General features: G+C 46.5%; 103 protein-coding genes and 1 tRNA gene (1 of these 104 running past the window's edge). 52 read left to right on the top strand and 52 right to left on the bottom strand.

The annotated features are described in order from the left end of the window. Both EE116_RS08060 and pbpC read right to left on the bottom strand, forming a co-directional pair. A protein-coding gene (locus tag EE116_RS08060; protein WP_122873969.1) for an alpha-2-macroglobulin family protein crosses the window boundary here: on the bottom strand, positions 1-4,852 show its 5' portion. 314 nt of this gene lie to the left of the window's left edge; the window shows 4,852 of its 5,166 coding nt (coding positions 1-4,852); the start codon lies at positions 4,850-4,852; its stop codon lies beyond the left edge, outside the window. Next, complete coding sequence (gene pbpC / locus EE116_RS08055; protein ID WP_122874467.1) at positions 4,852-7,020, bottom strand: penicillin-binding protein 1C; 2,169 nt, start codon at positions 7,018-7,020, stop codon at positions 4,852-4,854. Before pbpC ends, EE116_RS08060 begins: the two co-directional genes overlap by 1 nt. A 101-nt stretch (positions 7,021-7,121) precedes the next feature. Between pbpC and fumC the strand changes: the two genes are divergently transcribed. The 19 genes from fumC to EE116_RS07960 all read left to right on the top strand — a co-directional run bounded on the left by fumC (position 7,122) and on the right by EE116_RS07960 (position 26,129). Next, entirely contained in the window at positions 7,122-8,549 is a 1,428-nt protein-coding gene (gene fumC, locus EE116_RS08050) for a class II fumarate hydratase (protein ID WP_122873968.1), read from the top strand. Between the two features lie 148 nt (positions 8,550-8,697). After that, complete coding sequence (locus EE116_RS08045) at positions 8,698-9,084, top strand: hypothetical protein (protein WP_122874466.1); 387 nt, start codon at positions 8,698-8,700, stop codon at positions 9,082-9,084. Positions 9,085-9,406: 322 nt separating this feature from the next. Beyond that, on the top strand, positions 9,407-10,555 hold the full coding sequence (locus EE116_RS08040; protein WP_122873967.1) for a hydrogenase small subunit: 1,149 nt from the start codon (positions 9,407-9,409) through the stop codon (positions 10,553-10,555). Between the two features lie 2 nt (positions 10,556-10,557). Further along, positions 10,558-12,276, top strand: coding sequence for a nickel-dependent hydrogenase large subunit (locus tag EE116_RS08035; protein ID WP_122873966.1), 1,719 nt, complete (start codon positions 10,558-10,560; stop codon positions 12,274-12,276). 11 nt (positions 12,277-12,287) lie between these two features. Further along, positions 12,288-12,971 (top strand): Ni/Fe-hydrogenase, b-type cytochrome subunit, encoded by a 684-nt coding sequence (gene cybH / locus EE116_RS08030; protein ID WP_009494352.1) that lies wholly within the window; start codon positions 12,288-12,290, stop codon positions 12,969-12,971. Next, on the top strand, positions 12,971-13,642 hold the full coding sequence (locus EE116_RS08025; RefSeq protein ID WP_009494353.1) for a HyaD/HybD family hydrogenase maturation endopeptidase: 672 nt from the start codon (positions 12,971-12,973) through the stop codon (positions 13,640-13,642). The genes cybH and EE116_RS08025 overlap by 1 nt, the downstream gene beginning before the upstream one ends. Further along, positions 13,639-15,180 (top strand): protein hydE, encoded by a 1,542-nt coding sequence (locus tag EE116_RS08020; protein ID WP_122873965.1) that lies wholly within the window; start codon positions 13,639-13,641, stop codon positions 15,178-15,180. The genes EE116_RS08025 and EE116_RS08020 overlap by 4 nt, the downstream gene beginning before the upstream one ends. Continuing rightward, positions 15,164-17,389 (top strand): carbamoyltransferase HypF, encoded by a 2,226-nt coding sequence (gene hypF / locus EE116_RS08015; protein ID WP_122873964.1) that lies wholly within the window; start codon positions 15,164-15,166, stop codon positions 17,387-17,389. The genes EE116_RS08020 and hypF overlap by 17 nt, the downstream gene beginning before the upstream one ends. A 51-nt stretch (positions 17,390-17,440) precedes the next feature. Then, positions 17,441-17,854, top strand: coding sequence for a nickel-responsive transcriptional regulator NikR (nikR, locus tag EE116_RS08010; protein WP_122873963.1), 414 nt, complete (start codon positions 17,441-17,443; stop codon positions 17,852-17,854). A 131-nt stretch (positions 17,855-17,985) separates the two neighbouring features. Next, entirely contained in the window at positions 17,986-19,170 is a 1,185-nt protein-coding gene (nhaA, locus tag EE116_RS08005; RefSeq protein ID WP_122873962.1) for a Na+/H+ antiporter NhaA, read from the top strand. A gap of 3 nt (positions 19,171-19,173) precedes the next feature. Further along, positions 19,174-20,457, top strand: a complete 1,284-nt coding sequence (locus tag EE116_RS08000) for a DUF2157 domain-containing protein (RefSeq protein WP_122873961.1) — start codon at positions 19,174-19,176, stop codon at positions 20,455-20,457. Continuing rightward, entirely contained in the window at positions 20,454-20,981 is a 528-nt protein-coding gene (locus tag EE116_RS07995) for a GDYXXLXY domain-containing protein (RefSeq protein ID WP_122873960.1), read from the top strand. Before EE116_RS08000 ends, EE116_RS07995 begins: the two co-directional genes overlap by 4 nt. Before the next feature lie 236 nt (positions 20,982-21,217). Next, entirely contained in the window at positions 21,218-22,024 is an 807-nt protein-coding gene (hypB, locus tag EE116_RS07990) for a hydrogenase nickel incorporation protein HypB (protein WP_122873959.1), read from the top strand. Continuing rightward, positions 22,024-22,338 carry a HypC/HybG/HupF family hydrogenase formation chaperone gene (locus EE116_RS07985; RefSeq protein ID WP_122873958.1) on the top strand — a complete coding sequence of 105 codons (315 nt, stop codon included), beginning with the start codon at positions 22,024-22,026 and terminating at the stop codon, positions 22,336-22,338. Before hypB ends, EE116_RS07985 begins: the two co-directional genes overlap by 1 nt. Next, positions 22,335-23,432 (top strand): hydrogenase formation protein HypD, encoded by a 1,098-nt coding sequence (gene hypD, locus EE116_RS07980; protein ID WP_122873957.1) that lies wholly within the window; start codon positions 22,335-22,337, stop codon positions 23,430-23,432. The genes EE116_RS07985 and hypD overlap by 4 nt, the downstream gene beginning before the upstream one ends. Before the next feature lie 12 nt (positions 23,433-23,444). Continuing rightward, entirely contained in the window at positions 23,445-24,494 is a 1,050-nt protein-coding gene (gene hypE / locus EE116_RS07975; RefSeq protein WP_122873956.1) for a hydrogenase expression/formation protein HypE, read from the top strand. Between the two features lie 145 nt (positions 24,495-24,639). Beyond that, positions 24,640-24,981, top strand: coding sequence for a hydrogenase maturation nickel metallochaperone HypA (gene hypA, locus EE116_RS07970; protein ID WP_122873955.1), 342 nt, complete (start codon positions 24,640-24,642; stop codon positions 24,979-24,981). Positions 24,982-25,122: 141 nt separating this feature from the next. Continuing rightward, on the top strand, positions 25,123-25,413 hold the full coding sequence (locus EE116_RS07965) for a hypothetical protein (RefSeq protein ID WP_122873954.1): 291 nt from the start codon (positions 25,123-25,125) through the stop codon (positions 25,411-25,413). 233 nt (positions 25,414-25,646) lie between these two features. After that, positions 25,647-26,129 (top strand): flagellar protein, encoded by a 483-nt coding sequence (locus EE116_RS07960; protein ID WP_122873953.1) that lies wholly within the window; start codon positions 25,647-25,649, stop codon positions 26,127-26,129. A 611-nt stretch (positions 26,130-26,740) separates the two neighbouring features. Here EE116_RS07960 and EE116_RS07950 read toward each other — a convergent pair. Further along, a complete protein-coding gene (locus EE116_RS07950; RefSeq protein ID WP_122873951.1) occupies positions 26,741-29,290 on the bottom strand; it encodes a YhdP family protein in 2,550 nt (849 codons plus the stop codon). Between EE116_RS07950 and mltG the strand changes: the two genes are divergently transcribed. The 9 genes from mltG to EE116_RS07905 all read left to right on the top strand — a co-directional run bounded on the left by mltG (position 29,220) and on the right by EE116_RS07905 (position 37,816). Continuing rightward, a complete protein-coding gene (gene mltG, locus EE116_RS07945; protein ID WP_206159246.1) occupies positions 29,220-30,182 on the top strand; it encodes an endolytic transglycosylase MltG in 963 nt (320 codons plus the stop codon). The genes EE116_RS07950 and mltG overlap by 71 nt on opposite strands. A gap of 64 nt (positions 30,183-30,246) precedes the next feature. Then, on the top strand, positions 30,247-32,463 hold the full coding sequence (locus EE116_RS07940) for an NADP-dependent isocitrate dehydrogenase (protein ID WP_122873949.1): 2,217 nt from the start codon (positions 30,247-30,249) through the stop codon (positions 32,461-32,463). Positions 32,464-32,475: 12 nt separating this feature from the next. Further along, positions 32,476-33,363 carry a lactate/malate family dehydrogenase gene (locus EE116_RS07935; protein WP_122873948.1) on the top strand — a complete coding sequence of 296 codons (888 nt, stop codon included), beginning with the start codon at positions 32,476-32,478 and terminating at the stop codon, positions 33,361-33,363. Between the two features lie 54 nt (positions 33,364-33,417). Beyond that, entirely contained in the window at positions 33,418-34,089 is a 672-nt protein-coding gene (locus EE116_RS07930; protein ID WP_241091666.1) for an NlpC/P60 family protein, read from the top strand. Between the two features lie 303 nt (positions 34,090-34,392). Beyond that, on the top strand, positions 34,393-34,704 hold the full coding sequence (locus tag EE116_RS07925; protein WP_122873946.1) for a 4Fe-4S binding protein: 312 nt from the start codon (positions 34,393-34,395) through the stop codon (positions 34,702-34,704). Continuing rightward, positions 34,701-35,852: a 2-oxoglutarate synthase subunit alpha gene (locus tag EE116_RS07920; protein WP_122873945.1), complete on the top strand. Its 1,152-nt coding sequence runs from the start codon at positions 34,701-34,703 to the stop codon at positions 35,850-35,852. The genes EE116_RS07925 and EE116_RS07920 overlap by 4 nt, the downstream gene beginning before the upstream one ends. Next, entirely contained in the window at positions 35,852-36,697 is an 846-nt protein-coding gene (locus EE116_RS07915; RefSeq protein WP_122873944.1) for a 2-oxoglutarate ferredoxin oxidoreductase subunit beta, read from the top strand. The genes EE116_RS07920 and EE116_RS07915 overlap by 1 nt, the downstream gene beginning before the upstream one ends. Continuing rightward, positions 36,694-37,254, top strand: coding sequence for a 2-oxoacid:acceptor oxidoreductase family protein (locus tag EE116_RS07910; RefSeq protein WP_122873943.1), 561 nt, complete (start codon positions 36,694-36,696; stop codon positions 37,252-37,254). Before EE116_RS07915 ends, EE116_RS07910 begins: the two co-directional genes overlap by 4 nt. A gap of 82 nt (positions 37,255-37,336) precedes the next feature. Then, positions 37,337-37,816, top strand: coding sequence for an NADPH-dependent FMN reductase family protein (locus EE116_RS07905; RefSeq protein WP_122873942.1), 480 nt, complete (start codon positions 37,337-37,339; stop codon positions 37,814-37,816). Positions 37,817-38,000: 184 nt separating this feature from the next. Here the strand turns inward: EE116_RS07905 and EE116_RS07900 are convergent, their stop codons facing one another. The 13 genes from EE116_RS07900 to murJ are packed head-to-tail and all read right to left on the bottom strand — an operon-like array spanning position 38,001 to position 51,037. Beyond that, the gene (locus EE116_RS07900) at positions 38,001-38,774 is read right to left on the bottom strand and encodes a hypothetical protein (protein WP_122873941.1); all 774 of its coding nucleotides are present in this window, start codon (positions 38,772-38,774) and stop codon (positions 38,001-38,003) included. A 52-nt stretch (positions 38,775-38,826) separates the two neighbouring features. After that, positions 38,827-39,462 (bottom strand): YggS family pyridoxal phosphate-dependent enzyme, encoded by a 636-nt coding sequence (locus tag EE116_RS07895; protein WP_122873940.1) that lies wholly within the window; start codon positions 39,460-39,462, stop codon positions 38,827-38,829. Beyond that, a complete protein-coding gene (gene rseP / locus EE116_RS07890) occupies positions 39,459-40,571 on the bottom strand; it encodes an RIP metalloprotease RseP (RefSeq protein WP_122873939.1) in 1,113 nt (370 codons plus the stop codon). The genes EE116_RS07895 and rseP overlap by 4 nt, the downstream gene beginning before the upstream one ends. 21 nt (positions 40,572-40,592) lie before the next feature. After that, positions 40,593-41,588 carry an AI-2E family transporter gene (locus tag EE116_RS07885; RefSeq protein ID WP_420886358.1) on the bottom strand — a complete coding sequence of 332 codons (996 nt, stop codon included), beginning with the start codon at positions 41,586-41,588 and terminating at the stop codon, positions 40,593-40,595. A 23-nt stretch (positions 41,589-41,611) separates the two neighbouring features. Continuing rightward, positions 41,612-42,166, bottom strand: coding sequence for a CDP-diacylglycerol--glycerol-3-phosphate 3-phosphatidyltransferase (gene pgsA / locus EE116_RS07880; RefSeq protein ID WP_122873937.1), 555 nt, complete (start codon positions 42,164-42,166; stop codon positions 41,612-41,614). Then, positions 42,163-42,492, bottom strand: coding sequence for a hypothetical protein (locus EE116_RS07875; protein ID WP_122873936.1), 330 nt, complete (start codon positions 42,490-42,492; stop codon positions 42,163-42,165). The genes pgsA and EE116_RS07875 overlap by 4 nt, the downstream gene beginning before the upstream one ends. Continuing rightward, positions 42,489-43,274: an enoyl-ACP reductase gene (locus tag EE116_RS07870; RefSeq protein ID WP_122873935.1), complete on the bottom strand. Its 786-nt coding sequence runs from the start codon at positions 43,272-43,274 to the stop codon at positions 42,489-42,491. Before EE116_RS07870 ends, EE116_RS07875 begins: the two co-directional genes overlap by 4 nt. Next, positions 43,274-44,143 carry a 4-hydroxy-tetrahydrodipicolinate synthase gene (dapA, locus tag EE116_RS07865; protein ID WP_420886357.1) on the bottom strand — a complete coding sequence of 290 codons (870 nt, stop codon included), beginning with the start codon at positions 44,141-44,143 and terminating at the stop codon, positions 43,274-43,276. The genes EE116_RS07870 and dapA overlap by 1 nt, the downstream gene beginning before the upstream one ends. Positions 44,144-44,166: 23 nt before the next feature. Then, complete coding sequence (locus EE116_RS07860; RefSeq protein ID WP_122873933.1) at positions 44,167-45,417, bottom strand: M16 family metallopeptidase; 1,251 nt, start codon at positions 45,415-45,417, stop codon at positions 44,167-44,169. Positions 45,418-45,425: 8 nt separating this feature from the next. Then, positions 45,426-46,499: a quinone-dependent dihydroorotate dehydrogenase gene (locus tag EE116_RS07855; protein WP_122873932.1), complete on the bottom strand. Its 1,074-nt coding sequence runs from the start codon at positions 46,497-46,499 to the stop codon at positions 45,426-45,428. Between the two features lie 41 nt (positions 46,500-46,540). After that, a complete protein-coding gene (locus EE116_RS07850; RefSeq protein WP_122874465.1) occupies positions 46,541-48,265 on the bottom strand; it encodes an ABC transporter ATP-binding protein in 1,725 nt (574 codons plus the stop codon). After that, positions 48,262-49,650: a cysteine--tRNA ligase gene (gene cysS, locus EE116_RS07845; protein WP_122873931.1), complete on the bottom strand. Its 1,389-nt coding sequence runs from the start codon at positions 49,648-49,650 to the stop codon at positions 48,262-48,264. Before cysS ends, EE116_RS07850 begins: the two co-directional genes overlap by 4 nt. Next, positions 49,637-51,037, bottom strand: coding sequence for a murein biosynthesis integral membrane protein MurJ (gene murJ, locus EE116_RS07840; protein WP_122873930.1), 1,401 nt, complete (start codon positions 51,035-51,037; stop codon positions 49,637-49,639). The genes cysS and murJ overlap by 14 nt, the downstream gene beginning before the upstream one ends. A gap of 110 nt (positions 51,038-51,147) precedes the next feature. On the opposite strand from murJ, the gene EE116_RS07835 reads away from it, so the two are divergent. The 10 genes from EE116_RS07835 (at position 51,148) to EE116_RS07790 (ending at position 61,584) form a co-directional block, all read left to right on the top strand. Beyond that, positions 51,148-53,064: a flagellar assembly protein A gene (locus tag EE116_RS07835; RefSeq protein WP_241091665.1), complete on the top strand. Its 1,917-nt coding sequence runs from the start codon at positions 51,148-51,150 to the stop codon at positions 53,062-53,064. A gap of 2 nt (positions 53,065-53,066) precedes the next feature. Next, the gene (locus tag EE116_RS07830) at positions 53,067-54,203 is read left to right on the top strand and encodes an MlaE family ABC transporter permease (protein ID WP_122873929.1); all 1,137 of its coding nucleotides are present in this window, start codon (positions 53,067-53,069) and stop codon (positions 54,201-54,203) included. Then, positions 54,204-54,947, top strand: coding sequence for an ABC transporter ATP-binding protein (locus tag EE116_RS07825; protein ID WP_122873928.1), 744 nt, complete (start codon positions 54,204-54,206; stop codon positions 54,945-54,947). Further along, positions 54,937-55,869, top strand: coding sequence for an MlaD family protein (locus EE116_RS07820; protein ID WP_122873927.1), 933 nt, complete (start codon positions 54,937-54,939; stop codon positions 55,867-55,869). The genes EE116_RS07825 and EE116_RS07820 overlap by 11 nt, the downstream gene beginning before the upstream one ends. Beyond that, positions 55,866-56,429 carry a hypothetical protein gene (locus EE116_RS07815; RefSeq protein ID WP_122873926.1) on the top strand — a complete coding sequence of 188 codons (564 nt, stop codon included), beginning with the start codon at positions 55,866-55,868 and terminating at the stop codon, positions 56,427-56,429. The genes EE116_RS07820 and EE116_RS07815 overlap by 4 nt, the downstream gene beginning before the upstream one ends. Positions 56,430-56,457: 28 nt before the next feature. Beyond that, on the top strand, positions 56,458-57,012 hold the full coding sequence (gene ruvA / locus EE116_RS07810) for a Holliday junction branch migration protein RuvA (RefSeq protein ID WP_122873925.1): 555 nt from the start codon (positions 56,458-56,460) through the stop codon (positions 57,010-57,012). Between the two features lie 13 nt (positions 57,013-57,025). Continuing rightward, a complete protein-coding gene (locus EE116_RS07805) occupies positions 57,026-58,060 on the top strand; it encodes a D-alanine--D-alanine ligase (RefSeq protein ID WP_122873924.1) in 1,035 nt (344 codons plus the stop codon). A 409-nt stretch (positions 58,061-58,469) separates the two neighbouring features. Then, on the top strand, positions 58,470-58,700 hold the full coding sequence (locus EE116_RS07800) for a type II toxin-antitoxin system Phd/YefM family antitoxin (RefSeq protein ID WP_002947827.1): 231 nt from the start codon (positions 58,470-58,472) through the stop codon (positions 58,698-58,700). Then, positions 58,700-59,869 carry an alpha/beta fold hydrolase gene (locus EE116_RS07795; RefSeq protein ID WP_122873923.1) on the top strand — a complete coding sequence of 390 codons (1,170 nt, stop codon included), beginning with the start codon at positions 58,700-58,702 and terminating at the stop codon, positions 59,867-59,869. Before EE116_RS07800 ends, EE116_RS07795 begins: the two co-directional genes overlap by 1 nt. 278 nt (positions 59,870-60,147) lie before the next feature. Beyond that, a complete protein-coding gene (locus tag EE116_RS07790; RefSeq protein WP_122873922.1) occupies positions 60,148-61,584 on the top strand; it encodes a Mur ligase family protein in 1,437 nt (478 codons plus the stop codon). Positions 61,585-61,820: 236 nt separating this feature from the next. Here the strand turns inward: EE116_RS07790 and EE116_RS07785 are convergent, their stop codons facing one another. From EE116_RS07785 to EE116_RS07755, 9 genes are all read right to left on the bottom strand, one after another. Beyond that, positions 61,821-63,854 carry an ATP-dependent helicase gene (locus EE116_RS07785; protein ID WP_122873921.1) on the bottom strand — a complete coding sequence of 678 codons (2,034 nt, stop codon included), beginning with the start codon at positions 63,852-63,854 and terminating at the stop codon, positions 61,821-61,823. Between the two features lie 124 nt (positions 63,855-63,978). After that, positions 63,979-64,962 carry an ABC transporter substrate-binding protein gene (locus EE116_RS07780; RefSeq protein ID WP_122873920.1) on the bottom strand — a complete coding sequence of 328 codons (984 nt, stop codon included), beginning with the start codon at positions 64,960-64,962 and terminating at the stop codon, positions 63,979-63,981. A 31-nt stretch (positions 64,963-64,993) separates the two neighbouring features. Next, complete coding sequence (locus tag EE116_RS07775) at positions 64,994-65,770, bottom strand: ABC transporter ATP-binding protein (RefSeq protein ID WP_122873919.1); 777 nt, start codon at positions 65,768-65,770, stop codon at positions 64,994-64,996. Next, entirely contained in the window at positions 65,767-66,777 is a 1,011-nt protein-coding gene (locus EE116_RS07770) for a FecCD family ABC transporter permease (RefSeq protein ID WP_122873918.1), read from the bottom strand. The genes EE116_RS07775 and EE116_RS07770 overlap by 4 nt, the downstream gene beginning before the upstream one ends. Then, on the bottom strand, positions 66,770-67,621 hold the full coding sequence (locus tag EE116_RS07765) for a class I SAM-dependent methyltransferase (protein ID WP_122873917.1): 852 nt from the start codon (positions 67,619-67,621) through the stop codon (positions 66,770-66,772). Before EE116_RS07765 ends, EE116_RS07770 begins: the two co-directional genes overlap by 8 nt. A gap of 134 nt (positions 67,622-67,755) precedes the next feature. After that, a complete protein-coding gene (locus EE116_RS13130) occupies positions 67,756-68,250 on the bottom strand; it encodes a TonB-dependent receptor domain-containing protein (RefSeq protein WP_338120541.1) in 495 nt (164 codons plus the stop codon). Positions 68,251-68,279: 29 nt separating this feature from the next. Then, complete coding sequence (locus EE116_RS13125; protein WP_338120530.1) at positions 68,280-68,441, bottom strand: hypothetical protein; 162 nt, start codon at positions 68,439-68,441, stop codon at positions 68,280-68,282. A 19-nt stretch (positions 68,442-68,460) separates the two neighbouring features. Continuing rightward, entirely contained in the window at positions 68,461-69,918 is a 1,458-nt protein-coding gene (locus tag EE116_RS07760; protein WP_338120529.1) for a TonB-dependent siderophore receptor, read from the bottom strand. 330 nt (positions 69,919-70,248) lie between these two features. Then, the gene (locus EE116_RS07755) at positions 70,249-72,447 is read right to left on the bottom strand and encodes a TonB-dependent receptor (protein ID WP_122873916.1); all 2,199 of its coding nucleotides are present in this window, start codon (positions 72,445-72,447) and stop codon (positions 70,249-70,251) included. Positions 72,448-72,668: 221 nt separating this feature from the next. On the opposite strand from EE116_RS07755, the gene EE116_RS07750 reads away from it, so the two are divergent. Together EE116_RS07750 and EE116_RS07745 are read left to right on the top strand one after the other, a co-directional pair. Then, positions 72,669-73,829, top strand: a complete 1,161-nt coding sequence (locus EE116_RS07750) for an FtsW/RodA/SpoVE family cell cycle protein (protein WP_122873915.1) — start codon at positions 72,669-72,671, stop codon at positions 73,827-73,829. 130 nt (positions 73,830-73,959) lie between these two features. After that, the gene (locus EE116_RS07745; protein WP_420886356.1) at positions 73,960-75,024 is read left to right on the top strand and encodes a UDP-N-acetylglucosamine--N-acetylmuramyl-(pentapeptide) pyrophosphoryl-undecaprenol N-acetylglucosamine transferase; all 1,065 of its coding nucleotides are present in this window, start codon (positions 73,960-73,962) and stop codon (positions 75,022-75,024) included. Positions 75,025-75,075: 51 nt separating this feature from the next. On the opposite strand, the gene EE116_RS12800 is transcribed toward EE116_RS07745, so the two are convergent. From EE116_RS12800 to EE116_RS07690, 12 genes are all read right to left on the bottom strand, one after another. Next, positions 75,076-75,327, bottom strand: coding sequence for a hypothetical protein (locus tag EE116_RS12800; RefSeq protein WP_241091664.1), 252 nt, complete (start codon positions 75,325-75,327; stop codon positions 75,076-75,078). A 2-nt stretch (positions 75,328-75,329) separates the two neighbouring features. Continuing rightward, positions 75,330-75,521 (bottom strand): hypothetical protein, encoded by a 192-nt coding sequence (locus tag EE116_RS12795; RefSeq protein WP_241091663.1) that lies wholly within the window; start codon positions 75,519-75,521, stop codon positions 75,330-75,332. Between the two features lie 262 nt (positions 75,522-75,783). Continuing rightward, positions 75,784-76,290 carry a PAS domain-containing protein gene (locus EE116_RS07735; protein ID WP_122873914.1) on the bottom strand — a complete coding sequence of 169 codons (507 nt, stop codon included), beginning with the start codon at positions 76,288-76,290 and terminating at the stop codon, positions 75,784-75,786. A gap of 229 nt (positions 76,291-76,519) precedes the next feature. Beyond that, complete coding sequence (gene htpG, locus EE116_RS07730) at positions 76,520-78,373, bottom strand: molecular chaperone HtpG (protein WP_122873913.1); 1,854 nt, start codon at positions 78,371-78,373, stop codon at positions 76,520-76,522. Between the two features lie 86 nt (positions 78,374-78,459). After that, complete coding sequence (locus EE116_RS07725; protein WP_241091662.1) at positions 78,460-78,786, bottom strand: hypothetical protein; 327 nt, start codon at positions 78,784-78,786, stop codon at positions 78,460-78,462. A 112-nt stretch (positions 78,787-78,898) separates the two neighbouring features. Continuing rightward, positions 78,899-79,795: a hypothetical protein gene (locus EE116_RS07720; RefSeq protein WP_122873912.1), complete on the bottom strand. Its 897-nt coding sequence runs from the start codon at positions 79,793-79,795 to the stop codon at positions 78,899-78,901. Positions 79,796-79,945: 150 nt separating this feature from the next. Continuing rightward, on the bottom strand, positions 79,946-80,632 hold the full coding sequence (locus tag EE116_RS07715) for a lysophospholipid acyltransferase family protein (RefSeq protein WP_122873911.1): 687 nt from the start codon (positions 80,630-80,632) through the stop codon (positions 79,946-79,948). Further along, on the bottom strand, positions 80,619-81,971 hold the full coding sequence (locus tag EE116_RS07710) for an SH3 domain-containing protein (RefSeq protein ID WP_122873910.1): 1,353 nt from the start codon (positions 81,969-81,971) through the stop codon (positions 80,619-80,621). The genes EE116_RS07715 and EE116_RS07710 overlap by 14 nt, the downstream gene beginning before the upstream one ends. Next, positions 81,965-82,630 (bottom strand): phosphoribosylformylglycinamidine synthase subunit PurQ, encoded by a 666-nt coding sequence (gene purQ / locus EE116_RS07705; RefSeq protein WP_122873909.1) that lies wholly within the window; start codon positions 82,628-82,630, stop codon positions 81,965-81,967. The genes EE116_RS07710 and purQ overlap by 7 nt, the downstream gene beginning before the upstream one ends. Then, positions 82,627-82,887 carry a phosphoribosylformylglycinamidine synthase subunit PurS gene (gene purS / locus EE116_RS07700; RefSeq protein ID WP_122873908.1) on the bottom strand — a complete coding sequence of 87 codons (261 nt, stop codon included), beginning with the start codon at positions 82,885-82,887 and terminating at the stop codon, positions 82,627-82,629. The genes purQ and purS overlap by 4 nt, the downstream gene beginning before the upstream one ends. Before the next feature lies 1 nt (position 82,888). Next, the gene (purC, locus tag EE116_RS07695; protein ID WP_122873907.1) at positions 82,889-83,605 is read right to left on the bottom strand and encodes a phosphoribosylaminoimidazolesuccinocarboxamide synthase; all 717 of its coding nucleotides are present in this window, start codon (positions 83,603-83,605) and stop codon (positions 82,889-82,891) included. Between the two features lie 11 nt (positions 83,606-83,616). Then, entirely contained in the window at positions 83,617-84,876 is a 1,260-nt protein-coding gene (locus tag EE116_RS07690) for a S41 family peptidase (protein ID WP_420886355.1), read from the bottom strand. A 222-nt stretch (positions 84,877-85,098) separates the two neighbouring features. Between EE116_RS07690 and EE116_RS07685 the strand changes: the two genes are divergently transcribed. Continuing rightward, positions 85,099-87,672 carry an ATP-dependent Clp protease ATP-binding subunit gene (locus tag EE116_RS07685; RefSeq protein ID WP_122873905.1) on the top strand — a complete coding sequence of 858 codons (2,574 nt, stop codon included), beginning with the start codon at positions 85,099-85,101 and terminating at the stop codon, positions 87,670-87,672. 207 nt (positions 87,673-87,879) lie between these two features. Here the strand turns inward: EE116_RS07685 and EE116_RS07680 are convergent, their stop codons facing one another. Next, complete coding sequence (locus tag EE116_RS07680; protein ID WP_122873904.1) at positions 87,880-88,944, bottom strand: tyrosine-type recombinase/integrase; 1,065 nt, start codon at positions 88,942-88,944, stop codon at positions 87,880-87,882. A gap of 167 nt (positions 88,945-89,111) precedes the next feature. Here EE116_RS07680 and EE116_RS07675 point away from each other — a divergent pair, with 167 nt between their 5' ends. After that, positions 89,112-89,852: a 4Fe-4S dicluster domain-containing protein gene (locus tag EE116_RS07675; protein WP_122873903.1), complete on the top strand. Its 741-nt coding sequence runs from the start codon at positions 89,112-89,114 to the stop codon at positions 89,850-89,852. A 10-nt stretch (positions 89,853-89,862) separates the two neighbouring features. Further along, the gene (locus EE116_RS07670) at positions 89,863-92,862 is read left to right on the top strand and encodes a molybdopterin-dependent oxidoreductase (protein ID WP_122873902.1); all 3,000 of its coding nucleotides are present in this window, start codon (positions 89,863-89,865) and stop codon (positions 92,860-92,862) included. 141 nt (positions 92,863-93,003) lie between these two features. On the opposite strand, the gene EE116_RS07665 is transcribed toward EE116_RS07670, so the two are convergent. The 4 genes from EE116_RS07665 to pta all read right to left on the bottom strand — a co-directional run bounded on the left by EE116_RS07665 (position 93,004) and on the right by pta (position 96,832). Beyond that, a complete protein-coding gene (locus tag EE116_RS07665; RefSeq protein ID WP_241091661.1) occupies positions 93,004-93,942 on the bottom strand; it encodes a DUF3137 domain-containing protein in 939 nt (312 codons plus the stop codon). A gap of 63 nt (positions 93,943-94,005) precedes the next feature. Further along, a complete protein-coding gene (locus EE116_RS12470; protein ID WP_163028045.1) occupies positions 94,006-94,149 on the bottom strand; it encodes a hypothetical protein in 144 nt (47 codons plus the stop codon). Between the two features lie 83 nt (positions 94,150-94,232). Then, positions 94,233-95,447 carry an acetate kinase gene (locus tag EE116_RS07660; protein WP_122873901.1) on the bottom strand — a complete coding sequence of 405 codons (1,215 nt, stop codon included), beginning with the start codon at positions 95,445-95,447 and terminating at the stop codon, positions 94,233-94,235. Next, positions 95,447-96,832: a phosphate acetyltransferase gene (pta, locus tag EE116_RS07655; protein WP_122873900.1), complete on the bottom strand. Its 1,386-nt coding sequence runs from the start codon at positions 96,830-96,832 to the stop codon at positions 95,447-95,449. The genes EE116_RS07660 and pta overlap by 1 nt, the downstream gene beginning before the upstream one ends. A 62-nt stretch (positions 96,833-96,894) precedes the next feature. Between pta and flgH the strand changes: the two genes are divergently transcribed. From flgH to EE116_RS07630, 5 genes are all read left to right on the top strand, one after another. Then, positions 96,895-97,596 carry a flagellar basal body L-ring protein FlgH gene (gene flgH / locus EE116_RS07650; RefSeq protein WP_122873899.1) on the top strand — a complete coding sequence of 234 codons (702 nt, stop codon included), beginning with the start codon at positions 96,895-96,897 and terminating at the stop codon, positions 97,594-97,596. Positions 97,597-98,191: 595 nt separating this feature from the next. Then, positions 98,192-99,889, top strand: coding sequence for an acetolactate synthase large subunit (locus EE116_RS07645; RefSeq protein WP_206159264.1), 1,698 nt, complete (start codon positions 98,192-98,194; stop codon positions 99,887-99,889). 8 nt (positions 99,890-99,897) lie between these two features. After that, positions 99,898-100,359: an acetolactate synthase small subunit gene (ilvN, locus tag EE116_RS07640; protein WP_163026421.1), complete on the top strand. Its 462-nt coding sequence runs from the start codon at positions 99,898-99,900 to the stop codon at positions 100,357-100,359. Further along, on the top strand, positions 100,359-101,315 hold the full coding sequence (gene lpxD / locus EE116_RS07635; RefSeq protein WP_122873897.1) for a UDP-3-O-(3-hydroxymyristoyl)glucosamine N-acyltransferase: 957 nt from the start codon (positions 100,359-100,361) through the stop codon (positions 101,313-101,315). The genes ilvN and lpxD overlap by 1 nt, the downstream gene beginning before the upstream one ends. Beyond that, positions 101,316-102,116, top strand: a complete 801-nt coding sequence (locus tag EE116_RS07630; RefSeq protein ID WP_122873896.1) for a putative phage abortive infection protein — start codon at positions 101,316-101,318, stop codon at positions 102,114-102,116. A 202-nt stretch (positions 102,117-102,318) separates the two neighbouring features. Here EE116_RS07630 and EE116_RS07625 read toward each other — a convergent pair whose 3' ends face one another. From EE116_RS07625 to murA, 10 genes are all read right to left on the bottom strand, one after another. Next, on the bottom strand, positions 102,319-103,488 hold the full coding sequence (locus tag EE116_RS07625) for a pyridoxal phosphate-dependent aminotransferase (RefSeq protein ID WP_122873895.1): 1,170 nt from the start codon (positions 103,486-103,488) through the stop codon (positions 102,319-102,321). A 20-nt stretch (positions 103,489-103,508) separates the two neighbouring features. Continuing rightward, entirely contained in the window at positions 103,509-105,344 is a 1,836-nt protein-coding gene (gene speA, locus EE116_RS07620) for a biosynthetic arginine decarboxylase (RefSeq protein WP_122873894.1), read from the bottom strand. Continuing rightward, entirely contained in the window at positions 105,337-106,584 is a 1,248-nt protein-coding gene (gene hisS, locus EE116_RS07615) for a histidine--tRNA ligase (protein ID WP_122873893.1), read from the bottom strand. The genes speA and hisS overlap by 8 nt, the downstream gene beginning before the upstream one ends. Next, on the bottom strand, positions 106,577-107,155 hold the full coding sequence (gene tmk, locus EE116_RS07610; RefSeq protein ID WP_122873892.1) for a dTMP kinase: 579 nt from the start codon (positions 107,153-107,155) through the stop codon (positions 106,577-106,579). The genes hisS and tmk overlap by 8 nt, the downstream gene beginning before the upstream one ends. A 2-nt stretch (positions 107,156-107,157) precedes the next feature. Beyond that, the gene (coaD, locus tag EE116_RS07605; protein WP_122873891.1) at positions 107,158-107,625 is read right to left on the bottom strand and encodes a pantetheine-phosphate adenylyltransferase; all 468 of its coding nucleotides are present in this window, start codon (positions 107,623-107,625) and stop codon (positions 107,158-107,160) included. Positions 107,626-107,707: 82 nt separating this feature from the next. Continuing rightward, entirely contained in the window at positions 107,708-108,640 is a 933-nt protein-coding gene (locus EE116_RS07600) for a UbiX family flavin prenyltransferase (RefSeq protein WP_122873890.1), read from the bottom strand. Continuing rightward, entirely contained in the window at positions 108,637-109,443 is an 807-nt protein-coding gene (gene flgA / locus EE116_RS07595) for a flagellar basal body P-ring formation chaperone FlgA (protein WP_122873889.1), read from the bottom strand. Before flgA ends, EE116_RS07600 begins: the two co-directional genes overlap by 4 nt. 59 nt (positions 109,444-109,502) lie before the next feature. After that, positions 109,503-109,577 (bottom strand) — tRNA-Gly (locus EE116_RS07590). Between the two features lie 43 nt (positions 109,578-109,620). Next, positions 109,621-110,778 carry a molybdopterin molybdotransferase MoeA gene (locus EE116_RS07585; RefSeq protein WP_122873888.1) on the bottom strand — a complete coding sequence of 386 codons (1,158 nt, stop codon included), beginning with the start codon at positions 110,776-110,778 and terminating at the stop codon, positions 109,621-109,623. A 1-nt stretch (position 110,779) separates the two neighbouring features. Further along, entirely contained in the window at positions 110,780-112,045 is a 1,266-nt protein-coding gene (murA, locus tag EE116_RS07580) for a UDP-N-acetylglucosamine 1-carboxyvinyltransferase (RefSeq protein ID WP_241091694.1), read from the bottom strand. Between the two features lie 270 nt (positions 112,046-112,315). On the opposite strand from murA, the gene EE116_RS07575 reads away from it, so the two are divergent. Genes EE116_RS07575 through EE116_RS07560 form a run of 4 tightly spaced genes read left to right on the top strand, consistent with a single transcriptional unit; the run spans position 112,316 to position 114,887 of the window. Beyond that, positions 112,316-112,975 (top strand): NlpC/P60 family protein, encoded by a 660-nt coding sequence (locus tag EE116_RS07575; protein ID WP_122873886.1) that lies wholly within the window; start codon positions 112,316-112,318, stop codon positions 112,973-112,975. A gap of 52 nt (positions 112,976-113,027) precedes the next feature. Next, positions 113,028-113,561, top strand: a complete 534-nt coding sequence (locus EE116_RS07570; protein ID WP_122873885.1) for a rhomboid family intramembrane serine protease — start codon at positions 113,028-113,030, stop codon at positions 113,559-113,561. Then, positions 113,558-114,397 (top strand): ferritin-like domain-containing protein, encoded by an 840-nt coding sequence (locus EE116_RS07565; RefSeq protein WP_122873884.1) that lies wholly within the window; start codon positions 113,558-113,560, stop codon positions 114,395-114,397. Before EE116_RS07570 ends, EE116_RS07565 begins: the two co-directional genes overlap by 4 nt. Before the next feature lies 1 nt (position 114,398). Beyond that, positions 114,399-114,887: a SixA phosphatase family protein gene (locus tag EE116_RS07560; protein ID WP_122873883.1), complete on the top strand. Its 489-nt coding sequence runs from the start codon at positions 114,399-114,401 to the stop codon at positions 114,885-114,887. The last annotated feature ends 456 nt before the right edge of the window (positions 114,888-115,343 follow it).

Genomic DNA, 115,343 nt, shown 5'->3' with positions numbered 1-115,343 from the left:
TCGTTTTTAGCGATAGCTTAGAGTAGATGATATCGTTTACCTTTAGTGCGTTGATATCGATCTCTTTGCCGTCTTTGCCGACGAAGGTTCTATAGATATCAAGCCCTTTCTTGTCAAATTTGTGATTTACGTCTAGCTTTTTGTAGCCTGACGCGCTAACGCCTAGATACACGGCTGCGCCGTTTTCAGGTACGATAGTAATCTCAGGCTTTTTAGGAGCGATGTTGATAGCTCCGCGACCGTCGAAATTTAGATCGTGTCCGTCGGCGATTAGCTTAAATTTGTTCTCGCTTGAGACGTCTTTGATATATGCTCTTAGCGCTCTTAGCGTAAATGCGCGCTCCTGTGTCGAATGCAGCTTATCTATGCGAGCGATCAGGTAGTCTGCTAGCTCGTCGCTAAATGCGTTTTTTTCAAAGTGATTGGCGTGCAAAAGTAACATAAAGGCCTTGTTTCTGATCTCTGAGCCAAAGTTATCTGCTAGCTCTTTTTCGCGGTCAAAGGTCGATTTATTTAGTCCTTTTAGCACTTTTTCGCTCTCTTTATTTAGTCCCTCGTTTTTGAGGATCGCTGCCATCAAGTATCCGTCAAGTGCGCTATTTTGGTATCTCTTTTGATCGTATAGAGTGTTTAGCTTTGATCTATCGAGTTTCTTTTGCGTGCTTAGGACGTAGGCTGCGTAAAGGGCTTGTAAGTTATCGTTGCTGCCAAACGCTTTTAGCCAGTCGATCGCTTTACTTTTTACGTGGCTATCTAGCGCAAAGCCTGATTTTTCAAGTGTAAATAGCATATCGATAGCGTAGATCGAAGCAAAGTTGTTCGTGTAGCCTAACTGATGCCAGTAGCCGATACTACCGTCTGTTTTTTGCATGTTGATTACGTCTTGCAAGCCTGCTTCGACGAATCTTTTTCTATCGGCTTCTTTTGCCTTGGCTTCTTTAGAATCGTCTCCGCCAAGCACTAGGAAATTTAGCTCAAAAAGCTTACTTGAGCGTTGCTCGGAGCATCCGTAAGGGTAGTTTACGAGTTTGTCACTATTTGCGCTTAGTACGCCTTTGATAGAGCTTGATGCGTCGATCCTGATGCGTTTAAACTCCTCGTCAAGCTTAAATGTTTTCTCCACGGTAGCCTGGAAATTTTTAGCGTAGGTGCTAAGCGGATAGGCGTGGATGACGTCAAGCTTTTGCGAGTATGTATAGCCGTTTTTACCGTCGTTTGCGGTGAAATTTATATAGGATTTACCCGTAGCGTTAGCATCGATGACGAAATTTAATTTCGCATTTTCGTTAGGTTTTAGCTCGATGCTGTCAACTGCTAGCTGTGCGTTTAGGTTTGTATCTATGCTTAGAGCAACGGTTTTTGGCTCTTTAGTGGTGTTGATCACTCTTAGCGTGTAGTTTACCTGATCGCCTTGGATCAAATACGCCGTTTGCGTCGGTTTTAGGATGATGTCGTCTTTTACCTTGACGGCATTTACGCTAAAGCCAAGCTTATCGCCGATGACGCTAAGTACTGCCAAATTTATCTCTGAGTTAAAGTCGCTAGGTACCTCTACGTCAAAGTTCGCTACGCCGTCCGCGCCCGCTTTTGCGGTTTGCATTTTGATGTAGGTTTTGACGTTTTTCTTATCGACCGGGCTGGCAAATTTAGCCATTCTCATCTCCATGAGAGCAGCTGCCGCGTCGCCGCCGAAGCTTAGTACTTTACCGTCTTTTTTAAATCCGCTCAAATTTGCGTAGATGTCATAATCAAGCACGCCGTCGTTTAAAATTTTGTCAAAAAAGTCAAGCGGGCTCTTTAGCTTTTGATTTGTTACTTGTAGCACGCCTTCATCAACTGCAAATAGCGTAACCTCCGCATTTGGCTCAGTTTTTACGGTAGTTTTAAATTTGGAGTTTGACTTGACGACTTTTGGCGCTTCGATGCTGACGTTTGTCGCTCGGTATGATTTATCCGCTTTTGCATAGACTTTATCGTAGGTTCTAAACGGCAAGACGTCGTTATCGGCTACGCGCATGATGGATGCCGTGACGTAAAGTCCCTCAAAGTCGAAATCAAGGTCAAATTTAGCGTTTGCGACGTTGTTTTGGATATTTACGACTTTATACTTTTTGACGTTTTCTGACTCGACCGTGATGATGCCGATGCCGCTTTTTAGCACAGAGCTAACGTCTACGTTTAGCGAGTCGCCTTTTTTATAGACTTTTTGGTTTAGCTTGATTTTGGCTTTAGCTAGCTCTTTTGTCGGTTGCAACGTGCCGCCGTAATCCCAGCCGCTAACATATATATCTAAATTTGCCGAGTGACCGCTTAGGATATCGGAAACCACGACTATAAAGTCGCCGCTTTGACTAAAATCATAAACGAATTCGTTACCGCTAAGAGTATCGCTAAAGACCTTTTCGTAGCGTTTGTTCCATTTTAGATAGCCTTCTTTGTCGTAGTTGTATTCCCAGATCGCTTTTTTGATCTCGACGGCTTTTTGTCTATCTTTTAGCTCCTCGTCTTTAAGCGGGTCGACGCTGACGAAATTTAGCGTTAGTTTGGAGTTTGCGTCGATATAGGTGTCGTTTGCTCTGACGCCGACCATCACGTCAAAAGGATATACGCTAAAGTCGTTGCTAGCGCTCACGTTTTTGCCGTCGTCGTTAATGGTAAATACCGCGGTGCCTTTTAAAATACTTGCGATTTTGCCTTTATTTTGTAGCTTAAACGCAGTCGCGCCTTTGCCTTCGTTGTCTAGAGTGACTGGTTTAGTAAACTGATCTAGACCGTTTGCCGCGTATTCGCCGTTGCTAAATTTATACTCTTTAAATTTATCGTTTTTGTAATCTTGTTGATATAAATTTAACGCCACGTCGCCTTCTAAATTAGCTGCCGCTCCGCCAAAAAGGTAGTTGCTTTGTAGTTTTACGTCTATTAGATCGTCTAGAGCGTAAATTTGCTTATCTAGCTTAACTTCGTTTTTGATGCGTTGCGGAGTGAAAGACTCGACTGAAAAGTCGTAGCTATCGATGATTTTATTTGCAAAGATCACTTCAAATTTAAAAGTTCCGGTTAGTCCTGAGTTTACCGGCTCGTCGAAATTTATCACGCCAAGCTCGGTGGTGTTTACGCCTTTATTTAGGATCACTTTGTTTTGCGGATCTCTGATTTTTAGCTTAACGGGCATGTTTGAGAGGCTCTTAAACAGCGCGTTTTTGATGATGATCTCGCCTTTTATGTTTTCCTGCGGGCGGATGATGTTGCTAGCAAAGTGCAAATACGCGCTATACGTTTCGCTTCTATCTTTGGCGTCTAAATTTGACTCCTCGTTTAGGCGTTTGTTTTGCGATAGCGCGATGAAGCTTTGCTCTTTACCTAGCGTTAAAACTGCGCTTGAGACGTCTTTGCCGATGTCTTTTTTATTAAATTTAAACACGCCTTCGTCGTTTGTGATGCCGCTTGCGATGAGATTGTTTTTAGTGGAGTAAATTTTGACGTCTGCGTTTGCGACCACTTCGTTTTTACTCAAGCGGTTGGCAAATAAAAATACCTCGTCTTTTGAAACCTTCATGCTTAGGCCGATATCGGTTAGATAGACCGCTTTTTGTACGCTTTTGTCTTTGTCGTAGTAGACCGTGACTAGATAAACTCCATCTCCGCCCTCGGCAAAGTCAAGCTTGATCTTGCTTTTTTGCATTTCGTTTTGAGCGCCGCCGATCTCGTAGTTTTTGCTAGCTACTTCCTCGGCGTAGTTATCTAAAGGAGTCTCGGTGAAATTTAAAAAGTATCTTAAATTTTGCTCTTTTAGCTTTTCGACGACGACTTTAGCGGTGTTTGTGTTTACGCTTTTTATGCCGATCTCGCCCAGGTTAGACATATACGTGCCGCTATCGGTAAACTCCAAAAACGGCTTTAGATCGCCAAAAGCGACGTTAAATGAGGAGTTTTCTCGTAGCATTGAGTAGTCGTCGCCAAAGCCCTTATAAAAGGTGACTTTGTATGTTGTCTGCGGTTTGAAGTCTTTACTGGTAATGTCGATATAATAGTAGTAATACTCGCCGTCTGGGTCTTGGTGGCTAGTGTACTCCATTTCGCCAACTTCAAAGCTATTTACGCCATCGACCTTGATAAATTTTTTAATATTATCAGAATCTATCCAATCTTTAAGATAGAGTCTAGCCGCTAGTTTGCCGTTATCTAGGCTAATGCCTTCGACTTCGTTTAAAAACATAGTCTTGGCTTTTGGCTTATCGACGAAATTTTCATCGGGATTTGAAACTTTTTGCACGACTTCAAAATCGTCGGCCAAATTTACGCCCGAAGCGTTTTTGAGATTTTTTGAGATCGCAAATACCAAATTATCTCCGCTTTCAAGTAACTTTATCTGAAAACTTTTAGGCGTTTTGGCTACGATTTTATATTTGATGTTTTGCTTGGCCAAATTTTGCTTGTCGTAAATTTTAAAATTCGCGGCAAACTCATCCTCGCTAACATTATCGTTAAATACCGCTAAAAAGGTATCTCCAGAGTACTCTATCATGTTTGATAGTACGAAGTCTCCGCCGTAAAATTTAACCTTACTATCGCCTTTTTTGCACGAGTAGCTTATGCCTTTTGCAAGAGGCTTTTTAGGGTAAAAGAAAATCTGGCTTGATCCGTACTCAAAGGCTCCCGTTATCTCGGGCGCGCACTCGATTATTTTTTTGTGCGTGACCTTGCCGATGAGAGACTGTTCGTTTTGGGCATACTTGACGCCAATGCTTACTGAGCCATCGTCTAACGCCTTGCTTGAACCGTCAAGCGTAAAGGCGCTTAAATTTGCCGCCAAAATGCAGCTTAGGCTTAAGCCGATCAACCTGAAACGCATTAAAACCTCCTTATTTCGATATTGATTTCGCTTAAATTAGAATTTTCGTCCAGACACCCGAGCTTATGTTTGCCTTGCGTTAAATTTAATGTATTTTCGCTCGCGTTGTTTACTTTTTCCCACTCGTTTTCATCTATCTTGATATATATCTCATCTCCGATATACGCGTAACATTTTAGCATAACTTTAGTTAAATTTTCATCGCTTAGCAGAATTTGATTATTTGACGGCGTTGCAACGAGAGGTTTATAGCTTTTAAATTTATAGTAACAAGGACTTTCTTTGATATCTTCTTGAGTAATCGCGCCGTTTTTTAGTAAAAATCCTACTTCGTCGCCCCTGATACTCTCGCAGATATCCTTTGGCGCAACGCCCTCTATCAGCCAGTCGTCCTCCTCGTCTCTACACTCTTTAAATTTAAATGCGTCAAGGCAGGTTTTCTTGCTCTCTATGCCGCTTGGCGCGTTCATGAAAGATAATTTTTGCTTTTGAGCAAGCAGTTTAAAGACGTCAAAAACCGTGCGAGACGCGTCGCTAAATCCGCTTAAATTTTGCGTCTTTTTGCCGTTAAAGTTACCAAACCAAACCGCGACCGTGTAGTCGTTATTTACGCCGATCGTATAGATATCGCGCGAGCCGTAGCTGGTGCCGGTTTTAAAGGCGATTTGAGGCGTGTCTTTTGCGTATTGCCACGCAACGCCCAGGTAGCTTCTTGACGCGCTTGAGAGCATTTTTGAGGTTAGATACGCGCTTTGCGGGCTGATTAGCCGTCCGTAGCCTAGTAGCGTCTTGCCCGCGACTTCAAGAGGTTTTAGCTCGCCGCCGTTTGCGTAGATAGTGTAGAGGTGGGCTAAGCTTAGCAGGCTCATTTCCGCACTTCCAAGTGCGATACTGTCGGCGTAAAATTCCTTTGAATTGCTCACCAAATGCACGCGAGAAAGCAGCTCGTAAAGAGAGTTTTCGCCTAATTTGTTGTTTAGGCTAACGGCCGGGATATTTAGGCTAAGCGCTAGCGCCTCGGTCGCTGAGATGATGCCAAAAAACCTGCTGTCGTAGTTTTTGGGTGCGTACTCTCCGAGGAAAATTTCTGTATCTATCATCTGGCTTTTTGGCGTGATGAAACCCTCGTCAAGTCCTAGCGAAAATATAAACGGCTTTAGCGTCGAGCCCACGTTTCTACTCATCGTTACGCCATCGTTTTGCCCCTGCGGAGCGTGCCAGTCGTGCGAGCCCACGTATGCCGCTACGCTCATATTTTTGTTATCGATGATTATCCCCGCGGCGTTGTAGGCGTCTTTTGATTTTAGCGAGGTTGCCGTATTTTTTAGCGCGTTTTCGAGTAAAATTTGCAAATTTAGATCTAAATTCGAGTGCGTAACGCCGTTTTTTAGAGCTTGCGTGGCGTAGTGTCTGGCCTTATAAACGGCGTCGTAGCGTTTGTTTTTAAAAGGCTCTCTTTGCGCTCTTTGGAATGCGCTTTGATCTATCACGCCTGCTTTATAAAGCAGCTTTGCGACGCGGTTTTTTAGCGCGTTGATGTTTGATTTTTTATCTAGGCGGTTGGCGTTTGGATTTTTTGGGATCGTGCTTAAAAGCGCGCACTCGGCGATACTAAGCTCGCTTAAATCTTTACCAAAATAAAACCTCGCCGCAGCCGCCGCGCCCTCGATATTTCCGCCGTATGGAGCGAGATTAAAATAAAAATTTAAAATCTCGTCCTTGCTATAGTGCCACTCCAGCTGAAGCGCGGTAAAGATCTCTTTAAATTTATTCGCGTAGGTACGCTCCTCTCGCTTCATCATGCGCGCGACTTGCATCGTGATAGTGGAGGCGCCGATACGGTTTTTGTGCGTGAGGTTGTGCGCGGTCGCGCGAATCATGGCAAAGGGATTTACGCCGATGTGGTAGTAGAAAAATTTATCCTCAAACAAAAGAACGCTATCTTTTAGCGTCTGCGGTATGTTTTTAGCCTCAAATCTCCAAATTTCGTCGCTGCTAGGCCGAAGGGCGACGATACGGCCGTTTTTATCAAAAAGTATGAACGAATTTTCCCGCTTTAGCGCTTTCGTGTCAAGCGGATAGGCAAAGTCGAGCACCAAAAAAGCTACAAAGCAAAGCAGGGCAAAGGCGGCGGAAAATTTGATAAATTTAGCTAAAACTCTTTTCATTTCGCGATTATATCGAATTTGCGCGTAAAATCTCGAAAGATTAAATTTATGATAATTGATATATAATTTCAAATACTAATCTAAGCAAAGGAGATAAAGGCATGGAATATAGAATAGAAAAAGACACGATGGGCGAGGTAAAGGTTCCAAATGAGAAATATTGGGGTGCGCAGACGCAGCGCAGCCATGAAAATTTCGAGATCGGAGTGGGGCTGGAGACGATGCCAAGGGAGGTCATAGAGGGCTTTGCCTATCTAAAAAAGGCGTGCGCGCTGGTTAATCGCAAGCTAGGCCGCCTAGACGAGCCTCGCACCGAGGCGATAGCGCAGGCGTGCGATGAAATTTTAAACGGCAAACTGGACGGAAATTTCCCTCTAGTCGTGTGGCAGACGGGCTCGGGTACGCAGTCGAATATGAATCTAAACGAGGTCGTTTCAAACCGCGCAATGGAGATTTTGGGGCTAAATTTCCGCGATAAGGCGGCGCTGGACGCGAGAGACGCGAAATTCGTGCATCCAAACGATCACGTAAATAAAGGCCAGAGCTCAAACGACACCTATCCTACAGCGATGCGAATAGCCTTTGTGCTCGAGCTTCAAAAAAAGCTACTGCCCGCGATCGAAAAACTTGAAGCGACGCTGGATAAAAAGACCGCCGAGTTTGCGGGGATCGTAAAGATCGGCCGCACTCACCTGCAAGACGCTACGCCGCTCACGCTCGGGCAGGAATTTAGCGGCTACGCGCATATGCTAAAGGCGAGCAAGGCGCAGATCCTAGCTACCGTGCCGTTTTTAGAGGAGCTTGCTATCGGCGGTACCGCGGTGGGCACGGGGCTAAACTCGCACCCGAAATTTAGCGAGATGGTAAGCGACGAGCTAAATGCGCTAACGGGCACGGCGTTTAAATTTAAATCCCATCCGAATAAATTTCACGGCCTAACCAGCCACGACGCCGAGGTATTTTTAAGCGGCGCGCTAAACGGCCTGGCGGCAAATTTGATGAAGATCGCAAACGACGTGCGCTGGCTGGCAAGCGGGCCAAGATGCGGTATCGGCGAGATAAACATCCCCGAAAACGAGCCTGGAAGCTCGATAATGCCGGGCAAGGTAAATCCGACGCAGTGCGAAGCCGTCACGATGGTAGCCGCACAGGTGATGGGCAACCACGTCGCGATCTCCGTCGCCGCAAGCCAAGGAAACTTCGAGCTAAACGTCTTTAAGCCGGTGCTTACGTACAACCTCATCCAAAGCATCCGCCTGCTAAGCGACGCTATGAATAGCTTCGATAAACACTGCGCTTGCGGTATCGCGGCAAACGCCGCGAAAATCGACAAACTGCTGCATGAGAGTCTAATGCTCGTAACCGCGCTAAATCCGCACATCGGCTACGCAAATGCCGCCAAGATCGCCAAAACCGCGCATCATAACGGCACGACGCTACGCGAAGAAGCGATAAAATCAGGCATACTAACCGCCGAGGAATTTGACGCGTGGGTAGTGCCTGAGGATATGATCGCGCCGAAGGAGTAAATTTGGCGCTTTGCTTTTGAGCTCGGCGGGATTTGGGCGATTTTGCCGAGCCTTCTTTAAAATCCATAAATTTGAGAGCGAAATTTACGGTTGCGCCTTAAATTTTACTCAAATTTGCCGATATACTTTTAAATTTAAAGGTGCGGCGATGGATGTAAAACTAAACATAAATTTAAACTCAAATTTGATGAGCGTCGGCAAAAGCTCTGCAGCGACTAGCGCAGTAAATTTAAACGCGGGCGCGCTAAATTTAAAAAGCGGCGATAGGGGCGATATTTTTAGCGATGCGTCAAATTCTCTCAGCGACGCAAACGAGGGCGAAAGCAGCGCAGATATCCTAAAAAAACAGCTAGAAAAACTACAAAAACGGCTAAAAGAGCTTGAAGCCGCGATAAAGCGAGTAAAAGCGAGCAAAAATCCATACGCAAAGGATATGGCGGCATCGCTTGAAACGCAAAAGGGAGCGGTGTTTGCGCAGATAATGCAAATAAGCGCGCGAATTTTAGAAATGCAAGGCGGCCAGAGTAAAATTTGACGCCGTAAATTTGCATTTCAAATTTTAAAGCCTTGAAACCAATTAAGAAATAGGGCGATTTTGGTTTTAAAATATCAAAATGTAAAAATACTTTATTAAATTTATCTTTTTATACTTTAATTATTTTTAGAGTTTTCTTTGCAAAAATATCACTAAAATAACAATATACTTAATTATTAAAACTAGTTCTTTTGCTAAATATAGAATTTTAAATTTTAGTTGTAATATTTCAATATTTAAAGCTATTTGATAATAATTAAAGACAAATTTACTCTTTTATCAAACATGCCAAAATGCAAATTTCACTCCAAGGAGAGAGAACATGAGAGATGATGTCCTAGTTAGGATAAACGAGAGGCTTAACGTGCTTGCCGCGCTTCCAACCCTAAAAAACGGATCGATCGGCGAAGCTTTAAAGAAAAGCGGATTTAGCAGGCGCGACTTTATGAAATGGGCGGGCGCGATGACGGCGTTTATGGCGCTGCCTGCGTCGATGGCGCCAACCGTGGCTAGAGCCGCCGAGCTTAGCGATAGATTGCCCGTGATCTGGCTACATATGGCCGAGTGCACGGGATGCAGCGAGAGTTTGCTTCGCACCGATGCGCCGAGTATAGATAGCTTGATTTTTGACTACATCAGCCTCGAGTATCACGAAACCGTGATGGCTGCGGCAGGCTGGCAAGCTGAGGAAAATCTAGAAAGCGCCATTGAAAAATACAAAGACAGATACATCCTGCTGGTTGAAGGCGGCATACCTACGGGCGAGACGGAGAACTATCTAACTGTCGGTCCTTTAGGCCTTAGCGGACTTCATCACGCAAAGCACGCAAGCGAGAACGCCGCGGCGATATTTGCCATCGGTACCTGTTCGAGCTTTGGCGGAGTGCAAGCTGCAAGGCCTAATCCGTCAAATTCCGTCGGTCTATCAAAAGTAACCTCAAAACCCGTTATAAACGTCCCGGGCTGTCCTCCTAGCGAGAAAAATATCGTGGGCAACGTCCTTCACTACATACTTTTCGGTACTTTGCCCGCACTTGACGTATTTAACCGTCCAAAATGGGCTTACGGACTTAGGATTCACGATCTTTGCGAGCGAAGAGGGCATTTTGACGCGGGCGAGTTCGTGCAGACCTTTGGCGACGAGGGCGCAAAAAACGGCTACTGCCTCTATAAAGTCGGCTGCAAAGGCCCATATACGTTTAATAACTGCTCGCGCGAGAGATTTAATCAGCACACTAGCTGGCCGGTGCAAGCAGGCCACGGATGCATAGGTTGCTCGGAGCCTGATTTTTGGGATACGATGGGGCCTTTTGAGGAGCCGATGGCAGATAGGCTGTTTAACACGGTTTTGGGTCTAGGCGCCGATAACGTCAGCGATAAAATCGGCATCGGAGTGCTGGCGCTCGCAGGCATCGGTATAGCAGCGCACGCCGCGATAAGCATTTTTGCTAAAGACAAGGAGGAGGCGTAAAAATGAGCGAGCAAAGAATAGTAATAGACCCGATAACAAGAATAGAAGGCCACCTGCGCATAGAGGTCGTCGTAGATGAAAATAACGTAGTTAAAGAGGCCTACTCGGGCTCGACGCTCTGGCGCGGCATAGAGCAGGTCGTAAAGGGGCGAGATCCGAGGGATGCAGGGTTTTTCATGCAGAGGATTTGCGGAGTTTGTACGTTTTCGCACTACCGCGCGGGCATCATGGCCGTCGAGAACGCTCTAGGCATAGTCCCTCCGCTAAATGCGCAGCTAACGCGCACGCTGATGAACAACGCCCTTTATATGCACGATCACGTGGTGCATTTTTATCAGCTTCACGGCCTTGACTGGGCGGACGTGGTTTCGGCTCTAAGCGCGGACGTACGCAAGGCTAGCGACGAAGCGTTTAAATACTGCGACACTCCTTACGCGACCGGCGCAGATAAGCTAAAAGAGGTAAAAGAACGCGTCGAAGCCTTCGTAAAAAAAGGAAATTTAGGACCTTTTGCCAACGCCTACTGGGGACATCCGACTTATAAATTTACGCCCGAGCAAAATTTGATCGTGCTATCGCACTATCTAGAGTGCCTAAGGATACAAAGGACGGTAGCGCAGATGATGGCGATATTTGGCTCCAAAAACCCGCACCCCCAAAGCCTCACCGTAGGCGGCGTGACCTGCGTGATGGACTTGCTAGATCCCGCAAGATTAGGCGAATATCTAACCAAATTTCAAGAAACGGCTGATTTTATCAACCGAGCGTATTATCCCGATCTCGTCATGGCCGCTAAAGCCTACGGCAGCGAGCCAAGCGTGCTAAAAGACGTCGGCGTGCCAAATTTATTCGCTTACGACGAGTTTTTAGTCGGCAGAAACGAGTATCTGATCCAAGGCGGCGCTATCTTAAACGGCGACATCAGTAAGGTTTACGAAGTAAATGGCGATAAGATCACTGAGGAAGCCACTCGCGCATGGTATAAAAACCCGGCTCCGCTGCATCCGTACGACGGCGAGACCGAGCCAAACTACACCGGCTTAAAAGATATGAAAACCCTAGACGGTCACGGCAAAGAGGTAGATACTAAAGTCTTTGACGAAAAAGGCAAATATAGCTGGATCAAAGCTCCTCGCTATGAGGGCAAACCTATGCAGGTGGGCCCGATAGCTAGCATCGTGATAAACTACGCCAAAGGTAATGAGCGCGTGGTAAAGATCGTAGATAAATTTTTAAAAGACACGGGACTTCCGCTTGAGGCGGTATTTTCTACGCTAGGCAGAACCGCAACTAGGATGCTAGAGGCTAAACTAGTAGCCGATCACGGACTAACCGCCTTTACTAGCTTAGTAGAAAATCTAAAAACCGATCAAGAAACCTGCGCTAAGTACGTCATAGATAACAGTAAAGAGTATAAAGGAAATTTCCAAGGCAACGCCCCTCGCGGCGCGCTCAGCCACTGGTGCCGCATAAAAGACGGCGTGATAACCAACTGGCAAGCAGTCGTGCCTAGCACATGGAACGCCTCGCCAAAAGACGCCGCAAACGTACGCGGAAGCTACGAGGAGTGCCTCATCGGGCTAAAGATCGCCGATCTAACCAAGCCGCTTGAGATCATCCGCAAGATCCACTCGTACGATCCTTGTATCGCATGCGCCGTGCACGTGATGGATGCGCGCGGCAAGCGGCTAGGCGAATACAAAATCAACCCGAATTTGTGAAAGGAGCGACTATGAGCGAGCATAAATTTGACTGCAAAAGCGAGTATGAATTTTCCATCGGGCTTAGAGCGACGCACTGGATCAGGTTTTTTGCCATCACATTTTTAGTCGTGAGCGGATACTATATATCGTATGTTTTTGTTAGCCCCGAGGTCGCGACCGAGCCGGTGCTGTTTATGAACGCCAAGTTGCGCGCGGCTCATCAGATCGCAGGATTTATCTTGATAGCGTGCTTTATTTTCAAGCTCTACCTATTTATATTTGATAAATACAGCCGTAAAGAGGTCGTTAGTATCGTCGATTTTTTTAATCCCAAAGTCTGGATAGCGCAGATAAAATACTACCTGTTTTTAGGCCCGCACCCGCATCTAAGGGGCGTTTATAACCCGCTTCAGTTTGCGTCGTATTTTTTCTTTTATCTGGTGCTTTTTCTGATCTGCCTAACGGGCCTCGTGCTCTATGTCCACGTCTATCACGAGGGACTTGGCGGGCTACTTTACGAGCCGATGAGGCAGTGCGAGGAGCTCATGGGCGGGCTGGCAAACGTCCGCACGATACACCGCATATGCATGTGGATTATCATGGTTTTTGTCGTAGCGCACGTGTATATGGCAGTATTTAACGCTGTAAAAGGCAAAAACGGAGCTATGGACGCCATCGTAAGCGGCTATAAATTCGTAAAAGACGAGCACTGATGCGCGTTTTGGTGCTAGGTATCGGCAACGTGATGTTTGGCGACGAGGGCGTGGGGGTGCATTTTGTCAAAATGATGGATCGAAACTACAAATTTAGCCCTAAAAACGGGGATAAATTTGACTCGTCAAATTTGAGCGGTAAATTTCGCTCGTCAAATTTGGACGTCGCAAACTCAAATTTAAGTAGCGATCTCGCTCGTAGCGACGGCTCTAAATTTAACGCAGACGGCGCAAATTTGGAGCTAAAATTTATTGACGGCGGTACGCTAGCCATGGCGCTCACGCCCGTTATTGCTTGGGCGGATGCTTTGATAGTTGCCGACTGCATCAGCGCCGAGGGCGGCGAGACGGGGGACGTGTACTTTTTCGGTTACGAGCAGATGCCGCCCGCCGTCTCGTGGAACGGCTCCGCGCACGAGGTCGAGATGCTAGAGACCTTGCGGCTCATGGAGCTTGCGGGCGATTTGCCGCGGACGAAAATTTTAGGTATCGTGCCAAAGCGTATCGAGCCTATGAGCTTTGAGCTCTCCGCGCAGGCGCAAGAGGGGGCAAATTTGATGGAAAAGACGCTTTTAAACGAGCTTTCGCAGCTTGGATTTAACTACGAAAAGATCGCAAATTTTAGCGTCTCCGATATCGCTTTAGAGTTTTCAAAAAAGGGCGCGATATGATTTTAGCTTACGAGTTTGACTGTGCGAGCGAAAATTTTGCATTTTTTCTTAAATTTTACGCGCAAAAAAGCGGGTTAAATTTTAACCTTAAAAAGGAGCATGATTTAACGACGCTTTATACTGAAGGCTCGCAAGAGGAGCTTTTGGCGTTTTCTGATTTGCTCTCTAGCGCGCTGCCTCACAGCATATTTTTGCGCGGCTCAAAGGTCTACGCGAGCGAAAATTCACCAGGCGTTAAAACGAGCGAACCGCAAAATACACTCTCAAACATCACGCCAAGCGTCGTTAGCGCCTATCTTAAAGGCGAGCTAAAAGAGTGCGAAAATGGCGTTTTTAGCGACGTTTGCGTTTTTATAGACGGTAAATTTACTCCCGTGACGAAGGCAAATTTTAACGAGCTTTTAGATTTTGCTTTTAAAAATTTATGCGCGGGCACGGGCTTAAAATTTAAAGATTTTAGCGGCGAATTTGAAGCTTCAAATTTCACCGAACTAAACGCAAATTTTAATCTTTTAATGCCGACAAATCTTAAAAATTTACCGAAAATTTTTATCGCAAACGAAGCTGAGCAGGTTGCCCTAGCAAGCTACGAAAAGCCCGCCGTTACGCTAAAAACGACGGCGATTTACCGCGGCAATCACCCAGTCTCGCCAAGGTTCTTTGACGTATGCGCGGCTAGGGATATTTTCATCTACGCGCTTTGCGACAAGCTTTTTAAAGCGGGCGTAAATTTTATCGCTTTTTCGGCGCAAAAGCCGCCGTTTAAGGCCATTGTGCTTGAAAACGGGTACATTTTTTGCGGCTCTAGGATTTATTATTCGTGCTCAAATTTGAGCAAGATAGAGGGCGCTAGGGATAAAAATCTAGCCGCTTTTAATCTCGCAAAAAAAGAATTTGACGCAGACGGCGGGATAGCTAGAATATTTTTAAGCAGGTTTAAAGACGATGAAGTTAAAATTTACCCCAAATTTGATGATTTTAACGTCTTAAATTTCGCCTTGCCCGCGAGCTTTAAGGAGCTTTACGCACAGATAAAGCGCGAGGAGGGCGGCGAGAGATTGCTTCAAAATTACGGCGAAAGCTTTAGATTGCCGCACGGCGAGATAAACGTACAAAACGGCTTTTTCGGGCTATTTTGTATGGCTGGATCGCTGCTTGGATTTGATAGCGATGCGCAAAAAGCGGGAGAGATTTTACTGCAAAACGCGAGCGATTTTAACGGCGCAAAAGGGCCTAGGCTCGATTTTAAAATGCTAAACAAAACGCATTTTGACGTCGTTAAATTTGCCAGGAGCGGCATGAGCTTTAGGCTCGCTGGCGTCGATGATAGGCTGCTTAGCTACGGATACGCCGAGTCGCTGGCTTATTTTTTGAGCGATTTTTCATACTCGCTAAAGCAGGATTTTGGCGTGCAAAACGCGCTGCTTTGCGGCTCGCTTTTTGAGAACAAAACGCTTGCAAATTTGACGTTAAAGCATCTAAAAACGGGTTTAAATGCCAAATTTAGCAAAGAGTTTTTGATTGAAGAGATGTTTTAAATATGAAATTTCAGGCCTGGTTCAAGGTGTGGGTTTTCGCCCTTTTGTTTATAATTTAGCCCTTAAATTCGGCCTTGCGGGCGAAATTTACAACGACGACGAGGGCGTAAAACTAACGCTTTGCGGATGCGATGAACAGATAGAAAAATTTGAAAAAGCGCTACATGAGGAGCTGCCAAGCCTCGCTCGTATCGACGAGATGCAAAAAACAGAGCTAGAGGGCGCGAAATTTGATGATTTTCAGATAGTCGCCTCAAAATCAGCTAAAAAACACGCGCCTATCTTGCCAGATTTTGCCCTCTGCGCCGACTGCAAGCGCGAGTTTTACGACCCCGCAGACCCGCGCTACCGTTATCCTTTTATAAACTGCACCAACTGCGGCCCGAGATTTTCTATCATCAAGTCCCTGCCTTACGACCGTGCAAACACGACGATGAGCGCGTTTAAGATGTGCGAATTTTGCGAGGGCGAATACAAAAATCCGCTAAATCGCCGCTATCACGCACAGCCCGTTTCATGCCCAAACTGCGGGCCAAGGCTTACTTTAAAAGACAAATTCGGGCGGGTTTTGGCGCAGGATAACGAAAGCGCAAAACAGGCCGCACGTCTCATAAACGAGGGTAAAATTTTAGCCGTAAAAGGACTTGGCGGATTTCATCTGATATGCCGTTTAGAGGAGGACACGGTAGGGCTGCTAAGAGAGCGCAAAAAGCGGCCTAAAAAGCCCTTTGCCGTGATGTGCAAAGACCTTGCGCGCGCTAAAAAATACGCTCAAATTTCGCCAGAGGAGCAGCGCCTTTTAAGCTCGAATTTAAAACCGATCGTCGTTTTACAAAGCTTGCCTGGCGCGCCGGTTCCCTCAAATTTAGCGCCAGGACTAAATAAAATCGGCATATTTTTGCCATACACCGGCGTTCATCTTTTGCTTTTTGAGTACCTAGAGGGCGACGTTATCGCCACCTCGGCCAACGTCTCTGGCGAGCCCATCATCTACGACGAAAACGACCTGCGAGAAAAGCTGGGCGGCGTGATAGATTTTTACCTAGATAACGACCGCGAGATCCACTCACCAAGCGACGATAGTATCGCGTTTGTGGCAGACGGCGAGCCCGTTTTTATCCGCACTAGCCGCGGCGTGCATCCCAAATTTATCCGCACGAAATTTAAGAGCGAAAAGACCGTTTTGGCCGTCGGAGCCGAGCTAAAAAATCAGTTTGCGATCTTTAAGGACGGCGAGCTAATGATAAGCCCGTATATCGGCGATCTAAAAAACGTCGCGACCTATGAGCGGTTTTGCGCGCTAATTAATCTTTTTAGCGAGATTTACGAGCTAAAATTTGACGAGATCGTAGCTGATTTGCACCCGCATTTTTTAAATTTAAAATGGGCGCGCGAATACGCCGCGAATTTTGGCCCAAATATCACGCAGATCCAGCATCATCACGCGCATTTGCTTTCGGTGATTTTAGAAAACGATCTGGACGCAAAGCGCGAGTATTTGGGCTTTTGCTTTGACGGCACGGGATACGGCGCGGACGGGAGCGTCTGGGGCGGAGAGATACTAAAAGTGCGCGGCAAAGAGTACGAGCGAGTTTGCAGATTTGACGAAATTTTGCTGATCGGCGGCGAAGCTAGCGTAAAAAATATCTGGCAGATCGCTTATTCCGCGATTTTAAAATATGATTTAGAGAGCGAGGCGGAGGCGTTTTTGGATAAATTTGACCCAGCCAAGCGAAAAAATCTAAAAATCCTGCACGAAAATCAAATAAACTGCGTCAAAACAAGCTCGCTTGGACGCATATTTGACGCGTTTGCGGCGGTGATCCTCGGGCTTGATAGCATCAGCTATGAGGGCGAGGCGGGAATGAGCTTAGAAGCGCTCTACGACGCAAATTTAGACGCCTGCTACGAGTTTGAGATCAGGAGTGACAAAATTTGCTTTAAAGAAGCCTTTAAAAGAGCTTTAAAAGACGATGCTAAAACGGCTGCGACGGGCTTTATAAAAGGGCTTGCAAAGCTTGTAGCAGACGTAGCTTGCGCGCAGTCAAACGATATCTTGCTCGCAGGCGGAGTTTTTCAAAATAAAGCCCTGCTTGAAAATGTAATTTTAATTCTTAAGCGAAAAGGTAAGAAGTATTACATAAATAAGAACTTTTCGTCAAACGACTCTTCGGTAGCTATCGGTCAAATCGCACTTACATTAATTTAAATTAAAGTTTTCTGATGTATAATATCTAATAATTTCTTTAAGGAGGCGATAGTGGAAAATATCATAAGATTCAGCGTCTCGTTGCCAAAGCAGTTATTAGACGAACTTGACAACAAAATAAGCGCTCAGGGCTATGCTTCGAGAAGCGAGTTCACTCGCGATCTCATTAGGGAAAAAATAGTAAATGATAGTTGGAAGGACGCGGATGATGATCTTATCGGCGTTTTGACGCTCATTTATCTACATCACCAAAACGACCTCGTCGTGAAAATGATGGACATCGAGCACAAGGCGAACCTGCACATCGCCTGCACGACCCACGTCCACGTGGATCACGATAACTGCCTAGAGACTCTGATACTGCGCGGCAAAGCAGGGTCTATCGAGAAATTTTCAGAAAAAATGGGCGGACTAAAAGGGGTTAAATTTGCAAAACTCACCAAGGCTGCCATCCCGCGATCGTAACGCATAAAATGCGGGCAAGTCTGATAAGCTATATCAAATTTGCCCGCAAAAGTCTCTTTTTTATCGCGCATTTAGCCCTTTGATGTTAAAATCGCCGAAGTTTATCGCTATTTTTATCATAAGGCTAAAATTTGAAACATATTTCTTTTAAAAATTTCGTCCAAAACGAGGCGAGCTCGGGTATCTTGCTCATACTTGCCGCGATTTTTGCGATGATATTTCAAAACGGTTTTTTGAGCGGATTTTACAACTCCTTTTTACGCATAAATATGGGCGTGGTTTTCGGCGAATTTAGCCTGCAAAAGCCGCTTATTTTGTGGGTAAACGACGGTCTCATGGCGGTTTTTTTCTTCCTTTTAGGGCTTGAGCTAAAGCGCGAGATAGTCGAGGGCGAGATGCGAAATCCCGCTCAGATCGTGCTACCTATCGTGGGCGCTGTCGGCGGCATCGTCATGCCCGCGCTCGTTTTTTACGCGTTTAACCACGCCGACGCTTTCGCGCTAAAAGGCTGGGCGATCCCGACTGCGACGGACACGGCGTTTGCTCTAGGTATCATAATGATTTTAGGCAAAAGAGTGCCGGCGAGTCTTAAAATTTTTCTCGTGACGCTCTCTATCATCGACGACGTTTGCGCGATTTTGATAATGGCGATATTTTACAGCGGACATCTCTCGGCAGTATCGTTTATGGTTGCCGGAGCGGCTACTTTGGGACTTTTGGCCTTAAATTTAGCAGGCGTAAATAAAAAAGCTTGCTATGTGATTTTGGGCATTATCCTTTGGGTGAGCGTGCTAAAATCAGGCGTGCATGCGACGCTAGCGGGCGTCGTGGCGGCATTTTTCATACCGCTTAAAGCAAAAGATGGTGAGGGCTCGATGCTAAAGCAGATCGAGCACGACCTGCACGGTTATGTCGCCTTTTTCGTGTTACCGGTGTTTGCCTTCGTAAATGCTGGCATCTCGCTAAAAGGTATCGGGCTGGAGCAGATTTTCCACCCCGTGTCGCTAGGCGTCATACTGGGGCTGTTTGCGGGCAAGCAGCTTGGGGTATTTGGATTTTGCTTTCTTGCTATCAAATTTAAGCTCGCAAAGCTACCAAAATACTGCAATCTAGCCCAGTTTTACGGCCTTTGCTTGCTTACTGGCATCGGCTTTACGATGAGTCTTTTTATAAATTCGCTCTCTTATCACGACACCTACGAGTTCGCGTACGCCGATAAGCTCGCGGTACTCATCGCGTCGCTGATCTCGGGCGTGACGGGCTATGCGATGCTCTATTGGGCCGGGCGACACAGGATAATGAAATGCGTGGAGTAAAAAATGATGATATTTCATAAAAATTTTCTCGCAGACGAGCTTGCGAAGTGGCGAGAAGAAGGGCTGATAAGCGACGAGGTGGCACGCAAGATAGCGGCTAGATACGATATAGATTTATCGGGCGCAAACGAGCGGCGAAGCTTTATACTAAAGCTCGTAGCGTATCTGTTTTTGGCGCTTTCGCTATTTACTTTGGTCGGCGCAAACTGGGAAGAGTTGCCGCGCGCGCTAAGGCTGATCATCGTGCTTGGCATACTTGCGGCGGTAAATTTTAGCGGAGTTTGGGCACAGAAAAACGGCAAAGAGACGCAGGCTACGACGCTGTTTTTTCTGGGTAACTTTTGCTACGGCGCGGCGATCGTTTTAGTCGCGCAAATTTACCATCTAGGCGAGCGTATGCCTAACGGCGTGCTGCTGTGGGCGGTCGGAGCTTTGGCGCTCGGGCTTGCTACGCGCAAGTCCATCATCACGCTACAGGCTCTTGTTTTGGGGCTTGTTTGGTTTTTGATGGAGTTTGAGTTTAGCGGCGTTTCGCACGGATTTTTGCTGTTTATAGTAGCTTCGGCTGCGGTGCTTTGGCGCGATGATTCGCGGCTACTTACGGGCGCGCTTTTTGCGAGCGTGTTTGCTTATATCGTTTCTTTCGTGCTTTACGAGAGGTATTTTCTAGCTGATTTGCGCGTGGACGACGCGTTTTATGGCGTTCATTTTTTTGCTCTTAGCTACTGCTTGCTCGCCGTTTGCGTTTCGTTTTTATTTGAGAGGGCGGGCAAATTTGAACTCGCGTTTTACCTTAAAAACATCGGTATCGTCTGCGGTGCGGGCATCTTGTGCTTTGATATGTCGCTTTACGAGGATTTGCATTTTTCGCGTCCGTGGTCTTACGGTGCCCAGAACTACGAAAATGTTTTAAACGGGGTTACGTTTTTAAAAAGCGTGTTTGGAGCTCTATTTGCCGCATTTTGCGCGGTATCTTTGGGGCTTGCGTTTTACTTTAAAAAATATGCCGCCGCAACAGTCGGAGCGCTTTTACTGGCGCTACCGTTTATCTTAGACGCGTTTGCGGGCTACGAGGAGGGCGTGTTTTCGCTCATCGGCGTTTGCGTCGCGGTCGCTCTTATCAAGCAAAATAATATGAAATTTGGCATCGCGCTCATCTTTTGGGTGGCGTTCGTGCGATATGTCGATCTGGTTGGCGATTACGTCAGTGCTAGCGCGCTGTTTTTGGTATTTGCGCTGGTGGTGCTCGGCGTGTCTAGGATCTCTAAAAAAAGGAGCGCGAGATGAAACTAAAGCTGATTTTTGCCACCGCGGTATTTCAAATTTTAGCCGTGATCGCGATGCTTGCGTATGCGTATGCGCCGATATATTTTGGCAAAGAGATCTTGCTGCAAACTACGCTTTACGATCCGCGCGATATGTTTCGCGGCGATTACGTGCATCTTAGCTACGGCTTTGCGGGCGTTTACGAGCTGGACAAAAGAGACTCGAATTTGAGCAAAAGACAGCAGCTGCACGGCACAAAAATTTACGCCGTTTTAAAGCAGGACAAAGACGGCAAATATAAATTTGATAGATATAGCTTCGAGCGGCCTAGCGGCGGTACGTTTTTAGCGGGCAGGGTTGATTATAATACCGCAAATTTCGGCATCGAGGCCTTTTTCATGCCGCCTAAAAAGGCGCAGCATATGGAGCGAGATATGATGGAGTTTAACGCCACCGCCGTCATCAGCGTGATGGATAACGGCAAAGCTCGTATCAAAGATATCGTGCTAGAAAAACCAAACGCGGGCGAGTCTCGCGGACATTAAATTTATCGGCAAAGAGGGCTAAATTTGACTAGGCTAATCTGAAGTTAAATTTAGCCTGAGCCGTCAAATTTGACGCGACTCAAATTTGAGTCAAATTTTAACCCCTCGCCGCTATCATAAAAATCTCAAAATATAAATAAAACGCAACGAAATAATATCCGCAAGGTATGAAACTAAAGCGGGATTTTAACATCTAAGAGTATAATAATCCCAAAAAATTGCTAAGGAGAAATAAAATGTGTAAAGATTGCGGATGCTCGCTGGGCGGGCACGATCACGCCCACACTCACGCGGACGGTACGACTCACTCGCACGCTCACGATCACGGCGCCGAGCACGGACACGGCGCGGCTCACGAGCATAGTCACGGCCACGCGCACCCTGCGCTAAACGAGAGCAAAACGGTCGAGGTGATAACGAAAATTTTATCCCAAAACGACGAAGAGGCGGCGCACAACCGCGTGCATTTGGATGAGCACGGGATTTTATGCGTAAATCTCATGAGCAGCCCCGGCAGCGGAAAAACCACGCTTCTTGAAGCCACGATAAAAAGCGGTAAATTTAAAATCGGCGTCGTCGAAGGCGATCTAGAAACCAACCAAGACGCCGACCGCATAATAAAAGCAGGCGGCAAAGCCCATCAGATCACGACCGGGCAGGCATGTCATCTCGATGCCTTTATGGTGCACGAGGGGCTTCATCATCTGCCGCTAGAGGGCCTTGATATAGTTTTTGTTGAAAACGTCGGCAACCTCGTTTGCCCGGCTAGCTACGACGTGGGCTCGCACTTTAACGTCGTGCTGCTCTCGGTACCTGAAGGCGACGACAAGGTAGCTAAATACCCAGTCATGTTTCGCGCCGCCGATCTCATCGTGATAACCAAAACTTCGCTGTTGCCGCATTTTGAATTTGACGTAAAAAAAGTCGTCAAAGAGGCTCGCAAACTAAATCCAAAAGTTGATGTCATCGAGCTTGACGCAAAAACGGGCGAGGGTATGGAGAAGTGGCTAAATTTCTTAAAATTTAAAAAAGAGCTAAGATAATGTGCCTCTCAATCCCGTCAAAAGTGGTCTCAATCGACGAAGATAACGTCGCTATCGTAGAGACGCTAGGCGTGAGTCGCCGCGTGAGCCTTGATCTTATCGCCGAGCCCGTAGCCGTGGGCGAATACGTACTCATCCACGTCGGCTACGCGATGGAAAAAATCGATACGAAATTTGCGCTAGAAAGCATCGAAATCTACCGCCAAATCGCCAAAGATATGCAAAGCGGCCAGATCGGCGCGGACGAAGGCGACGCGGGACTAAGCGCCATGCAAGAGGCGGCAAACGAGCCTGACGCAAAGGAAAAAGCGTGAATCTAATCAATGACTTTCGCGATAAAGAGCTTATTTTAGCGCTTTCAAAACTCATAAAAAAAGAGAGCATAAAACCGCTAAATATCATGGAAATTTGCGGCGGACACACGCACTCGATCATGAAATTTGGCCTGCCGCAGCTAGTGGGCGAACATATAAATTTCGTCCACGGCCCCGGCTGTCCTGTGTGCGTGATGCCAAGAAGCCGCATCGACGAAGCTATCAAGCTAGCCCAGATGCCCAGCACTATCCTGTGCACTCTAGCCGATATGCTAAGAGTCCCGGGCTCAAACACCAGCCTGCAAAAGCTGCGCGGCGAAGGTTGCGACATCAGAGCACTATATAGTCCGCTAGACTGTATCAAAATCGCGCGCGAAAATCCCGAAAAGAGCGTGATATTTTTTGCGATCGGGTTTGAGACGACGACGCCTATGAGCGCAAATTTGGTGCAAAAGACGCTAGAACTCGGGCTAAAAAATCTATTTTTCCATATAAATCACGTTACGGTCCCGGCACCCGTGCGAGCGATCCTAAATGATAAAGACGTAAAGATCGACGCGTTTTTGGGACCTAGCCATGTGAGTGTGATCACGGGATACGGCATTTACGAGAGCATCGCAGCCGAGTATAAAAAACCTATCGCGGTTAGCGGATTTGAGCCGCTTGATCTGATGGACGGCATCCTAAACCTCGTCCGCCAGCAAAACGCGGGCACGCACGAGGTCTATAACGAATACGCAAGAGTCGTCACGCGCGAGGGCAATCAAAAAGCAAAGGCGCTCATAGAGGAGTTTTTCGAACCGTGCGATTTTTCGTGGCGCGGTCTTGGCGTGATCGCGCAAAGCGGTATGAAGCTGCGCCCCGAGTACGCCGAGCTTGACGCGAGGGTCAAATTTGACTGTAGCGTGCAAAGCAAAGGCGAGAGCAAGGCCTGTATCTGCCCTGAAATTTTACGCGGGCGAGCAAAGCCTTTTGACTGCAAAATTTTCGCCAAAGCCTGCACGCCAAAAACCCCGGTGGGCTCGTGCATGGTCTCGAGCGAAGGCGCATGCGCGGCATACTACAAATACGGCGACGTCAAAAGCGCGGGCTAAGAGGAGGCAAATTTGAGCAAGATAATGCTAAGCCACGGCGGCGGCGGCGAGGAAATGAACTCGCTCATAAACGAGACGATTTTTAGGATATTCGATAATGAAATTTTACGAGAGAGCAACGATAGCGCGATACTAAATTTTAGCGATTTTCGCACAGACAAAAATGCTGGCGACTCGGCAAATTCGGCGCCCAAATTTAACGGCAAACTTGCCTTTAGCACCGATAGTTTCGTGGTTACGCCGATATTTTTTAACGGCGGCGACATCGGCAAGATTGCAGCATGCGGCACGATAAACGACCTAGCTATGGTGGGTGCTGAGGCAAAGTACCTAAGCTGTGCGCTCATCGTTGAGGAGGGGCTGGAAATAGCCGAGCTAGAGCGCGTGCTAGGCTCGCTAGCCGCCGTCGCTCGCGAAAGCGGCGTGCAAATCGTCTGCGGCGATACCAAGGTCGTACCGCGCGGCAAATGCGATAAAATTTTTATCAACACGAGCGGTATCGGCGAGATCATCTGCGAGGGCGTGGAGCTAAAAAGCCTGCGCGCGGGCGCTAAGATCCTGATCTCGGGCGACGTGGGCAGGCACGGCGCGGTGGTGCTGGCTAGCCGCGAGGAGCTTGATCTGCAAAGCGAGCTAAAAAGCGACTGCAAGGCGCTAGTGGGCGCGGTAAAGGCACTGATAGAAGGCGGCGTAAAGCCTCTTTGTATGCGCGACGCAACGCGCGGCGGACTCTCGGCGGTGCTAAACGAATGGGCGAAATTTAGCGGCCTAGACATCCTCTTGCGCGAGGAGGATATCAAGGTCAGCGACGAAGTGACGGGTGTTTGCGAGCTATTTGGCTTTGAGCCTTATGAGCTAGCTAACGAGGGCACCTTTGTGCTAGCCGTCGATGAAAAAGACGAGGCGCGCACACTTGAGATTTTACGCAAATTTGACACTAATGCAGCTTTGATCGGCGAGATTTTGGGCGCCGCAAACGGCCGCGTCATCTTGCAAAACGCATACGGCTCGAAGCGCTTTTTAGAAGCGCCAAAGGGCGAGCTATTGCCTCGAATATGCTAGGCACAGCAATGGATAGATCAAATTTAATCTCATTGACTTTTGAGGCTCAAACAACACGAGAGCGGGCTCGCAAAATTTATCAAATTTACGTCATGGGCGCGTCCGTGCAAATAAAACCCGCTCCGTTTGCAAGCGAGGCAAGTCGATGCACGAACTAAGCATAGTGCAAAGCCTAGTCGCGCTTTGCGAGAAAAACGCCGCCGCAAACGGCGCGAAAGAGGTCGTGCGCCTTGAGGTGCGTATCGGGCGGCTAAGCGGCGTCGAGCCTCACTATCTAGAAAGCGCGTTTGAGGTTTATAAAGCGGGCACGATCTGCGAAAATGCCGAGCTTGCAATCATCGTGCAAAACGTCGCCGTGGAGTGCAAAAGCTGCGGCTTTAGCGGCGAGCTTAGCGAAAACGACTTTACTTGCCCGGTTTGCGGTTCACAGGAGCTCGAGGTCACGGGCGGCGAGGATATGCACCTCATGCGCCTTGAGATGCGGTGATTTTGCCGCAAATTTTAGCTCAAATTCGCTGCTTAAATTTGAGCGATTTTTAAAATTTGTTTCCAAAAATGCGGCAAATTTGACGAAACACTATTGATTTGCCCCCTAAAACGCGCCTAGATAAATTTAAAAATAAGCCAAATGCCTAAATATTCATTTGAAACTATCGAGCAAATGCTGCTAAATTGCGTAGCCGATGGCGGAGAGCCCGAGCTTAGCTTTTGCCTGCGCGGCGAGGAATACATGATCATCGCTTATGCCGATCGCTGCTCGTTTCAAAGGTGCTCGGACGAGCTTGGCACAAACGCGAGCGGCGAGCGGTATTTCTCCACGCTACGAGAACTCTACATCGCGCCGCAGATAGACGGACGCTCGCTAGAGGAGCTTTGGAGCGAGGCCGATAAGTTTTACTGCTTTGATTTTGAACTGTGAGATTTTATCCGGCGGCGTAGGCAAAATGCGCGGATAAATTTGAACTAAATAAATTTGAACTAAATAAATTTGAACTAAATAAATTTGAACTAAATAAATTTGAACTAAATAAATTTGAACTAAATAAATTTGAACTAAATAAATTTGAACTAAATAAATTTGAACTAAATAAATTTGAACTAAATAAATTTGAACTAAATAAATTTGAACTAAATAAATTTGAAAGGAAATAAATGGCTTCTGCTTGGAATTACAGCGCGAAAGAGTGCAGCGCGGACGATAAATTTAGCGCGGAATTTGAAGGTTATGAGATAGCCATGGGCGCGCCGAGTTTGGGCGAGCTACGGCTTTACGCGAGCGCTGAGGCACAAGGTTTAAATTTGAAGCACGAAGAAAGCGAGCGCGAAAACGTAAAATTTAGCCAAAGCGGCGAGATTGAGCAAATTTTACTTAGCGAGCAGGCTACGGCGTGTTTTACGTTTTCGGACGATTCGCGGTTTTTGGCGTTTGCCGAGTGGGCGGCCGATATAATGCAGCTCGTAAAGGTTCTGCGGCTAGCGGACATGAGCCTAAAAACCGTTGACGGACTCCAAAGAGTTGTGGAGTTTTTATCTTTTAGGGATGGTTTGCTGGAGATTTTGGACTCGCCGATTTTTATGCCCGAAAGCTTTTGGCTGGACGTCCATGAGCTTTTTGACGATGAGATCAAAAGCTAAATTTGACGCCGTAAAACGCCCGAGCCGCTAGCGATAAAATTTAACGATAAACCGCAATCTAGGCAAGATAGCGCCGAGCGTTAAAGCTAGTCGTAAATTTGTAAAAAGCATACAAAAATCTACGGTCGGCGCGCTAATTTTATAGGGGTCGTTTTTTTGTCTTGAGCGCGTTTGGCGCGTCTGCGTACTACATCTATGCCTGGTTTATCTTGCTAGCCTTGGCGCCGTTTTTATCAAATTTGACGCGGGCGCGATTTTGGCTTTGCGGCACCAAATATCGCAGCGACGTTTGGCGTTTTGCTCGTGATTTTAGCGGTTTTAGCAAAGATTACAAATTTATGAAAACCGCAGCGAGTCTAGTCTATTTTAATGGCGAAATTTTTGCTATGCGGTTATTGACACTGCGATTTTGGGCTTTGTTTTCGATTCGGTTTTTGCCGTATTTAGGTATGGCACTCATGCTTGCAGTTTAAAAATAGCAAAGAGCGCAAATTTGATTAAATTTGCCAGGAACCCGCGAACGCCTTGCACAGGCGATCGGCGCGGGTTTTCAAATTTGGCTTTATTTAACCCGCAAACTAGCGGCGCATACGCCCGGAAGCTCGTCAAATTTACTCAAATATCAAAAACGGCGCTTCAAGTACGTTTCTGATTATCTTAAACGGCGAGAGCAGCGCGTCTTGCAGGATTTGCGTCGAGTACTGCGGCTTTTGCAGAGTTCCGCGTACCTTGATGACGGTTGATAGCGTGCGGTCTTTGCCCAGCACGATCTGATTTATGAGCGGGATTTTATCGATGATGGAGCTAGCGTCCTTTAGTAGCTTTAGCTCCAGATCCACGTCGATCTCTTTGGTTGCGAGATTTATCGTGCCGTGACCGCCGATATCGGCGCTCGAGCTTTCTAGCTCGATGGCTAGAAATTTTAATACATCGCCTTTTTTCTCAAATAAAATTTTGCCAAATTTCACGGGATACCCGTCTGCGCCGAAGTCCGGCGTCTTAAACACGAGCAGGGACGGCACGGAGTTTAAAAACGTCAGAAGCTGGTTGTAAAACGTATAGTCTTTTAGCGTGGCGCCGATTAGTCTCACTTCACCCTTAAAATCATCGGTGCTGCCGCCTAAAACGCGCATTTTAAAGCTGCCGCCCTCAAAGCTTTTGATGTTAAAAATCGAGTTGATAAACTCGCCTCTGATGTCGTTTGCCCACATTTCAAATTTTTTGTCCGATTTTATGAGCGAAAAGTTGCCGCGAGCGGGCTTTGCGTCAAATCTCACCGTCCCGCCCGCACTCTGACCGCTGTAGGCTAGCAGGTCTAGAGTCGCGTTAAAGTCGTTTAAAATCAGCTTCGAGCCCTTAGCCTCAAACTCGATGTCGCCATCTTTGTCGGTCAAATTTTCATCTCCGCTAAGCGCCAGATCGAGCTCCTTTATAAAAAGCTCCGTCTTGCCGCCCGCGATTTTGAAATTTAGACCGCCGCTTTTGCTTTTGCCCGCTGCGCCTTTTGCGTTTACGTCGATGGTAAAGCTATCAGCGTCATACGGCGAGCCGTCTTTTTTAAGTAGCGGCGTTTCAAATTTGACGCCGTTAGCCTCTATGCTAAGATTTTCAAAATCTTTGGTTTTTATATTTACGCCGCCATCAGTGATTTGCAGGCTTTTTAGCAGCGGCGAGTAGGGCAGTAGATCGCGCGAGTCTGGTAAATTTATCTCGTTTTGCGCGCCGAATCTTAAACCCACGGCGGCGGGCGAAGCGATGTCTAGCTTTGTATCCTTGCCGCTAAAATCAAGCCTAGCCGCAAACGGCGTCGCGCCTAGTTTTAAAATTTCGCTCTTGCCGAAGGCTAAATTTAGCCCCTTTAGCGTGCCGTTTATGTCGCCTGCGAGCTTGCCTAGATCGAGATTTACTGCCGCATCCGCGCTAAAAAAATCCATCCCCGTGTTTTTTGCATTTACCATTAGCTTGTCGTTTAAAAGCTCGACGTCTGCGGTATCTACGTTAAATTTAGCTCCAGCGATCAGGGTCTGTCCGCCGGTGATCTTAAATTTGCCCTTAGGCGTCACTTCTAGCGGATCAAATTTGATATCAAGCGCGAGTTTGGCGTCTGTTTTGCCGCTTAGCTGCTCAACGGGAACTTCGATATCGTAGGCCTTTAGTATGGAGTTTACGCTTTTGTCGTAGAGGGCCGAGGTTTGCAGATTTAGCGTGAGTCCCGCCCCTTTTTCCTCGAAAATTTTATAGATTTCAAGAGTGCTTCCGTTTAGATTTTTGCCCTGCCATTTTGGATTTTTTAGCGTAAAAAATAGCGAGCCTTTTTTTAGCTCGACGTCGACTCCTTCTGCGGTCGCAGCGGGCAACTTTTCGTGAAATTTAACCTTTACGTTTTTAGAAAAACCCTGCGCGCTAAGCTCGTTTAGATAGGGTTCTTGCTTGTCTAAGTTAAATCTGCCCCGAAGCGATTTTACGAAATAGTTATCCGCCGTGATGTAGCCGTAGATCCAGTTTTTTATCTCTTTATCTAGCCCCGTTTTTGCGCCCAGCTCGTCCATAAAGCCCCTTAGGCTAGTCGCGTTTATGTCGCTTAGTTCGTATTTTATCTCGCCTTTTTTGAGATTTACGGTAGCGTTTCCGTTTAGCTCGTGGCTTGAAAACGTACCGTTAAAATCGTAAATTTGGCGCCTCAAATCGGCATTGCTAACGCCGCTTAAGGTGATGTTAAAGTCCTTAAACTCGAGTAGATAAACGTTTGCGGTTATGCCGTCTTCGGTATCTTTGAAATTTGAGCTAACCGCTAAAAACGGACTATCTAGATAAAAAACGTCGTCTCTGTAAAATAGCGTGGACTCGCTGTTTAAAAATTTGACGCGCTCGAGTAAGATTTCGTCAAACAGCCTATCGATCCAGACGATGTTTTTGGATAGATCTAGTAGCGCGTCCTCAGAGCTATCCTTGGCGCTTTGTTTGGGTATCTCTATATTTTTCGCGCGTAAAATTATTTTTTTATCGAGTTTTATATATAATTGCTCTATTTTAAAGTCGCCCGTGTCGATATTTTCTATCTCGACGCCGTGTTTTAGGACGGCTATAAAAATGACGAATATCAAAACCGCGGGGATCAAAATGCGCCAAATTTTCTTCATTATCAGCGAGATGATTTTCATATTTTTTCTGAGCTTTCTTGTTTATCTTAGCCGCCCGGTGAGCGTGAGCGAGGTCATTTTCGTGCCTCAGGGCAGTACGCTTGCGATTATATCATATCTAAGCGAAAAAAATACGGACGCAAATAAATTTGACGCCGTGATCTTGCGCGCTATGGGGCATGTGCAAGCAGGCTGGATAGACCTGGACGCGACAAAGCTTAGCAAGCTTGATTTTTTATATAAGCTCACGACCGCAAAGGCGGCTCTAACGCAAATAACGCTGATTCCCGGCGAAACGACGGCCGTATTTTTGCAAGAGGTCGCAAAAAAGCTAAATTTGAGCGAGGCGAAGCTAAATGAATTTTACGCCAAATTTGCTCCGCTAGAGGACGGCTTTTTGGTGCCTGAGACCTATAAAGTGCCCCTTGGCGTAAACGAAGAGCAGCTAGCGGCGCACCTCGTAAATTTATCTAAAAAATCCCACGAAAAAACGGCTACTGAGTTGCTTGGAAACTACGACGAAAAGCGCTGGAGCGAGTATCTCGTGACGGCCTCGGTCGTGCAAAAGGAGGCTGCAAACGAGGATGAGATGCCTCTTGTGGCATCCGTCATCCAAAACCGCCTAAAAAAGGGTATGAAGCTACAAATGGACGGCACGCTAAACTACGGGCTCTACTCACACGAGACGGTCACGGCTGAACGCATACGAAGCGATAAGAGTAAATTTAACACCTATCTAAACGAAGGCCTGCCGCCAAGTCCCGTCTGCACCGTTGGGATAGCTGCGATCAGGGCGGCGATAAGGCCTGCACAGAGCGAGTTTTTATACTTCGTGCGAGATAAAAAGACGGGTAAGCATAAATTTAGCGTAACCTACGATGAACATGTAGGCGCGATAAATTCCCAAAAATAGTCCGCCAAAAGGCGTTTTAATATAAATTTGGATAAGATTTTGCGAAATTTAATTAGGAGAAAAGATGAGCGACATCGTCTATACTAGAACCGACGAATCCCCGCTGCTTGCTAGCTACTCGCTGTTTCCGATCCTGCAGGCATTTTTGCGCGCGGGCGGCATAGAGATAGAGCAGGCCGACATAGGGCTAGCCGCGCGGATCATCGCCGCTTTTAACGACAAGCTGCCGCCTGATCTGCGTGTGAGCGACGATCTGGAGATGCTGCGAAATTTGACGCAAGAAAAGCGCGCGAATATCATCAAGCTACCAAACATCTCGGCTAGCTTGCCTCAGCTAAACGCCGCTATCACGGAGCTGCGCGCGAAAGGCTACGATCTGCCGCCATGCCCGTCCGAGCCAAAAACTCTAGAGGAAAAAGACGCGGCCGCTAGATACGCCAAAGTGCTAGGAAGTGCTGTAAATCCGGTGCTGCGCGAAGGCAACTCAGACCGCAGATGCGTCGGTGCGGTAAAACGCTACGCCCGCGAAAATCCATATAAAATCACCCCTTTTGAAAAAGATAGCAAAACAGAAGTCGCCTATATGAAGGGCGGCGATTTTTACTCATCCGAGCGCTCGATTAGCTTTGAAACGGATGAAAATTTGCGCGTCGAGTTTGTCTCAAAAAGCGGCGAAAAACGCGTGCTAAAAGAAAATTTAGCCGTAGAAAAAGGCGATATAATCGACGCTAGCTTTATGAGCGCGCGAGAGCTAGACGCCTTTATAAAAGAGCAAATCGCGGACGCGAAAGCAAAAAATTTGCTCTTTAGCGTCCATCTAAAAGCCTCGATGATGAAGGTGAGCGATCCCGTGATTTTCGGGCATTTCGTAAAGATTTTTTTCGCTGAAGTTTTTGAAGAGTTTGCAGACGAGCTAAAAAGCGTAAACGTCAGCGAAAACAACGGGCTAAAAGACCTTTTTTCGCGGATTTTAAATTTACCGCAAGCTACGCAGGAAAAAGTCAAGGCCAAATTTGATGAAATTTACGCCGTAAGGCCAAATTTAGCGATGGTAAACTCGGCTGCCGGCATCACGAATTTACACGTGCCTAGCGACGTTATCATCGACGCTTCGATGCCCGCGATGATAAAAAACGGCGGCAAAATGTGGGATAAAGAGGGCATAGCCAGGGAAACCAAAGCCGTGATACCCGATAAAACCTACGCCGTCGTTTATGAGGCCGCGGTCGCGGATATCAAGGCAAACGGCGCGCTAGATCCTGCTAAAATGGGCAGCGTCTCAAATGTCGGACTAATGGCTAAAAAGGCCGAGGAGTACGGTAGTCACGATAAAACCTTTGTAATGAGCGAAGCGGGCGAGGCGCGCGTGGTAAATGAAAAAGGCGAAATTTTATTTAAATTTGAGCTAGAAAAAGGCGATATATTTAGAATGACGCAAACTAAAGACGTCGCCGTGCGAAACTGGGTCGAGCTAGCGCTAAAACGCGCGAAAATCACGGGACAAAAGGCGATATTTTGGCTGGATGAAAACAGGGCTCACGACCGAGAAATCCTAAAAAAAGTAAAAGCGCAGCTAGCTAGCGTGGATGCGAGCGGGCTTGATATAGAGATCCTCTCTCCCGCGGCCGCTTGCAAAAAATCGCTTGAGATCATCAGACGCGGCGATGACTGTATTAGCGTCACGGGGAACGTCTTGCGCGACTATCTGACCGATCTTTTTCCGATATTGGAGCTTGAAACCAGCGCCAAGATGCTCTCTATCGTGCCGCTACTAGAGGGCGGAAGTATCTTTGAGACGGGAGCCGGAGGCAGCGCGCCAAGGCTCGCCGAGCAGCTATTGGAGCAAAATCACCTAAGCTGGGATAGCTTGGGCGAGTTTTTGGCTCTGGGCGCTAGTCTTGAGCAGTTAGCCGGCTTTAAGCAAAGCCCCGAGGCGCAAATTTTAGCAGACGCCCTAAATGCGGCCGTAGAACGCTATCTAAAAGAAAACAAGGTCCCGCGGTTTGAAGTGGGGCAGCTAGATACGCGCGCGAGTCATTTTTATATCGCGCTTTACTGGGCGAGCGAGCTTGCCGCTAGCGGTACGCAGCTAGGCGATAAATTTAAACTCGTCGCCCAAAATCTCGCGCAAAACGAGAGCGCGATAGTGGCCCAAATAAACGCGGCGCAAGGACGCAAGGTCGATCTCGGCGGATACTATAAGCCGGATGATAAAAAGGCGAGCGCGGCGATGAGGCCGAGCGCGACGTTTAATCAAATTTTGCAAAATCAAATTTTATAAAAAAGGAAAAAAATGAAAATTTCAGTTATCGGAGCCGGAAACGTAGGCGCGAGTGCGGCTAGCGCCATTTTGCTAAGAGGCATCGCAGACGATATTGCGCTGGTGGATATATTTGGCGACGTGGCGCGCGCAAAGGCGATCGATCTATCTCAGAGCGCGGCGGTTTTCGGTCTGGACGTGAGCGTTGCCGGCGGTGATGATTTTGAGCTAGTTAAGGATAGCGACATCGTGGTCGTAACAGCCGGAAGCCCTAGAAAAGAGGGGCAAACCAGAGAAGATCTGCTACTAAAAAACGCCAGCATCGTAAAAGGCACGGTGGAAAAAATCGCCAAATTTGCCCCAAACTGCGTCATCATAAACGTAACTAACCCGCTTGACGCGCTCACGTATCTAGTCTATAAAACGAGCGGTTTTGATAAAAGCAGGGTGCTAGGAATGGCGGGCGAGCTGGACTCGGCGCGCCTAAAATACGAGATCTCTCAAAAAACAGGACTAAAAAACAGCGCATTTAGCGCGCATATCATAGGCTCTCACAACGACGATACGGTCGCACTACAAAGCAACGTGAACGTGGATTTGGGCGGCGAATTTGACGCGGTAGCGCAGGAGGCCAAAACTGGCGGCGCAAAGATAGTGAAGCTACTTGGTACGTCGGCGTATTACGCTCCTGGCGCGGCTGCGGCCAAGATGTGCGAGGCGATAAAAACCGGCAGCGAACAGTGGTTAAGCTGCTGCGTGATAGAGGGCGAGTGCGCGGGCGGTAGGCTCGTGAAGCTAGGCAAGGGCGGCGTGCGCGAGATCAAGCAGCCAAGCGCGGAGGAAAAGGCGGCGCTTGAAAAAGGCGAATCACAAACGGCTGTAAATATCAAATTTTTAAAAGAAAGCGGGGTAATCGCGTAGCCGATGTTTGTAAATTATAAAATTAAAATTTACGCCCTACTTTTAGCGACTTTTATGTCCGGGTGCGCTACGGTTTCGTCAAGCGCTCATAAAAATACGATGCTAACAAAGCAAAGTCAAATCCAAGCTACGGCTTCATTAGAAAAGAATAAGATCCAAAGCTGGGGAAGCAAGACGTTTCAAGGTAAAATCGGCGACCGTCTCGATACAAAAGAGACGGCCCTGCTTAATCTCCTGCAAGGATATATAGGTAAAAGAGACGGCGGCGACTGCTCTGGCTTTGTGACGCTTATAAATAAAAAATTTAACCGAGACTTTTTCGACGAAAAGGAACTTGATAAATTTTACACCAAGCGCGGACTAAAAAGCGAAGCGATGTTTAAGCTCTACGAGAGTAAAAATCTGATCGCCTTTGACGATCCGAAAGTTGGGGATTTGATATTTTTCACCAACACGACTAGAAGTACGAAAAATAACAAAAAAGCCAAAATCATCACTCATGTAGGTATAGTAAGTAGCGTCGAAAAAGACGGTACCGTGGGTTTTACGCATAATGCAAGAGGTAAAAATATGGTGGATTTTATGAATCTAAAAAATAAAAATACCCGCAAAAAAGGTAAAAAAGAGCTAAATTCCTACGTCGTATCTTGCAAAAATAACAACTTATCGTGTCTTGCGTCAAATAGATTTGCAGGATTTGGTAAAGCAGGCGTAAGGAGAAACTAAGTTTAGTTATTTATGCTTATCGCTTCAAATTTACCGCCGTATCCGTTAAATCGTGGTCATTTTTACGGATCGGCGGCAGTAAATTTAACTTCTAAATTTACTACATGCCAAATTGCGTAATAGCCGTTAAATTTGAACCAAAAATCCTAAGTATCAAGAACGGCATATCCGCTAGGGCGTTTCAAATTTGCTCGTTTTCATGCAAAAAATCTCCAAATTTTATTTTACTATCCGATTTAAATACCAAATTTAACTTAAATGCTATAAAATTATCGTTACGAGTTAAATTTGATAAGGAAAAATATGCTGATACAAAACGGCGTCCCCGTCTGGGTCGATATCTCGCGCTGTAAGGCGTGCGATATCTGCGTGAGCCGCTGTCCTGCGGGCGTGCTGGCGATGGCCGTCGAGCCGCGCGCTGTCCTAGGCAAAACGATCGAAGTGGTACACCCGGAGGCCTGTATCGGGTGCCGCGAGTGCGAACTACACTGTCCCGATTTTGCGATTTACGTAGCAGAAAAGGGCTTTAAATTTGCCAAACTAACTGCCCAAAGTAAAGAGCGCGCGACCGCCGTAAGAGAGAATAAATTTGAAAAATTAGAGGCGGGGCTATGAGCGAGTTTTTAAATAATAACGGCGGCAAAATAGAGGTCATCGCTAGCGGCAACGAGCTAGTCGCGCTTGCGGCGGTGGAGTGCGGGTGTAACTTTTTCGGCGGTTATCCGATCACGCCAAGTAGCGAGATCGCGCACGAGCTAAGCGTGCTGCTGCCAAAGCACGGCGGCAAATTTATCCAGATGGAGGACGAGATCGCGGGTATCTCGGTAGCGCTTGGAGCCTCGATGAGCGGGGCAAAGGCGATGACGGCAAGCTCGGGTCCTGGCATCTCGCTAAAGGCCGAGCAGATCGGACTAGGATTTATCGCGGAGGTGCCGCTAGTGATTGTAAACGTCATGCGCGGCGGACCTAGCACGGGGCTGCCTACCCGCGTGGCGCAGGGCGATCTCCTGCAGGCGAAAAACCCGACTCACGGCGACGTAAACAGCATCGTTATCGCGCCCTCAAGCCTAGAGGAGTGCTATACGCAGACCGTTCGCGCGTTTAATCTCGCCGAGCGGTTCATGACGCCCGTGTTTTTGCTATTAGACGAAACGATCGGACACATGCACGCAAAGGCCGTATTGCCGCAGATTAGCGAGCTAGAGATCTACTCGCGCAGGCAGTTTAGCGGCGAGCCTGCGGATTACCGCCCGTACAAAGCAGCTTCCGACGAGCCAGCGACGCTAAATAAATTTTTCGGCGGTTACCGCTATCACGTCACGGGCCTGCATCACGGCGAGACGGGCTTCCCGACCGAGGACGGCGCTGTCGTGGACTACAACATCAAGCGCCTTTTTAACAAAATAAACGTGCACGCGGATGAGTTTGAGCTCTGGGAGGAGTTTATGTTGGATGATGCGGAGATTTGCATTATCGCATTTGGCTCCGTGGCTCGCGCGGTAAAGGAAGCGGTGCTAAATTTACGCGAAAAAGGCCTGAAAGTAGGGCTTTTTAAGCCTATCACGCTATTTCCGACGCCGAGCGAAAAACTACGAGAAATCTCGGCTAAATTTAGCAAAATTTTGATCTGCGAGTTAAATTTGGGTCAGTACGCTGGAGAGATAATAAAAGCTACTCTAAGAGACGACTTTAAAACGCTGCTAAAAGCCAACGGTCGCCCGATCAGCCCGCAAGAAATCGCGCAAAAAATAGGAGAATTTTAATGGCATTTAACTACGATAACTACCTACGCACGGACAAAATGCCGACTCTGTGGTGCTGGGGCTGCGGCGACGGCGTGATACTAAAGGCGCTAATTCGCGCAATAGACAAACTCGGCTGGGACATGAACGACGTATGCGTGGTCTCTGGTATCGGCTGCTCTGGGCGCTTTAGCTCCTACATCAACTGCAATACCGTCCACACTACGCACGGGCGCGCGATCGCCTACGCTACGGGTATCAAGCTAGCAAACCCGGACAAGCACGTCATCGTGATAACCGGCGACGGCGACGGGCTGGCAATAGGTGGCAATCACACGATCCACGGATGCCGCAGAAATATAAATTTAAACCATGTTTTGATAAATAATTTCATCTACGGACTAACAAACTCTCAAACCAGTCCGACCACGCCGACTGGCTTTTGGACGGTGACGGCGCAATACGGCAACGTCGATCCAAATTTTGATGCGTGCAAGCTCGCAACCGCCGCAGGAGCGACCTTTGTAGCGCGCAGCAGCGTGATAGAGCCTGCAAAGCTGGAAAAGATATTTGCCGAGGGCTTTGAGCATGACGGATACAGCTTTTTTGACGTATTTTCAAACTGCCATATAAATCTGGGCCGCAAAAACAAAATGGGGCAGGCCACGCAGATGCTTGAATGGATCGACGGTCGCACGGTGAGCAAGGCTAAATTTGACTTGATGAGCGAGGATGAGCGGGATGGTAAATTTCCGCTCGGAGTGCTACATAAAGACGAGTCGCGCATGGAGTACACCAAGGCCTACGACATGGTGATAAAGGCCGCCAGAGACGGCGAGAAAATCGATTTTGGAGCGCTAAAATGAAAAAGCAGTTAAGATTCGTCGGAGTGGGCGGTCAGGGCGTGATATTAGCCGGCGAGATTTTAGCGGCGGCTAAAATCGAGGAGGGCGGATACGGCGTCAAAGCCTCGACCTACACCTCGCAGGTACGCGGCGGGCCGACGAAGGTCGATATCATCTTGAGTGAGCGCGAGATTTTTTATCCGTACGCAAACGAGGGCGAGATCGAGTTTATGCTCGCTACCGCGCAGGTTAGCTTCGAGCAGTTTAAAGACGGCGTAAAAGAGGGCGGCATCATCGTCGTGGAGCCAAATTTGGTTCGCGCTAGCGACGAGGATAAAAAGCGCTGGAAAATCTACGAAATCCCGATCATCTCCATTGCCAAAGACGAGGTGGGCAACGTCATAACCCAAAGCGTCGTCGCGCTCGCCGTCGCCGTGCAGATGAGCGGCTGCCTAGATACTGAGCTAGTTAAACGCGTAATGCTCTCAAAAGTGCCTAAAAAAGTCTATGCCGAAAACGAAAGAGCCTATGAGCTGGGACTTAAATACGCCAAAATTTGCATAGAAAACGGCAAATAAAAGCGTGATTTGAAATAAGATAGATTAAGTATCATTTCGTTATAATTCAGGCATTAATTTATTTGATTTTAAGGAGAACGAAATGAGCGTTGGTATTTTTTATACGACGACAAAGGGGCACACAAAGAGTGCGTGCGAGTATCTAGCGGGTAAAATAGGAGCGCAGATAATAGACGTTAAGGGCGCAGGGGCGGAGGATTTTGCTAAATTTGACGTTATCATAGCAGCAGCGCCTAGCTACGGCGACGGCGAGTTACAGTCTGACTGGGCGGAGAAACTTCCGCTTTTAAAAGCCGGTAGTAAAGGCAAAAAAGCCGCCATCGTAGCCATCGGCAATCAAGCTAACCACCCGCAAACGCTTTTTAGCGGCGCGGTGGATTTTCTGCCGTATCTAAAAGATGCTCAAATTTTCGGCACTAGCGACGTGGACGGATATAAATTTAATCACTCCGCATTTTTACTAAACGGAAAATTTATCGGCCTAGCACTTGACGTCAAGGGCGACGAAAACTACGCAAAACGCATCGACAAATGGGTCGAAGAAAACAAGTCTAATTTTTAATTTTCTGCTTCCCGCCGCTTCGCTCGTTAAATTTGAGCGAAGCGGTTTTTTAATTGCCAAGTTAACGAGTTCACGTCAAATTTAGATAGCCGTTTTTTAGTAAAATTTGCTTACGATATCTCTAAATTTAAAAGCTCAAAAACTTGGTATTTTTATTCAAATTTCTGAGCTTAAAATACAAATTTTATTTTCCAAAAAGCTTCTTTATAGCGCCGAAAAAGCCGCCTGAGTCTTCGTTTTTATCGCTCTCTTTTTTATTTTTGTCTAGCTTCATCGCTTCGCTTAGCTGCTGAGCCGCCGTGTCGGCGTAGATAAACGCGCCTTCCGGGTCGCAATTAAAAAGATTTGAGTAGCACTCGGAATCATTTAAATCAATCGGGTTGGGTATAATCACGTCTGTCGCCTCAAGCAGCCCGTAGCCGTTTTCTACGCTAAATTTAACCGCGCTCAAAAACGCAGGCAAATTTTGCGCGTAAAAGTCATCTACTTTTTGCTTTATATTTTCATCGGCGTTATAGTCCTGCCAAAATTTAGCCAAATTTGCTGCGCTTATAAACGCGCCAGATGAGTAGTTTCCGTCAAATTCGCCTGTAAATTTTGCTTTCATTTCAGGCGGTATAACGCCGCTTATATCGCTTAGATACCGCTTAAATTCGCCGTGTTCCTCCGCCAAAAAGCCAAACGCCGTACCGCGCGTGTAGAAGTATTTTCTAAAAAATCCTTGCACGGTGGCGAGTATGTAACCGTGTCCCGTCGAAAAGCTCTCGCCGTCCTTGGTTTCAAGCGCGACTTTTAGGGTATCAATGTATTTTTGCGCGTAAAAATCCTGCATGCCGTACTCTTTTGCGAGCCTCTCTGCGACCGACCAGTCGCCCTCGCGCGCGCTTTTTAACGCGTCAAAATACCACTGCTTTATCTCGTTTTCGTTGATCGGATGATAACTCACGTCGTAGCCCATTTTGGCTCCTTTTTAGGTGGATTTTTCTAAATTTATACGGATCGAAATTGATTTACGCGTATAAAATCGACCCCAAACGAATCATATTCGAGCCGCATTTTATCGCTAACTCAAAGTCGCCGCTCATACCCATCGAGCAAATTTGCGCACCCTTTGATTGCAGATTTTCATAAATTTTACGCGTCGTCTCAAAGCTTTTTTGCACGATTTTATCGTCCTCTACGTGCGCGCCGATACTCATCACGCCGACTGGTTTTAAAAACTTACACTCTTGCGTGATTTGCAAAAACGCAGTCTCGGCAGCTTCGGGCGAGATACCTTGTTTGCTATCTTCGTAGGCCGAGTTTATCTGCAGCAGGCAAGGCAGTTCATATTCGAGCCTTTTGTCCACCGCAAGCGCGGCCCCTACGCTCTCGCAGCTTTGCCAAAGCGCTGGTTTGAGCGCTAGGAGGTGGTTTATTTTGTTGCTTTGAAGTCGCCCGATGAAGTGCCACTCGATCGGCAAATTTGACAAAATTTCGCTCTTGTTTTTGAGCTCTTGCACGCGGTTTTCGCCAAAGCTCGTTTGTCCCTGTTTAAAAAGCTCCAAAACCTCTTTAGTCGTTACGTTTTTGCTCACGGCGATTAGCTTTACCGCTTCGCCCGTGCGCGCGTTTTCGATACGTTCTAAAATTTGCGCGAGTTTCATTGTCCCGCTCCGCTCAGGCGTATCACGTCGTTGAAGGTCGCAAACGCCATCAGGCAGAGCAAAAACGCCCAGCCGCAGTAGGTGAGGCCGATATAGACTTTTTCGTTCATCTCGCGGCGGAAAATGAGCTCGTAAAGGTTGAAAAATATATGACCGCCGTCAAGCGCTGGGATAGGCAGCAGGTTTAGCACGCCTAAATTTACCGAGATCAGCGCGGCGATGATGAGTAGGGTCGAGAGGCCGATGCCTGCGGCCTTTGAGGTGATGTCGGTGATTTGAATGATGCCGCCCATCTCTTTTAGCGGCACGACGCCCACGATGAGCTTTTCAAGTCCCGTAAATATGAGCTTTGAGGCGTTTACGGTCTCAACGAGCGCAAATTTGAGCGAGCTAAAGCCTGTATTTCGTATCGTAACGGCCTCGCCTGAAGGCGAAATGCCGATGAGCGGTTTTTCTATCTTTTCGCCAAATATCGTCATGCTTTGCCCGATTTTAGGCGTCAAATTTATCGTTTTTATTTCGCCCGCGCGCTCGAGCGTGATCGCCGTGGAGGTTAAATTTACGTTTTTGCTTATCTCGTCCCATTCGCTGATTTTGATGCCGTTTATGTTTAAAATTTTATCGCCTTTTTGCACTCCGGCACTCGCCGCAGCCGAGTTTTCCAGCACCTTGCCCACGGTTGGAGCTAGTCTCTCAACTCCGATATGTCCGAGCGCGATAAAGATAAAAAAAGCCAAGGCAAAGTTAAAAAACGGTCCGGCAAAAAGGATGAAAATGCGTCCTAGCGGGCTAAGCCTCGTGTAGCTGTCGGCATCCTCGTTTTTTAGCCCCGGTTTTGTGTCCTCTTGCCCTTTTAGGCTAACGTAACCGCCAAGCGGTATCGCGCTGATGGCGTACTCGGTGCCGCCGATAGTTTTTGAGTAGACGCTTTGCCCAAAGCCCACGCTAAATTTTAAAACGCCGACTTTTAGCATGCGAGCGGCGAGAAAGTGGCCCAGCTCATGGAAAAATATAAGAAACGAAATCACCAAAACCGTGATCAAAAAGTGCCAAGAATACGCATAAATGCCGACGGCTAGCAATGCAGCCACAAAGATAATGCTTTTCAAAATTTACCTTTAAATTTGATTTTACCGCTCGAGTTTATCGCTGAGTAAAACGGCGATAAATTTCATGCTCGGGTTTGCGTCAAGCGCGATCTTTAGGCTCATGGTAAGCGGTACAGCTAAAAACATACCGCCGATGCCGAACAAAAATCCCCAAAAAAGTAGGCTCAAAAGCACTACAAGCGTGCTGATACCAAGGCCTTTGCCAAGAAATTTAGGCTCGATAAAGTTGCCGATGACGACATTTACGGCCGCATACAGCGCCGCAGTCCAAGCGCAAGCCGCCGCGTCGTTTAACAAAAGTGCCACCAAAAGCGCTGGAACGGCCGCGATAATAGAGCCGATCGTCGGGACAAAATTTAGCACGAAAGCCAAAATCCCCCAAAGCGGCGCGTAAGGCACGCCGATGAAATTTAGCCCGATAAATATAAAAATGCCCGTTGCAAACGATGCTGCGGACTTGATCGCGAGATAGCGCTTGAGATTTGATATAAACGTATCTACGATCTGGTTTGTTTGCGGATTTTTACTCGCAAAATACTCGACTTTTTGAGAAAATACCTGCACCTCAAAAAGCATAAAAGTAACAAGCAAAAACACAAAAAAGCTCTTTGAGGCAAGCTCCGTACCGCTTCTTAAAAACCCGCCCAGTACGGCAAAAAGTTTATTAATATCAAAGTCTGCGGGCGCGGCGACGCTGTTTGGGTCGATGAGTCCGCGGCTAGCTAAGATATGGTGATAGTGGTCGGCGAGGGCTTTAAATTTGCTCTGAAGCTCGGGCATATAGCTAACTAGCCCGTTAATGGTCTTTAGCACGGTGTTTGCGATAAATCCCAGCGATAAAAACACGACTGCGGTAACTAGCGCAAAGGCTAAAACGCGTGGAAATTTGAGCTTTTCAAGCGCATTTATCGCAGGCGTCGCCACGATAGCGATAAAAACCGCCATCAAAAAGGGCAGAACTACGACGCTAGCAGCCTTTAGTCCGGCTGCTACAACGACGAAACTAGCTAGATAGATTATGGCGTTTCCTGTTCTCAAATTTACGCCTTTTTGGCTTGATTTTTAACGTGCCTTACATAAGCGTTTACGTACTCAAAGCCCGAATACAGCGTCAGCGCGACGCTAAGCCAGAGCAAAAGCTCGCCAAAAGGCCACTGCATGGTTAAAAAGCCGATCGCTACCATCTGGCAGACGGTTTTAATTTTGCCCGCCATCGATGCGGCGACCTCTACGCCTTCGCCCGCCATCACGACGCGAAATCCCGTGATAAAAAACTCGCGAACGAGGATGAGATATACGGCCCACGGGCTCGCGCGGTCTATCATCATGAGCCCTAAAAATGCGCCAAGCGTTAGCATCTTATCCGCAAGCGGGTCGATCACGGCTCCAAGCTTAGTCTTTTGATCCCATGCGCGCGCGATAAACCCGTCGAAAAAGTCCGTGACGCTGGCGATCACGAACACAAGAGCGGCAAAGTAGTTCATCCAGCTAACGTGCACGCCTGAGAAGGAATTGACGCTAAGTAGCAACCAAAACATCAGAGGCGCGAGAAATACGCGCAGGAAAGCTAGGGCGTTTGGTAAATTTAGGCTCATTTATTTGTTCTTTCTTTTGGATTTTGGAGTTTAAAATTTGACGGCGCAGCACGGGAATAGGCGAAAAAATAGCTAGCCTTGTTTTGGCTAGACTTTGCCTGTTGCATATTTACACTTTTGTCAAATTTGCTCGGCGCTTCGTCAAATTTGAGCAAATTTGGCAAATTTGGATTAAATTTAAAAGAGCCGTCCGCGCCGCAAAATTTGCTTGTAAATTTTAAATTTTCATCAAATTTAGCCTGTAAGCGCATCAAATTTATAACGCCAAATTTGCCCAAAATGCAAGCAATCGGCAAAGGAGCGCAGGCTAAATTCGCTTTTTTCATTTAAATGTTGTACCGCCGTCGATGATGAAGGTGTGGCCCGTCACCCAGCTAGCTTTTGAGCTACACAGAAACAAACACGCACCTGCTATATCGGTCGGCTGCCCCATGCGATTTAGCGGGCTTAGCTCGGCCGTTTTGTCGCGTACTTCCTCATAGTTAGTAAAGGCTCGCAGTGCGTCCGTCTCGATAGGACCGCCGCTAACGACGTTTACGCGGATGTTTTTTTCGCCAAGCTCGGTCGCCGCATAGCGCGCCATAGCTTCTACCGCAGCTTTTGCGGTGCCGTGGCCTGCGTAGTTTTCTATGTAAACTAGATTGCCCGTCGATGATAGCGAGATGATACTACCGCCGCCCGTTTTTTCCATGCGTTTTGCGGCTTCTTGCGCGCCCACTACGAATGCATTTACGGTTGCCGTGAAAATGTTATTGATACCGCGGGGGCGAAGTTTCATAAATTTAGTATATCCGCCTGCTACCGGGCGACCCGAGATGATGGCGTTTGATACGAAAAAATCTATACGGTCAAAGTCTGCGTCAATCTCTAAAAATAGATCTTTATAGGTCTCGGGCTCTAGTATGTTTAGCGCGTAGGCTCTAGCTTTTATGCCGTACGTCGCCTCGAGCTCGGTGGCCTGGGTTTTGGCTAGCTCTTCGTTTGAGTTGTATGTAAAGGCGATGTTTACGCCCTTTGCGGCGAATTCCTCCACGATGGCGCGTCCGATGCCGCGCGTTCCGCCGCTGATTACTAGAGTTTTGCCTTTAAATTCGTTTTCGCAATTCATTAAAATCCTTTTATGTTATATTGTTTTATAGTCTGTTCGATTTTTTTGAGATTTTCGGCGCTCGGCTCGCAAAGCGGCAAGCGGTACTCGAGGCTTGATATGAGGCCAGCGATATACATCGCGGCCTTGACCGGGATCGGATTGCTCTCGCAAAACATTATTTTATTGACCGCATACAGATCATCGTTTATGGCTTTTGCGCGCGCAAACTCACCTTTTAGCGCAAAGTGGGTCAAATTTGAGATTTCGTCTGGGAGCAAATTTGCCGTGACCGAGATCACGCCCTTGCCGCCGTTTGAGAGGATAGGGTAGTTTATCGCATCCTCGCCGCTGATGACGGATAGACCTGGCTCGTGCGCGAGTAGATCGACGCAGCGCTCGATGCTGCCGGTGGCTTCTTTTACGCCGTAGACATTCTCGCAATCTTTAAATAGCCTAAAAACCGTGCACGGCTGGATATCTACGCCTACGCGGCCAGGGACGTTATAGAGTAACACCGGGATTTCGACGCTTGAGGCGATCGCTTTGTAGTGGCGGTATAGGCCTTCTTGCGTCGGTTTGTTGTAGTAGGGCGCAACCGAGAGGATACCGTCCGCTCCGTGATCTTGAGCAAATTTTGCTAAACCTACCGCCTCGTGCGTGGCGTTACTGCCCGCACCGGCAAGTACTTTTACGCCCGTGTTCTTGCAGGTATTTACGGCGATTTCGATACAAATTCTATGCTCATCGTGCGTTAGCGTCGCGCTCTCGCCCGTCGTGCCTACGGGTACGACCGCGTCGATGCCGTTTGCGATTTGTCTTTTGATTAACTTTTCATAACCGATTTCGTCTAGCTTGCCGTCTTTAAAAGGCGTAATCAGCGCCGTCATAGCGCCCGTTATTGCTTTTTTATTCACTTTTTTTCCTTTCTTAGGATGATCGTCGTGGATTTTTCTTTTCTCGCGTATTTTTTGCAGATTTCGTTTAGATCGGCCGGTTTTAGCGCGGCTGTTTTTTCAGGCAGCTCAAAAAGCGGCTTTATATCGCCTCTAACGAGATATCCGCCGTATAAATTCGCCACCTTCGACGCGCTATCTAGCGAGTAAATGAGATCGCTTTTTAAGCTATTTTTTATCTTAGTTATCTCGTCTTCGTCGATTTTTTGTGTTTTGGCGTTTTCTAGCACTCGCCAGATCTCGTCCTCTACGGCCTCTGCCTTGACGCCGGGATTACAAACGGCAAGCACGATGAGCAAGCTCTCGTCGATATTGCTCATATTATAGACATCCACGCTGTTTACGAGGCACTTTTCATCTATCAAAACGCGCTGTAAAACTGAGCTTTGCCCACTGCCTAGATACTCGGCTAGCGCGCCTAACGCAGGTTGATCCTCGTGATTAAACGGCGGGATCTTAAAGGCAAGCGCTAGCATCTCTACTTCGCTATCCTTGTAAATTTCAGCCCTTTTTGCGCCGTTTTGCTCTGGCTCGATGCAGTGGAGTTTTGGTAGCGGTTTTTTGTTTTTTATATTTTCAAAGTGCTTTTTGCCCAGCTCAAACGCGCTTTTTTTATCTATGTCGCCGCTGATTAGCAGGATCGCGTTTTGCGGCTGATAGTACGTCTCGTGAAATTCTTTTATATAATCTATGCTCCAGTTTCTGATATCGCCGATAAAGCCGATCGGAGTCCAGTGGTACGGGTGATAGCTAAAAGCGACGTTAAAGAGCGTAAAGTACAAAAATCCTATCGGAGAGTTGTCCGTGCGCCATCTGCGCTCCTCGGTTACGACGTCGCGCTCGGGCTGAAATTCTTTATCTTTTAGACTCAAATTTTCCATTATATCAGCATAAAGCCTAAGCGCCTCGTCTAGGTTGCCTTTTGAGCATTTGACGAAATAATGCGTATAATCAAAGCCCGTGCTAGCGTTATTTACGCCGCCAAATCCCTTTACGATCTCGTCAAATTCGCCCGCTTTCATATTTTTCGTGGATTTAAAATTTAGGTGCTCAAGCATGTGCGCGATACCGCTTTTGCCCATCGTTTCATTTCGTGAGCCCACGCGGTAAAACACGTCCACGCTAATGACGCTAGAGCCCTTGCTAGCGGGGATGTGATATATCTCAAAGCCATTTTTGAGCTTTGTTTTGGAGTATTTTATAAGCATAAATTTCCTTAAATTTTATTTTTTATATCGCAGCCAACCGCTTCGCTGATAGAGGCGAAATTATCCTCTTTTAAAAGCTTTAAAATACCTTCGTTGATCTGTTTTGCGATGTTTGGGCCCTTAAATATAAAAGAAGTGTAAATTTGAACCAAATTTGCGCCAGATTTTATGCGTGCGTATGCCTCCTCGGCGCTGTCTATGCCGCCGCTTGCGATCAAAACCGTCTTGCCGTAAAGCTCGCTAGCAACCGCGCTAAAAAGCTCGCGCGAGCGTTTGGCGATAACCTTGCCGCTTAGTCCGCCGAAATTTTGTAAATTCGCAGATTTTGATAGCGAATAATCAATGCTCGTATTATTTACGATGACGCCTTTCGCGCCACTTTCTACGGCCGTTTTGCAGATCTGCACAGCCTTGTCGTCGTCCATATCGGGCGCGATTTTAAAGATTATCGGTTTTTTTGCGATCGGCGATAGGCGCGCAAATAGATCTTTTATAAAGCCATCTTCTTGCAGTTCGCGTAAATTCGGGGTATTTGGCGAGGAGACGTTGATAACGAAGCAGTCGCAAATTTCGTTAAATTTAGCGACTAAAATTTCATAGTCTTTAATCGCTTCCTCATTTGGCGTGATTTTGTTTTTACCGATGTTGGCAAAAAGCGGTATCGCAAACGGATATAGCTTGCCGACGCGCGCGCCAAGGGCGTCTGCGCCCTCGTTGTTAAAGCCCATCGCGTTTTGGATACTCTCTTCTTCGATTAGGCGAAAAAGGCGCGGTTTTGCGTTGCCCTCTTGCGGTTTTGGCGTCACGGTGCCAAACTCCACGTGCCCAAATCCGAGCGCGGCTAGCGGGCGTAGCATGGTGGCGTTTTTGTCAAAGCCGCCGGCGATTCCTACGGGGTTTAAAAAGCTAGTTCCGAGCAAATTTTGCGAAAGAGCCGCGTCCGCGACGACGCAGTTTTTGGCGACGATGCTATAAAGCCCTGGAAATACGCAGTCTGAGATACTTAGCGTTTTTTCGACGATTTTGTGAGCGGTTTCGGGGTCAAATTTAAAAAATATGGATTTTAGCGTTTCGTAATTCAAATTTTATCCTTAAATTTTGAGCGATTTTATCAAATTTAGGCTTAAACAAGGGCTTCGCCTTTTAGTTTCGCGTAAATTTCGCAGCTCTTGCTAAGCGCCTCGTCGGTATCAAAACCGACCACTTTTCCGCCGCTGATAACGGCGATCTTATCGGCATTTTGCACCGTGCTTAGGCGGTGCGCGATGATAAATATTATCTTTTCTTTTTGTAAATTCGCGATGGCTTTGGTTATTTGCTGCTCGCTTTCATTATCCAGAGCGCTCGTAGCCTCGTCAAATATCAAAATTTGCGGGTCGTCGTAAAGAGCGCGGGCGATGGCGATACGCTGACGTTGGCCGCCCGAGAGATTGGTGCCAAATTCATTTAGCACGGTCTGCGTGCCCTCGGGTAAATTTGACACGAAATCATACGCATTTGCCGTTTTTAGTGCGAGCTGCACCTTGGCTTCGTCGTATTCGCGGCCGTAGGCGACGTTGTTTGCGACGGTGTCGTTAAAGATATAGACGCGCTGGGTAACCAGACCGATATTTTGCCTAAGCGAACCGAGGTCAAAATTTTTGATATTTTCGCCGTTTACCTCGATCGCTCCGCCGTTTGCGTCGTAAAATCTCATTAGCAAATTTACGATCGAGCTTTTTCCGCCGCCGCTACTGCCCACGAGCGCGACGGTTTGGGACTTGCTTGCGCTTAGATTTATGCCTTTTAGCACCTCTTTGTCGTCGTAATTTAGCCTGACGTCTTTAAAATTTATCAAATTTATTTCAGACGGTACGGGCTTGTCGCCGCTTAAAATTTGAGGCTCTTTATCAAGTAGCTCAAAGGTTCGCTCTGCCGCGACCACTGCGTCTTGCATCTTGTTGTAAAGGCCTGAAATGCGTTTAATAGGCGTGTAAAGCATAAAAAGAGCGGTTAGAAACGAAAAGAAGCTTCCCATCGTCAAATTTCCGTCTATGACCTCTTTGCCGCCGATAATGACGACTGCCGCGACGCCCACGGAGCCAAAAATTTCCATCATCGGACTCACCATCTCGTTTACTTTTACGCTTTTTAAATTTAGTTTGAAAAATTTAGCATTTTCGTCGGTAAATTTGGTGTGCTCAAACTCCTGCGCGTTGTTTGCTTTGATGATCTCGATATTGGTAAAAATTTCGCTCAGCTTCGAGCTGATGTCGGAGGTTTTTTCCTGCGAGGCGCGGGAGATTTTTTTCATCTTTTTTGCGAGTCTTGAGAGCGGATAGACGGCTGCAGGCATGATAACTAGCGCAAAAAACGCAAGCTGAAGGCTCTGATAAAGCACGACGCAAAGTAGCCCGACGATCGTGATAGCCTCGCGGATGAGCTCTGGGATCATGGAGCTAACGATGCTTCTGATGCGGTCGATGTCGTTGATATTTCGGCTTATTAGCTCGCCCGTGCGGTAATCGTTAAAAAACTTCATATCCAAATTTAGCAGGTTTTTTAGCAGTTTCTCGCGAAATCTCCTCACGATATCCTGCCCGATATACGCCGTAAAATAGGCCTGCAAAAACGTCCCAAGCCCCTTTAAAAAGTAAATCGCGATGATGGCGTAGGGCAAAAGATAAAGCAGGTCTTTGTTTTTTTCGATAAAAATTTTATTTAGAACAGGCTCGATCACCCACGCCGACGCGGCCGTACCGCCGCTAGCCATCAGCATGCCGGCGATCGCGATGATAAAATACGAAATATAATCCCTAAAATAGGGCGCAAACCGCCGCAGGACCTCTTTTAGGCTCATCTGCTTCATATCTTTTCCCACATGCAGCCGTTTGGAGTATCCATGAGGCTGATGCCGTTTGCGGCTAGCATATCGCGGATTTTATCGGATAGCTCGTAGTTTTTGGCCGCTTTGGCTTCATTTCTTTGATTTATCAGATCCTCGATATATGCTCGTTTTTCGTCGCTAACGCCAAACTGAAAATACTCAAACACATCTACTTGCAAGATGCCTAGCACTCGCGCTATTAGCTCCAAATTTGCCGCGATTTCGCCTTTTTTGGCTTTATCTTTCGGCTTTGCGTCTAGCTCATCGTTTGCGCCGCGGACAAACTCGTCTACGCTCGCAAGGGCTTTTGAGGTGTTTAGATCGTCTCCCATCGCGGACATAAATTCGCTCTTAAATTTATCGTTCGCGCTCAAATTTGCCGCCGCGCCAAGAACCCGTTTTTTTAGACGGTAAATTTTATCTAGGCGCTTTTTTGTCGCATTTAGATCATCTTCACTAAAGTTAAAATTTGCTCTGTAGTGGCTGGAAATCAGATAAAATCTCACCGCCTCGCCTAAATTTCGCTTCAGCGCGTCTTTAACGAAAAAGCTATTTCCTAGGCTCTTGCTCATTTTTTCGTTATTTACTTGGATAAAGCCGTTGTGTAGCCAGTATTTAGCCAGGCTCTTGCGCTCGGCGCAGCGGCACTGTGCGGCCTCATTTTCGTGATGAGGAAATAGCAGATCAAGCCCGCCCGCGTGGATATCGATCTCAAATTTTTCGCCGCTAGATAGGTGTTTTTTTATCATCGCGACGCACTCGGTGTGCCAGCCTGGGCGACCGCGGCCAAACGGGCTTTCGTACCATTTCTCGTCAAATTTCCACAGCACAAAGTCTTTTTCGTCCTTTTTTTCGTCGCTACTAGCCACGCGAGCGACGTTTGCCTCGGTGTCAAATTTACCACTCAGGCTTAGATACTCCGCGTCTTTTGCGGTGTCAAAGTAAACGCCGTCGCCCTCGATCTCGTAAGCAAAGCCGTTTTTTAGCAAAATTTCGATGTACTCTATCATCTCTTTTAGCGTCTGTGTCGCCTTTGGCTTGACGTCTGGCTCAAGTACGTTAAGCGCGCTCATATCTCGCTCGTAGCTTGCGATGTATCTATCCGTGATTGCCTCCAGGCTCTCGCCGCTTTCCGCCATTTTCTTTAAAATTTTATCGTCGATGTCGGTGTAGTTTCGTACAAATTTGACCTTGTAGCCAAGCTCGTTTAGCGTGCGCCTAAGCAAATCAAAGCTAATCGCGCTTTTGGCGTGTCCTAAATGCGCATCGTCGTAAACCGTCGGCCCGCAGACGTAAATGCGTACGAAGTCGCTTTTTACTGGCTCAAATTCTACTTTTTTTTTCTTTACGCTATCAAAAATTTGCATCTAAAAATTTCCTTAAAAATATCAAAATCACTGCTTCTAAAACCAAAACCGCGCTTAAAAGCGTTATTTTTTTAGGCTCAATTATAGCTAAAAATTTCCTTATCCCAAAAAATTTGACGTTTAAAGCTAGTGTCAAAAACCCGCCCAGCGAGCTAGCAAGCGCTAGTCCGAACGCGCCGTAAATTTGCATCAGCGCGACTGCTAAAACGAGATTAAAAACGAGCGTAATAACAGCGATTTTAGAGGCTAGCTTTTGCTGTAAATGCGCATAAAGCCAAAGCGAAAAAAGTTTAGCTAACCCAAAAGGCAAAAGTCCGATCATATATGCGGCTAAAACGCTTGCGGTCGCCGCCGTATCGGCCTGCGTGAAGCTTCCGCGCTCAAAAAGCAGCTTTATGATAGGTTGAGCCAAAACGATGCCGCCGATAGCCGCCGCAAAAAGCAGAAAATATAAAATTTCAAAGCTTTTTCGCATCCATTTTAGAGCTTCGGCTTCGTTGCCGGCTTTAATTTGACGCGTGATTTTAGGAAAAAGCGCCGTCGAAAGCGCGATCGCAAATATCGCTAAAGGCAGCTGAAAAATGCGGTTGGCGTAGAAAAGATAGCTGATCGAGCCCGCCGCCAAAAACGACGCCAGCCACGTATCCATAAACGAGCTTAGCTGCATCGCGGACGATCCCACTAGACCGTGGAAAAAGTTGCTAAAAAATCCCTTTGTATCGGCTCTTTTGCCGCGGGCAAATTTAACTAAGCCGCCGAAAAATAGCTTTGAGATTCCGTTAAATTTAAGAGCGATAATGTGTGCTATGAGCTGCAAAACGCCGCCTACTACGACGCCGAAACTAAGATAATAAGCTACGATTTTAGGCTCTTGTCCGCGAGCCAAAATCAAAGAACCGATCATGGCTAAATTTAGAAGAGCGGTCGAAAACGCCGTCGTAGCAAAGTGCCCGCGATACTGCAAAAGCGAGGCTAAAAATGTAACGGCAAAGATGAGCGCTAGGTAGTAAAAGTTGATTTTTACGAGCGGAACGGCTTCGTTTATGTCGCTAGGCGCCAAACCGGTAGCGATAACTGCGGTAAAAAACGGGGCGAATAAATTTACCAAAAGCGTGAGAATGCCGATAAAGGCTAGAAATTTAAGAAAAATCTCGGCGCTAAAGAGCGATTTTTTGTTTGATTTTGTAAAATTTGGCAAAAAAGCGTTGGCAAAGGCCCCCTCACCAAAGATACGGCGCAGTAAATTTGGTATCTTAAACGCGATGAAAAATATGTCGCTATAAATGCCCGCACCCAAAGTAGAAGCCGTGAGCAGGTCGCGCACGAGCCCTAAAACTCGCGAAACCATGATACCGATACTGTTTGAAAAAAAGCCTTTGATAAACACGAAAATCCTAGTAAATTTTTAGCGCAATGATAGGCAAATTTAGTTTTAAAAGACGTAAAATCAAGAGTTTTTAATGAAATTTTAGAGATAATCGACTAAAAATCAAAAAATTGCGAGAGTATCACGTGCCAGAAAACCAAAACGCGCAGCAAAACTTCCTAGCCGAGATAGAGTCTGAGACGGCCAATCCGTACGGCGAGATATTAAATTTAGCAAAGCACTTCGGCGTCGATAGCAAATTTATAGATTTTGATATCATAGAAATCAAAACCGAGTGTAAGGTGGCGGGCGAGAGCCAGCCTCGCCAAATTCCGGCGGAAAAACTAAACATCTTTGACGACGATAAGTTTTTCGTAGAAAAAGTAGAAAGCATAAAACAAAACTATCTGGTTAAATTTTACGACACGAGGCAGGTAAAACCAACGCCTTTGCCTAATGTCGCCATAAGTGCAAATAAAAATTTGACCAAAATTTTAGCCACCGTTTCGCAAAACGCTGACACGGTTTATTTTAAAGAATTTGATAAAAAGTTGATAAATTTTATCTACAAAAAGCTGATAAAAGTAGGCATCCTGGTGGGTATCAGAAACAAAACGATGCTAGAAGAGGTCGCTAAAATATCTTCGGTTTTAAGAGTAAAAGAATTTATCGACAAGGACTACACCTTTATCGTGACCGCCGGCGTAAACGTAAATCCGTCGGCAGACGACGCGCTGGTGTTTTACTATAAAAACAAAAACAAATCTACCGATGAAAACGACAAGGTGGATTACGCAAACAGAGGCTATTTGCTTGGCGTAACAGAAAATGAATTGATATTTGAATACGTAAAACTAAGAGAAGGTGCAAACGGTCGCGACGTGCGAGGAAATCTACTGCCGACGCAAAAGCCTAAAGTAACGATAACGAAAATGCCCGAACATACCGAAAATATCTACTCGAAAGAAGGCGAGGAGGGGATAAAATTTTACGCCAAAAAGGCCGGTTACGTCCAAGAGGAAAAAGGCGTTTTTGATATCAAAGACGAGCTTGACGTAAATGAAATTTCGTTTAAAACCACAGGCTCGGTCGATACGGGTCTTGACACCAACGTAACGCTAAACGTAAAGGAAAAAGACCTAACAAAAGACGCCATAGGTACTGGTATGACGGTTGAAGCAAACGAAGTAAACGTCGATGGAAACGTCGCCGCAAACGCCGTAGTAAAGGCAAATAAAGTAGTAATCGGAGGACAAACCCACGCTAAAGCCCTCATCGAAGCAAAAGATGCGAAAATAGCCGTGCATATCGGTAGCTTTGACGGAGAATACGTCGAGATAGATAGACTAGAAGGCGGCAAGGTAAAAGCTAAAAAAGCCGTGATAAAATCAGCGATCGGCGGCGAGATAATCGCCGAAAGCGTCGTCATAGATACGCTCGTGTCAAATTCAAATATCATAATCGCCGACACGCTAGAGATAAAAAAACTAAAGGGCGTAAATAATAAAATTTTAGTCGATTTTAGCATGATAAAAAACACGGGCGAGCAGATTAACGAGCGCATGGCAAAGATAAAAACCATCAGAGAACAGATCGTAAAAATGCCGCGCACGCTAGAGTCTAAAAGATGCGTCATAGAAGAAAACAAAGGCCCGATAAACGTCATCAAGGCTAAAATCGAGGAACTAAAAAGCACAAACAACACTCCGCCCGCGACGTTTATGAAAAAACTAAAAGAGTATCAGCAGCTAGTGCACGAGTACAACGCGCTTTTAAAAGAATTTCGCGAGAAAAAAGCCGCGATCGCCGAGCTAAGGGGCGAGATAACAAATATCCAAGAGGGTATATTTAACTCAAAAGTGATAAATCATAGTAATTGGCGCGAATTTAACGAGATAAAATTTAGGCTCGTAGACCCGGCTCGCGACATCACGTACAGCACCCGCGAAAACGAGATCGCGCGAATCATCACGATAGCTAAAGTCGAGACCGAGGACGGCGATATAGACTACGTAGTCAAGAAAAACAATAACGTCAGGAAGGCGTAAAATTGTCTCTTTTTTTAAAATTTGAAAGCGAATTTTACAAGTGCGAGCAAAGCGGCGGCAAGCTAACTATAAATCTAAAAAACGACTGGACCTACAAGCTGCCGGCTCAAATTTGGACTCAGACGGCCGCGCTCATCTGCTCAAAAAAATTTAATAAAATCGTTTTAAATTTTAAAGACGTAAAAGAGCTTGATTACGCAGCGGCGCTGTTTTTTAAAAATACCTTTTTAAACGCCCGCAAAGAGTATGAGCTCGTAAATTTAAATCCGCACGCGCAAAAGATTTTTGATTCGATAAATAGCGAAATAAATCCCAAAATAAAGCAGATCATAGACGCCAAACCCCACGAAAATCCACTATCTCAAATCGGCAAAAATTTGACCGCGTTTTTTGCGGGATTTTGCGCGTTTTTAAATTTTATGGGCGAGTTTTTGGTTAAATTTAGCAAGATATTCATGCTAAAAAATATCCGCGTGAAGGAAATTTTGGCTTATTTCGAGGATGCGGGTATAAAGTCGGTTTTTATCGTGTGCCTTACCTCTTTTCTCATCGGCATCGTGCTCGCATATCAGGGCTCAAATTTGCTCGAGAGTTTCGGCGCCACGATAATAATCGTCGAGATGATGGGGCTTTTGACCCTGCGCGAGATAGCTCCGCTTATTGCCGCTATCATCGTGGCGGGGCGTCTGGCGTCAAGCTTTACTGCGCAAATCGGCGTTATGAAAATCACCGAAGAGATCGACGCGATGAAAACGATGGGGTTTGATCCGTTTAAATTTCTCGTTTTGCCTCGCGTTATAGCTCTTATCGTAGCCATGCCTCTTATCGTGTTTTTAGCCGACGTATCGGGGATACTAGGCGAGATGGTCGTGATGGAAAACTACCTAAACATCAGCTTTGATAGCTATCTGGCGAGATTTGGTCAAGAGGTGGATATCAAGCATCTTTACGTCGGGCTTTTTAAGGCTCCGTTTTTTGGCGTCGTGATCGCGTTTATCGGCTGCATGAGAGGCTTTCAGATCGGCGGAAACACCCAAAGCGTGGGCACGTATACGACCGTGAGCGTGGTAAATGCGATATTTGGCGTGATCATGGTGGACGCGCTGTTTTCGATTATTTTCACGCAGCTAGGCATATAAATGATAATAAAAGCGACTGATTTAACGACGAAATTCGGCGAGCGAGTGATCCACGACGGACTAAATTTCCACGTAAACGAGGCTGAAATTTACGGTCTACTGGGCGGTAGCGGCACGGGTAAATCGACGCTGATGAAAACGATGATATATCTAAAAGAGCCAAGTGCGGGCAAGATCGAGATGCTAGGGCGCGATCTATGGTCGCTAGACGAAGCGGCTAGGCAGGAGATAAAGCTTGCTTGCAGCGTGATGTTTCAGTTTGGCGCGCTTTATACCTCGATGAACGTGCTGGAAAACATCTACATCCTGCTAAAAGAGTATAGCGGGATGAGCGAGCGCTCGATGCGCGAGATAGCGATGTTTTGGCTGCAAAAAGTAGGCCTTAGCGAAAATGTCGCTTTGCAGTACCCAAGCGAGTTAAGTGGCGGTATGAAAAAGCGCGTGGCGATGGCCAGAGCTCTAGTGCTAAGTCCTAAAATTTTGTTTTTAGACGAGCCAAACTCCGGCCTTGACCCAAGTAGCGCGCGGGCGTTTGACGAGCTAGTAGTGGAGCTGCGAGATACGCTTGGCGTCACGGTCGTGATGGTGACGCACGATATAGACAGCATTTGTACTATTTTGGATAGATTTTTGATACTTCAGGATAAAAAGATAGCCTTTGAGGGGACTTTTGAGCAGCTGATGCAAATGCCCGAAAATCCGCTCGAAGAGCTTTTAAAAACAAGGAAAAACGGTGGGAAATAAAATAAATTATACTTTGATAGGCCTCTTTTTCGTGCTTGTCGTGAGCGCGCTGGGTATCGCGGCGTGGTGGCTGGGCGGATACGGGAAAAAGGCCGATGATTACAGGTCGTATTTCATCAAAACTACAAGCCTGCCAAGCGGCATCAAAAAGGACTCCACGGTCAAATTTATCGGCGTAGACGCGGGCACGGTCAAGGACATCCGCTTTGCCGACGAAAAAGAGGCGCTCATCGAGCTTGAGCTCTCCGTAAGGAAAGATATACCCATTAGAACCGACAGTACGGCGTCTGCGGAGATACAGGGCATCACTGGCATCGGCTACCTAAACATCTCGCGCGGCAGCATGGACAGCCCGCTCTTTGATAAAAATGAAAAGGCCTACATAGGGCTTGAGGCGAGCTTTTTTGATAAAATCGGCGACAGAGCCGAGTATCTAACGAAAAATTTAGAGTCTACCTTTAAAAATATCAATAAATTTTTAAGCGACGAAAACGCGGCTAAATTTTCGTCTATCCTAGTTTCGGTTGATGAAGCCGCGAAAAAGATAAACGCCGGAAATCTCGATATAAACGCGACTATCGCAAACGCAAACGAGGTTTTGGCTAATGCAAATTTGACGCTAAACGAGCTAAAAAAAGCGCTAAAAAACGCCTCTGGCACGCTTGAGTTTGTAAATTCATTTACGACTAAAGCCGCGGACGCCGCGCAGGAGCTAAAAAATCTACAAACCGCGATAGCAGAAAAGATAAAAAGCGGCGAATACGACGTGAAAGACGCGCTAAATACGATTGGCGACGAGACGGAGAGGACGCTGCTTAGCTTCCAAAAGCTCATTTCGGATTTTAGAAATACCCTTTTTAGACTCGAGGACGACCCGTACGAATTTTTCTTTAAAGACACGCAGAAAAAGGACGAAAAATGAAAATTTTAAGCACGGTTTTAGCCGTTACGGCGCTGTTTTTTAGCGGTTGTAGCGTTTTGGCAAAGCCTGCGCCTAGGACGAATTATTTTATGCTAGGCGGCGCGGAGGATAAATTTAAAGAGTGCGAAAATAGGCCGGAAAAAACGGTTTTCATCGAGGAGGTGCGGGTTTTTGGCGCGTATGAGAGCCGAGAAGTCCTAAAGATAGACGCAAACGGCGAGATCCGTCCGCTAAAAAATATCAAATTTTTAGCGCTCCCAAGCGAAATGGCTAGGCGAAATTTGATCATAGCCGCGAGCGATCAGTGCGTGTTTAAGCCCTCTTTTAAAAACGCGGACGTAAGCGTAAAGTCAAATTTACTCACCCTTCAAATCAAAGATCAAAAAGCGCAAATTTCGATGATGTTTAGCTTTTTTAAAGACGGCAAAGAGCTAAAAAGCGTCGTGCTAAGCTCGCAAAAAGACGCAGGCGCGGACGAGGGCGAAATCGCGATGAAGGCGCTAAACGCCGCATTTAGCGAGGTTACGGACAAATTTTTGCAAGAATTAATCAAATTTTAGAGATAATCGCAAATTTTAAAGGAAAACGATGATAAAAGCGATCGAGGGCGTCATAACCAAAAAAGAGCCCGCAAATCTCATCCTAAAAACAGCAGGCGGCGTGAGTTACGGCGTAGCTATCTCGCTTTTTTGCTCGGCAAAGCTCGAGCGAGGCCAGAGCGTGGAGCTAAACATCACGCAGATCATCCGCGAGGATGCGGACTTGCTTTACGGATTTTTAGATAGCAACGAGCAAAAGATGTTTGAGATGCTGATAAAACTAAGCGGAATCGGCGCGGCGACGGCGATAGCGGTGTGCTCGAGTCTAAATCCGAACGCATTTTTAAATGCGGTTAAAAGCGGAGACGCTGCGGCGCTACAAACGGTGCCGGGCATCGGCGCAAAGACGGCTAGACGCATCATCGCCGAACTTAGTGACGCAAAGATGACGATGGACGAAAATCTGCCTAGCTATCAGCACGAAGCGATCTTGGCGCTTGAGAGCCTAGGCTTTAAAAGAGAAAAGATAACCAAGGCGCTTAGCGAGTGCGACGCGCAAAATACGGGCGAACTCATCAAACAAGCCCTAAAAAAACTAGCATAAAAAAGGAAAAGATATGAAATTTGCTGTGATATTCGGCGCTAAAAGCTACGAGCATGAGATCAGTATCGTGAGCGCCATAGCCCTAAAAAAGGTGCTAAAAAACGAGCCTTTGTTTATATTTTGCGATAAATTTAGAGAATTTTACTTGATAAACGGCGCCGATATGAAGGCGAATTTCTTTAGCTCGGGCAAGTATAAAAATGCCAAAAAGCTTACTATTAAGCAGGGCGGATTTTTCGCTGGCGGATTGCTCGGCGAGAAAAAGATCGAGGCGGACGTATTTATAAATTTAGTCCACGGCATGGACGGCGAGGACGGCAAGATCGCGGCGCTGCTCGAGTTTTACGGCCTTAGCTATATCGGCCCTCGCGTGGAGGCTAGCGCGCTAAGCTACAACAAGGAGCTAACCAAACTACTCGCGCAAAAAGCCGGCGTAAAAACCCTAAACTACGAGGTTGTAAGCAGAGCAAAGGCGCCTAGCCTGCCGCTACCCGTGATCCTAAAGCCGCTCCGACTAGGAAGCTCGATAGGGGTTAGCGTGATAAAAAACGCTAGCGAGCTAGAATACGGCCTAGACGTGGCATACGAGTTTGACAAAGAGATCCTGGTTGAGCCATTTATAGAGGGCGTGAAGGAGTACAATCTAGCAGGCTGCAAGGCGGACGGCGAGATCAAATTTTCTATCATCGAAGAGCCAAAAAAGAAGGAATTTCTAGACTACGAGCAAAAATATATGAGCTTTTCAAACGAGAGTAGGGCGCGCGAGGCCGACATCGGCGCAGAGCTAGCCGCCAAGCTAAAGCAAAGCTTTGAGCGCATCTATAACTGCGGCTTTGACGGAGCGCTGATACGCTGCGACTTTTTCGAGGTGAACGGCGAAGTCTATCTAAACGAGATTAACCCAAATCCGGGCAGTATGGCCAATTATCTATTTGACGATTTTGAGAGGACACTGGAGCGACTTGCTGCGAGCTTACCAAAAGAACGTGAGATAAATATCGACTATAAATTTATCAACTCCATAACGTCGGCAAAGGGTAAGCTATAAAATTTTGTTTGCCTGATTTTGCCAAATTTGACATTTAGTTGCCGCCTTAAACGGATTGTTTTTAGCGGCTTTTTAAATTTTTACGCTTTATCGCATCGCTAATAAATTTGGTCGGTAGTTTTGAAATTTAGCGATTATTACGCTTGCTAGGTAAAAGCGCAGCTTGTCTTTCAACATTTTATAGCGTTAAAGTGCCGATTTAGGTTAAATTTAACTCGCCTTTTTTCTGTTCAACCGCTAGTTTTAGTCAAATTTTACCCATCCGCCTTTCTTATACTCGCAAATTTCACTCTAAAAATATAAAACGCTCTAAAATAAATTTTAAAGAACATAATGCGCCATTATATTTTAATTTGAATTTAAAGATAATATGCTATATTTTACACAAAATTTTATGTAAAGAGCAAAAATGACTACTTTTAGCAAAGATGAAATTTACACGGCAACCGAAGTGGTGCGAAATTTTAGCGCCGTTTTAGGCAAGGTCGGCAAGGCGCAGATGAAGCGCGCGGTGATCGTCAAAAATAATAAATTTGAAGCCGTACTGCTAAATATGGGCGAGTACGAGCGACTATGCGAAGCCGTCGAGGTTCTTCAAAGCATTTATGAGGCTAAAAAACGAGCCGGAAGCGGCGAATAATGGCGGTCAAAGAGGTAAAATACGGCGGCAAAATTTACCGCATCAGCTACGAAACCGTAAATCCCGCACGCAAGGACGTCACGCTATTTTTGCACGGTTGGGGCGCAAACAAAGAGATCATGAAAAAGGCTTTCGGTGCGTATTTTAAGGATTTTCGCCACGTTTACGTCGATATGCCGGGCTTTGGCGCGAGCGGTATGCACGGTGCGCTAGCGACGAAAGACTACGCAAAAATCATGAAATCCTTTTTAGACGAGCTTGGCGCGAACCCCAAAATTATCTTCGGACATAGCTTTGGCGGCAAGGTCGCAACCCTGCTAAATCCTGAATATCTCGCACTTTTAAGCTCGGCGGGCATCGTAGCTAAAAAGCCGCTTTGGGTGCGATTTAAGATCGCTTTGTTTAAGTTTTTAAAGCTATTCGGTCTTGGATTTTTATACAAGTTTTTTGCCACGAAAGACGTAAAAGGCATGAGCAAAACGATGTACGAGACCCTAAAAAACGTCGTCGATGAGGACTTTAGCTCTAAATTTGCGGACTTTGGCGGCAAGGCGTTTATATTTTGGGGTGAGGAGGACAAAGCCACGCCTCTAAAAAGCGGCGAACGCGTAAGTCGCCTCATCAAAAACAGCGAATTTCACGCGCTAAAGGGCGATCATTTTTTCTTTTTACTCCACGCGCGCTACATCGACGGTGTAGTGAATGCGGGGCTAAATTTGATGGACTTGGATGATGAAAGCGGCATAGAGAGCGTGAAAATTTTAGGCCCGAAAAACCGCGAAAATTTGAGCGAGGAAGCCTGGTGCGCCGACGAAAACGGCGATCTTAAAAACGCTACCGAGCAAAATTTGACGGAATCTACCCAAGAGGCTTTGGAGCAAGAGGTCGCCATAAACACAAAAACCGTCTCTCAAAGCAGCCTTTTTGACGAGCGGTCGCAAGATAGTAGCCTTGCTGATCAAAACCCGCAGCTTGACGATGCAAACGCCAAAAACGGTCAAGTTTTTAAAGAAAATTTGTTTGACGGACACGAAACCGTACAAAACCAATCAGAACCTAAAAGTAGCGTTTCAATCAGCGACGAGCAAAATCACATTTCACCAAAAGATGAGCAAGACGGTCAAAAAAGCCCCAAAAAGCCGGTACAGCAAACGTTTGATTTAAGCTAGAGTGCAAATTTAGGATTTTGGATATCAGCGTTAAATTTATGCTGGTTTGGCAGACCTGCATCAAATTTACGAGCTAAATTTAAGCCCAAAATCTGTAAAATCTCGGCTGATAAATTTGCGTTTTACGGCGTAAAAAAAGCAGGGCGGATAAATTTGCTCTCAAATTTAACGGAAAAACTATCAAATTTACGTCAAGCACGCAAAAACAAACCTCAAAACGCTAAATTTGGCAAAAAGGGCGCAAACAAAAGCCCGCCTAAGCGAACCTAGGAGAAAAAATGAACGAAACCCTCATAAATATCGGCCTTGCCGCGACGCAGACTTTATTTACGTTTGCGCTCGGATTTTATCTCATCACCTGCCTTCAGTGGTTTTCCTACAAGTTCGAGCGCGTGCTGTTTCACTTCACCAGGCCGCTGTGGCACGTGTTTTTTCTCATCGTGCCGATCGTACTTTTTTACGGGGCGGAGCGATTTTTTTGGATTTATTTTTACTTTGCGCTGGTGCCAAGCCTCGCTCTTTGGCATAAAAAGCTCGATAAAAAGCTAGTTTTTACGCCGCGAGTCAAGCGATTTTTTGTTATCCTAGCGCTCGCCGTTATCGCTAGCTACGCTGTTTGTCTAGCGACGCAGTACCGCGTAAATTTAGGCGTCGTCCTGCCGCTCGTGCTCTCTTTTGCGCTTAGTTTTTTGTTGGAAAAGGCGAAATTTAAGGCTTACGAAAACAGCGCGCGCAAAAAGCTAGCCTCGATGCCGGAGCTAAAAATCATCATGATAACGGCGAGTTTTGGCAAAACCAGCATAAAAAATTTCCTCTTTGAGCTGCTTAAAAATGACTTCGCCTGCCGCAAAACCCCTCGCAGCGTAAACACGCTAGCAGGTCTCATCCAAGACGTAAACAACGAGCTCGCTGCCGGTACGCAGATATATATCGCAGAAGCAGGCGCGCGCCTAAAAGGCGACATCGCGCAGATTACGGAGTTTTTGAACCCGCAGATCGCTATCGTCGGTGAGATCGGCGCGCAACATATCGAGTACTTTAAGACGCTTGAAAATATCCGCGCTACAAAGCTTGAGGCTCTTGGCTCAAAGCGCCTAGAAAAGGCTTTCGTGCACAGCAGCACGCAGGCAAGCGAGGGTGCAAAGACAGAAATTTACGATAAAGACCTAAGCGGAGTTGAGGCGAACTTGGATGGGGTCAAATTTAAGCTTGGCGAGAGAGAATTTAGCTCGCCGCTGCTTGGTAAATTTAACGCCGCAAACCTAGCCGTCTGCGTCAAAACCGCGCTATATCTGGGACTAGACGAGGCCAGGATCGCCGCAGCTCTAGCGCGTCTAAAAAACGTCGAGCATAGACTCGAGCGCATCGATGCCGGCGGTAAAATCATCATCGACGACGGTTTTAACGGTAACTTTAACGGTATGAGCGCGAGCTATGAGCTAGTCGCCAGCTACGAAGGGCGCAAGGTGCTCGTGACGCCCGGCATCATGGAGAGCAGCGACGAAGAGAACGAAAAACTAAGCAAGATCATCAACAAGACCTTTGACATCGTTATGCTAACAAGCTCGCTAAACGCCGTCGCGTTGCTAAAGCACCTAAGCAGGCCTAAAGTAATCGTCATCAAGGACAAATCAAAAATGCAAGAAGCCCTGGCGCAAAACACCAAAGCGGGAGATCTGATCCTTTTTTCAAACGACGCGCCAAGCTTTATGTAGGCGTAAATTTGGTTTGGACGGCGCAGTCAAATTTAGCGGTGCCACTTCTAACTACTCAAATTTGATTTGAGATTTTGTCCGCTCACGTCGGCGGAGATTGATTTGAAAAAATGCCTTTTCAAGATGCAGGTTATACCAAGCGCCGACTGCGGCAGATGAAAGATAAAAATATGGCGGCTAAATTTAAACGACTTTAAATTTCACATCGGTCAAATTTGGCGATTTCGCCGTCAAATTTAAATACCGGCGCTAGCCATCCCAGCCTCGATCAAAAACTGGCTAGGTTGGTAGTTTATCTTTTTGATCTTGTCGTATTTGGCGTAGCTTAAAATCAGCTCGTCGCGCGCCCTTGTGACCGCGACGTAAAAGAGTCGCCGCTCCTCCTCGAGCGAGCCGCCCATGCTCATGAGTTTGAGGTTCGGGAAGCGATTTTGCGCGAGATCGACTACGAAAACGAGGTCAAACTCAAGCCCCTTTGAGGCGTGCACGCTTAGCAGATTTACCCCTTCGCCGCTGCTCATCTCGCTGCTGCCCAGCGTGATAAAGTTATAAAATTTTTCCGCCTCCGAGTAGTTTTTGGCTAGTTCGCCCAGTACCTCGAGCTTGCCTGCGATGCGCTCTAGGGCCTCTTTTTTTAGCGTTTCGTCGACGTTGCCGTTTTTTTGCGTGGCGCGCTTGGTCGCGAGATTATCGGCGATGAGGGCATAAATTTTGCTATTTTTGAGATCCTCTATCAGCGAGGTCGGGCGCGAGTGGCGTTTGGCAGCGCTTAAAAAATTATAAATTTCATACAAAAACTGCCCGCCGCTCTCGCTTAGTTTTTGCATTTTTAGCACGGGGTGTGCGAAAAATTTCTCGCTAAAGTTAAATTTAGCAAATCGAGACTTCTCTCCAACCTCGTCAAGCTCGTCAAAAAGCCCTAGCTGGTAGTTTTTGGTCTTTTTGGCAAATGCCTCCACGCCATCATCGGGCTGCAAAAATCCGCGTACGATATCGCCGTGTCCGACCTTGCTTAGCACCTCGAAAATCTCCTTGCTAAGCGCCGCGCCGACGCCTTTTGCGTATTCGCATACGTGGATAAAGGCCATGATGTCCTTTGGGTTTATGAGGATGCCCAGCAGATCCATAGCGGCGCGCACCTCGAGGCTCTCAAAAAAGCTCACGCCGCCCTTGCGCTTGGAGCCGATACCGAGCTCCCGCAGCGCGACTTCTAGTCCGTCGGCGCTCGAGTTGTTGCGAAAGATGATGGCGATATTTTCTTGTTTATATTTTGAAACGGCGATGATCTGCGCGATGTTTGAGTACTGGTCGAAAAGCTCGTTGTAAACTAGCAGCTTTGGCGAGGTAAATTTGCCCTCGCGGCCGACGACTAGCTTTTTTTCGTAAAGACGCGGGTTGTTTGCGATGACTTTGTTGGCAAGTGCTAGGATGGCGGAGCTGCTGCGATAGTTGATGTTTAGCGCGTAAATTTTAGCGTCTGCAAATCTGTCCTTAAACGAGCCGATGATCTCGATGTTTGCGCCGTTAAAAGCGTAAATGCTCTGGTCAAAATCCCCGACGCAAAAAAGGCTTTTCGTCTCAAAAGCGCTGATTAGCGAGCCTTGCAACGAGTTTGTATCCTGGTACTCGTCGACTAAAATTTCCTCAAATTTTAGCGGCGCTCCTTTTCTTAGTTCATTACGCATTTTGATAAGCAAGTCGTTAAAATCCGCATAGCCGAATTTGCTCTTTTCCTCCTCAAATTCGCGCAAAACATCCTCGTAAATCTCGGCATATACGCCTTGTTCGTCGCTTCGCTCCTTTAGCCACTCGCCAAAAGTCTGCTTTAAGGCTAAATTTTGATACAGCGAATACGCGTCGTAAAGATAAGCGCCGCCGTATGGCTTGACGTCGCTTAGGTGGTTAAATTTACGCCTCTCGACGAGCGATTTTAGCAGCGTTTTTAGCTCGCTTGGCTGCTTTAGCGTGACCGGTTTTTCTAGAAATTTAAGCAGCGAATAAGAAACCGAGTGAAAGGTGCCCGCCGTGATGCGCGAGGTGATTTTTTTATCAAAATGTCGGTTTAGACGCTCGATCATCTCGGCTGCGGCCTTGTTGGTGAAGGTTAGCAGCAGGATTTTCTCGGGCTTTACGCCTAAATTTAGCAGATGGGCGATGCGCGCGACGATAGTGCTGGTTTTGCCGGTGCCTGCTGAGGCTATAACTAGATTGTGCCCTGCAGGAGCGGTCGCGGCGGCGTATTGTTCTTGATTTAGTTTTGAAAGGGGCATATTTTCCTCACGTTTAAAAGGCTCGATTATACCTAAACGGACTTAAATTTATAAAAATGCAAAAGCGGCGAGGGCTAAATTTATTCGCCCCGCGTTTGCAAAGCGAGGCGAAAATTTAGCGGTTTTATTTTGGATTTAATATCTCTTTTACTTCCTCATCGCTTAGTTCGTAGCGGTAAAATTTGAGGTAAAATTTTTTGACTTCGTCTTCTAAATTTAGCTCGGTAAAAATTTCAGGATAAAAGATTTTGGCTAGCCAAAGTGGCTGCAAAGCACCCTCTGCGCTTCTAACCGACCATAGATATACCCCACTAGGCACGACATATACGGCACCGTTTTTAACGGCTTTTACGTTACTAAACGGAGGATTTTTTAATATTTTTTCCTTGCCTTCGCGCGAATTTGTTATGATGATGTCAGGATTTAGGATGATAATTTGTTCCTCGTTTATTATCTTTGAGATTTTAAAATCAGTTTCATTGTCTTGAGAGCTTAAATTTATCCCGCCAGCGATTTTTATGTATTCCGCACCGATATCCGTGGTGGTGATGGTAGTGAAATTTCCAGAGTTAAAATTTAAGGCCAAAACCCGCTTTTTATCCTTGATATTTTGTACTTTCTCGCTTACAAATTTTATATTTTTGTCAAAATATGCGTTAAATTCGCTAGCTCTTTTTATAGCATCACCGCCCAAAATTTCAGCGATTTTACTAACTGATCCTTTTATCTCGCTAGGGTTACTAAATTTATCGATATTTACGACCGCGATGCCTGCTGCTTCTAGCTGTGCCTTTTGATTTTCGTCAAATATCATGCCTAGTGGCCCAAAAACCACCTGAGTATTTGAGGCAATAATAGTTTCAACACTGCTTGTTAGCGAGCCGCTAATGTTGTTCGTCGTTTTTATTTTCGGGAAAATTTTACTCATCATTTTCGGTAGCCGCGCTGCGCCCGAGATGATTTTATCTTCACCCGTTAGCATTGCACTCATCTGAGTAAAAGCCCCTATCGTGGGCGTCACACGCTCTACATTATCAGGTATTTGCACCTCTTTGCCATCGTCATCAACTACGATACGCGCCTGCAAGATACAAACCGCCAAAATCAAAAATCGCCAAAATTTTTCTCATTTTTTCTCCTTAAATGATCGGTACGCAGGAGTAGACGCTTCTGCCCTCGATCTCGTTTTTTACTACTCTGATATCCGCGCCATATGCGAGCCTTAAATTTTCATCCGTTATCGCTTCGCTCGCACTGCCGTAGATGATGTTTTGATCTCTTTTTAAAAGCGCGACCTTGGCGTCTATATAAAAAGCATGCTCGGCAAAGTGCGAAGTCATAATAACCTTATTTCCTTGAGCGGCAAGCTCTTTTACTGCCTTTAGAATCTTTATTTGGTTGCCAAAATCTAAATTTGATGCAGGTTCATCAAGCATAATAGCTTTTGCTTCCTGCGCTAAAGCCCTTGCTATCAAAACCATTTGCCTCTCGCCGCCGCTGATATCGGTGTAAATTTTATCTGCAAATTCGCTTATCCCTAGTATTTCAAGCTTTTGAAGGGCTATCTTTACGTCATTTGCGCTAGGGCTTTCAAAGGTTCCGATAAAGGGCGAGCGCCCCATTAAAACGACGTCTAAAACCTTAAAAGCAAATGGCGGAGTGTGAGCTTGAGGCACGTAGCTAACGAGCTTTGCTCGCTCTTTATCGTTTAAGGCGAAAAAATTTCGTCCGTCCGCTAAAATTTCTCCACCAAAAGGTTTTAAAAATCCCAAAATGGTCTTAAAAACAGTTGTTTTACCAACCCCATTTGGCCCTAACAAGCATAAAATTTCACCATCTTTTAGCTCTGCATTAAAGTCCTTTACGACTAACTTTTTGCCATATCCGCAGCTTAAATTTTTTATCTCAAATTTCACAGCCAGCCCTTTTTGCTTTGATAAAGCAGGTAGATAAAAACAGGTGCGCCGATGAGCGAGGTTATGATGCCAAGGGGTATCTCGCTAGCCATAGCGCACCTTGCGATCGTATCTACTACTAGCAAAAATAGCGCTCCAATTAGCATCGAAGCCGGTAAGAGGGCGTTAAAATTTGCCCCCACGATAGAGCGAGCTATGTGTGGCACGATGAGTCCGACCCAGCCTACGATACCGCAAAAAGCCACGCTAGAAGCCGTCAGCAAAGTAGAGGCACAGATGATGATAAAGCTGTAAAATTTGACATTTACGCCCATGGCTTTAGCCTCTTCTTCGCCAAATGCCAAGATATTTAGCCTAAATCTAAGTAAAAACAGAGGCACGGAGCAAAACGCCGTGACGCCTAGCATATAAAGTACGTTTTGATATCCTCCCGTGCGAGCTAGACTGCCCATCAGCCAAAATGTAATCTCCGGTAGCTTGTTTTCGCTATCTGCTAGAAATTTTAAAAGCGAGCTAAAAGCACCGAAAAGCGAAGATATGACGACGCCTGAGAGAACCATTATGATGACGTTTAGCTTGCCTCTAGCGATTAGCTGGCTTAAGAAAACCACCGCAAAAACGGCGGCTAGTCCAAAGCCAAAAGCTGCTAGCGAGACATAAAGTACGGGCAGTGAAAGGATGATAGCGATGCTAGCGCCCACCGCCGCGCCACTAGAGACGCCTAGTATATCGGGGGAAACTAGGGGATTTTTAAAAAGCCCCTGATATACAGCACCAGACGCAGAAAGGGCAGCTCCCACCAGCACCGCAAATGTGATACGAGGAAGTCTGATCTGTGTTATGACAGCGTTTGCCTGCTCATTTTGTGCGTTTGAGCCTGTTATTAAAGAGTATAGGCTATTAAAAATTTCAGACGCAGTGAGACTATATCTGCCAAGAGCTAGAGAAGCAAAGGCGCAAACTATCAGCACGATCGTTAAAATAGTAAAAAAGACTTTGTTACTCAAATTTTACCTCGCTTACGTCATACCACATAGCGTAGCTTTTTGTCGTTCGGTAAAATTTAACTCCGCTTTTATCTTTTACTAGCCATTTATCTACGTTTTTTCTATAAATTTTCTCTTTTTCTTTTGGGATCTCGCCTACAAATTTTAAAAATTCATAAGCTTCATCTTTACTCGTAAAGCTCTTTTCGTAAATAGTGTCAAATATCCGCACATTTACGTTTGCGCCCAGATCATAAAGCATATTAAAAGTGACGTTATAGCCAAACATTCTAGGATTTTCGTTTATAAAAGGCGGACGCTTAGAGGCTCTTTCATCGATGCCCGCAAGCAAATCCATCCAAATTTCTCTAAGGCTTGGATAGTCCTCCAAAAAGCTGGTTATGCATACGTATTTTTTCGCTGCGTCGTTTAGTCTTTTTATATCGCCAAGACCAACCGAACGAGATGCGACGACGACGTCGTGCTTGCCGATTATGTCTAGCGCATCGCTATCTAGCCAGCTTTTTTGCATAAATTTTATATTTTTTACGCCAGCGTTTTTGGCGTTTTGCTTACAAAATTTAAGCATCTCTCCAAACGCATCAAGCGCGGTCAGGTTTTTAGACCGTCTAGCCATAGGTATGCTAAGGCGTCCGGGCCCGCAGCCAACGTCTAGCACGCTATCTCTATCCGTGATAGGCAAGGCATCAGCTAAAATTTGTGCGCTATGCTTTTCAAGCTCAGCCATGCCGTTATACATCACAGCTACTTTGTCCCAATCAACCGCACTCCCGCCAGCTCCATCTCTAGTCATAGGCGCAAATTTGAGTTCTCTAATCGCCTGCCAGTTTAGTAGTCCTTGCATTTTTTCTCCAAAATATTTAAATTTTAAATTTTGAAGCCGAATTAAAATTTGACTTCAAAATTTGAAGGTAAAATTTTTAAAATGACAACTAGGTAAATCGCTGCCGAATTTAAAGGCGCTCGCGAGACATTCCGCTAAAATTTAACTTCAGCCGATAGCATAAACGTCCTGCTCTGTCCTAAAAAGATACTTGTGCCCGCACCCGTCGTAGTTCCGTCGATATTTGACGGGAACATTCCGACCCAGTACTTTTTATCAAATACGTTATTTACGTTAAATCTTAGCGTAGTTTGCTTGCCTAGCCACTCTTTGGTTACGTAGCGGATGCCAAGATCGGTCGTAAAGTACGCAGGTACAGCATTTACGTTACGCTGATCGGCGTAGCGTTTGCCAGTGTAGTGTAAATTTGCGCTTAGGGCTAGCTTGTCGGTATTTGGCACGACGTAGTCAAAGAGTAAATTTGACTGAACTTTTGGTTCGCCGACCACGATCTTACCCTGCGCGTAGGCTTGTTTTGCCTTTTTTAGCTTCGGCTGTATTAGCGCGACGCCGCCCATTACGCTAAGATCGTTTGTGATCTTGCCTCCTGCGGTAAACTCTAGGCCTCTATTTACCTGCTCGCCTTGGATGCTATATTCGTTGTTATCGCCTAGATAGGCTATCGGGCGTTTATCTCATAAAGTGCCGTAGATAGGTCGATATCCTCTATCCTAGCCTTTGCGCCGATCTCGTATTGCTTGCTTCTAAATGGCTTTAAAACGACCGTTTCGCCGTATCTTGGATTGGTTCTTTCGTAGGTATAGCTTGAGCCTGCTTGCAAGCTATCTGCATACGTGAAGTTATAGGCTTACATTTTCGATAGGGCGATAAATAAAGCTCGCTGCGTAGCTAGTGCCGCTCTCGTCGTACGTTTTTACGCTTGTTTGCTTGTTTTTGTTTTCAAAGTTGCTTCTGGCTGCGCTTAAAATCACGCTAAAGTAGTCGTTTAGCTTGATATCGTCCGCGATAGTGAGGTTTTTCATAGAGCTTTGGCTATTTTTATAAGCTCCGCCGCCTTTTGTTACGTGCGGATTTGAAAAAGTTTTTGGATTATATAAATTCGAGTTGCCCAAATTTGCTCTTCCGCCTGCGGTTTTAGCGCCGTATATTGTCCAGTTATAGCCGTTTGCCTGCACGCCGAAGTTGTGCTCTATACCGAACGTCTCAAACTCGGTCGTAGCTTTAGCAAACCAGCTTTGTACGTCAAACCTGCTTGCCGCGCCGTTTCCTCCACTAGCCGCTACGCTAAAATCTCCGTTTTGATTCGTGAAAGTTTTGCTCGTGCCGTACATATCGCGGATGGCTTTTTGCCACTGATATCCGCCCTCAAAGTACCAACGCTCGGTCGGAGCGTATTTAAATTTAACGCTAGCGGTCGTAGTTTTTAGGTCGCTTCCCGCCCACTCTTGCTCTAGGCCCGCTTTCGTATTTTTTGTAGCGTCCGGTATAGCAAAGTTTAAAACACCGTTTCTACCAGGCACCGAAAAGCCGCCGGGTATTCCTAGCATTTTGTGTTTGTAGTAGCTAAAATTCGTCTCGATAGTAAAATTTTCGGTTAGATAAAAATCAAGGCCTAGGCTAGCTAAATTTCTTTCGTAATCGCTATTTTTAGCTTGTTTAGCGCCGTCTGATTTATAAAATACGCCGCGGTATCCGACGTACTGAAATCTATCCGAAGTATCCCAGCCTATACCAAAATTTGACCTACTCGTATAGTCGGCCCAAAACGTATTTAAAAACGGTATCGGACGTTTTCTAGTGTAGTTAAAGATGCCTGCCGGATCTTGTCCGCCGTAAAGCGAGCCTGCAAGACCGTTTTGTATCTGAAGCCCCTCAAACATATACATAGGTATAGCAGTTGTTGAAACCGAGTAAAAGCCGTCCCAAAGTACGTTACCGACGACCGAACCCTGAAAGCCGCGAGTCTGCGGACGACCGACCTCGACGCCGCCTCTAGTTTGGATTTGCGCTGAAGGGAAGTACTTCACCGCATCCTCAAAACCGGCCACGCCTTGGTGATTCATAGCCTCAATCGACATCGTGTTTACCTGATAAGGCATATCAAGTACCTTTTTGCCTGCTAGCGGACCGCTGGCGACGCCCTTGTTTAGTATGCCTTCGCTGATACCGCTCTCGCTGATATTATCGCCGATGCTGTTTACTTCGACCCCCTGAAGCTTGACCGTATCGGCTGCGTTTGCTTGTGCTGCAAATAGCGCTAAAACCGCACATGCGGCGACTGAAATTTTAATTTTCATTTATACCCCTTTTATGAAGTGTTAAAATATTTATTTTTATATTTAAATAAGCCGATGTTACATCTTGTTACTTTAATATGCAATTTATCTGTAATATATTTTTTAAATTTAATAAATTTATGTTTACTTTATGGGAATGCTCGGTTAAAATTTGATTTTAGTGAAATTTGATCGGATAAAGAGGTACGAAGGTGCCAAATTTGAAGGTAGTATCGCGAGACGGCTTTAAAGCGCGAAGAAATTTTCTACCGAAGATATAACGCGTAGTTTATCGATGGAGAAAATTTCTAGCTGCGTTAAAGACGCTCGCGAGGCAAGCTCTAAATCAAATTAAAATTTGACTTCGGCCGAAAGCATAAACATCCTGCTCTCGCCCAGGCTTAGTCCGTTAGCTACGCCAAGAACGCTAGCGCTAGTGCCTGCGCCATCAGCACTTGCAGGATACATGCCCGCCCAGTATTTTTTGTTAAATACGTTGTTTACGTTAAAGCGCAAGGTGGTTTGCTTGCCCAGCATAGCGCGGCTAACGTATCTCACGCCAAGATCCGTGACAAAAAAGCTAGGCGTAGCCTGAGTGTTTAGATCGTCGATGTACATCTTGCTCGTGTAGTGGAAATTTGCGCTAAACGCGAGCTTTTCGGTATTTGGCACTACGTAGTCAAATAGCAAATTCGAGTTTAGTTTAGGCACGCCGTTTACGACTTTGCCGTTTGCGCCTTTTAGTAGCGGATCTTTAAATTTAGAATTTATTAGCGTAAATCCGCCTAGAACGCTTAAATTTGACGTGATTTTACCGCCGCTCATAAACTCAAAGCCGGTATTTACCTGCTCGCCTTGGACGTCGTATCTGCCGTTGCTGCCGACATAGGCGATAGGGCGCTGTATCCTAAACACCGCCGTGCTAAAGTCGATTTCGTTTATGCGAGCTTTAGCGCCTATTTCGTATTGTTTCGAGCGATACGGTTTTAGCACGCTGGTCGTGCCGTCGGTGTTCGTGCCGCTGCCGCCTTGTTGCAAGCTATCGGCAAAGGTAATATAGGTGCTCACGTTTTCAACCGGTTTATATACCAGGCTCGCGCCGTAGCTAAGGCCTGATTCGTCGTATTTGGTCACGATAGGTTTTAGCTGTCTTTGCGTAGCGGTTATGGCCGGGCGAGTGCGCTCTTTGATCCAGCTGTTTGAGAGGCTTAGTAGCAAGCTAAAGTTGTCGTTTATCGTGATATCGTCTAGCACGGAGATATTTTTCATATCGGTCGTGCTGAGTTTATATAAATTTGAGCCTTTTTTAGAGTTTGGATGCGGGAAAATTTTAGGATCGTTGATATTTGCCGAGCCCGCTTTCGTCGTCGTGCTTAAATTTGAGTAACGGTACTGCACGTATCTATATCCGTTTGCCTGCACGCTAAAGTTATGGTTTAGCCCCCAAGTATCAAAGTCCGTGACCGCCTTTAAATAGCCGCTAGGCAGGTCAAATCTATACGCCGCCGTCGCTCCGCCGCTGTGATAGGTATCGTAGTTGCCGTTTTTATCGGTGATTCTATTTACGACGCTGTGTATATGGCGGTCTGCTCGCTGGAACTGATATCCGCCCTCGAAATACCAATCCTCGCTCGGAGCGTATTTAAATTTAGCGCTAGCGGTCGTTGTTTTTAGATTCATACCGCCGTATGGCTGACCAAGGCCCGGAGTTTTGTTATCGACTGGATCTGGTAGCTTTAGGTCGTTTCTGATCATGCCGTCTTTTACGTAAAGCGCAAAAAGTCCCGCAAAGCCGTGAGTGTTGTGCTCGTAGTAGCTAGCCGCAGTCTCAAACGTAAGCGACTCGGTCGGATAAAACTCGAGCGTGATGCTGGCTAGGCGGCGCTGATAGTTGCTGTCTTTTACTTGTTTTGCGCCGTCCGAGCCGTACACGACCGCGCGGTAGCCCACCTTGTCAAATTTCATCGAGCTATCCACGCCTACGCCGAAGTGCTCGCGCGAAGCGTAGTCCGCCCAGATGCTGTGCTCGTTATCTACCGGGCGTTTTCTCGTGTAGTTAAAGACGCCGACTGGATTTTGCGGGCCGTAGAGCGAGCCGGCAAGACCGTTTTGTATCTGCAAGCTCTCAAACATCGCCATAGGAATCGCCGTAGTCGAGATAGCGTAAAAGCCGTCCCAAAAAACGTTGCCTACGACGCTACCCTCAAAGCCGCGAGTTTGCGGACGACCGACCGTGGTGCCGCCTCTCATCTGAACTTGCGCGGACGGGAAGTATTTCACCGCTTCCTCAAAGCCGGTCACGCCTTGGTGATTCATCGTTTCTTTTGTGATCGTGCTTATTTGATACGGGGTGTCTAGCACCTTTTTGCCGGCTAGGATACCGTTTTGTACGTTTTTGGTTAGGATGCCTTCGCTGATACCGCTCTCGCTGATGTTATCGCCGACGCTGTTTATCTCGACACCTTCTAGCTTAACCGTATCTGCGGCATTGGCTTGCGCTGCAAATAGCGCCAAAACCGCACATGTGGCAACTGAAAATTTCACTCTCATTTAGACTCCTTATTGGTTTTATGCTAAATTTGCATAATGCGCGTATGTTACAAATTGTTTACTTAATACAAAATTAAAATTTTATATCTATATAATTTATGTTAGTATATTTTTATAGTGATGATTTGGTTAAATTTGAAATTTATAAATATCAGATTAACATCTTTGTAAGTCATAGTTAAGTAAAATCGGCCTTTAAATTTAACTCGGGAAAGGAAAAAATGCAGGCGGATAAGTGGATATTTTACTCTTGCGTCGCACTCATTACTATCGGCGTCGTTTTTTCGCTCTCCTTGCCCGTTTTTACCGTGCTTTTCTTCAATTACGACCCTTATCATTTTTTTATCAGACAGCTTGTCGTGGGGGCGATCGGGATATTTTTGATGTGGGGTATTTCGCGGCTTGACCCTGATAAATCCATGGTTTGGATCGGCTTTTGTCTGTTTGGCTTTTGCGCTATCGCGATGGGAGCTATGCATGCGCTACCTAGCTCGCTGGTTACCGATGCGGGCGGTGCGAAGCGCTGGATACGCTTGCCGGGTTTTTCTTTGGCGCCTGTTGAGTTTTTTAAGATCGGTTTCGTTTACTTTTTGGCATGGAGCTTTGCGCGCAAGATCGACGGCAGCAAAAAGAGTCTAAAGCAGGAATTTAAGCTCATTTTGCCTTATATGTTTTTGTTTTTGATAGCCGTTTATCTCATCGCCATCCTTCAAAACGACCTCGGCCAAGTCGTCGTTTTGGCGCTTACGCTTATCGTTATGATGCTTTTTGCAGGCACTAGCAAGCGGCTTTTCGTCATCGGTATGGCGGGTGCTTCAGTGCTTGCTTTCGTGGCTATTTTTACGTCCGAGCACCGAATTTTGCGTATAAAATCATGGTGGGGCACGGTACAAAACATGGTCCTTTCACTTATGCCGGAAAATATGGCAAATATGTTTCGCGTCGAGGGCGTGCCTGAGCCGTATCAGATCTCACACTCGCTAAATGCGATAAAGCACGGCGGATTTTTCGGCGAGGGGCTGGGAGCTGGCGTGTTTAAGCTCGGATTTTTGAGCGAAGTGCACACGGACTTCGTACTTGCCGGTATCGCCGAGGAGGTTGGGGTGCTCGGGATACTTATCATCACGTCGCTTCTTTTGATTTTGCTTTTCCGCATCTTTCGCGTCTCGTCAAGGAGTGAAAACAAGGTCTATCACCTCTTTACGCTCGGCGTCGGGCTTCTTATCTCGTTTTCGTTTATCATGAACTCATACGGCATCACCTCGATCACGCCTATCAAAGGCATCGCCGTACCGTTTCTAAGCTACGGCGGCAGCTCGATCCTGGCGCTTTGCATAGGGGTCGGCATGGTGCTGATGGTGAGTAAAAAAGTAAAAGATTGAGCTTAAATTTGACTTGCGGCATGGTAAGGCAAATTTAAGCACTTCAAACTTAAAAGGCAAGGAGTAAAATTTGACGTCTGAAAATTTAAAAGACAAAGAACAAAATTCAGCTGAAATTTCGCCGTCAAATTTGACTAGCGTCGAAGCTCAAAACAAAACCGAAAGCGGCACTATCGTTATCTGCGGCGGAGGCACGGGCGGACATCTGGCCGTCGCAAAAGCTCTAAACGAGGAGCTGGTTTCACGCGGATGCAGGACGGTATTTGTAGGATCAAGCAGCGGACAGGATAAAATGTGGTTTGAAAACGACGCTGCATTTAGTGAGAAATTTTTCCTGCCTAGCAGCGGCGTAGTAAATAAAAAAGGGCTAGGCAAGCTTTTTTCGCTTTTTAATATCCTAAATTTAGCCTTTAAATGCCGCAAAATTTTTAAGACTCATGCTGTAAAAGCCGTCGTTAGCGTAGGCGGATACAGCGCGGCGCCTGCGGCATTTGCGGCGATCATCTCACGCACGCCGCTTTTTATCCATGAGCAAAACGCCGTGATCGGCAATCTAAACAAACTCCTAAAACCGCTTGCGAAGGGCTTTTTTAGCTCGTATTTTAAGCCTGTTTTTGGCTATCCCGTAGCGGAGAGATTTTTTAGCTCGGCTAGACTTCGCAGCGAGCTAAAAACGGTGATATTTTTAGGCGGTTCGCAGGGCGCTGCGGCGATAAATTCGTTAGCTTTAAAGCTGGCTCCTGTTTTTAAACAAAAAGGCGTAAAAATCATCCATCAATGCGGTAAAAATGCGCTTGAGAGCTTGCAAGAGGAGTATAAAAAGCTTGCTCTTGGCAGCGATGAGCTTGAGCTTTTTGACTTTGATCCTAAAATAGAGCTTAAGATGAGCCGCGCCGATCTGGCGATAAGCCGCGCAGGAGCAGGCACACTGTGGGAGCTCACGGCAAACGCGCTGCCTAGCGTATTCGTACCTTACCCTCACGCCGCAAATAACCATCAGGTCTTTAATGCTAAATTTCTAGTGGATCAAAATTTGGCCAAATTTTGCTTTCAAAAAGGCGGCGATATCGATGCAGACGAGATGCTAAATTTGATAAATGAGATGGATATAGCGCAAATTTCAAGCAAGCTTTCCAAACAGATAGATAGTGACGGCGCACAAAAAATCGTGGATGAAATTTTAAAAGATATTTAAATTTACGACAGAGCGTTAAATTTAAATACCTTTATTTTTCAAATTTGAAAATTAGTTTATAAAATCGTCTTTAAGTTCTTGCAGCTCGTAAACCAGATAATGATACACGAGCTGACCCGTTTGCAGGCTTTGGCCGCCAAAAACGAGCTCTATCATCGCGGCGATCTTATCGCAAACGCTGATTATCTCGGCTAAAAGGAGCTGATCGCCTCTGCTTTTTGCTAAAAAAACAGAGTAAAGTAAAAATTTATACACCATCTTAAACTCACCCAAAATCACGTTTGAGACGATACCGGCCTGCATTTTTAGTAGTTATCAAGTCGCGATTGTGCTTTTAGAAGCTCGGCCAGTTGCGTCTTTACGGCGCGCGGACGAGTCGCGTCATTATTAAAAAGGCTTCGCCTTTTGTATTTTTGCATGATGGCGCTTTGAGCTTGCAGGAGCTCGTTTATATCTTTGATGTTTTTTGCGGCGACTTTGAGTTTGCGATTTGCCATTATGCTTATGCCGTTTTTCTCACTTTTTAGTGCTATCTCTAGAAGGATCTGCGAGAGATAGGCGCTGATGTTGGCATAGTACTCCTCGTTGTCAAAAACAGCCGAAAAAATATTCGCTAGTTTTTTACTCCCTGCTCTTTGACCGAGCTTGCCGGAGCGCTAAACTGCACGACGCTCATGATAGCTTCTTGCGGCTTGATATCCATTTTTCAAGTTCGTTAGGCTTGTTTTTGGTATTTATATCGCCAGAGACGAGAGTATCTTATATCTGTCCTCGTTGAAGTTTATGTACTAGCTCGTCGTAGCCTATGCCAGCATCTGATAAAATTTTCCCGAGCAACTTACCCGAGGCCTCCATGCCGCCGCTTTTTTCCGCCTCAAGCAGCTGCCTATATATGCCCTCAATAAATTTGACGCCTTCTGGATTTGGCTTGCGGCGAACGGAGTAGTAGCCGATGATCTCGCAGTTAGCGCCTAGCGAAGCCGTGACGTTTGCAAATACCCAGTAAAAGCCGCCGTCAAAGCTCTTGTTTTTAACGAACGCAAAGATCTCTTGTTTTGCCTTGATGCGATCCCATAGAAGCTTAAACACGACGCGCGGCATATCAGGGTGCCTGATGATGTTGTGCGGTTTATGCAAAAGCTGCTCTTGCGTCGCGCCGACGATCTTTAAAAACGGCTGATTGCAGTAGGTTATCTTGCCCTTTAGATCGGTTTTTGATACGATAAAATCTTCTTCTTTTACGAAATACTCTTTATTCTCGTTCACTTTATACCTTAAATTTTTCGGTAATTATAACCAAATATTACGCAAATGTAGCTTACTCATTTTTTCAATCCAGATAGCAAACGCCTATTAAATCAAATTTGACGCCGTAAATTTAAAGGGTAGGGCGGGTGGATTTTGGAGTATAAATTTGAGCTTAAATTTAAAAAACTCGGCGACAAATTTAACTTCGTCGCCGAGCTGAAAATTTAAGCCTCAAAAAGGCTTAAATTTAGATCGCTTTTAGCAAAATTTTAGTTAGCTTTTTGCTAAACGCCGACGGATCGTCGATCGCGACGCCTTCGTTTAACTTAGCCATATCTAAAAGCAGCTCCGCCGCATCATATATCATCGCCTCGTTTTGAGATAGTTTTTCAAAGAGCTCGTGCTTTGGATTTATCTCCAGTATCGGTAAAATTTTACCCACGCTATGCCCCATCTGCTTTAGCATCATCTGCGTAGCGTAGTCGGGATCATTTTTATCATAGACGATGACGGCGGGGCTTTGGCTTAGGCGCGAGCTTAGCTTCACGTCCTTGACCTCGTCTTTTAGTATCTCTTTCATCTTGGCTAGCAGCGCAGCGAATTTACCCTCGTCGGCTTCGCTTTTTTCCGGTTTGATCTCGGCGTCGATATCGGTGTGATTTACCGTTTTTATCGGGGTTTTGTCGTAGTCTTGGACCATCGGCATGACGATAGAGTCTATCTCCTCGTCCATGATGAGCACTTCGATTCCTTCAGCCTTAAAGCTCTCTAAAAGCGGCGAATTTCTTAACATAGTTTCGTTGTTTCCACTGATATAGTAGATCGATTTTTGCCCCTCTTTCATCGCCTCTTTGTACTCTTTTAGGCTGACTAGTCCCTCGCGCTTGCTTGATTTAAAGAGGCAAAGGTCTAAAATTTGCTCCTTTTCGCTGCTAAATCCGTAAAGCCCCTCTTTGATAACCTTGCCGAATATTTTATAAAATTTGATGTATTTTTCTCTATCTTTTTCTTTTAGCTTGGCTAGCTCGCCTAGGATTTTCTTGATGCTTTGCTCCTTTACGCTGCGCATTATGCTGTTTTCTTGCAAAATTTCGCGGCTGACGTTTAGCGGTAGGTCCTCAACGTCGATGATACCGCGGACAAATCTAAGATAAGGCGGCAGCATCTCTTTGGCGTCGTCGCTGATAAATACGCTTTTGACGTAGAGTTTTACGCCGCTTTGATAATCCACGCGAAATAGATCAAACGGCTCGCTAGCCGGCACGAAAAATAGGGTAGTGTACTCGATCTTGCCCTCGGCTTTGGTATGCACGTAAAGTAACGGATCCTCGCTATCGTGCGAGATTTGTTTGTAAAAGTCGTTATAGTCAGCCTCTTTTAGCGCGCTTTTACTCATTTTCCAAAGTGCGGAAGCCTTATTTATCTGCACGTTTTTGATCTCGTACGAGCCCTCTTTTTCGCCATCTTTAGGCGCTACGTACTCTTCTTTATCCGCAAATATCGGATACGGGATGTGGTTGGAGTATTTTTTGACGATGTTTTCTATGCGGTAGGACTCGGCAAACTCGTCATCTTTTAAATAAAGCGTGATCGAGGTGCCGTGGCTATCTTTTTGCGCAGGCGAGATCTCGTAGGTTTTAGCGTCCGAACTCCACATGAAGGCCTCTTCGCCAAGCGCCTTTTTGCTCACGACTTCGATCTTATCCGCGACCATAAACGCCGAATAAAACCCGACGCCAAACTGTCCGATGAGCGCGCTATCTTTTTTAGCTTGGCCGCTTAGTTTATCCAAAAAGCCCTTCGTACCGCTTCTAGCGATGGTGCCGAGGTTATTTATCAGCTCATTTTTGTCCATGCCGATGCCGTTATCGCTGATCGTTAGCGTCTTTTTATCTTTGTCTATTTTGATATCGATTCGCGGGGAGTAGCTTAGGCTTTTGTAAGCATCATCCGTGAGGCAGAGATAGTTTAGCTTATCCAGCGCGTCGCTCGCGTTTGAGATGAGCTCGCGCAAAAATATCTCTTTGTTTGAATAAAGCGAGTGTATCATCAAATTTAACAGCTCGTTTACCTCGGTCTGAAATTCAAATTTTTCGCTCATTTTTTCGTCCTTTGTTTTTAAAATTTTTAGCAGATTATAGCACAAGGTGCTAAGAATATCTTTAAACTTGATACAACTACTATCAACTAATCTAAAATTTGTTTCTCAAATTTGAGTGCTTTTTTTATCCGCACAAAGTCGATTTTGTCCGTGTTATACATTTTGGCGTTAAATACAAAAGGCGTAAAAAGGCGGTCGCAATACTCGCCCAGCTCGTCGCTTATGCGGTGCAGGTTTTGCCATAAAAAATCTAAAATTTGATCAAGCCCTGCGTCTATCTGCTCGCTTGTGGCATTTTCGTCGTAGAAAATCCTAAAATCAGGCACGGATTTTGGCTGCTTGCAAGCCTTGACCGCTTCATCTTGCTCTAGCGCAAAAAGCGGCACAAATAAAAAGAGTAGGGCGAGCGGCAAAATTTGAGTCTAAATCCAGCAATCCAAATTTGAAGCGGCAAATTCAACTCGGGCCGTCTTGTTTAAATTTGCCCTTAAATTTAGCTTCATGCCGCTTACTCGCCGCTTTATACTATCTGACTTTGTTTATCAGCCTTAGGCTCTCTTTTGCGTCGTAATGCATCGCCTGCTTTTTGAGATTTTCGCACGAGATTTGTAAATTTTCTTGCTTGCAAACGCCGTTATTTAGCAGAAATTTAACCATATCCTCGCTATCTAGGATAGCGGCTAGTTTCGTAAAAATTTCTAGCTCTTTAGCCTCAAATTCGCTAAGTGGCTTAAATTTTAGCAGCTCCTCAAGGTAGCGCATTTTATCGCGGTAAAATTCGATAAATTTTGCGGTTTTTGCAAACTGCCTTATTTTTGGATCAAGAGGAGCGTTTGCGATCGGCGAAGTACCGTTTTGACCCATAAAGATAGCTATCCCACCAGCCACGCAAAGCATCGTTTCCTTGTCGCTGCGCGCGCCTTTGCTAAGAAGGTGGCTAAAAATCTCAAACGCTTCGGCATTGCAAGCTGTGCGTAAAAGCTCTGGTGAGCCGATATCTGCGCCGTTTGCTATTAGTAGGTCGATGAGACGTATCGCTTCTTTTTGATCGAATTTATATTTGTCGTTAGGATCTATGCCAAGCGCGATAACCGCGTCAAGAGGGGTGAAAATCATAAATTGATAGTTTAGATCGGGCTTAAATTTGAGTGCCTTTTTTATGCGTCCAAAGTCAAATTTGCCCGTTTTTATGATTTTTACGTTGTAGATAAACGGCGAAAAAAGGCGGTCGTTAAATTCTCCGTATTTGTCGTTTACGCGGTGCGGGTTTTGTGACAAAAAATCTAAAATTTGATCGAGCCTAGTGTCTATTTGCTTATTCGTAGCGTTTCCGTCAAAAAAGATCTCAAGGTCTGGCTCCGGTAAATTTGAAGCGAATAAAATTTGAGTTAAAACCATAAAGATAACGGCGAGCTTTTTCATAAATCCTCCTAAATTTACGGCTTTTACGAGGCGGTCAAATTTGGCTAGCGGATTTAAGGGCTAAATTTGCTCGCGGTAAATTTAGCTCAAATTTTAGCTGAAAAGTTCGTCAAATTTACGCACGCGGCAATTTTACGATAAAGCAACGCTTTAGACCGCCGCTTTCCGCCTTTCGTTATCTAGCGTTTCTTGCATTTTAGCTCTTGCGTTTTCTAGCCACTCGGGCTCGGCGGTGTCGATGAGATCTAGGCAGATTATTTTGATTTTGCCGTTTTTAAAGCTAAAATTTTTCACATCCAAGATGTCTGAACCCGTGATTACGATGGGCTGGATTTTTAGATTTAGCTTGTCGGCGATGATTTTCGCACCGCCTTTAAACGGCAAAAGCTCCCTTGAGTGCGAGCGCGTTCCCTCGGGGAAAATTGCCAGCACGCGCCCTTTTTCGACACGGTCTTGTGCGTCTTTTACGAGCTTGATGAGCGAGCGTTTATTCTCGCGCTCGACTGAGATCATTTGCGGCACGTGGATGATCTGGCCGATGACGGGCAGGTCGGCAATCTCTTTTTTGGCGATCCAGCAGAGATTTTTAGGATAGACTTCCTCTAAAACGACGATATCTAACATACTTTGGTGGTTCATGATGATCATATTCGCCCGCTCGTCAAAGTTGCCGACGACTTCGAGCGAATAAAAGCCAAAAAGCCGCTGGCTCCTACCCCAAATTTTTCTCACGCCGTGAATGTGCTTTTTAAAAAGCCACATAAAAAACACGACTAAAAGTATGCTGATCAGAAACTCGACCGCGAAATACGCGGCCTTTATCCTAGAAAATATCATCTTTTTTCACCCAGCCTATTTTGCCGTCGTCTAGTAAAATTTTGACGTAGTCTCCGCGCTCGCCGAGGATCTCGATCTTTTCCTCCGCTTTTGAGGTATAAAATACGCTCGAGTTTTGCGTAGGCAAAATTTTTACGTTTATGTTTTGTCTTAGCGTCGCGCCACCAAAGGGGTTGTAGCTGTAAAGGATATAGGCTCCAAGGCCGACCACGACGACGAGAAATATCGCGTCGCGCTTAAACAAAAACGTGATCAAGAAAATACCGAAAAGCGCGTAAACTCCGATATTTTTGTAAATTTCAAATTTGCTTTGCTTTGGATTTAGTCCGATTTGCGTGCTGATCTCGTCATCCTCCACGACAACCGGGAGCGAAAAGCCAACGAAATCTTTTTTAGCCAGGCTAAAGTAGTTAAAATCTATCGATATTTTTTCAGGTGAAAATATCGCGAAATAATATCCGCTTTGCGCGTCAAACTCGCCGCTCGTGGAGTCCACGCCTTGCTTGATGATGTCCTTATCCTCGATGAAAAAGTCCGCGATGTTGCCTTTTTGCGCGTTTACTTCGACGATCATGATGAGATTTTTATCGTCGAATTTATTGGTTTTGTATTTTTTGACTTCGAGATTTTGGGCGACGACGTGGTTGTATTTCTCGCCGCTTTTTAGCGCTACGATTTTAGGTAGCGAAAGCGTTAAATTCGCCGTTTGGAAAAACTCGCCGTTACGCTTTAAATTTACAGTGATTTTTGGATTTTGCACGGCCTCGGCGGAGGCCTCGGCGTAAATTTGAGCCTTGTAAACCCCTTTGCCGTCATTATCCCAGCGCAAATTTGAGCTTAGCCATTTTAGATTTTCGGTTTCGGGCAAGATGGTTTGCAGATCTACCGCGATATTATCCTGGATATCGACCGAAAGCGTAAAGCTAAAAATTTGCCCGACGTAGACTTGCTTTGGCGCATTTAGAGCCTTGATAATGATATCGTTTGGCTGCACGCGCTCGTAGAGCTGGCTGTCTTTTAAATTTAGCTCTGGTTCGTTCGTAGGAGCGATATTTTGCGGGATAGGCTGGCGCAGATGCGTACCGCCTTGGTTGCTTGGGGTCTGGCTTTGTGCTACGGGGGTTCTGTTTTGAGTAGCCGTGCTTTGCGTCTGACTTGGGGTTCTGTTTTGCGCGCTTGGCGCTTTGTTTTGCAAATTTAGCTTTTGTGCGGGCGTTTGCGGAGCGGGCTTGATCACTTTTTGGCTTTGCTCGTCGCCCATCATATCAAATACGCTAGGCTCAGTGGCCACGCAAGCTAAAACAAATATAGCAAAAAAGGCTAAAAAGGGCCTTAGCAAACTAGCCCTTTTAGCATCTTTAGTCCGTCGTCCGTGCCCAAAAACTTCTCGCAGGCGCGCTCTGGGTGAGGCATGAGGCCAAATATCTTTTTATTTTTATCGCAAATTCCCGCTATAGCATCGACCGAGCCGTTTGGATTTAGCTCTGCGCCGTTTGCGTCGCAGTATTTTAGCAGTACCTGATCGTTGTCGTAGAGGCCTTTTAGCGTCGCTTCGTCAGCGTAAAAGTTGCCCTCACCGTGAGCGATCGGGATGTTTACGACCTCGCCGACGCTCAAATTTGAGAGAAATTTGTTTGCGTTTGAGATCACTTTTAGGTGATGATATTTTGAGATGAAGCTTAAATTTTCGTTTCGTCTCATCGCGCCTGCAAGCAGTTTTAGCTCGCACAGCATCTGAAAGCCGTTGCAAATTCCAAGCACGTATCCGCCTTTTTGGGCGTGTTTTACGACCGCGCTCATCGCCGGGCTAAATTTAGCGATAGCTGCCGTACGCAAGTAGTCGCCGTAGCTAAATCCGCCCGGAAGCACGATAAGATCGGCATTTATCTCGCTTTCTTTGTGCCAGATTATCTGCGTTTGGCAACCCAAAAGCTCAAAGGCATACTTTGTATCTTGCTCGCAGTTCGTACCTGGAAACAAAACGATGGCGACTTTCATTTTGCGCTCTCGCATTTATCGTTCAAATTTATCTCGTAGTCCTCGATGACGGTGTTTGCGAGCAGCTCTTCGCACATTTTAGTTAGCTCCTTGCGCGCTTCGTCTTTGCTTGTGGCGTCTATGTCAAGCACGATTTGTTTGCCTATTCGCACGCCGCTTACGTTGTTAAATCCAAGCGAGCCAAGTGCGTGCTCGACAGCCTTTCCTTGCGGGTCTAAAACGCCGTTTTTTAGGGATACGTTGATGATAGCTTTCATTTTAAACCTTAGATAAAATTCTTTTTAAAACTTCTTCGTAGGCGACTTTTACGTTGCCCAGATCCTGGCGAAATCTGTCTTTGTCAAGTTTTTCGTTCGTAGTCGCGTCCCAAAAGCGGCAACTATCCGGACTGATCTCGTCTGCTAGCACGATATTTCCGTCTTTATCGACGCCGAATTCCACTTTAAAATCAACCAGTTTCAAATTTCTATCTGCGAAAAATTTAAATAGGATAGCGTTTATCTCACGTCCCATGTGTTTTAGTCTATCGAGGTCGTTTTCGCTCTTAACTAAGCCCATGATTAGGCAGTGCTCGTCGTTTACGATCGGATCGTGTAGGTCGTCGTTTTTATAGTAAAACTCCACTAAAGGAAACGGCAAAACCGTACCTTCTTTTATCGCAAGGCGTTTTGTTAGTGAGCCGGTGGCGATATTTCTAACGACCACTTCGAGCGGGATGATTTCGCATTTTTTCACGAGCTGCTCGGTGTCGCTTAGAGTTTCGACTAGGTGAGTCGGGATGCCTTTTTCTTTTAAAAGATGAAAAAGCTGCGTCGAAATTTTATTATTCAGCGCGCCTTTACCGGCTTCATTGCCTCTTTTTTGCGCATCAAAGGCGGTTAGATCGTCTTTGAATTCCGCTATGAGCAAGTCCGCATCGTCCGTTGCGAACATCTTTTTTCCCTTGCCTTCGTAGATCAGCTCTTTTTTTTGCATTTTTGCACTCCTTATTTTAGCTGTAAAATTTTGATCGCGTCAATCGCCGATTTTAGCTGTATATCGTCGTTTACGTTAGCCTCGGTTATTATAGTCTTATTATCCGTGATTTTCGTAGTGTTTTTGTCGCTATTTGCGTCTATTTTGCTCAGTTCGTTGGTTAAGTGTTTTTTTAGTTCGCTCTCTTTTATAGAAAATGCATTTTCGTCCTGCTGCGGCACTTTGCCAGGAAATACGACGATATCAGGCTCCACGCCCGTTGCTTGGATAGTGCGGCCGCTTGGCAAATAGTAGCGCGCGATAGTTAGGCGGATAGCCTCTTTGTCGTCGACTGGAAGGATGATCTGTACGCTGCCTTTACCGAACGTCTTTTCGCCGATAACGACGGCGCGTTTGTGATCTTGCAACGATCCGCTCACGATCTCGCTCGCGCTCGCGCTTCCGCCGTTAACTAGTACAGCTAGCGGTAAATTTGTGATTTTGTTTGCTCTTGCGGCTTTAAATTCGCTATTTTCGCTCTCGTTTCTGCCCTTTTGAGATACGATCACGCCGCTATCTATAAATAAATTCGTTAGTCCGACCGCTTGGTTTAAAAGTCCGCCCGGGTTGTTGCGAAGGTCTAGTACGATACCTTCTGCTTTTGGATACTTTTTGATAAATTCCTCGGCCTTTTCGGTTACGTGCTTATCAAAATTTGTCACGCGAAGATAGAGGATGTTGTCTTTTTCGATCATCTTTGCGTAAACGGACTCGACCGAGATGATGTCGCGCATGAGCTTGACGTCAAACGGCTTTTGCTCACCTTTTCGCACGATAGTTATCGTGATAGGCGTCTTTGGTTTGCCGCGCATTTTATTTACCGCTTCGTCTATGGTGGTGCCTAGAGTCGCGTTGCCGTCGATGCGAAGGATGATGTCGCCGCTTTTTATGCCGGCTTTATCAGCAGGCGTATTTTCGATAGGCGAGATGACCGTTAGGGCGCCGTCTTTCATACCAACCGTAATGCCAAGGCCGCCAAATTCGCCGTTTGTCTGCACTTGCATATCTTTAAACGCCTTTTCATTTAAAAATCCAGAATGCGCGTCAAGGTTGTTTAAAAGCCCCTCTATGGCCTTATCCACGATCTCTTTAAACTGTAAATCATCAACATAATATTTTTCGATAGTAGAAATGGTTTTTGTAAGTTTAGAGAGCGATTGCAGTTTGGAATTCGATCCGTCCTCGGTGGCTTTAGCATTTAAATTTGCGCTAAAAACCGCTCCGAATATCATAGCGCCCGCAACGCTTGAAAACAAAAACGTCTTTTTTTTATTCAAAGTTAATCTCCTGCCTTTTGAGTGGGGGTATTTTAGTTAAATTTGCCTAAAAATAGGATAAAAGATTTAATAAAATTTAATTTTATTTCGTAAGTGTTTATATTAAATAACTTAGATAACTTGACAATAATCGACTAAAGTTATATAATACGGTCAATATAAACTAAAGGAGAAAAAATGGCGAATTTAGGCGAAAATTTAACCGCACAAATGCAAGAGCTGGTAGAAAAGGGCGTCGCGCTAGCGATACACGCGAAAAATCCGCAAACCTTTCCGCTTCATTTGCTTTGGGCTCAGGTCGCAGATAGCGGCTCATTGCTCAATCAAGTCTTTAATAAAATGAACGTGAGCAAAGACGCGGTCGAACTCGAAGTAAAAAGCAAAGCCGCACAGCTACCCACAAGCTCAAACGTCAGCAAGGAAAACGTGCAAATTTCAAAGGAGCTCATAAACTCTCTTGAAAGCGCAAAAGCCCTGATGGTGAGCCTGGGAGACAGCTATATCGCGGTGGATACGTGGATTATTTCGGCACTTGAGCTACCTGAGATCAAGCAAATTTTAGGCAAATTTACCGACGTTTTAGAGATCCGCAAAAATTTAGAAAGCATAAGAGCAGGGCGCAAGATAGATAGTCAAACAGGCGACGAGACGCTAGATAGTTTGGAGAAATACGGCATCGATCTAACTGCAAAAGCGCTAAATAAGGAGCTCGATCCAGTCATAGGGCGCGACGAAGAGATCACGCGCATGATGCAAATTTTAATAAGAAAGAGCAAGAATAATCCTATTTTATTAGGCGAGCCGGGCGTGGGTAAAACCGCTATCGTCGAGGGTCTAGCGCAAAAAATCGTGGCAAAAGACGTGCCGACTAGCCTAGCAAACAAGCGCGTAGTCGCGCTTGATATGAGCGCGCTAATCGCAGGCGCGAAATACCGCGGCGAATTTGAAGACAGGCTAAAAGCCGTCATAAACGAGGTAAAAAGCGCCGGAAATATCATCCTCTTTATCGACGAGATCCACACTATCGTGGGTGCTGGAGCAAGCGAAGGCAGCATGGATGCGGCAAATATCCTAAAACCCGCGCTTGCTAGAGGCGAACTGCACGCCGTGGGCGCTACGACGCTAAAGGAGTACCGCAAGTATTTTGAAAAGGACGCCGCGTTGCAACGCCGCTTTCAGCCAATCGACGTAAAAGAACCTAGCGTAAACGAAGCACTTCAAATTTTACGCGGCATAAAAGAGCGCCTCGAGGTGCACCACGGCGTAACTATCACCGATAGCGCGCTGGTCGCGGCAGCAAAGCTAAGCGACCGCTACATCTCAAACCGCTTTTTACCCGATAAAGCGATCGATCTCATCGACGAGGCCGCAGCCGAGCTAAAAATGCAAATAGAAAGCGAGCCGTACGAACTCGCCCGCATCAAACGCGAGATCGTAACGCTGCAAGTCGAAAAAGAGGCGCTAAAAATGGAAGACGAGACCAAAAACGCAGCGCGTCTAGCCGAGATAGAAAAGCAAATCGCCGATCTAAACGAGCAAAAGCACGCCCTTGACGGTAAATTTGAAAACGAAAAGGCGGTTTTCGGCGGTATCTCAAAAGCAAAAAAAGAGATAGATAGCCTAAAAAGCGAGGCTGAGATAGCGCGCAGAAACGGCGATCTGCAGCGCGCGGCCGAGATCGAATACGGCAAAATTTTAGAAGCGGCCAACCGCCAAAAAGAGCTCGAAAAAAAATGGGACGAGATGAAAAAGGGCGGCGTGCTACTAAAAAATCAGGTCGATGAGGAGCTGGTGGCCGAAATACTAAGCAAATGGACGGGAATTTCGGTCAGCAAAATGCTAACTAGCGAAAAGCAAAAATATCTGATGATCGAGGAGCATTTGCGCGAAAGCGTCGTCGGTCAGGATGCCGCTCTGCACGCGTTAGCAAGAGCTATCAAGCGAAATAAGGCCGGCCTAAACGAGGGCGCGCGTCCGATCGGATCGTTTTTGTTTCTAGGGCCTACGGGCGTTGGTAAAACGCAGTCGGCAAAGGCTTTGGCTAAATTTTTATTTGACGACGAGCGCGCACTCATACGCTTTGATATGAGCGAATACATGGAAAAGCACAGCGTCTCTCGCCTGCTCGGAGCGCCTCCTGGATACGTGGGCTACGACGAGGGTGGACAGCTAACCGAAGCCGTGCGCAGACGTCCGTATAGCGTCATACTTTTTGACGAGATCGAAAAGGCTCACAAGGACGTGTTTAACGTACTTCTTGGCATCCTAGACGACGGAAGGGCGACTGATAACAAGGGCGTGACGGTCGATTTTAAAAATACGATCATCATCCTCACGTCAAATATCGCGTCAAATTTCATCATGGATCTAAAAGGCGAGGAGCGCGAGGCGGCAGTCAAAAACGAGCTTAAAAACTATTTTAAACCCGAGTTTTTAAACCGACTAGACGACACGATAATCTTTAACCCGCTTGATGAAGACGGGCTAATAAAAATCGTAGATATAATGTTTAAAGAGCTTGAAAAAACATTGCAAAATCGCGGTATCAAAGCAAGCCTAAGCGAAGAGGCGAAGAAATTTATCGCGGGCGCGGGCTTTGATATCGTTTACGGAGCTAGACCTTTGCGCCGCGCGCTATACGAGCTAGTGGAAGACCCGCTAGCCGATATGATCCTGCGAGACGAGCTAGAAAGTGGCGACGAGATCGTGGTTGGTAGCGACAAAGAAAAGATAACGATCTCTAAAATTTAACCCAAATTTACGGTCGCGTTCAGGCGCGGCCGTTTTTATTCTCCCGTCAAATTCTTTAAATTTAACCGCGCAAATATCTTATGTATAGACTACTCAAATTTGAAAACAACATATTGACTTGTAAATTTAGCTAAATTCCAAATTTAGCAAGCTCGCGTACCGTTAGCCGCCCGGGTCAAATTTACCAAAACCGCTCAAATTTAGCGACTATTCTCCGCTTAGCTCCTCGGCTACCTGCGCGGCGAGCTTTAGCTTTTCGCTATCAAAATGCGTGTAAATTCGCGAAGTATTTAGGCTCGCGTGCCCAAGCGCTTCTTGCACTAAAACCAGGTCTTTTTGCTTTTTGTAAAGCATCGTGGCAAAGGTATGGCGCAGCATGTGAGCGCCGTTTTTTTCCTTACGGATGCCTGCTTTAAAGAGTATCTGCTCGACGATGCGGCTCACGTAGGCCTGCGTTAGGCGCGTGCCTTTTTTATTGATAAAAAGATAGCCTTCTTTATTTATATAGTTTATCGCGATCGCGTCCAGATGGGCTTCGATAAGGCGACGCTTGATCATCACGACGCGGTATTTGTTGCCTTTGCCGCGGATTCTTATGACGTAGAGTTCGCCGTCCTCAGTTATATCTTTGCGCTTTAGATTTAGCGCCTCGCTCACGCGGATGCCGGTAAAAATGATAATTTTGATGATGAGCTTGTTGCGGTTGGCATTGCTTTTAAACTCCGCGTTTTCGATCGCTTCCAAAAATCTCTTGACCTCATCCTCGCTCATAAACTCAGGCAGCTTTTGCCCGCGCGCTCCGCCCACGCCGCCCCAGTTTTTCAGCTCGATGTCAAAGACGTGCGCCTTGCCGTCCTCTTCGTTTTGCTTATCCAAAAATGCGAAAAAATTTATCGCGCTTATGCGGTAGTTTTTCTTGCTCGCATCGCTAAGCCCGCCCGTGACGCTAGCTAGCACCTCGCTTAGCAGCTCCTCATCGATCTGCTTTAGGCTCTCCAGCTCGTAAAATTTGAGCGTATCGTAAATTTTTTTAAGCGGATTAAAATATGTATTTATACCCGTTAGCCCAGCGTTTCTAGCCGATTTTACGAGGCCGTCTAGCTGGTCGATATTTTTTATCTCGCGGCTAAGGGCGAAATTTACGCTTGCCAGCGCCTTTGGGTCGCGAAGCTCTTTGTTTGATAGCGAGCTAAGCTTAAATTTGACGTAACGAGTCAGCCAAAATATAAACGAGTTTTCAAAACTATCCTTGCAATCAAGCGCGTATTTCAAGATACTTTCCTTAAATTTATAAAAATCTGAAAAGCATTATAACCAAACGCTTCTAAAAAATAAATTTTTGGGTAATCTGAAAAACACTTTTAATCAAAATATTAATATTATCATTTAAGTTAAGTTATGATAAAGTTACGAAACCATTTTGATTCAAAGGAGAAAAAATGCAATCAACGCTAGGTTCGCGTCGTAGCTTTATTGCTGCGGCGGGTGTTTTTATCGCCTCTACTGCGCTTAGGGCCGCTCCGAATAAATTTGAAAAAACCAAAGGTCCGCGCTACGGCATGGTCATCGACCTCACGCGCTGCGTCGGCTGCCAGTCGTGCACGATGAACTGCGCCATGGAAAACAACGTCCAAGCAGGCGCCTTTAGGACGATCGTTTCGGAGTACGAAGCTAGCGACAAAGACGGCAACCACGCCGTTATCGCATCGCTGCCGCGCCTTTGCAATCACTGCGAAAATCCAGCCTGTATCGACGTTTGTCCGACGGGAGCGAGCCACCAAAGAAGCAACGGCATCGTCAAAGTAAATAGCGCCGAGTGTATCGGTTGCGCGCTTTGCGCCGAGGCCTGTCCGTATCACGCCAGATACCTCAGCATGCAGACCTATAAAGTCGATAAATGCACCTTTTGCGATCACAGACTGCGCGAGGGATTGCTGCCTGCGTGCGTGGAGACCTGCGTGGGCGGAAGCCGCATAATAGGCGATCTAAACGACGAAAACTCAAATATCAGGAAATTTTTAGCCGCTCACGAGACGATGGTGCTAGATAGTCCGAAAAATACGCATCCGCAGGTTTTTTACTACGGCGTGAGCGAAATTTTGGCTAAGAACGACAAGGAACTGGCGGCTAAAAAAGGATACAAACAAGCGATCAGCTGGAGCGAAGAGATCGCGCTGTAAGGAGAAAATAATGCAAAGACGAGAATTTCTAAAAAACGCGGCGATGATCTCGGCCGTGGGCGCGACCGCTGCGGTAGCGGATGACGCGGGAAAAATAAAAGACGACTACAAGCCGCAGGGCAGCTCGCTTCAGCCCGAATTTAGCGTAAAAGACGGCAAAATTTCGATGAACGACGGGCATAGCGTGATATTTTCTATGTGTCACGGCTGCGTGGCAAAGTGCGGACTGCGGCTACACGTGGACGAAAAAGCAGACCGCGTGCTAAGATGCACGGGCAACCCCTATCACCCGCTATCAAACGTGCACTGGGCGAGCTTTGATACCTCGATAAACGACGCGTTGCTAGCAACAACGGCTAGCGGCGAGGACGATCGGCGCGCCACGGTATGCGCTAGAGGCGCGGCACTGCCCGAGATGATAGCTTCGCCTATTAGGATTTTATCGCCGCTTAAGCGAGTAGGCAAAAGAGGCGAGGGCAAGTGGAAAAAGATCAGCTTCGAACAGCTCATAGAAGAGGTAGTCGAGGGCGGTGATCTTTTCGGCGAGGGGCACGTGGATGGGCTTAGAGCCATACACTCAGACGAGCTCATCGACGAGGCAAATCCCGAATACGGCACCAAACGCAACCAGCTTTTGAGCTTTTATCTCTACGACGGACGCTCGGATATCGTCGATCGCTTTATCAAAAAATCTTTCGGCACTATAAATCACTATTCGCACGGCGGTATCTGCGGTGGCGGTTTTAGAGTCGGCGGCAAGATCGCGCACAACGCAAAGGGCTTTGCTCACACTAAGCCCGACTACGAAAACTCCAAATTTACCATCTACTGGGGCACCTCGCCCGCAAACGGCGGAAATCCGTTCCAAAAGCAAGCCAAAATGGTCGCCCACGCAAGAAGTACAAACAATGACTTCAGCTATGCGGTGGTAGATCCGACGCTAACAAACGCCGTCAAATTCGCCGCCTCCGATAAAGGCCGCTGGATCGGTATAAAACCCGGCACCGACACTGCGCTTGCTATGGCGATGATACGCTGGATCATAGAAAACGAAAAATACGCGGCAAACTACCTCATGCAGCCAAATTTAGAGCAAGCAAAGCTAGCAGGCGAGATACACTGGTGCAACGCCACCCACCTAGTCATAACGCAAAAAGGCCACCCAGACTACGGCAAATTTGCGCTCGTGGGCGACGAGTGGCAGGTCTGCTCTCAAAGCGGCAAAATCCAAAGCTACAAGATAAACGAGCCGGCTAAGCTCTACTACAAGGGCAAAATTTTGCTTAACGGCAAAAAAGTCGAGGTCAAAAGCTCGATGCAGCTGCTAAAAGAATCAGCCTACAAACACAGCCTAAAAGAGTACTCTAAAATTTGCGGCGTAAGCGTGGAGGATATCCTCTGGCTATGCGAAAATTTCACCAAAAACGGCAGGCAGGTCAGCACCAACGTCCACGGCGGCATGATGCACACGCAAGCGGCGATGAGCACGTACGCGATATTTTGTCTAAACACGCTCATGGGCACCTACGGCTACAAGGGCGGCAGCGTAAACGCAAGCGCAGGTACTCATGAGTTTTTAAAGGGTAGATACGATCTAGAGAGCTTCGAGGGCGCATACAAGCCAAACGGGCTAAATTTATCCCGCTCGGGCAAGTATTACGAAACGAGCTCGGAGTTTAAGCGCAAAGTCGCGGCAGGCGGCAGCGGCTATCCGGCACAGCAGCCGTGGTATCCTATCTCGATGCCGTTAGTAAACGAGACTCTCACCAGCCACGCCGCGGGCTATCCGTACAAAGTAAAAGCGTTTATAAACTACATGACAAACGTTATGTACGGGCAGGCAGGGCTCGAGGTCGCGGTGCTTGACGCACTAAAAGATAGCAAAAATTTACCGCTTTTCATCGGTATCGACGCCTTTATGAACGAGACTAACGCCTACGCCGACTACATCGTACCAGACGGGGTAAATCTCGAAAACTGGGCGCTTCCAAACTCGCTTTGGGGCACGATCGCTAAAACCTCGGTCGTGCGCTATCCGGCCGTCGCCGCTAAACAAGACCGCGCCGCAGACGGCACGGTGATCGACGCGGAGGCCTTTTATATCGCGGTGGCAAAGAGGCTCGGACTAAAAGGCTTTGGCAAGGGCGCCTTTAAGGACAAAGACGGAAAGCCGATGGATCTGGATACGAAAGAGCAGTATTACGCCGCGGCGCTGGCAAATTTGGCCTTTGACGGAGCGGGTGTGAAGGACATCGACAAAGAGGACTTGAAGCTCAGCAAAATTTCAAAAACCATGAAAAAGCTAGAGCCGTTTTTAAAAGACGAGGAAAAAGCAAAAGTCGCGCACGTGCTGGCAAAGGGCGGTAGATTTGACGATTACGAGAGTGCGTATGCGGGCGATAAAATGACGGTAAAAGTATCCGCCGCCACGCCTGCTGCGATCTACTACGAGCCGCTTGGCGGACACAGGCACTCTATCACGGGCGAGTACATGCCTGGCACTCCTAGCCTCGCTCTGCCTGTGGCTAGCGACGGCACGCCGCTAGAAAAGTTTTTCCCAAAATCAGAGTGGAAATACCTCGTAAGCTCGAGAAAATCAAACATCCAGCACTACTATACGATAGTTAGTCCAAAGCTGCGGGCCATACATCCGAAAAATTTTGTCAGGATCGCCGAGGATATCGCGAGCGAGCAGGGTATCAAGACGGGCGACAAGGTCAAGATCACGACGCCGTACGGCTCGCAAACAGGCGAGGCCTTCGTAACAAACGGCGTCGCTAGCGGCGTCATCAGCCTCGAGCACGGTTTTGGGCACGATGAGTTTGGCGCTAGAGTGCATTTTATCGACGGCAAACCGGCCTTTTGGCTAGAAAATGCGGAAAAAGGAGTAAATCACAACAAACTTGGCCTACTAGATCCGAAGCGAAAGGGCAAATTTAGCCTAAACGACTGGCTGGTTGGCACCTGCGCTAGACAAGCGCTACCTGCAAATATCCGTAAAATCGGCTAAATTTAACGCGGCGACCCTGGCCTAGCCTGGTCGCCGTAAATTTGACGTTTCGGCGGTAAATTTAAAGTAGCGTAAAATTGTCGCGGACGGCGTAAAATTTGCAGTATTTATAAGACAATCCGCGCAAATTTGACGGCAAATTTACCGATAAATATCTAGGCTCAAATTTAGCTCGTCGATGACACTAAGCATCTGCCTGACGTATCTTTGCTCGCGGCGAGCCTCGGCGATGTCTAGTTTATCAAAAAGCCGCCCCTCAAAAAAATTTCTCCTGCTAAAGCAAAATAGATAAAATTTGTTATCCATAAAGGCCGCACTCGGCGATTTTAGCGTGTTTTTGTAGGCTTTTAGCATATTTAGCTTGCCCATAAACGAAGGCGTGAGCAGATATCTCGCCTCCACCTTATCCGTCGTAAAAACTCTAAAATTTTCGTTAAATTTGACGTCGTCGAGTAGCTCTTTTTCGCCTAAAAATTTAGTATTAAAATCCTTGCTAACGGCGACCGTTTTGCCGTTAAATTTCTTGTTAAACTCGCACTTTAGCACGCTATCTTTGAAATCCGAATACTTATCAAACGCGTACTTTAGTAGGACGAACGCGGCGACGTATTTGTTATTTACGCGCGGGTATTCGCGCTCATGACTGATCACTTCACACAGGCTAAATTTAATGCCGTTATATACGCCGCGTACGCTATCTTCGCTATAAAATGTGCTCGGTCTATAAATCCCCGCCGCGTTAAATTCGCTCTGCGAGATGCCGCCGTGAGCGCTATACATAAAGCTCTCGTCTATCTCGCCGATAAGCGCGCGAACGAAAACTTCTTTGTAAAATTCGTTGTATTCATCCTGCGCTTTGCCGATACTTTTTAGCTTTGCGGGCACCCAAAATAGCAAGCCGAAAAACAATATAAGCAAAACCAAAGCCGCCCCGCTGCCTAGATCAAAGACCTTAAGCCCTGCGAAAAACAGTGCAAAAATGCCGATGCTAAGGGCGATAAGAGTGGGCGATCCCGCCGCTGCGGCTCGGCACTCTTTTTGTTTTTTTACGGTTAATAAAAATGCTTGCGAAAGGGTCATTTGGTCGCTTTTGATTAAATTTTACGTAAATTTTGACCGAGCGCGGCTTAAAATAAAGTAAATTTAGGCAGATAAATTTGAGCGAGGACTTTTTAAATTCTGCGGGTTTGGAGTCAAATTTGACTCGGCGTAAATTTGAAATTTGCCGCCGTTTTTAATCGTAAATTTAAGATCAAATTTGACAGAGCCCCAGAAGCGACTCGTCAAATTTGCAGGCCACAAAGCTCGCTAAATCAAAGCGGTTTTTGCGGCAAACGCGCCGAAAAAAACTCAAATTCAAGCGGTCAAATTTATAGATTTTCTATCACCCTTTTTGTTTCCAGCGCGATTTCTAGCTCCTCGTTAGTAGGCACGACGAGAGTTTTTACCGCTGCGTCAGGGGCGCTTAGATCGCGTATACCGCCGCTTGCGGCGAAATTTAGCTCGTGATCGATCCTGATACCAATGTGCGTGAGATCGTTGCAGATTTTCTCGCGGCTATACGGGGCGTTTTCGCCGATACCGCCGGTAAAAACTACCGCATCCACTCGGCCCAAAACCGCGTAATACGCGCCGATATATTTTTTTATGCGGTAACAAAACATCTCAAAGGCTAGGTGCGCGCGCTCGTCGCCGCCTTGCATCTTAACAACCACTTCGCGCATGTCGTTTGAGCCGCAGATGCCTAGCAGTCCGCTTTTTTTGTTTAAAAACGCGTCTATGCCATCAGCCGTGAGCTCGCCTAAATTTAAAAGATATGTAAGCACCGCAGGATCCATGTCGCCGCTTCTAGTGCCCATTATCAGGCCTTCTAGCGGACTTAAACCCATCGAGGTATCGACGCTTTTGCCGCCTTGCACGGCGCAGGCAGAGGCTCCGTTGCCAAGATGTAGCGAGACGGCGTTAAATTTCTCGTACGGTACGCCCAGATACTCGGCGGCTTTTTTAGTCACGTAGTGGTGCGAAGTGCCGTGAAAGCCGTATCTGCGGATATGTAGTCTTTTGCAAAGATCAAACGGCAGAGCGTAGCGGTAGGCGTACTCGGGGATAGTTTGATGAAACACGGTATCAAAAACGACGACGTGAGGTACCTTTTTACCGCCTCCATTTTTGTCCGTTTCTTGCATAGCATTTCTTATGCCCGCTAGGTGGCCCGGGTTGTGAAGGGGCGCTAGGACGGAGTTTTGCTCGATTTTGGCGATCACGTCAGGCGTAACTAGAGCCGAGTCGCTAAAGCTCTCGCCGCCGTGCACGATGCGGTGTCCGATGCCGTCTAGCTCGCTAAAATCATGCAGGATATTTGAGCTAACAAACAGCCGCCTCATCGCCTCAAGCCCCTCGTGGTGGTCCTTTAGCAGAGCGCGCTCCTCGTAAATTTTATCCGTGCTAACGTCTTTTAGCTTGGCGTAGGAGCTTGCTTCGCCGATCTTTTCGACTAGGCCGCTAGCGATGACGCGGTTATCTGCCATATCAAAAAGCTGAAATTTAACCGACGAGCTACCTGAGTTTAAAACCAAAATTTTCACTATTTTTCTCCTTCGTTTGCGGCTTGTATCGCGCTGATTAGGACCGTATTTACGACGTCGCCCACGCCGCATCCGCGACTTAGGTCGTTTACCGGTTTTTTTAGACCTTGCAGTACGGGTCCGACGGCGACGCAGTTTGCGCTTCTTTGCGCGATTTTATAGCCGATATTGCCAGCGTTTAAATTTGGAAATACAAAAACGTTCGCGCGACCTGCTACGTCGCTGTTTGGTAGCTTTTTGCGAGCTACTGCGGGGTCTACGGCCGCATCGTACTGCACGGGAGCTTCGATTTTTAGGGTGGGAGCTAGACTATGCGCTATCTCGCCCGCGCTCCTAACCAGATCGATATCCGCGCCGCTGCCGCTATCTCCGCTAGAGTAGCTTAGCATCGCCACCCGCGGTTCCAGTCCGAACGCACGCGCCGTTTCCGCCGAGGCTATGGCGATTTGCGCTAGTTGCTGGGCATCCGGGTTTGGATTTATCGCGCAGTCGGCGTAGATCAGGATCTCCTCGTCAAAGCACATTATAAACGAGCTTGAAACTAGCGGGCTATTTGGGAGCGTTTTGATGATCTGAAGTGCCGGGCGGATAGTGTGCGCCGTGGTCGTGTTTGCGCCGCTTACCATGGTGTCTGCCAGCCCTTCTTGCACTAGCATCGTGGCAAAGTATGTCCTATCTCGCACGAGTTCACGAGCTTGCTCCAGGCTCACGCCCTTGCTTTTGCGAGCTTCAAAAAGCGCGGCGGTTAGGCGCTGCGCGTACTCGTTTTTTTCTAAATTTATAAATCTCGCGCCGCTTAAATTTACGCCTAGTTTTTCCGCTTCAAATTTGACTTCGTTTTCGTCGCCCAAAAGGATCAAGTTTACCGCGCCGCTTTTTAGTAAAATTTCGCTCGCTCTTAGTATCCGCTCGTCTTCGCTTTCTGGCAAAACGACGGTTTTTTTATCTTTTGTGGCGAGTTTAAATAGCGAGTTTTCAAAGCGCAAAGGCGTGATGATATCTTGCTTTGCGTTTAAAATTTCATCCAAATTTGCGCTTATGATTAGCTTTGAGTTTCGCGTAAAAAAGCTCAAATTTTCGCTGCAAAAAACCGGAACGTTTAAATTTCTAGCGATCTGTAAATTTAGCTCTATTTCGCCGATATTTGCGATACTTTTTGCAGGTTTAACGAGTACGAAATCAGCGCTCTGGGCTAGTCGGTCAAATTCATTTATCGCGCTTTTAAAAAACTCACGCTCGCTGCCGTTTTCAAAGACTTTTTTGGCATTTTCGAGTCCGTAAAAATCATTGATGGGGTCAAAAACGGCTACATTTTCAAATTTTGTTGATATAATTTCGTAAATTTCTTGAAAATTCGCGCCAAGCGCAAGGATAGAATCGGCCATAATTTTCCTTTTGGAACTTGATTTGCTTATTTTATCGTAAAATTTTCACTTTAAGGTAAAACGTGAGAAAAAATATTTACTTTTGCGCCCTTGCAGCAGCGTTTTTGAGCGGGTGCTTGCCTAGCGCCGATCCTCGCATAGATATGAAGCCGCCCGTTTACGTCGAGCAGCTTCCCGCCAAACAGGTCAATAACCAACCAAACGCGGGCAGTCTTTTCGGTCGCGGCGACAACCCGCTTTTTGCCGACCGCAAGGCGATGAACGTAAACGATATCGTAACCGTCGTCATCAGCGAGCGTGCCAACCAAAGCTCCAGCGGCAAGCACGACACGAGTAAAAACAGCACGATAAGCCTTGGCGGAGGGATATTTACCGCAGGCTCCGCGCCGCTATCGACGCTGGCTACTCAGCTAAACAAAGCCGGCGATATTGGCTTTAGCGCGGGTACGAAAAACGAATTTACGGGTGCGGGATCTAGCGTGCGTGCAGAGGCCTTTACGACTACGATCTCAGCGCGCATCATCAAGGTGCTAGAAAACGGCAACTACTTTATCGAGGGTTCGCGCGAGCTGCTCATAAACGGCGAAAAGCAGATTATGCAGCTTAGCGGCGTGATCCGCCCGTACGACATCTCAAACGCCAACGAGATCGACTCCCGCTACATCGCAGACGCCAAGATCCTATATAAAACCGAAGGCGACGTGGATAGGGCGACAAGGAAGCCGTGGGGGACGAAGCTTATGGAGGCGATCTGGCCCTTTTAAGCTTTTTTATGCTTAGCTAGATGGCTTGTCTTTTGAGCGCTTTTTGCGGATTTTGTTAAAATTTGACTCGATAGGCTACATGCCTTATCTTCGTCAAATTTTAACTTCAAAACCCCAAAAATCATCTCAAAATACTTCGCCTTATCTTTATTCTATTCAAATTTGAAGTCAAATTTGTAAATTTAACTTTAAATTTTTACCCACCGAGACCCGCACTCTAAAAACTCAAATTTAAAATTTGAGTTGCGATAGCGTTAAATTTAAACCTGCACGCAGTGCAGCAACCTCTCACGTCGTAGGGGTTGGGGGATTGTTGAGGGGGAAGGGAGCGACTTCGTAATTCAAGCCCCTTCCCCCTTAACAAAGAAGTAAAATGTAAATTTGACAATTAAATTTTAGCATCTTAAAGATACGGGTCTCGGCGCATCAAATTTAAAAACATATCCAAATTTGACTCCTTCTAAATTTCGCTCGCAAATTTACTCAAATTTAAGCCCTTTTAAAGCCGAGTCCAAATTCTAAGCCCGATTTTACGCGTTTTTAAACCTTAAAGCTGTATAATCGGGGTCAAATTTATCAAAAGGCGATACAGATGATAAAAGGTATTTCTGGCTCGCGCATGGTGATGGAAGCCTTGCGCGAGGAGGACGTAGAGACGGTTTTTGGTTACCCGGGCGGCGCGGCGCTAAACATCTACGACGAGACGTATAAGCAGAGTTATTTTAGGCACGTTTTGACGCGTCACGAGCAAGCCGCCGTGCACGCCGCAGACGGCTACGCACGTGCTAGCGGCAAGGTCGGAGTGGCGTTTGTAACGAGCGGCCCCGGCTTTACAAACGCAGTAACTGGTCTAGCCACCGCATACTCGGATAGTATTCCGCTTATATTAATCAGCGGCCAGGTTCCGACCTCGCTTATCGGTACGGACGCCTTTCAGGAGATCGACGCCGTGGGTATCTCTCGCCCGTGTGTGAAGCACAACTACCTCGTGCGCAGTATCGAGGAGCTACCGCGCATCCTAAAAGAGGCCTTTTATATCGCTCGCTCTGGACGTCCCGGCCCCGTTCACGTCGATATCCCAAAGGATATAACCGCGGCCGTCGGGGATTTTGATTACCCGACCGAGATAAAGATGCCGACGTACAAACCGACCTACAAAGGCAACGCAAAGCAAATCAAAAAGGCGCTTGAAGTCATAGCCGAGGCCAAACGCCCGCTACTTTATCTAGGAGGAGGCGTCGTAGCGGCGAACGCTAGCGATCTCGTGCGTAAATTTAGCGCAAAGACGGGCATCCCGGCGGTCGAAACGCTGATGGGGCTTGGCGTCCTAGCGCATGAGGATAAAAATCTACTCTCGATGGTCGGCATGCACGGTAGCTATGCGGCAAATATGGCTATGAGCGAGACCGATCTCATCATCGCGCTTGGCGTGCGATTTGACGACCGCGTGACGGGCAAACTAAGCGAATTTGCCAAACACGCCAAAATCATCCACGTCGATATCGACCCTAGCTCGATCTCAAAGATCGTAAACGCGCACTTCCCGATCGTAGGCGATCTAAACTGCGTCCTAGAAGAGATGGTGGAAAAAGTAAGCGTAAACGAGCAAAATTTGACCGCGTGGCGCGAGATATTAGCCAGGTACGACGCGCTAAATCCGCTGGATTACAAAGATAGCGACGAGATCATAAAACCGCAATGGGTCGTGCGCGAAACGGCTAAAATTTTAAAAGAATCAGGCAAAGACGCCGTGATCGCCACCGACGTCGGCCAGCATCAGATGTGGGTCGCGCAGTTTTATCCGTTTGATAGGCCGCGTCAGCTGATAACTAGCGGAGGTCAGGGAACTATGGGCTTTGGTTTGCCAGCAGCCCTCGGAGCAAAAAATGCGATGCCGGGAAGCACGGTCGTAAATTTCACCGGCGACGGCTCGATCCTCATGAACATCCAAGAGCTGATGACCGCCACCGAGATCGGCAAACCAGTCATCAACATCATCTTAAATAACAATTTCCTAGGCATGGTGCGCCAGTGGCAGACTTTTTTCTACGGCGAGCGCTACTCCTCGACCGACCTTAGCTTGCAACCTGATTTTGCAAAGATCGCGGAGGGCTTTGGCGGAACGGGCTTCGTGTGCCGCACGAAGGACGAGTTTCGCTCAGCGCTAAAAGAGGCGATGGCCTGCGGTAAAACGGCGGTGCTAGACGTGCGCGTGGATAGATTTGAGGACGTACTGCCGATGGTTCCTGCGGGTGCGGCGATATACAACATGATCTTAAAAAGCAAGGAATAAAAATGAGCATAAGAAGAGTGATTTCAGTCATCGTGCTAAACGAGCACGGCGTTTTATCGCGCATTTCCGGGCTTTTTGCTGGGCGCGGATACAACATCGACACGCTCACGGTTGCACCGATCCCGGGCACCGAGCTTTCTCGTATCAGCATCGTCACCAGCGGCGACGAGCGCGTGCTCGAGCAGATCGTAAAGCAGCTACACAAGCTAATACCGACCTACAAAGTCATCGAAAGCGGCGAATTCGTCGAAAAAGAAATGGCGCTGGTAAAAATCCCGTTAAGCGAAAATTTCGGCGGGCTAGACGCGATATTAAAAGCCTACAACGGTATCGTAGCCAACACCAACGAGAACTACATCGTCGTCATGGTCAGCGACGACGCGAGCAGGATAGAAAATTTCCTCAAAGCTATCAAAAAATTTAACCCAACAGACGTCGTGCGCGGCGGCTCTGTACTAATGGATCTATGATGAAACTAAGCGAAATTTATAAAATTTTAGGACTGGAATTTAGCGGCGAGGAGCTAGAGATCACGGCTCTAAATTCGCTCTCAAAAGCTGGAGCTAGCGAGCTTGGCTACTGCGATAGCGAGAAAAACGCTAAATTTATCGAAGGCTCAAAGGCGGGCGCGATTTTAGTCGCGTCAAATTTAAAAGAGCTCGTCGGTGCGCAAAGTAGGGCGGTAGTGGTAGAAAACCCGCACCTTGCCTTTGCTATTTTGAGCGAATATTTTGCCAGAGAGCTTCTAGCCTCCCAGCCGCAGCCTGCTCAAATTTCGCCAAGCGCAAAGATAATGCCAAACGTCTATGTGGGCTCTGGCGCCGTGATCGGCGATAATACCCTCGTGATGGCAGGCGCCTACGTCGGCGATAACGTAAAAATCGGCGCAAACTGCGTCATCCACCCAAACGTCGTCATCTATAACGACACAGTTATCGGTAACGGCTGCCGCATCAACGCAAACGCCGTCATCGGCAGCGACGGCTTTGGATACGCACACACGAAAACGGGCGAACACGTGAAAATTTACCACAACGGCAACGTCGTTTTAGAGGACTTCGTCGAGATCGGCGCATGCACGACGATAGACCGCGGCGTGTTTGAAAGCACGGTCGTAAAAGCGTACGCCAAGATCGACAATCTTGTGCAAATCGGCCACAACTGCGAGATAGGCTACGGTTCGATACTAGTCTCTCAGGTAGGGCTAGCAGGCTCGACGAGGCTAGGACGCAACGTCGTGATGGGCGGACAAAGCGGCTCGGCGGGGCACTTAAAAGTCGGCGACTTTGCCCAGATAGCAGCGCGCGGTGGCGTGTCAAAGGATATCGCTGGCGGTAAAAAATATGCAGGCGCATATCCGATAATGGAGCTGGCCGACTTTTTCAAACTGCAAGCTAAGATCGCTAGGTTTTTTAAAAAGAATTAGATGAAAAAATATCTTATTATTTTTGGTATTTTTGGAATAGGTTTTTACGTAGGTACATTGACGGCCTATATTTTAAAAGACGACATAAATAGCGAATTCTTAGGTCAGGTTGGAGATTTTTTAGGAGGTTTTTTAAACCCGCTATTTGCTCTTTTATCCTTTATAGCCCTTTTGATTACTATAGTTTTTCAATCCGAAGAATTAAAAAATTCAAGAGAGGAATTAAAACTAACAAGAGAAGAGCTGGCAAAAAGCGCCGAAGCACAAGAGAAATCAGCTCAAATTTTTGAACAACAAAGATTTGAAAATACATTCTTTTCTTTGTTGGAAACGATTAATTTATGCATAAGAGAGTTTAAACAGAATAATAAATATTATCTTGAACTTAAAAATTTGAGCAAAAACACAAATAATGAATTTATGTGTGTTATGGAGTTTTCTAGAACTGCAATATTAGTTTACCAAGTTCTCAAATTTATAGATAGTTACGAGAACAGCAAAGATAGAATTAATGCCAATAAATATAGCGCTATACTTAGATCTTGTTTGGATACGGATATTTTACAACTGCTGGCAATAAATTGTTATAATGATGAGATTGAAGACATGTATAAATTTAGAGTCTTGATGAATAAATATGCAATTTTGGAGCATATGAAATTAACGACATCCAGCAAGATGAATCAATATATGGCGGTAGATTCCAAGGATTTCTTACTGAAAGTCGTCCATGAATATATGAAAAATGGATATAAAGATATTTTTGGGAAAAATCAATATATTAAAAACATAAATTTTTAATTCTTAGTTTTTTATTCAAAAAATAAAATTTAAAAATAAATCTTGGCCAATTTTTATATAGATTTTGTTCTTATGATCTGCAAATTTAAAACGACTAAATTTTAACCAAGAGAGTTTGAGGAAAGTTAAATTTAGCGGCGCAAAAAACTAAATTTGACGCCGCAAAACCAGCTCACCGCGTCAAATTTGAGTCAAATTTATGCTATTTTTTATAGCTTTTTACAAATTCGCCGATACGCTCGATACCTTTTTTGATACTATCTAGATCGGTCGCAAAAGATAGCCTAAAGTATCCATCCATACCAAATCCCACGCCCGGCACCACGGCAACCTTAGCTTTTTCTAGCAGCTCTTTGCAAAATTTCATACTATCAGGCTCAACCTCGGAGCAGTTGATGAAAAGATAAAACGCGCCGTCGGGCTTAAGCACGCTAAGTCCTGGTATAGCGTTTATCATCTCAACGCCTAGATCGCGGCGCTTTTTAAACTCGCCCTTCATATACGTGATATCCTCGTCGGCTTTGCCGAGTAGCGCAGGGATGGCGCCGGCTTGCGTTAGGGAGTTTATGTTGCTCGTGCTTTGGCTTTGTAGCTTGTTTACCGCGGCGTTTAGCTCTTTAAACGGGCTAGCCATGTAGCCAAATCTCCAACCCGGCATCGCGCCGCACTTGCTTAGGCCGTTTATCGTGATCGTGCGGTTAAACATATCCTCGCTCACCGCCGCAGTCGCGACGAATTCGCCCTCGTAGTTTAGCTTTTCGTACATTTCGTCGCTAGCTACGATGATTTTCGTGCCTTTTAGCACTTCGCCCAGCGCCTCCAGCTCTTTGCGGCTATATATCGCGCCCGTCGGGTTGCAAGGGCTGTTTAATACTAAAATTTTAGTTCTAGGAGTGATCGCCGCTTTTAGCTGCTCGGGAGTGATTTTAAAGCCGGTCTTTTCGCTAGTTTCGATAAAAACTGGATTACCGCCGCTAAATTTGACCATCTCCGGGTAGCTCACCCAGTACGGACTCGGCACGATGACCTCGTCGCCCTCGTCGATTAGCGCCTGAAATACGTTAAAAAGCGAGTGCTTGGCACCGACGTTGGTGATGATTTGATTAGGCGCGTAGTTTAGGTTGTTGTCGCGCTTTAGCTTTGCGGCGACCGCCTCTCTCACCTCGGGCGTACCCGCTACGGCTGTGTATTTGCCGCAGCCTTTATCTAGGGCGGATTTTACTTCATTTTTGATGATCTCGGGCGTGTCAAAGTCCGGTTCGCCCGCGCCAAAACTGATTACGTCCTCGCCGCGGGCTTTCATCTCTTTTGCCTTGGTGCTGATTTCGATGGTTAGGCTCTCGCCTAGTACCTGAACTCTTTTTGATAGCATTTTTACTCCTTTTTGTAAATTTAAGATATAGTTTTTAGATAGCCATTATCGTTTAAAAACAGATACATTTCGCCTAAAATTTGCTTGCGCTGCGAGTCGGTTACGAGTTTTGACTTTTCGATGCGCTCGTTTAGGATATCCTGGATCTCGTAGATGTCATAGTCCAGATCCTCCATGATATCAAGTATGGACTGGCTTTCTAGCAGGTGCGAAACCTTAAATCCCTCTGCGTCTATCTCGATAGTAGCTTCGGTCGGGTGAGTGAAGAGGTTGTGTTTCATGCCCAGCACCTCTTGATACGCTCCGACTAGGAAAAATCCTAAAAAGTACTCCTCTTGCTCCACGTCTACGTCGTGCAAAAACAGAGGATTTTCCTCGTCGTCAAAGCCTATTTCGCCGTCACTATCGCAGGTGATATCCCACAGCGACGCCGAGCGGGTAGGGCGCACGTCTAGGCGGTCAAGTGGCATGATAGGGAAATTTTGCTTTAACCCCCAAAAATCAGGCAACGACTGAAATAGCGAGAAGTTCACAAGATAGCGCTCTTGCGCCTCCTCTTGCAGCTTTAAAAGCTCGGCATTGTGCTGTTTGGTGCCAAGGATTTTAGCCGCTTTTTTGATGATTAGGTGGGTTAAAATTTCAGCGTTCGAGCGATCTTGCAAATCGACGTAACCCAGATCAAAAAGAGTCAAAATGCTCTCCATATGATCGATGCTGTCGTGCAGATACTCTATCGCGTTTGACGGTTTTATCGTGCTTAGCAGATCGTTTAGTTCGGTGATTAGCTGAGGATTTTTCTTTTTTAGTACGAGTTTTTCCTCGGTGTAGTCTTGACTAAAGAGCTCCAAAACGGGCGCGACCAGCACGGCGTGCGAAGCCGAGACGAAGCGGCCGCTCTCGATAAAGATATCAGGCTCCACCTCGTTTCGCTGCGTAGCCATCGTCTTTAGTAGATAGACCACGTCGTTGGCATATTCGCTAAGCGTATAGTTTCGGCTTGAGTTTTCCTTAAACTGCGAGTACTCTATGGCTAGACCGCCGCCTAAATTTATGGCTTTTAGGTTTTTCGCGCCCATTTTACGCAGCTCGGCGTAGATGTTTCCAGCTTCGATGAGTGCCTTTTTTAGCGGGTGGATTTCGGTGATTTGCGAACCGATGTGAAAGTGGATCATGTTAAATCGATCGAGCAAATTTGCCTCTTTTAGCAAATTTACCGCTTCGATTAGCTCGGTCGCCGTTAGGCCAAATTTGGAGTTTATGCCGCCGCTTTTAGCCCAGATACCAGATCCGCTGCTATGTAGCCTTATGCGCAGGCCGATGTTTGGCTTTGGCGCAAAACGCTCTTTTGCGATGGCGATGATGGCCTCAAGCTCGTTTAGTCCCTCGATCGTTAGCGTGATGTTGTGCCCCATCTCGGCCGCGATAAAGCCGATGTTTATCATCTCTTTATCCTTAAAGCCGTTTACGGTGATCGGCGCGCCTTCGTTATTATACGCCATCACCAGAAGCAGCTCGGCCTTTGAGCCCGCCTCTAGCCCGTAGCCGTACTTTTGGCCGTGACGAACTAGATTTTTTACAAAGCCCGGATATTGATTTACTTTTAGCGGATAAACGGCGTTAAAGCTGCCTTTGTAGCCAAATTCGTTTTTCGCGCTCTCGAAGCTTTTGTAAATTTGCGAAATTTGCTTGTGTATGAGGTGTGGGAAACGCAGCAATAGCGGGCCTCGGTAGCCTTCGCTCCTGATGCTTTTTACGATATCGATGATGGCGGGTTTTGAGCCGGTATTGACGCAAATTTTACCGTTTTCGACAATAAAGTTATTATTTCCCCATAAATTTAAACCGTAATCATACATTTAAAATCCTTTTAAGTTCCGCCTCTAGATCCGCCAAATCAAGCGTTTTTTCGGCTTTCTCGCTCAGATCTTTTAGCCAAATTTTACCCGATTTTAGCTCGTCCTCGCCGACGCAAAGGCAGATCCTAGCGTTTGCGTTATCCGCGGCGTTTAGGTGTTTTTGTAGCTTTTTAGGCTCGTAGCTAACGAGAACTGGAAGGTTTTTTCTTAAATTTATCGCTATTTTATAGACCGCATCCACGCCATCGGCATCCATCGCGCCGATATATACGCCGCCTCTTGCGCTTTGGCTCTCGCGGCCGCCTAGGATTTCCATTATGCGCTCGATACCCATCGCAAAGCCAACGCCGTAGCTAGCCTTGCCGCCTAAGTACTCGACCAGCCTGTCGTAGCGTCCGCCGCCCGCGACCGCGCTTTGCGCGCCGATCTCGTTTGAAACGAACTCAAACGCAGTTTTGCAGTAATAATCAAGCCCGCGCACGAGTTTTGGATCTATCTCAAATTCCACGCCGTTGCCGTTTAAAATTTCTTGCAGCTTTTTAAACTCGCCCGCGCATTCGTCGTTTAGGCTACCGATTATCAGCGGCGCACTTTCATAGATTTTTTGACAACTCTCGACCTTGCAGTCTAGCACGCGGATAGGATTTGTTAGCTTTCTGCGCTTGCAGTCCTCGCAAATTTGCCCCTCGTGCGCGTCTAAAAATTTAACCAGCTTTTGCCTGTATGCGCCCATACTAGCGGCGTCTCCGAGCGAATTTATAAGCAGCTTGGTTTTTATACCCAGGCGAGAGAAAATCTCGTTTATCATCAAAATAACGCTCGCGTCCTCATAAACGCTAGGCTCGCCGAAGCACTCGCAGCCAAACTGATGAAACTCGCGCAAGCGTCCTTTTTGCGGGCGTTCATAGCGAAACATCGAACCGTGATAAAAGTACCGTCTCACGCCGCCCGCGCGGTCAAATTTAGCCTCGATAAAGGCGCGCACGACTCCAGCCGTCCCCTCCGGACGCAGGCAAACGTCGTTACCGCCCTTATCCTCAAACTGATACATCTCCTTGCCCACGATGTCGCTGCTCTCCCCGACGCTGCGGCGAAAAAGCGCCGTCTGCTCCAAGTGCGGAGCCAGCACGAACTCGTATCCGTAGTTTTTCGCGACCTCTTCGCAGATTTTGATTATCCTCTCGTAAAGTCCCGACTGGGGCGGCAAAACGTCCTTCATCCCCCTTAATGCGCTAATCATTTATAAACTCCTTTATCAAATTCGTTATTTTTTCTTCGTCCCAGGCGGCGCCTATTGTGACGTAGCGGACGCCTAGTTTTTGCAAAATTTCCTCCATCGCGTCCTGCACTCTTAGTAGATACGCAAATCCTCTAGCCTCTATGCCGTCCATCTGCGCGCGCGAGCCTAATCGCGATCTTAGCGTGCTTTCGTCCGCCTTAAAAAATACTATTTTTTGCGGAAAATTTCCTTGCAGGGCAAATTTATTTAAGCTTAAAAGCTCTTCAAAGCTAAAATTTCCGCCCGCTAGAGCGTAAGCCATACCCGAAACAAAACCCCTGTCGCTTAAAATCATTTTATCCGAATTGGGTTTTATTATCTTACCCGAATGCTCGGCTCTGTCGGCCAAAAATAGCAAAATTTCAGCCCTTTTATCCAGGTCGTTTTCCTTTAGTAAAATCTCGCGCAAATTTTCGCCAAGCTTCGTGCCGCCTGGTTCTTTGGTCACGATCGCTTGCGGGAAAGCAGCCGCCAGCCGCGCTATCTGCGTGCTTTTGCCCGCACCGTCGATACCTTCAAATAAAATATACAAATTTAGCCTTTCAAAGTTTCTAAAATTTCGCCCGGAACTAACTTGCTGACGTCGCCGTCGTGGCTAAGAACGGAGCGCACGATCGAGCTTGAGATAAAGGCGTTTTGCAGGCTCGGCATCAGATAAACGGTCTCAAGCTCCTCCCAAAGCACGGCGTTTGCGTAGCCGATTTGCAGCTCATACTCAAAGTCGCTAACCGCGCGAAGCCCGCGGATCACGACGTTTACGCCGCAGCTTTTGGCAAAATCAACGAGCAGGTTATCAAAGCCCACGACCTCGACGTTTTTTAGATCTGTCGTTGAGATTTTTGCCATCTCTACGCGTCTAGCCAAGCTAAAATATGGCTGCTTGCTCTCGCTTGCCGCAACCGCGACGATGACTTTATCGAAAATTTTGGCCGCGCGCTTGATGACGTCCAGATGGCCGTTCGTGACGGGATCAAAGGTGCCGGGATAGATACAAGCTTTCATTTTTTGCCTTTAAATTTTAAAGGATGATTTTACTATTTTATGCCTAAAACAGGACTTTATCTTGCGAATGGCGCAGCTGTTTTTAGCTCCATCTTTTGTAAATTTGATGCTCGAGTCCGAGCAGATCAAGCCACTTGCCGATGATAAAATTTTCCATATCCTCAAGGCTATTTTGAGCCGAATAATATCCCAAAACCGGCGGCGCAATAACGGCGCCAAGAGCGGAAAGCTTGGCCGCGTGCTCGAGCGCCAGCGTAGAAAATGGCATCTCTCTAACGCCCAAAACTAGCCTCTTTCGCTCTTTTAGCGCGACTGCGGCGGCGCGAGTTATCAGCGTGTCGGCAAAGCCCGCGTGGATTTTAGCTAACGTGTTGATAGAGCAGGGCGCAACGATAATAGCATCTATGCCAAACGATCCCGAACTCGGAGCCGCGGCGAGATCGGAGTCGTCGTGGATAACGGCACATTTTTGCAAATCTTGCCAAATTTGATAAATCTCATCTTTTTGAGCGCTGTTTTTATCAAATTTGCTTTTGTTTTGAAATTTACCGCCCTCAAATTTGCAAATTTGACCGTTTGCGTCGTCAAGAGCGCAGCTATCCAAAGCGTCAAATTTTAAAACATTATCGCCCAAATCTTGCGCGCTATCAGCAATTTTATCGTTTTGATTTTGCGATCTTTCGTCTCCGCCTACAAAATCTAGCTCGCCTTGAGCGGAGCTAAAATTTACGCTTTTTTCGTCTTTGTTTCGGCACGCCTGCGAGTCGTTTTCTCTATTTTGCGCCGAAATTTGAAAATTTAGGTCCGCAATGTTTTTGTCGCCGTGATTTTCGTCAAATTTAGCCGCCGCGTCGTTTTTATAAAGAATATCCGTCAAATTTAGCTCTTTTTCCAGTACGTTCATCGCGTTTTTGCTCACGCACAGATGCAACTCGCTTCTTTTTGCTATCTCGCTAGCAAGCTTAAGTCCCAAATTTACGCCGCTTGCGCCGCTAATGCCTAGAAAAATTTTCATCTTATCATCACCTGTTTTTTTGAAACGATTTGAGCGTTGAAGACCTTTTTATCGTTGTTTTTGACCTTGATGGTCTCGCCTAGATTGCCGTTTTCTAGTGCCGTGACCTCGACGATGATACTGAGCGCCCCATCGCTAAGCACGGCGTTAACGCGCTCGCCTTTTTTGATTAGTGGCAATGGCGTAAACTGCCGCAGCCGTAGCACTTCGCCGCTTTTTATGTTTTGCTTTGTCGCTAGCCTTGCGTTTGGCGCCTCGCTCATCATATCGGGGCCAAACTCGCCAAGCTCGACCCAGTCTTTTGCAAAGTCGTCTATACCTAGCATCTGGCGCGTCGCGAGTGGCTTAGTAGCCCGCAAAACAGGCATTTTTGCGCTAATCTCGTATCTAAAAAATACGCTTGGCTGCGAGCCGTTTGGCGTGATAAAACTAGCTCTAAAGCTACCTTTTGGATTGATTTTGTTTACGTAAATTTTGTCAAATTTGTATTCGTGGAAATTTTTAGGAAGTTCGTTTTGAGGCTCGATAAGCGGAAATTTGACGAATTGTAGCCCCTTAAACTCGCCCGTAACCTCTTGTAAAAAGGCGCGCTGCACGAGAGCTAACGCGTCGCAGTTTTTGACAAATATCGTCTCTCCGCCGCTTTTATCCTCAAGCTCTACGCCGCGCTTTTTTAAAATCTCTGCTAAATCTCGCGAATTTATTTTTGCGGCTTTGTTCTCGCCTAAATTTAAAATCTCGTCGTTTTTACCCGCAAAACCCAAGTCCGCAAGCGTTATTTTGCTGTTTGAAACGCAATACATCGGCCAAAGCGCTAAATCTGACGAAAATAAAAAAATAGGAAAAAATAGTAAGAAAAAAATGGAGCGGGAAACGAGATTCGAACTCGCGACCCCAACCTTGGCAAGGTTGTGCTCTACCCCTGAGCTATTCCCGCACCGTTTGAGAAGTCGCAATTTTAGCAAAAACGTTTTCATTTGTCAAGAAAATTTCAAAATTTTTACGATTTCGCCCGCTTTTAGCTCGTCAAGACCCTCGTTTGTTACTAAAACGGCGTTACTTTTGATGAGCGGAGTTATCATGCCCGAGCCAAATTTATTATTATCCGTCACGCTAAATTTGCCCTCGAAAAAGCTACCGAGCACGATATTTTGGCGTCCAGATTTTATTTTTACGTCTTGGTTTAAAACGGCGTTAAATTTTTCAAGTCGCGCGCCCTTTAAAAAAGGAACGACTAGTAAAAAGCACATCAAAAATGCCGCCATCGGATTTCCCGGCAGGATAAAAACGATTTTTTTACCTTTTATAAAGGCTTTGCTCGGTCGTCCTGGTCGGATATTTACTCCGTCAAAAAGCTCGCTAAAGCCCAAATTTAAAAGCGCCGTTTTCATAAAATCAGCCTCGCCCTTGCTCGCTCCGCCGCTTGTTATTATGACGTCAAATTCAGCCGCCTCAAGCGCGCGAGTAGTGCTTTCTAGGTCGTCTTTGATGATGCCAGCATACGAGCTAGCAAAGCCGAAACTTTGAAGCAGTGATGAGATGCCTGCGCCGTTTGCGTTGTAGATTTGCTCCTCGCTCGCATTTTGCCACGGCTCGACCACTTCGTCGCCGCTTGAAAATATACCGATCTTTAGCTCGCGCTCTACGCAGACGCAATAAATGCCCTGAGCGGCTAGCATCATCACCTTTACAGGCGTTAAAATTTCGCCTTTTTTTAGCAAAATTTCGCCCGCTTTGACCTCTTCGCCTTTGTATCTTAGGGCGTTAAATTTTTTGACTTTACTTTGCGGCGAGAGCTTGCCATCCTGCAAAACCGCATCCTCAAAAGGCACGACCGTGTCGGCATTTGTCGGTATTTTTGCGCCGGTCATTATCTTTACACATTCGCCTTTTTTTAGCGCTATATCGGCCTCGTCGCCAGCTAGCACGGTTGCCGCGACGTTTAACGGCTCATCAAAATCATCAAATTTAAGCGCGTATCCGTCCATCGCGGCATTATCAAAGGAGGGCAAATTTTTAACGGCAACTACGTCCTGGGCTAAAACTTTACCCGTCGCGCGCTCAAGGCTAGCAAACTCGCCGCAGCCGTCAAATTTGGCTTTTTCTAGGATTAAATTTTGAGCAAGCTCTAGCGTCATTTTACTCCTCCAGCCTGCGTATTTTTGCGCCCAGAGCCGCTAGTTTGCGCTCTAGCCCCTCGTAGCCTCTATCTAGATGATAAATTCTATGCACGCGGCTAGTTCCGTTTGCGGCAAGGGCGGCTAGTACTAGAGCAGAGCTTGCGCGCAGATCGGTAGCCATCACGTCTGCGGCGTTTATCTCGCCTCCGCCGTAGATCGTCGCGATGTGGCCGTTTAGGCGGATGTCCGCACCCATACGCGTGAGCTCGCTAACGTGCATAAAACGGTTCTCAAAAAGCCTCTCGTCGATCGTGCTAACGCCGTTTGCCACGAGCGAGAGCGCCATAAACTGCGCCTGCATATCGGTCGGAAATCCCGGGAACTCAGTCGTCACGATCTCGACGGGATTTACGTTTTTAGCCGGCATTATCGTGATTTTGTCGCCGTCCACGACGGTTTCAAAGCCCATTTGGTTAAATTTAGTAAGCACGGCCCTAAGATGCGCGGCATTGGCGTTCGCGATAGTTACTTGCGAGTTCGTGATCGCTCCGGCGCAAAGATACGTCCCAGCCTCGATCCTATCGGGGATAACCGTTATCTCGCCGACGTCCAGCATACGCCTATCCGTGCCCTCGATCACCAGCTCGTCCGTGCCGATACCCTCGATCTTCACGCCGCCTGCGGCTAAAACCTCGCAAAGCTGCACCACTTCGGGCTCTTTGGCGACGTTGATTAGATGCGTCGTACCGTGAGCGAGCGCGGCGGACATGATGATGTTTTCGCTGCCCGTTACCGTGATCTTATCAAACACGATCTGCGCGCCCTTTAACCCGTCGGGCGCCGTGGCTACGACATAGCCTTGCTTTATCTCGATGTTTGCGCCCATTTTTTCAAGCGCGCTTAGGTGTAGATCGATCGGCCTTTGTCCGATCGCGCAGCCGCCGGGCAGGCTCACCTCGCAGTGGCCAAACCTAGCCAGCAGCGGACCAAGCACGAGTATAGAGGCGCGCATTTTACGCACGATGTCGTAGTTGGCCTTCGTGGAGCTGATGTAGTTTGAGTTGATTTTTAGCGTGTGATCGTCCGTAAATTCGCACTTTGCGCCCAAATTTACCAGCAGCGTCGCCAATGTTTTTATATCCGCGACGTTTGGCATGTTTTTTAGCGTCACGTCGTTTTTTATGATTAGAGCCGCGGCTATGAGGGGCAGGGCGGCGTTTTTTGCACCGCTTATGGCAACCTCGCCGCCTAGTTTCGCGTTTCCTTCGATTTCTAAATAATGCATCATCTTAAATCCTTAAATAAAATCCAAAGTATAGTGAAATTTAGCTTATAAATTTAAATTTATGCCGATATTTACCGATTTATTTATATAATTTTGCTTTTAGGCAGTTCGTCTCTACGGCTTGTCTCTTGGGTAAATTTAAATGATCTAGAAATTTTCTCCCTCGATGAACTATTATGTTCTATCTTCGGTCGAAAATTTCGTCGAAACATTTAAATTTATCACAAGATACTTCGCCTTGAAATTTAAATATAAAATAGGATGATTTAAATGAAATTTACCATTTTTTTGCCGCTTGCGCCGATTGCGGCTTTGATTTTTAGCGGTTGCGCGAACAATACGCCCAAAATTTACCCGACCGATCAAAGCGGACAGATTTTAAACGCGAGATTTTTAAACTCGCAGCAAGACGTATTTAATGATCTAGGCGGCATAGCGCTTTCAAATTTTATGCAAGGTTTTTTGGGCAAAAAAGACGGCGGAGACTGCTCGGGCTTCGTCTCTCTCGTAAATAAAAACATAAATAACGTTTACTTTTCAGAGACGAATTTACTCAAATTTTACGGCGAAAACGGATCGAAATCTCAAGCCATTTATAATCTTTACAAAAAGCGAAATTTGATCTCGCAAACAAGCCCAAAGCTAGGAGATTTGGTGTTTTTTAACAACACCACGAGCCAAACCAAAGGCAAAAACAAACAAATCATAACCCACCTTGGCATCATAGACCGTATAGAAGACGACGGAACTATAAGATTTATGCATAATACCAGAGGCAAAAACAAAAGCGGATTTATAAATCTATTTCAAAAAAACAGCCACAAAATAGGCGGCAAAGAGGTAAACTCCTACATCGTAGCGTGTAAAGGCGGCGACGCTACTTGCCTAACGTCAAACAGATTTGCCGGCTTTGGCAAGGTTAATTTTTAGCTAAATTTATGTCTAAATTTTATATGATAAAGCCTTTAAAAAGGAGCCGTTTTTGAAAGCTACGATATCGCTCATCGCGTTAAATTGTCTAGTATATTTTGCCGTTTACTGCGGCATTTGCGGCAGTAACGCGACGCTTGGGCTAAATATGTTTTTCACGGACGGACTTTACGTCTGGCAGCCGGCGACTTCGATGTTTATGCATGCAAATTTAGCCCATCTGCTGATGAATATGGCTGTTTTGTATCAGTTCGGATCGCTTCTAGAGCGGTACTACGGCAGCGAAAAATTCACCGTCGTTTACTGCGTCGGAGGCGTTTTGACTTCGCTGCTTAGTTTTATTTATATTTATGTTATGTTTAAAACTAACGGAATTTTTATAAATTTAGTCGGAGCTAGCGGCGCAATCAGTCTGTTACTGGGCGTTTTGGCATTTTTGGACGCCAGTAGCCGAAAGGGGCTAATAATCGCTATCTTGCTAATGAGCTTCGCGCCCGTAGCTATGGGCGTAAACGTAGCCTGGTATGCGCATATCATCGGCTTTGCGCTAGGGTATTTCGGGGTAAAATTTAAGGTGATAAAATGAGATTTTTCGATCAAATTTGGGAGATTTTAGAGTGCGGCGACAAGGAGCTTAAATTTGACAAATTTAAACGATTTTACGCCGAGTATAAGGCCGGTAAATTTGACGCACAGATAAAAGAGGGCGGTAAATTTGACGAGATAAAGCCACTTGAACGCCCGAGCTACGCTGCATTTTGCGAAGTCGTAGCCATGAGAGAAATCGGCGGCAAAAAACAAGCCGACAAACAAAAAGCCTTCCTTCACTCGATCGCGCATATCGAATACAGCGCCGTAGATATCGCGCTAGATGCGGCGTATCGATTTCGTGCGCTGCCAAAAGCCTACTATGACGACTGGCTAGAGGTCGCCGAGGATGAGATCAGGCACTTTAAGATGATCGAGAATCACATGGCTAAATTTGACGTGAAATACAGCGATTTTACCGTGCACGACGGGCTTTTTATCGCTTTGCAAAACACCTCCGCGTCGCTGCTTGAGCGCATGGCGGTACTGCCTAGATACATGGAGGCAAACGGCCTTGACGCAAACGCTTTTATGCTAAAAAAGCTGGAAACCGAGCGCGAAAAAGATGAAGACAAGGCGCAACTTTGCGAAATTTTGCAAGTCATCTTAGACGAGGAGATCTCGCACGTCTCAAAGGGCAATCGTTGGTTTAAATTTGCCTGTGAAAAAGAGGGCGTAAGCCCCGAAATATACGCGCAAATCGTGCAAAAAATCTACCCTAAAGCCTTTTTGCAGTCTCGCGAACTAAACGTGAGCGCGCGCCTAAAATCGGGCTTTAGCGAGGCGGAAATCGAGCACATAAAAAATATAGCGAAAGCCGGAAAGGCGAAATAAAATGAAAAAAATCTACTTTATCAGGCACGCAAAAGCCATAGATGAGGGTGATGGTAGCGACTTTGAGCGCGATCTAAGCGAGCGAGGCAAAAAGGATCTGGCGCTAATGTGCGAACGGCTAAAAAAGCACGAGGTGAGGGCAGATGCGATATTTTCAAGCTCTGCCAAACGCTGCGCTAAAACAGCTCAAAAGCTAGCCGAAGCGATCAAATTTAAGAAAAAAATCAAAATTAAAGACGAGCTATACGGTGCGCAGACACATGAGATTTTGACTTTCATAAGAGAGTTTGACGACAAATTTCAAAGCGTATTTGTCATAGCCCACAACGACGCTATAACTGAAATTTGCGAGCTTTTAAGCGATGCTGCGATCGGGAATATACCCACATGTGGCATCTTTTGCGTCGAATTTGACGGCAGCTTCAAGGAGCTAAAAGAGCACGGCGCAAAGGCTCTATTTTTCGATTACCCTAAAAAACATAAAAAGTAGGGCTATTAAAAGCTCTATTTTATTCTTGCATTTTTCTTCAACTTAATTACCTCAAAAAACATACGATAACAAGCAAAATATTTAGCAAAATAAGCATAAAAATTATCCGTTAAATTTAGCATGAAATTTAACGGATAAATTATTTTAATGCAAAATGTAAAACGTTAGGAAGTGCCGTGTTTTCGGCATTTGCTGAAAATATTAAGGCGACACAAAAGAGATATAAATATTTATTTGAAAATTACAGTTTTCAATACATAATGGTAAAAATAGTCTGCATTTTACCTTTTGCCTTATTTTTATAAGCATTAAAATTGAGCGATTTCTGTGTTTTTTACCAGGGATAAAAAATTTAGATATTGAAATTTTATGTCCAAAGGTCTTTATATCTAAATAATTTATCTGCAAAAGTCTTAGAATAAAAAAGAAAATAAGGTCAAAAAATATAATACAAAC

It is taken from the genome of Campylobacter showae, from assembly GCF_900573985.1.
GTDB classification, from domain to species: Bacteria; Campylobacterota; Campylobacteria; order Campylobacterales; family Campylobacteraceae; genus Campylobacter_A; species Campylobacter_A showae_E.
This window is presented reverse-complemented; position numbering and strand designations above follow the sequence as displayed.

What these genes read in the sequence shown, in the direction of transcription:
- hisS (WP_122873893.1), bottom strand. Translation starts at nt 106,584, where the DNA reads ATGATTAGCGCATTAAGGGGGATGAAGGACGTTTTGCCGCCCCAGTCG.
- EE116_RS07630 (WP_122873896.1), top strand. Translation starts at nt 101,316, where the DNA reads ATGAAAAAATATCTTATTATTTTTGGTATTTTTGGAATAGGTTTTTAC.
- flgA (WP_122873889.1), bottom strand. Translation starts at nt 109,443, where the DNA reads ATGTATTGCGTTTCAAACAGCAAAATAACGCTTGCGGACTTGGGTTTT.
- EE116_RS07815 (WP_122873926.1), top strand. Translation starts at nt 55,866, where the DNA reads ATGAAAATTTTAAGCACGGTTTTAGCCGTTACGGCGCTGTTTTTTAGC.
- EE116_RS07950 (WP_122873951.1), bottom strand. Translation starts at nt 29,290, where the DNA reads ATGAAAATCATCTCGCTGATAATGAAGAAAATTTGGCGCATTTTGATC.
- EE116_RS07850 (WP_122874465.1), bottom strand. Translation starts at nt 48,265, where the DNA reads ATGAAGCAGATGAGCCTAAAAGAGGTCCTGCGGCGGTTTGCGCCCTAT.
- EE116_RS07875 (WP_122873936.1), bottom strand. Translation starts at nt 42,492, where the DNA reads ATGAAAAAAGCGAATTTAGCCTGCGCTCCTTTGCCGATTGCTTGCATT.
- EE116_RS07765 (WP_122873917.1), bottom strand. Translation starts at nt 67,621, where the DNA reads ATGCAAGGACTACTAAACTGGCAGGCGATTAGAGAACTCAAATTTGCG.
- dapA (WP_420886357.1), bottom strand. Translation starts at nt 44,143, where the DNA reads ATGACGGCGCTGATTACGCCTTTTAAAGACGGCAAGCTAGACGAAATC.
- pgsA (WP_122873937.1), bottom strand. Translation starts at nt 42,166, where the DNA reads ATGAGCCTAAATTTACCAAACGCCCTAGCTTTCCTGCGCGTATTTCTC.
- EE116_RS07790 (WP_122873922.1), top strand. Translation starts at nt 60,148, where the DNA reads ATGAACGAAACCCTCATAAATATCGGCCTTGCCGCGACGCAGACTTTA.
- pbpC (WP_122874467.1), bottom strand. Translation starts at nt 7,020, where the DNA reads ATGAAAAGAGTTTTAGCTAAATTTATCAAATTTTCCGCCGCCTTTGCC.
- EE116_RS07565 (WP_122873884.1), top strand. Translation starts at nt 113,558, where the DNA reads ATGAGATTTTTCGATCAAATTTGGGAGATTTTAGAGTGCGGCGACAAG.
- EE116_RS08000 (WP_122873961.1), top strand. Translation starts at nt 19,174, where the DNA reads ATGATGATATTTCATAAAAATTTTCTCGCAGACGAGCTTGCGAAGTGG.
- hypA (WP_122873955.1), top strand. Translation starts at nt 24,640, where the DNA reads ATGCACGAACTAAGCATAGTGCAAAGCCTAGTCGCGCTTTGCGAGAAA.
- cybH (WP_009494352.1), top strand. Translation starts at nt 12,288, where the DNA reads ATGAGCGAGCATAAATTTGACTGCAAAAGCGAGTATGAATTTTCCATC.
- EE116_RS07910 (WP_122873943.1), top strand. Translation starts at nt 36,694, where the DNA reads ATGAAAAAGCAGTTAAGATTCGTCGGAGTGGGCGGTCAGGGCGTGATA.
- EE116_RS07750 (WP_122873915.1), top strand. Translation starts at nt 72,669, where the DNA reads ATGCAGGCGGATAAGTGGATATTTTACTCTTGCGTCGCACTCATTACT.
- EE116_RS07575 (WP_122873886.1), top strand. Translation starts at nt 112,316, where the DNA reads ATGAAATTTACCATTTTTTTGCCGCTTGCGCCGATTGCGGCTTTGATT.
- cysS (WP_122873931.1), bottom strand. Translation starts at nt 49,650, where the DNA reads ATGCAAATTTTTGATAGCGTAAAGAAAAAAAAAGTAGAATTTGAGCCA.
- speA (WP_122873894.1), bottom strand. Translation starts at nt 105,344, where the DNA reads ATGTATGATTACGGTTTAAATTTATGGGGAAATAATAACTTTATTGTC.
- EE116_RS07665 (WP_241091661.1), bottom strand. Translation starts at nt 93,942, where the DNA reads ATGACCCTTTCGCAAGCATTTTTATTAACCGTAAAAAAACAAAAAGAG.
- hypB (WP_122873959.1), top strand. Translation starts at nt 21,218, where the DNA reads ATGTGTAAAGATTGCGGATGCTCGCTGGGCGGGCACGATCACGCCCAC.
- EE116_RS08040 (WP_122873967.1), top strand. Translation starts at nt 9,407, where the DNA reads ATGAGAGATGATGTCCTAGTTAGGATAAACGAGAGGCTTAACGTGCTT.
- pta (WP_122873900.1), bottom strand. Translation starts at nt 96,832, where the DNA reads ATGGCCGATTCTATCCTTGCGCTTGGCGCGAATTTTCAAGAAATTTAC.
- EE116_RS08045 (WP_122874466.1), top strand. Translation starts at nt 8,698, where the DNA reads ATGGATGTAAAACTAAACATAAATTTAAACTCAAATTTGATGAGCGTC.
- EE116_RS07900 (WP_122873941.1), bottom strand. Translation starts at nt 38,774, where the DNA reads ATGGGCTACGACGTGAGTTATCATCCGATCAACGAAAACGAGATAAAG.
- EE116_RS07930 (WP_241091666.1), top strand. Translation starts at nt 33,418, where the DNA reads ATGTCCGGGTGCGCTACGGTTTCGTCAAGCGCTCATAAAAATACGATG.
- EE116_RS08020 (WP_122873965.1), top strand. Translation starts at nt 13,639, where the DNA reads ATGATTTTAGCTTACGAGTTTGACTGTGCGAGCGAAAATTTTGCATTT.
- EE116_RS07690 (WP_420886355.1), bottom strand. Translation starts at nt 84,876, where the DNA reads ATGATATTCGGAGCGGTTTTTAGCGCAAATTTAAATGCTAAAGCCACC.
- htpG (WP_122873913.1), bottom strand. Translation starts at nt 78,373, where the DNA reads ATGAGCGAAAAATTTGAATTTCAGACCGAGGTAAACGAGCTGTTAAAT.
- EE116_RS07800 (WP_002947827.1), top strand. Translation starts at nt 58,470, where the DNA reads ATGACTACTTTTAGCAAAGATGAAATTTACACGGCAACCGAAGTGGTG.
- EE116_RS07895 (WP_122873940.1), bottom strand. Translation starts at nt 39,462, where the DNA reads ATGAAACTCGCGCAAATTTTAGAACGTATCGAAAACGCGCGCACGGGC.
- EE116_RS07935 (WP_122873948.1), top strand. Translation starts at nt 32,476, where the DNA reads ATGAAAATTTCAGTTATCGGAGCCGGAAACGTAGGCGCGAGTGCGGCT.
- EE116_RS07985 (WP_122873958.1), top strand. Translation starts at nt 22,024, where the DNA reads ATGTGCCTCTCAATCCCGTCAAAAGTGGTCTCAATCGACGAAGATAAC.
- EE116_RS07715 (WP_122873911.1), bottom strand. Translation starts at nt 80,632, where the DNA reads ATGATATTTTCTAGGATAAAGGCCGCGTATTTCGCGGTCGAGTTTCTG.
- EE116_RS07720 (WP_122873912.1), bottom strand. Translation starts at nt 79,795, where the DNA reads ATGAAAAAGCTCGCCGTTATCTTTATGGTTTTAACTCAAATTTTATTC.
- murA (WP_241091694.1), bottom strand. Translation starts at nt 112,045, where the DNA reads ATGCATTATTTAGAAATCGAAGGAAACGCGAAACTAGGCGGCGAGGTT.
- EE116_RS07560 (WP_122873883.1), top strand. Translation starts at nt 114,399, where the DNA reads ATGAAAAAAATCTACTTTATCAGGCACGCAAAAGCCATAGATGAGGGT.
- EE116_RS07760 (WP_338120529.1), bottom strand. Translation starts at nt 69,918, where the DNA reads ATGAAAATTAAAATTTCAGTCGCCGCATGTGCGGTTTTAGCGCTATTT.
- EE116_RS07670 (WP_122873902.1), top strand. Translation starts at nt 89,863, where the DNA reads ATGCAAAGACGAGAATTTCTAAAAAACGCGGCGATGATCTCGGCCGTG.
- EE116_RS08035 (WP_122873966.1), top strand. Translation starts at nt 10,558, where the DNA reads ATGAGCGAGCAAAGAATAGTAATAGACCCGATAACAAGAATAGAAGGC.
- EE116_RS07585 (WP_122873888.1), bottom strand. Translation starts at nt 110,778, where the DNA reads ATGACGCTAGAGCTTGCTCAAAATTTAATCCTAGAAAAAGCCAAATTT.
- EE116_RS07940 (WP_122873949.1), top strand. Translation starts at nt 30,247, where the DNA reads ATGAGCGACATCGTCTATACTAGAACCGACGAATCCCCGCTGCTTGCT.
- EE116_RS07805 (WP_122873924.1), top strand. Translation starts at nt 57,026, where the DNA reads ATGAAATTTGCTGTGATATTCGGCGCTAAAAGCTACGAGCATGAGATC.
- EE116_RS07675 (WP_122873903.1), top strand. Translation starts at nt 89,112, where the DNA reads ATGCAATCAACGCTAGGTTCGCGTCGTAGCTTTATTGCTGCGGCGGGT.
- lpxD (WP_122873897.1), top strand. Translation starts at nt 100,359, where the DNA reads ATGAAACTAAGCGAAATTTATAAAATTTTAGGACTGGAATTTAGCGGC.
- EE116_RS07965 (WP_122873954.1), top strand. Translation starts at nt 25,123, where the DNA reads ATGCCTAAATATTCATTTGAAACTATCGAGCAAATGCTGCTAAATTGC.
- mltG (WP_206159246.1), top strand. Translation starts at nt 29,220, where the DNA reads ATGACGAATATCAAAACCGCGGGGATCAAAATGCGCCAAATTTTCTTC.
- EE116_RS07685 (WP_122873905.1), top strand. Translation starts at nt 85,099, where the DNA reads ATGGCGAATTTAGGCGAAAATTTAACCGCACAAATGCAAGAGCTGGTA.
- purS (WP_122873908.1), bottom strand. Translation starts at nt 82,887, where the DNA reads ATGAAAGCTATCATCAACGTATCCCTAAAAAACGGCGTTTTAGACCCG.
- EE116_RS07960 (WP_122873953.1), top strand. Translation starts at nt 25,647, where the DNA reads ATGGCTTCTGCTTGGAATTACAGCGCGAAAGAGTGCAGCGCGGACGAT.
- EE116_RS07920 (WP_122873945.1), top strand. Translation starts at nt 34,701, where the DNA reads ATGAGCGAGTTTTTAAATAATAACGGCGGCAAAATAGAGGTCATCGCT.
- purC (WP_122873907.1), bottom strand. Translation starts at nt 83,605, where the DNA reads ATGCAAAAAAAAGAGCTGATCTACGAAGGCAAGGGAAAAAAGATGTTC.
- EE116_RS07625 (WP_122873895.1), bottom strand. Translation starts at nt 103,488, where the DNA reads ATGCTATCAAAAAGAGTTCAGGTACTAGGCGAGAGCCTAACCATCGAA.
- EE116_RS12795 (WP_241091663.1), bottom strand. Translation starts at nt 75,521, where the DNA reads ATGGCAAATCGCAAACTCAAAGTCGCCGCAAAAAACATCAAAGATATA.
- fumC (WP_122873968.1), top strand. Translation starts at nt 7,122, where the DNA reads ATGGAATATAGAATAGAAAAAGACACGATGGGCGAGGTAAAGGTTCCA.
- EE116_RS07860 (WP_122873933.1), bottom strand. Translation starts at nt 45,417, where the DNA reads ATGCTTATAAAATACTCCAAAACAAAGCTCAAAAATGGCTTTGAGATA.
- EE116_RS07600 (WP_122873890.1), bottom strand. Translation starts at nt 108,640, where the DNA reads ATGAAAATTTTTCTAGGCATTAGCGGCGCAAGCGGCGTAAATTTGGGA.
- EE116_RS07795 (WP_122873923.1), top strand. Translation starts at nt 58,700, where the DNA reads ATGGCGGTCAAAGAGGTAAAATACGGCGGCAAAATTTACCGCATCAGC.
- EE116_RS07870 (WP_122873935.1), bottom strand. Translation starts at nt 43,274, where the DNA reads ATGAATTGCGAAAACGAATTTAAAGGCAAAACTCTAGTAATCAGCGGC.
- EE116_RS07785 (WP_122873921.1), bottom strand. Translation starts at nt 63,854, where the DNA reads ATGCCCCTTTCAAAACTAAATCAAGAACAATACGCCGCCGCGACCGCT.
- EE116_RS07905 (WP_122873942.1), top strand. Translation starts at nt 37,337, where the DNA reads ATGAGCGTTGGTATTTTTTATACGACGACAAAGGGGCACACAAAGAGT.
- EE116_RS07925 (WP_122873946.1), top strand. Translation starts at nt 34,393, where the DNA reads ATGCTGATACAAAACGGCGTCCCCGTCTGGGTCGATATCTCGCGCTGT.
- EE116_RS07915 (WP_122873944.1), top strand. Translation starts at nt 35,852, where the DNA reads ATGGCATTTAACTACGATAACTACCTACGCACGGACAAAATGCCGACT.
- EE116_RS08025 (WP_009494353.1), top strand. Translation starts at nt 12,971, where the DNA reads ATGCGCGTTTTGGTGCTAGGTATCGGCAACGTGATGTTTGGCGACGAG.
- EE116_RS12800 (WP_241091664.1), bottom strand. Translation starts at nt 75,327, where the DNA reads ATGCAGGCCGGTATCGTCTCAAACGTGATTTTGGGTGAGTTTAAGATG.
- coaD (WP_122873891.1), bottom strand. Translation starts at nt 107,625, where the DNA reads ATGAAAGCTTGTATCTATCCCGGCACCTTTGATCCCGTCACGAACGGC.
- EE116_RS07825 (WP_122873928.1), top strand. Translation starts at nt 54,204, where the DNA reads ATGATAATAAAAGCGACTGATTTAACGACGAAATTCGGCGAGCGAGTG.
- purQ (WP_122873909.1), bottom strand. Translation starts at nt 82,630, where the DNA reads ATGAAAGTCGCCATCGTTTTGTTTCCAGGTACGAACTGCGAGCAAGAT.
- EE116_RS07995 (WP_122873960.1), top strand. Translation starts at nt 20,454, where the DNA reads ATGAAACTAAAGCTGATTTTTGCCACCGCGGTATTTCAAATTTTAGCC.
- ruvA (WP_122873925.1), top strand. Translation starts at nt 56,458, where the DNA reads ATGATAAAAGCGATCGAGGGCGTCATAACCAAAAAAGAGCCCGCAAAT.
- EE116_RS07755 (WP_122873916.1), bottom strand. Translation starts at nt 72,447, where the DNA reads ATGAGAGTGAAATTTTCAGTTGCCACATGTGCGGTTTTGGCGCTATTT.